At 61.3% G+C, this 114,270-nt stretch carries 107 protein-coding genes, 2 tRNA genes and 3 pseudogenes (1 of these 112 only partly in view); 50 read left to right on the top strand and 62 right to left on the bottom strand.

Features of this window, described 5'->3' with window-relative positions; all coding sequences use genetic code 11:
- From tdh to IB265_RS26630, 7 genes are all read right to left on the bottom strand, one after another.
- Nucleotides 1-783: the 5' portion of an L-threonine 3-dehydrogenase gene (gene tdh / locus IB265_RS26660; protein WP_192495328.1), read on the bottom strand. Its footprint begins 252 nt before the window's first position; only the first 783 of its 1,035 coding nucleotides appear in the window; it begins with the start codon at nt 781-783; its stop codon lies off the left edge, out of view.
- Nucleotides 784-794: 11 nt separating this feature from the next.
- A complete protein-coding gene (locus IB265_RS26655; RefSeq protein ID WP_192495327.1) occupies nt 795-1,979 on the bottom strand; it encodes a glycine C-acetyltransferase in 1,185 nt (394 codons plus the stop codon).
- Complete coding sequence (locus tag IB265_RS26650; RefSeq protein ID WP_210334597.1) at nt 1,976-3,106, bottom strand: NAD/NADP-dependent octopine/nopaline dehydrogenase family protein; 1,131 nt, start codon at nt 3,104-3,106, stop codon at nt 1,976-1,978. Before IB265_RS26650 ends, IB265_RS26655 begins: the two co-directional genes overlap by 4 nt.
- Before the next feature lie 68 nt (nt 3,107-3,174).
- Nucleotides 3,175-4,260, bottom strand: a complete 1,086-nt coding sequence (locus IB265_RS26645) for an ABC transporter ATP-binding protein (RefSeq protein ID WP_192495325.1) — start codon at nt 4,258-4,260, stop codon at nt 3,175-3,177.
- The gene (locus IB265_RS26640; RefSeq protein WP_192495324.1) at nt 4,260-5,054 is read right to left on the bottom strand and encodes an ABC transporter permease; all 795 of its coding nucleotides are present in this window, start codon (nt 5,052-5,054) and stop codon (nt 4,260-4,262) included. The genes IB265_RS26645 and IB265_RS26640 overlap by 1 nt, the downstream gene beginning before the upstream one ends.
- Nucleotides 5,054-6,040, bottom strand: a complete 987-nt coding sequence (locus IB265_RS26635) for an ABC transporter permease (protein WP_246806048.1) — start codon at nt 6,038-6,040, stop codon at nt 5,054-5,056. The genes IB265_RS26640 and IB265_RS26635 overlap by 1 nt, the downstream gene beginning before the upstream one ends.
- A gap of 105 nt (nt 6,041-6,145) precedes the next feature.
- Complete coding sequence (locus tag IB265_RS26630; RefSeq protein ID WP_093235071.1) at nt 6,146-7,252, bottom strand: extracellular solute-binding protein; 1,107 nt, start codon at nt 7,250-7,252, stop codon at nt 6,146-6,148.
- Between the two features lie 304 nt (nt 7,253-7,556).
- Between IB265_RS26630 and IB265_RS26625 the strand changes: the two genes are divergently transcribed.
- A complete protein-coding gene (locus tag IB265_RS26625; RefSeq protein WP_058327164.1) occupies nt 7,557-8,486 on the top strand; it encodes a LysR substrate-binding domain-containing protein in 930 nt (309 codons plus the stop codon).
- Between the two features lie 56 nt (nt 8,487-8,542).
- On the opposite strand, the gene IB265_RS26620 is transcribed toward IB265_RS26625, so the two are convergent.
- Nucleotides 8,543-9,466, bottom strand: a complete 924-nt coding sequence (locus IB265_RS26620) for a DMT family transporter (protein ID WP_112994839.1) — start codon at nt 9,464-9,466, stop codon at nt 8,543-8,545.
- Between the two features lie 51 nt (nt 9,467-9,517).
- Nucleotides 9,518-10,162 (bottom strand): glutathione S-transferase family protein, encoded by a 645-nt coding sequence (locus tag IB265_RS26615; RefSeq protein ID WP_192495323.1) that lies wholly within the window; start codon nt 10,160-10,162, stop codon nt 9,518-9,520.
- A gap of 236 nt (nt 10,163-10,398) precedes the next feature.
- Here IB265_RS26615 and IB265_RS26610 point away from each other — a divergent pair, with 236 nt between their 5' ends.
- Nucleotides 10,399-11,328 (top strand): LysR family transcriptional regulator, encoded by a 930-nt coding sequence (locus tag IB265_RS26610; RefSeq protein ID WP_058327167.1) that lies wholly within the window; start codon nt 10,399-10,401, stop codon nt 11,326-11,328.
- 17 nt (nt 11,329-11,345) lie between these two features.
- On the opposite strand, the gene IB265_RS26605 is transcribed toward IB265_RS26610, so the two are convergent.
- The 6 genes from IB265_RS26605 to IB265_RS26580 form a co-directional block, all read right to left on the bottom strand.
- Nucleotides 11,346-12,155 carry an inositol monophosphatase family protein gene (locus IB265_RS26605; protein WP_058327168.1) on the bottom strand — a complete coding sequence of 270 codons (810 nt, stop codon included), beginning with the start codon at nt 12,153-12,155 and terminating at the stop codon, nt 11,346-11,348.
- Nucleotides 12,152-13,186: a sugar phosphate isomerase/epimerase gene (locus tag IB265_RS26600; protein WP_192495322.1), complete on the bottom strand. Its 1,035-nt coding sequence runs from the start codon at nt 13,184-13,186 to the stop codon at nt 12,152-12,154. The genes IB265_RS26605 and IB265_RS26600 overlap by 4 nt, the downstream gene beginning before the upstream one ends.
- A gap of 22 nt (nt 13,187-13,208) precedes the next feature.
- Nucleotides 13,209-14,267, bottom strand: a complete 1,059-nt coding sequence (locus IB265_RS26595; protein WP_192495321.1) for an ABC transporter ATP-binding protein — start codon at nt 14,265-14,267, stop codon at nt 13,209-13,211.
- Between the two features lie 2 nt (nt 14,268-14,269).
- Entirely contained in the window at nt 14,270-15,058 is a 789-nt protein-coding gene (locus tag IB265_RS26590) for an ABC transporter permease (protein ID WP_058321891.1), read from the bottom strand.
- Complete coding sequence (locus IB265_RS26585; RefSeq protein WP_058321892.1) at nt 15,055-15,939, bottom strand: ABC transporter permease subunit; 885 nt, start codon at nt 15,937-15,939, stop codon at nt 15,055-15,057. The genes IB265_RS26590 and IB265_RS26585 overlap by 4 nt, the downstream gene beginning before the upstream one ends.
- 80 nt (nt 15,940-16,019) lie before the next feature.
- Nucleotides 16,020-17,138 carry an ABC transporter substrate-binding protein gene (locus tag IB265_RS26580; RefSeq protein ID WP_058327171.1) on the bottom strand — a complete coding sequence of 373 codons (1,119 nt, stop codon included), beginning with the start codon at nt 17,136-17,138 and terminating at the stop codon, nt 16,020-16,022.
- A gap of 225 nt (nt 17,139-17,363) precedes the next feature.
- Here IB265_RS26580 and IB265_RS26575 point away from each other — a divergent pair, with 225 nt between their 5' ends.
- The 4 genes from IB265_RS26575 to IB265_RS26560 all read left to right on the top strand — a co-directional run bounded on the left by IB265_RS26575 (nt 17,364) and on the right by IB265_RS26560 (nt 23,010).
- Nucleotides 17,364-18,848, top strand: a complete 1,485-nt coding sequence (locus IB265_RS26575; RefSeq protein ID WP_058327172.1) for a PLP-dependent aminotransferase family protein — start codon at nt 17,364-17,366, stop codon at nt 18,846-18,848.
- A gap of 579 nt (nt 18,849-19,427) precedes the next feature.
- Nucleotides 19,428-21,257, top strand: a complete 1,830-nt coding sequence (locus tag IB265_RS26570) for an ABC transporter ATP-binding protein/permease (protein ID WP_058327173.1) — start codon at nt 19,428-19,430, stop codon at nt 21,255-21,257.
- Between the two features lie 102 nt (nt 21,258-21,359).
- On the top strand, nt 21,360-22,400 hold the full coding sequence (locus IB265_RS26565) for a glutathione synthetase (protein WP_058321895.1): 1,041 nt from the start codon (nt 21,360-21,362) through the stop codon (nt 22,398-22,400).
- A gap of 139 nt (nt 22,401-22,539) precedes the next feature.
- Nucleotides 22,540-23,010 (top strand): NUDIX hydrolase, encoded by a 471-nt coding sequence (locus IB265_RS26560; protein WP_093235081.1) that lies wholly within the window; start codon nt 22,540-22,542, stop codon nt 23,008-23,010.
- 67 nt (nt 23,011-23,077) lie between these two features.
- Here IB265_RS26560 and IB265_RS26555 read toward each other — a convergent pair whose 3' ends face one another.
- Nucleotides 23,078-23,272 carry a hypothetical protein gene (locus IB265_RS26555; protein WP_057249919.1) on the bottom strand — a complete coding sequence of 65 codons (195 nt, stop codon included), beginning with the start codon at nt 23,270-23,272 and terminating at the stop codon, nt 23,078-23,080.
- Between the two features lie 159 nt (nt 23,273-23,431).
- Nucleotides 23,432-24,715: a DUF763 domain-containing protein gene (locus IB265_RS26550; protein ID WP_057249763.1), complete on the bottom strand. Its 1,284-nt coding sequence runs from the start codon at nt 24,713-24,715 to the stop codon at nt 23,432-23,434.
- 252 nt (nt 24,716-24,967) lie between these two features.
- Between IB265_RS26550 and IB265_RS26545 the strand changes: the two genes are divergently transcribed.
- Complete coding sequence (locus IB265_RS26545) at nt 24,968-25,168, top strand: hypothetical protein (RefSeq protein ID WP_245296086.1); 201 nt, start codon at nt 24,968-24,970, stop codon at nt 25,166-25,168.
- A 693-nt stretch (nt 25,169-25,861) separates the two neighbouring features.
- On the opposite strand, the gene IB265_RS26540 is transcribed toward IB265_RS26545, so the two are convergent.
- The 3 genes from IB265_RS26540 to IB265_RS26530 form a co-directional block, all read right to left on the bottom strand.
- A complete protein-coding gene (locus IB265_RS26540; protein ID WP_192495320.1) occupies nt 25,862-27,469 on the bottom strand; it encodes a copper resistance CopC/CopD family protein in 1,608 nt (535 codons plus the stop codon).
- Between the two features lie 44 nt (nt 27,470-27,513).
- Nucleotides 27,514-28,044: a YcnI family protein gene (locus IB265_RS26535; RefSeq protein WP_113133047.1), complete on the bottom strand. Its 531-nt coding sequence runs from the start codon at nt 28,042-28,044 to the stop codon at nt 27,514-27,516.
- Between the two features lie 288 nt (nt 28,045-28,332).
- The gene (locus IB265_RS26530) at nt 28,333-28,710 is read right to left on the bottom strand and encodes a hypothetical protein (RefSeq protein ID WP_192495319.1); all 378 of its coding nucleotides are present in this window, start codon (nt 28,708-28,710) and stop codon (nt 28,333-28,335) included.
- A gap of 329 nt (nt 28,711-29,039) precedes the next feature.
- Here IB265_RS26530 and IB265_RS26525 point away from each other — a divergent pair, with 329 nt between their 5' ends.
- From IB265_RS26525 to IB265_RS26505, 5 genes are all read left to right on the top strand, one after another.
- Nucleotides 29,040-30,383, top strand: coding sequence for an extracellular solute-binding protein (locus tag IB265_RS26525; RefSeq protein WP_113133045.1), 1,344 nt, complete (start codon nt 29,040-29,042; stop codon nt 30,381-30,383).
- Nucleotides 30,384-30,458: 75 nt separating this feature from the next.
- Nucleotides 30,459-31,349 carry a carbohydrate ABC transporter permease gene (locus IB265_RS26520; protein WP_058327180.1) on the top strand — a complete coding sequence of 297 codons (891 nt, stop codon included), beginning with the start codon at nt 30,459-30,461 and terminating at the stop codon, nt 31,347-31,349.
- Between the two features lie 7 nt (nt 31,350-31,356).
- Nucleotides 31,357-32,244, top strand: coding sequence for an ABC transporter permease subunit (locus IB265_RS26515; protein ID WP_058327181.1), 888 nt, complete (start codon nt 31,357-31,359; stop codon nt 32,242-32,244).
- A 42-nt stretch (nt 32,245-32,286) separates the two neighbouring features.
- Entirely contained in the window at nt 32,287-33,414 is a 1,128-nt protein-coding gene (locus tag IB265_RS26510) for a sn-glycerol-3-phosphate import ATP-binding protein UgpC (RefSeq protein WP_058327182.1), read from the top strand.
- Nucleotides 33,415-33,442: 28 nt separating this feature from the next.
- Nucleotides 33,443-34,357 (top strand): sugar phosphate isomerase/epimerase, encoded by a 915-nt coding sequence (locus tag IB265_RS26505; RefSeq protein WP_113133044.1) that lies wholly within the window; start codon nt 33,443-33,445, stop codon nt 34,355-34,357.
- 357 nt (nt 34,358-34,714) lie between these two features.
- Here the strand turns inward: IB265_RS26505 and IB265_RS26500 are convergent, their stop codons facing one another.
- From IB265_RS26500 to IB265_RS26480, 5 genes are all read right to left on the bottom strand, one after another.
- The gene (locus IB265_RS26500; protein WP_058327235.1) at nt 34,715-35,437 is read right to left on the bottom strand and encodes an aspartate/glutamate racemase family protein; all 723 of its coding nucleotides are present in this window, start codon (nt 35,435-35,437) and stop codon (nt 34,715-34,717) included.
- Entirely contained in the window at nt 35,437-36,093 is a 657-nt protein-coding gene (locus IB265_RS26495) for a flavin reductase family protein (RefSeq protein ID WP_192495318.1), read from the bottom strand. Before IB265_RS26495 ends, IB265_RS26500 begins: the two co-directional genes overlap by 1 nt.
- 627 nt (nt 36,094-36,720) lie before the next feature.
- Complete coding sequence (locus IB265_RS26490) at nt 36,721-37,437, bottom strand: GntR family transcriptional regulator (RefSeq protein ID WP_058327236.1); 717 nt, start codon at nt 37,435-37,437, stop codon at nt 36,721-36,723.
- Between the two features lie 155 nt (nt 37,438-37,592).
- Nucleotides 37,593-38,789, bottom strand: a complete 1,197-nt coding sequence (locus tag IB265_RS26485; protein WP_113133043.1) for an amidohydrolase — start codon at nt 38,787-38,789, stop codon at nt 37,593-37,595.
- Nucleotides 38,790-38,815: 26 nt separating this feature from the next.
- On the bottom strand, nt 38,816-40,192 hold the full coding sequence (locus IB265_RS26480) for an amidohydrolase family protein (RefSeq protein WP_192495471.1): 1,377 nt from the start codon (nt 40,190-40,192) through the stop codon (nt 38,816-38,818).
- Between the two features lie 165 nt (nt 40,193-40,357).
- On the opposite strand from IB265_RS26480, the gene IB265_RS26475 reads away from it, so the two are divergent.
- The 6 genes from IB265_RS26475 to IB265_RS26450 all read left to right on the top strand — a co-directional run bounded on the left by IB265_RS26475 (nt 40,358) and on the right by IB265_RS26450 (nt 48,007).
- On the top strand, nt 40,358-41,932 hold the full coding sequence (locus IB265_RS26475; RefSeq protein ID WP_113133041.1) for an ABC transporter substrate-binding protein: 1,575 nt from the start codon (nt 40,358-40,360) through the stop codon (nt 41,930-41,932).
- A 162-nt stretch (nt 41,933-42,094) separates the two neighbouring features.
- Nucleotides 42,095-43,060 (top strand): ABC transporter permease, encoded by a 966-nt coding sequence (locus IB265_RS26470; protein WP_057249798.1) that lies wholly within the window; start codon nt 42,095-42,097, stop codon nt 43,058-43,060.
- Nucleotides 43,060-43,956: an ABC transporter permease gene (locus IB265_RS26465; RefSeq protein WP_192495317.1), complete on the top strand. Its 897-nt coding sequence runs from the start codon at nt 43,060-43,062 to the stop codon at nt 43,954-43,956. The genes IB265_RS26470 and IB265_RS26465 overlap by 1 nt, the downstream gene beginning before the upstream one ends.
- A gap of 1 nt (nt 43,957) precedes the next feature.
- Entirely contained in the window at nt 43,958-45,670 is a 1,713-nt protein-coding gene (locus IB265_RS26460) for an ABC transporter ATP-binding protein (RefSeq protein ID WP_192495316.1), read from the top strand.
- 210 nt (nt 45,671-45,880) lie between these two features.
- A complete protein-coding gene (locus tag IB265_RS26455) occupies nt 45,881-47,077 on the top strand; it encodes a cyanate transporter (RefSeq protein ID WP_192495315.1) in 1,197 nt (398 codons plus the stop codon).
- 225 nt (nt 47,078-47,302) lie between these two features.
- A complete protein-coding gene (locus tag IB265_RS26450; RefSeq protein ID WP_057249807.1) occupies nt 47,303-48,007 on the top strand; it encodes a GntR family transcriptional regulator in 705 nt (234 codons plus the stop codon).
- A gap of 163 nt (nt 48,008-48,170) precedes the next feature.
- On the opposite strand, the gene IB265_RS26445 is transcribed toward IB265_RS26450, so the two are convergent.
- Together IB265_RS26445 and IB265_RS26440 are read right to left on the bottom strand one after the other, a co-directional pair.
- The gene (locus tag IB265_RS26445) at nt 48,171-49,568 is read right to left on the bottom strand and encodes an amidohydrolase family protein (protein ID WP_192495314.1); all 1,398 of its coding nucleotides are present in this window, start codon (nt 49,566-49,568) and stop codon (nt 48,171-48,173) included.
- Nucleotides 49,569-49,733: 165 nt separating this feature from the next.
- On the bottom strand, nt 49,734-50,591 hold the full coding sequence (locus tag IB265_RS26440) for a LysR family transcriptional regulator (protein WP_058321912.1): 858 nt from the start codon (nt 50,589-50,591) through the stop codon (nt 49,734-49,736).
- Nucleotides 50,592-51,104: 513 nt separating this feature from the next.
- Here IB265_RS26440 and IB265_RS26435 point away from each other — a divergent pair.
- Nucleotides 51,105-52,412 carry an MFS transporter gene (locus tag IB265_RS26435; protein WP_113133037.1) on the top strand — a complete coding sequence of 436 codons (1,308 nt, stop codon included), beginning with the start codon at nt 51,105-51,107 and terminating at the stop codon, nt 52,410-52,412.
- Nucleotides 52,413-52,460: 48 nt separating this feature from the next.
- Here the strand turns inward: IB265_RS26435 and IB265_RS26430 are convergent, their stop codons facing one another.
- The 6 genes from IB265_RS26430 to IB265_RS26405 form a co-directional block, all read right to left on the bottom strand.
- Nucleotides 52,461-53,165 (bottom strand): gamma-glutamyl-gamma-aminobutyrate hydrolase family protein, encoded by a 705-nt coding sequence (locus IB265_RS26430; protein WP_113133036.1) that lies wholly within the window; start codon nt 53,163-53,165, stop codon nt 52,461-52,463.
- A gap of 325 nt (nt 53,166-53,490) precedes the next feature.
- Nucleotides 53,491-54,597 (bottom strand): pyridoxal phosphate-dependent aminotransferase family protein, encoded by a 1,107-nt coding sequence (locus tag IB265_RS26425; RefSeq protein WP_309140471.1) that lies wholly within the window; start codon nt 54,595-54,597, stop codon nt 53,491-53,493.
- Nucleotides 54,594-56,270, bottom strand: coding sequence for a serine hydrolase (locus IB265_RS26420; protein WP_113133034.1), 1,677 nt, complete (start codon nt 56,268-56,270; stop codon nt 54,594-54,596). The genes IB265_RS26425 and IB265_RS26420 overlap by 4 nt, the downstream gene beginning before the upstream one ends.
- Nucleotides 56,271-56,324: 54 nt before the next feature.
- Complete coding sequence (locus IB265_RS26415; RefSeq protein ID WP_113133033.1) at nt 56,325-57,197, bottom strand: ABC transporter permease; 873 nt, start codon at nt 57,195-57,197, stop codon at nt 56,325-56,327.
- On the bottom strand, nt 57,194-58,231 hold the full coding sequence (locus IB265_RS26410) for an ABC transporter permease (RefSeq protein WP_245296089.1): 1,038 nt from the start codon (nt 58,229-58,231) through the stop codon (nt 57,194-57,196). Before IB265_RS26410 ends, IB265_RS26415 begins: the two co-directional genes overlap by 4 nt.
- A 77-nt stretch (nt 58,232-58,308) precedes the next feature.
- Complete coding sequence (locus IB265_RS26405; protein ID WP_113511251.1) at nt 58,309-60,237, bottom strand: ABC transporter substrate-binding protein; 1,929 nt, start codon at nt 60,235-60,237, stop codon at nt 58,309-58,311.
- A gap of 124 nt (nt 60,238-60,361) precedes the next feature.
- Between IB265_RS26405 and IB265_RS26400 the strand changes: the two genes are divergently transcribed.
- The 5 genes and pseudogenes from IB265_RS26400 (at nt 60,362) to msrA (ending at nt 65,909) form a co-directional block, all read left to right on the top strand.
- Nucleotides 60,362-61,315, top strand: coding sequence for a LysR family transcriptional regulator (locus IB265_RS26400; protein WP_058327240.1), 954 nt, complete (start codon nt 60,362-60,364; stop codon nt 61,313-61,315).
- 265 nt (nt 61,316-61,580) lie between these two features.
- Nucleotides 61,581-63,460, top strand: a pseudogene (locus IB265_RS37830) (dipeptide ABC transporter ATP-binding protein).
- Nucleotides 63,461-63,500: 40 nt separating this feature from the next.
- The gene (locus IB265_RS26385) at nt 63,501-64,727 is read left to right on the top strand and encodes an alanine racemase (RefSeq protein WP_112994877.1); all 1,227 of its coding nucleotides are present in this window, start codon (nt 63,501-63,503) and stop codon (nt 64,725-64,727) included.
- A gap of 253 nt (nt 64,728-64,980) precedes the next feature.
- Nucleotides 64,981-65,178, top strand: coding sequence for a hypothetical protein (locus IB265_RS26380; RefSeq protein ID WP_245296090.1), 198 nt, complete (start codon nt 64,981-64,983; stop codon nt 65,176-65,178).
- A 224-nt stretch (nt 65,179-65,402) separates the two neighbouring features.
- Nucleotides 65,403-65,909 (top strand): peptide-methionine (S)-S-oxide reductase MsrA, encoded by a 507-nt coding sequence (gene msrA, locus IB265_RS26375; RefSeq protein ID WP_058327197.1) that lies wholly within the window; start codon nt 65,403-65,405, stop codon nt 65,907-65,909.
- Between the two features lie 191 nt (nt 65,910-66,100).
- On the opposite strand, the gene IB265_RS26370 is transcribed toward msrA, so the two are convergent.
- The 5 genes from IB265_RS26370 to IB265_RS26350 form a co-directional block, all read right to left on the bottom strand.
- The gene (locus tag IB265_RS26370; RefSeq protein WP_058327198.1) at nt 66,101-67,120 is read right to left on the bottom strand and encodes a sulfate/molybdate ABC transporter ATP-binding protein; all 1,020 of its coding nucleotides are present in this window, start codon (nt 67,118-67,120) and stop codon (nt 66,101-66,103) included.
- Nucleotides 67,117-67,995 (bottom strand): sulfate ABC transporter permease subunit CysW, encoded by an 879-nt coding sequence (cysW, locus tag IB265_RS26365; RefSeq protein ID WP_058327199.1) that lies wholly within the window; start codon nt 67,993-67,995, stop codon nt 67,117-67,119. The genes IB265_RS26370 and cysW overlap by 4 nt, the downstream gene beginning before the upstream one ends.
- A 2-nt stretch (nt 67,996-67,997) precedes the next feature.
- Nucleotides 67,998-68,819 (bottom strand): sulfate ABC transporter permease subunit CysT, encoded by an 822-nt coding sequence (gene cysT / locus IB265_RS26360; RefSeq protein ID WP_112994878.1) that lies wholly within the window; start codon nt 68,817-68,819, stop codon nt 67,998-68,000.
- Between the two features lie 84 nt (nt 68,820-68,903).
- Nucleotides 68,904-69,890, bottom strand: a complete 987-nt coding sequence (locus tag IB265_RS26355; RefSeq protein ID WP_112994879.1) for a sulfate ABC transporter substrate-binding protein — start codon at nt 69,888-69,890, stop codon at nt 68,904-68,906.
- A 364-nt stretch (nt 69,891-70,254) separates the two neighbouring features.
- On the bottom strand, nt 70,255-72,330 hold the full coding sequence (locus IB265_RS26350; protein ID WP_113511258.1) for a carboxy terminal-processing peptidase: 2,076 nt from the start codon (nt 72,328-72,330) through the stop codon (nt 70,255-70,257).
- A 220-nt stretch (nt 72,331-72,550) separates the two neighbouring features.
- Between IB265_RS26350 and IB265_RS26345 the strand changes: the two genes are divergently transcribed.
- On the top strand, nt 72,551-73,144 hold the full coding sequence (locus IB265_RS26345; RefSeq protein WP_058327242.1) for a GNAT family N-acetyltransferase: 594 nt from the start codon (nt 72,551-72,553) through the stop codon (nt 73,142-73,144).
- Between the two features lie 486 nt (nt 73,145-73,630).
- Nucleotides 73,631-75,004, top strand: coding sequence for an enoyl-acyl carrier protein reductase FabMG (locus tag IB265_RS26340; protein ID WP_192495312.1), 1,374 nt, complete (start codon nt 73,631-73,633; stop codon nt 75,002-75,004).
- Nucleotides 75,005-75,040: 36 nt separating this feature from the next.
- On the opposite strand, the gene IB265_RS26335 is transcribed toward IB265_RS26340, so the two are convergent.
- The 3 genes from IB265_RS26335 to IB265_RS26325 form a co-directional block, all read right to left on the bottom strand.
- Nucleotides 75,041-75,286 (bottom strand): AIR synthase-related protein, encoded by a 246-nt coding sequence (locus IB265_RS26335; protein ID WP_210334594.1) that lies wholly within the window; start codon nt 75,284-75,286, stop codon nt 75,041-75,043.
- Nucleotides 75,287-75,673: 387 nt separating this feature from the next.
- On the bottom strand, nt 75,674-76,066 hold the full coding sequence (locus IB265_RS26330; protein ID WP_113511284.1) for a type II toxin-antitoxin system VapC family toxin: 393 nt from the start codon (nt 76,064-76,066) through the stop codon (nt 75,674-75,676).
- On the bottom strand, nt 76,066-76,308 hold the full coding sequence (locus IB265_RS26325) for a type II toxin-antitoxin system Phd/YefM family antitoxin (protein ID WP_113511260.1): 243 nt from the start codon (nt 76,306-76,308) through the stop codon (nt 76,066-76,068). Before IB265_RS26325 ends, IB265_RS26330 begins: the two co-directional genes overlap by 1 nt.
- Nucleotides 76,309-76,786: 478 nt before the next feature.
- On the opposite strand from IB265_RS26325, the gene IB265_RS36940 reads away from it, so the two are divergent.
- From IB265_RS36940 to IB265_RS26310, 4 genes are all read left to right on the top strand, one after another.
- Nucleotides 76,787-77,086, top strand: coding sequence for a hypothetical protein (locus tag IB265_RS36940; RefSeq protein WP_113511285.1), 300 nt, complete (start codon nt 76,787-76,789; stop codon nt 77,084-77,086).
- Between the two features lie 294 nt (nt 77,087-77,380).
- Nucleotides 77,381-77,875, top strand: coding sequence for a hypothetical protein (locus IB265_RS26320; RefSeq protein ID WP_192495311.1), 495 nt, complete (start codon nt 77,381-77,383; stop codon nt 77,873-77,875).
- A gap of 243 nt (nt 77,876-78,118) precedes the next feature.
- On the top strand, nt 78,119-78,412 hold the full coding sequence (locus IB265_RS36935; protein ID WP_058327205.1) for a hypothetical protein: 294 nt from the start codon (nt 78,119-78,121) through the stop codon (nt 78,410-78,412).
- Between the two features lie 342 nt (nt 78,413-78,754).
- Nucleotides 78,755-78,991, top strand: coding sequence for a hypothetical protein (locus IB265_RS26310; protein WP_058327206.1), 237 nt, complete (start codon nt 78,755-78,757; stop codon nt 78,989-78,991).
- A gap of 451 nt (nt 78,992-79,442) precedes the next feature.
- Here IB265_RS26310 and IB265_RS26305 read toward each other — a convergent pair whose 3' ends face one another.
- On the bottom strand, nt 79,443-79,652 hold the full coding sequence (locus IB265_RS26305; protein WP_058321929.1) for a cold-shock protein: 210 nt from the start codon (nt 79,650-79,652) through the stop codon (nt 79,443-79,445).
- Nucleotides 79,653-80,523: 871 nt separating this feature from the next.
- Between IB265_RS26305 and IB265_RS26295 the strand changes: the two genes are divergently transcribed.
- The 3 genes from IB265_RS26295 (at nt 80,524) to IB265_RS26285 (ending at nt 83,724) form a co-directional block, all read left to right on the top strand.
- A tRNA-Sec gene (locus IB265_RS26295) sits at nt 80,524-80,619 on the top strand.
- A 232-nt stretch (nt 80,620-80,851) separates the two neighbouring features.
- A complete protein-coding gene (locus IB265_RS26290; protein ID WP_192495310.1) occupies nt 80,852-82,945 on the top strand; it encodes an NAD(P)-binding protein in 2,094 nt (697 codons plus the stop codon).
- Nucleotides 82,946-83,313: 368 nt separating this feature from the next.
- Entirely contained in the window at nt 83,314-83,724 is a 411-nt protein-coding gene (locus IB265_RS26285) for a GFA family protein (protein ID WP_192495309.1), read from the top strand.
- On the opposite strand, the gene IB265_RS26280 is transcribed toward IB265_RS26285, so the two are convergent.
- Nucleotides 83,696-84,061 carry a LysR substrate-binding domain-containing protein gene (locus IB265_RS26280; RefSeq protein ID WP_309140469.1) on the bottom strand — a complete coding sequence of 122 codons (366 nt, stop codon included), beginning with the start codon at nt 84,059-84,061 and terminating at the stop codon, nt 83,696-83,698. The genes IB265_RS26285 and IB265_RS26280 overlap by 29 nt on opposite strands.
- 138 nt (nt 84,062-84,199) lie before the next feature.
- Nucleotides 84,200-84,370, bottom strand: a complete 171-nt coding sequence (locus tag IB265_RS26275; RefSeq protein ID WP_192495308.1) for a hypothetical protein — start codon at nt 84,368-84,370, stop codon at nt 84,200-84,202.
- 393 nt (nt 84,371-84,763) lie between these two features.
- Between IB265_RS26275 and IB265_RS37825 the strand changes: the two genes are divergently transcribed.
- Together IB265_RS37825 and IB265_RS26265 are read left to right on the top strand one after the other, a co-directional pair.
- Nucleotides 84,764-84,868 carry a helix-turn-helix domain-containing protein gene (locus tag IB265_RS37825; RefSeq protein ID WP_113511287.1) on the top strand — a complete coding sequence of 35 codons (105 nt, stop codon included), beginning with the start codon at nt 84,764-84,766 and terminating at the stop codon, nt 84,866-84,868.
- Nucleotides 84,869-84,910: 42 nt separating this feature from the next.
- Nucleotides 84,911-86,137 (top strand): bifunctional alpha/beta hydrolase/OsmC family protein, encoded by a 1,227-nt coding sequence (locus IB265_RS26265; protein WP_192495307.1) that lies wholly within the window; start codon nt 84,911-84,913, stop codon nt 86,135-86,137.
- A gap of 140 nt (nt 86,138-86,277) precedes the next feature.
- On the opposite strand, the gene IB265_RS26260 is transcribed toward IB265_RS26265, so the two are convergent.
- From IB265_RS26260 to IB265_RS26215, 10 genes are all read right to left on the bottom strand, one after another.
- Complete coding sequence (locus tag IB265_RS26260) at nt 86,278-86,808, bottom strand: isochorismatase family protein (protein WP_245296091.1); 531 nt, start codon at nt 86,806-86,808, stop codon at nt 86,278-86,280.
- Nucleotides 86,809-87,047: 239 nt separating this feature from the next.
- Nucleotides 87,048-87,791, bottom strand: coding sequence for an amino acid ABC transporter ATP-binding protein (locus IB265_RS26255; RefSeq protein WP_057249868.1), 744 nt, complete (start codon nt 87,789-87,791; stop codon nt 87,048-87,050).
- Nucleotides 87,788-88,762: an amino acid ABC transporter permease gene (locus tag IB265_RS26250; RefSeq protein WP_057249870.1), complete on the bottom strand. Its 975-nt coding sequence runs from the start codon at nt 88,760-88,762 to the stop codon at nt 87,788-87,790. The genes IB265_RS26255 and IB265_RS26250 overlap by 4 nt, the downstream gene beginning before the upstream one ends.
- 59 nt (nt 88,763-88,821) lie before the next feature.
- The gene (locus IB265_RS26245; RefSeq protein ID WP_057249872.1) at nt 88,822-89,652 is read right to left on the bottom strand and encodes a transporter substrate-binding domain-containing protein; all 831 of its coding nucleotides are present in this window, start codon (nt 89,650-89,652) and stop codon (nt 88,822-88,824) included.
- Between the two features lie 139 nt (nt 89,653-89,791).
- Nucleotides 89,792-90,181 (bottom strand): carboxymuconolactone decarboxylase family protein, encoded by a 390-nt coding sequence (locus IB265_RS26240; protein WP_057249874.1) that lies wholly within the window; start codon nt 90,179-90,181, stop codon nt 89,792-89,794.
- The gene (locus tag IB265_RS26235) at nt 90,174-90,983 is read right to left on the bottom strand and encodes an alpha/beta fold hydrolase (protein WP_057249876.1); all 810 of its coding nucleotides are present in this window, start codon (nt 90,981-90,983) and stop codon (nt 90,174-90,176) included. The genes IB265_RS26240 and IB265_RS26235 overlap by 8 nt, the downstream gene beginning before the upstream one ends.
- Before the next feature lie 2 nt (nt 90,984-90,985).
- Nucleotides 90,986-92,062 (bottom strand): LLM class flavin-dependent oxidoreductase, encoded by a 1,077-nt coding sequence (locus IB265_RS26230; protein ID WP_057249879.1) that lies wholly within the window; start codon nt 92,060-92,062, stop codon nt 90,986-90,988.
- A 34-nt stretch (nt 92,063-92,096) separates the two neighbouring features.
- Nucleotides 92,097-93,611, bottom strand: coding sequence for an aldehyde dehydrogenase (locus tag IB265_RS26225; RefSeq protein ID WP_057249880.1), 1,515 nt, complete (start codon nt 93,609-93,611; stop codon nt 92,097-92,099).
- A 1-nt stretch (nt 93,612) separates the two neighbouring features.
- Nucleotides 93,613-94,608, bottom strand: a complete 996-nt coding sequence (locus IB265_RS26220; protein WP_057249881.1) for a flavin reductase — start codon at nt 94,606-94,608, stop codon at nt 93,613-93,615.
- Nucleotides 94,609-94,788: 180 nt separating this feature from the next.
- Nucleotides 94,789-96,591: a helix-turn-helix domain-containing protein gene (locus tag IB265_RS26215; RefSeq protein ID WP_057249882.1), complete on the bottom strand. Its 1,803-nt coding sequence runs from the start codon at nt 96,589-96,591 to the stop codon at nt 94,789-94,791.
- A gap of 170 nt (nt 96,592-96,761) precedes the next feature.
- Between IB265_RS26215 and IB265_RS26210 the strand changes: the two genes are divergently transcribed.
- Both IB265_RS26210 and IB265_RS26205 read left to right on the top strand, forming a co-directional pair.
- On the top strand, nt 96,762-97,364 hold the full coding sequence (locus tag IB265_RS26210; protein ID WP_057249884.1) for an amino acid synthesis family protein: 603 nt from the start codon (nt 96,762-96,764) through the stop codon (nt 97,362-97,364).
- Nucleotides 97,365-97,399: 35 nt separating this feature from the next.
- Nucleotides 97,400-97,882 (top strand): Lrp/AsnC family transcriptional regulator, encoded by a 483-nt coding sequence (locus IB265_RS26205; RefSeq protein WP_057249886.1) that lies wholly within the window; start codon nt 97,400-97,402, stop codon nt 97,880-97,882.
- 55 nt (nt 97,883-97,937) lie between these two features.
- On the opposite strand, the gene IB265_RS26200 is transcribed toward IB265_RS26205, so the two are convergent.
- Nucleotides 97,938-98,582 (bottom strand): glutathione S-transferase family protein, encoded by a 645-nt coding sequence (locus IB265_RS26200; protein WP_112994905.1) that lies wholly within the window; start codon nt 98,580-98,582, stop codon nt 97,938-97,940.
- Between the two features lie 205 nt (nt 98,583-98,787).
- Here IB265_RS26200 and IB265_RS26195 point away from each other — a divergent pair, with 205 nt between their 5' ends.
- Nucleotides 98,788-99,036, top strand: a complete 249-nt coding sequence (locus tag IB265_RS26195; RefSeq protein WP_057249890.1) for a DUF982 domain-containing protein — start codon at nt 98,788-98,790, stop codon at nt 99,034-99,036.
- A 92-nt stretch (nt 99,037-99,128) separates the two neighbouring features.
- Here the strand turns inward: IB265_RS26195 and IB265_RS26190 are convergent, their stop codons facing one another.
- Entirely contained in the window at nt 99,129-99,458 is a 330-nt protein-coding gene (locus tag IB265_RS26190; RefSeq protein ID WP_156414621.1) for a hypothetical protein, read from the bottom strand.
- A 407-nt stretch (nt 99,459-99,865) separates the two neighbouring features.
- Here IB265_RS26190 and IB265_RS26185 point away from each other — a divergent pair, with 407 nt between their 5' ends.
- Nucleotides 99,866-101,023 carry a DUF882 domain-containing protein gene (locus IB265_RS26185; RefSeq protein WP_246806058.1) on the top strand — a complete coding sequence of 386 codons (1,158 nt, stop codon included), beginning with the start codon at nt 99,866-99,868 and terminating at the stop codon, nt 101,021-101,023.
- A gap of 112 nt (nt 101,024-101,135) precedes the next feature.
- Here the strand turns inward: IB265_RS26185 and IB265_RS26180 are convergent, their stop codons facing one another.
- Nucleotides 101,136-101,777 carry a TetR family transcriptional regulator gene (locus IB265_RS26180; RefSeq protein ID WP_057249894.1) on the bottom strand — a complete coding sequence of 214 codons (642 nt, stop codon included), beginning with the start codon at nt 101,775-101,777 and terminating at the stop codon, nt 101,136-101,138.
- A 90-nt stretch (nt 101,778-101,867) separates the two neighbouring features.
- Here IB265_RS26180 and IB265_RS26175 point away from each other — a divergent pair, with 90 nt between their 5' ends.
- The 6 genes and pseudogenes from IB265_RS26175 (at nt 101,868) to IB265_RS26145 (ending at nt 105,551) form a co-directional block, all read left to right on the top strand.
- Nucleotides 101,868-102,524: an O-methyltransferase gene (locus IB265_RS26175; protein WP_192495306.1), complete on the top strand. Its 657-nt coding sequence runs from the start codon at nt 101,868-101,870 to the stop codon at nt 102,522-102,524.
- Nucleotides 102,525-102,574: 50 nt separating this feature from the next.
- Nucleotides 102,575-103,468, top strand: coding sequence for an SDR family oxidoreductase (locus IB265_RS26170; protein ID WP_057249898.1), 894 nt, complete (start codon nt 102,575-102,577; stop codon nt 103,466-103,468).
- Nucleotides 103,469-103,471: 3 nt separating this feature from the next.
- Nucleotides 103,472-103,675 (top strand): annotated as a pseudogene (locus tag IB265_RS26165) (MBL fold metallo-hydrolase); the annotation flags it as partial.
- A gap of 601 nt (nt 103,676-104,276) precedes the next feature.
- Entirely contained in the window at nt 104,277-104,915 is a 639-nt protein-coding gene (locus IB265_RS26155) for a LysE family translocator (protein ID WP_058321952.1), read from the top strand.
- Between the two features lie 71 nt (nt 104,916-104,986).
- Nucleotides 104,987-105,088: pseudogene (locus tag IB265_RS26150) on the top strand (LacI family transcriptional regulator); the annotation flags it as partial.
- 157 nt (nt 105,089-105,245) lie between these two features.
- Nucleotides 105,246-105,551 (top strand): hypothetical protein, encoded by a 306-nt coding sequence (locus IB265_RS26145; RefSeq protein WP_057249940.1) that lies wholly within the window; start codon nt 105,246-105,248, stop codon nt 105,549-105,551.
- A 165-nt stretch (nt 105,552-105,716) separates the two neighbouring features.
- Here IB265_RS26145 and IB265_RS26140 read toward each other — a convergent pair whose 3' ends face one another.
- Entirely contained in the window at nt 105,717-107,480 is a 1,764-nt protein-coding gene (locus IB265_RS26140; RefSeq protein WP_057249906.1) for an adenylate/guanylate cyclase domain-containing protein, read from the bottom strand.
- Between the two features lie 162 nt (nt 107,481-107,642).
- Nucleotides 107,643-109,922, bottom strand: coding sequence for an OmpA family protein (locus IB265_RS26135; RefSeq protein ID WP_112994906.1), 2,280 nt, complete (start codon nt 109,920-109,922; stop codon nt 107,643-107,645).
- Nucleotides 109,923-110,265: 343 nt separating this feature from the next.
- Here IB265_RS26135 and IB265_RS26130 point away from each other — a divergent pair, with 343 nt between their 5' ends.
- The 5 genes from IB265_RS26130 to IB265_RS26110 all read left to right on the top strand — a co-directional run bounded on the left by IB265_RS26130 (nt 110,266) and on the right by IB265_RS26110 (nt 113,303).
- Nucleotides 110,266-110,691 (top strand): hypothetical protein, encoded by a 426-nt coding sequence (locus IB265_RS26130; protein ID WP_192495305.1) that lies wholly within the window; start codon nt 110,266-110,268, stop codon nt 110,689-110,691.
- A 464-nt stretch (nt 110,692-111,155) separates the two neighbouring features.
- Entirely contained in the window at nt 111,156-111,413 is a 258-nt protein-coding gene (locus IB265_RS26125; RefSeq protein WP_057252921.1) for a type II toxin-antitoxin system VapB family antitoxin, read from the top strand.
- Nucleotides 111,410-111,811, top strand: coding sequence for a type II toxin-antitoxin system VapC family toxin (locus IB265_RS26120; RefSeq protein ID WP_057252923.1), 402 nt, complete (start codon nt 111,410-111,412; stop codon nt 111,809-111,811). The genes IB265_RS26125 and IB265_RS26120 overlap by 4 nt, the downstream gene beginning before the upstream one ends.
- 33 nt (nt 111,812-111,844) lie before the next feature.
- Nucleotides 111,845-112,129 (top strand): hypothetical protein, encoded by a 285-nt coding sequence (locus tag IB265_RS26115; RefSeq protein ID WP_057252925.1) that lies wholly within the window; start codon nt 111,845-111,847, stop codon nt 112,127-112,129.
- Nucleotides 112,122-113,303 carry a site-specific integrase gene (locus tag IB265_RS26110; RefSeq protein ID WP_057252927.1) on the top strand — a complete coding sequence of 394 codons (1,182 nt, stop codon included), beginning with the start codon at nt 112,122-112,124 and terminating at the stop codon, nt 113,301-113,303. The genes IB265_RS26115 and IB265_RS26110 overlap by 8 nt, the downstream gene beginning before the upstream one ends.
- A gap of 6 nt (nt 113,304-113,309) precedes the next feature.
- On the opposite strand, the gene IB265_RS26105 is transcribed toward IB265_RS26110, so the two are convergent.
- From IB265_RS26105 to IB265_RS26095, 3 genes are all read right to left on the bottom strand, one after another.
- Entirely contained in the window at nt 113,310-113,645 is a 336-nt protein-coding gene (locus tag IB265_RS26105) for a hypothetical protein (RefSeq protein ID WP_057252929.1), read from the bottom strand.
- 77 nt (nt 113,646-113,722) lie between these two features.
- Nucleotides 113,723-113,875 (bottom strand): hypothetical protein, encoded by a 153-nt coding sequence (locus IB265_RS37820; protein WP_162728005.1) that lies wholly within the window; start codon nt 113,873-113,875, stop codon nt 113,723-113,725.
- Between the two features lie 270 nt (nt 113,876-114,145).
- A tRNA-Met gene (locus tag IB265_RS26095) sits at nt 114,146-114,222 on the bottom strand.
- Nucleotides 114,223-114,270: the final 48 nt, after the last annotated feature.

Raw genomic sequence — 114,270 nt, 5'->3', positions numbered from 1 at the left:
GCCGCCATTGTTCATCTTGTCGATCATGTCGCGGAAGGCCGGTGCCGCCCCCGACATTTCCAGCCCGACATCAAAGCCCTCGGTCATGCCGATCGCCTTCATCACGTCGGCGAGGTTCTGCTTCGAGGCGTCGACGACGTAATCGATGCCGACGCTCTTGGCGAGCGCGAGGCGCGTCGGGTTGATGTCGGTGATCACCACCTTGCGGGCGCCCGAGCGCTTGGCAACGAGCGCGCCCATGATGCCGATCGGCCCGGCGCCGGTGACGAGCACGTCCTCGCCGACGAGATCGAAGGAGAGCGCGGTGTGCACGGCGTTGCCGAACGGGTCGAAGATCGCCGCGACCTCGTCGGGCACGTCCTCAGGGATCGGCACGACGTTATATTCCGGCAGGCAGACGAACTCGCCGAAGGAGCCCGGGCGGTTGACGCCGACGCCGAGCGTGTTGCGGCACAGATGCCCACGGCCGGCGCGGCAGTTGCGGCATTTGCCGCAGACGATATGGCCCTCGCCCGACACCCGCTCGCCGCCATGGTACTTGGTGACGGCAGAGCCGACCTCGGCGATCTCGCCCATGAACTCATGGCCGACGACCATCGGCACCGGGATGGTCTTCTGCGCCCACTGGTCCCAGTTCCAGATATGCACGTCGGTGCCGCAGATCGCCGATTTCTTCACCTTGATCAGCACGTCGTTGGGGCCGATCTCCGGCACCGGCACACGCTCCATCCAGAGGCCTTCTTCCGGCTTCGACTTGACCAGCGCCTTCATCATGTTCGTCATCAGTCTCTCCCTCAGATCACGCCAAGCTCGCGGCCGACCGCTTCGAAGGCGGCGATCGCCTGGCGTACGTCGTTCTCGCTGTGGGCCGCCGACATCTGCGTACGGATGCGCGCCTGGCCCTTCGGCACCACCGGGAACGAGAAGCCGATGACATAGACGCCCTTCTGCAGCATGCGCGCCGCCATCTCCTGGGCGAGCGCGGCATCGCCGAGCATGACCGGGATGATCGGATGGCCCTCGCCGGCAAGCGTGAAGCCGAGCTTCGACATCTCGGTGCGGAAAAGTGCGGCATTGGCATAGAGCCGCTCACGCAGCGCGTCGCCGTTCTCAATCAGGTCGAAGACCGTGAGCGAGGCGGCGGCAATGACCGGCGCCAGCGTGTTGGAAAACAGATAGGGCCGCGAGCGCTGCCGCAGCCACTCGACGACCTCGGCCCTGGCCGAGGTATAACCGCCCGAGGCACCACCGAGCGCCTTGCCGAGCGTGCCGGTGATGATGTCGATGCGGCCCTCGACGCCGCAATGTTCGGCCGAGCCGCGGCCATTTTTGCCGACGAAGCCGACCGCATGGCTGTCGTCGACCATGACCATGGCGCCGTATTTGTCGGCGAGATCGCAGACGCCCCCGAGATTGGCGATGATGCCGTCCATCGAGAACACGCCGTCGGTGGCGATCAGCTTGAAGCGACTGCCCTCCGCCTTCTTCAGCTCCTCCTCCAGCGCCGCCATGTCGTTGTTGGCGTAGCGGAAGCGTTTGGCCTTGGAGAGGCGCACGCCGTCGATGATCGAGGCGTGGTTGAGCGCGTCGGAGATGATCGCGTCCTCTTCGCCCAGCAGCGTTTCGAACAGGCCGCCATTGGCATCGAAGCAGGAGGAATAGAGGATGGTGTCTTCCAGGCCGAGGAACGACGAGATGCGCGCCTCCAGTTGCTTGTGCTCCTCCTGCGTGCCGCAGATGAAGCGCACCGAGGCCATGCCGTAGCCGTAGCGGTCGAGCGCCTTCTTGCCGGCCTCGGCCAGTTCCGCGTTGTCGGCAAGGCCGAGATAGTTGTTGGCGCAGAAGTTGAGCACGCGGTCGCCCGAGGCGACCTCGATCGCGCCCGCCTGCTTCGAGGTGATGACACGCTCCGACTTGTAAAGCCCGGCCGTCTTCAGGCCCTCGAGTTCAGAACGAAGATGGGACAGAAAATCGTTCATTCAGACGCTTCCCTCGGCTCGATGCGCCGCCTCTGCGGGCAATTCGCTGCGACCGGCGGGAAGCCGCTGCGGCAGAGCGCATCGAGACCTTCGAGATCCAGTCGCTCAAGCCCCAGTTCCGGAAGGATGTCGTTCTCGCCTTCGAAGTCCCGACCGTACATCGCCGAGAAAATGCGGATACCCGACTCATGCAGGACCGCCGGGCATCCGGCCAGGCGCGCGAGTTGAGCCGTGACGACCAAGCCAAAGGGGACATCTTCCGTCACGTAACGGCTGTCCGCCGTGGCGGGACCGGTGCCGCAGTGGCCGGCCTGGTGCATCTCCTGGTTCATTTGCGAGATGGTGCTGACGGGAACATGGAACGACAGGTGGAAATGTTGGAAAATGTCGCGCACTTTCAGGTCCAACTTCTCGGCTATGGCCAGGCGCTCGCGATCGAGCGTCTCCAGAAGACGGCCTATATTGGGGGTGACGTTCTGGGCCTGAACCCAGCTCTCGCCGCGTTCCATGCGCGACATGTTGCCAAGCGCGATCCCTAGGTGATTTTGCGGGTTCAGGTTCGAGAGAGCGATCGCCAGAAGGTTGCCACGATCGACAAAATGTTCGCCGAAGAGCGCCGTGCAGACTGCGTATCCCCTGGCGCTCTCCGATGCCGGAACGGTCGCCAGATCAACCTGCTTTCGTATCGTGTTCACCTGGACCAGCGCCGGGCCGAGCTTCCTGCCGCTGACAATCGTCGTCCCCCAGGCAACGATCGGCACGGTTATGCCGCGCGCGGCCAGAAGCGATGAAAGATAAAGCGCTCCGAACGAGGTATGCGAACTGAAGATCACCAGCTGCCCGGCGGCAAGATACGGCGCGATTGCGTCCAGCACGAACCTGTGACCGTAGGCCGGCAGCGCGATGACGATCGCATCTGCACCGCTGACCAGATCTGCTGCGCTCTCAGCGACCGCCGGATCGAATACGCCTTCGACGGCACCCTCGGCCGTCAGGCTTTCTCCCTCGGTGAGCGCCAACGTACCTGTACCGGACGGCGACCAGAGCGTTGCCTTGTGTCCCAGTTTTTCAAGAAGTGCGGCGGTGCCAAAGGCAATAGAGCCCGCACCCGCGATACCTACTCGCATGTCGTTTTCCATTTTAACTGATATCGGGTAACGGGCGCCGCCAGGCGCCCGTCGTTAAGACGCTGCGGCTATGACGCCGCGTTTCGGGAGGGGATGAGTGTGGTCGCTTCGGACGGCCAGCCAACCCAGATGTCGTCGCGGCTGAGGCCTTCCACTTCGCTTGGGTGAACGAGCGCGTTGAGCAGGTGTCCGTCGCCGATCTCGACCTTGAGCGACGTGTGGTTGCCCTTGAAGACGCGCTGGCGGATCCGCCCTTGCACCCGGTTTGCCACGCTCGGTTCGTGCGCCGAGCATTGGATTGCCTCAGGCCTCAACACGACGTAGATCGCGTCGCCTGGCTTGGGAGACAGCGCGCCGGCAGAGGTCTTGATCGTCACACCGTTCCACCGCACCGCGGCTTCCCCAGCCTCGGTGCCCACGACATCGGAACGCAACAGATTGGTTTCGCCGAGGAAGGTCGCCACGAAAGCGGAGCCCGGCTGATTGTACAGGGTCGCCGGATCGCCCATCTGCTCGATCCGGCCATTGTTCATGACCACGATCGTATCCGACATGGTCAGTGCCTCTTCCTGATCGTGGGTGACGAACATGAACGTCTTGCCGGTCTGCTCCTGGATCGCCTTGAGCTCGACCTGCATGGTCTGGCGAAGCTTCGCGTCGAGTGCAGAAAGCGGCTCGTCGAGCAGGAGAACGTCAGGATCGGGCGCCAGCGCTCGCATCAAAGCGACACGCTGGCGCTGACCGCCCGACAGCTCGGACGGAAGGCGGCTTGCGAGTTCCTGCAACTGTACGAGTTCCAGAAGTTCCGATACCCGCTTCTGGATCTGCCGGTTGTCGCGCCCCTTCAACTCCAGGCCGAAGGCGATGTTCTTCGCGACGGTCATGTGCGGAAACAGCGCATAATCCTGAAACACGATGTTCACGTTGCGCCGGTTCGGCGGAACCTGGGTCACGTCGCGGCCGGAGAGCAGGATGCGGCCGCTCGTGGGTGTTTCGAAACCGCCGAGCATGCGCAGCGTCGTCGACTTGCCGCAGCCGGAAGGGCCGAGCAGCGTGACGAACTTGCCGCGCTCTATGTTGAGGTTGAGATTATCGACCGCGACAAAGCTACCGAAGCTCTTTCTGACATTTTCGAACTGAACAACCGGTTCCATCAGCGGATCCTCGAACGACGTGTGAGATATTCTGCGTAAAGTCCAACGATGGCGGTGACGACCAGGACGAGTGTCGCCATGACGTTGATCTCCGGCGACATGCCGGACTGTACGCGGGCGAAGATGAGCATCGGCAGCGTCGGGCGGTAGCCGCCGAGGAAGAAGGTGCGGACGAAGTCATCGCTCGACAGCAGGAGACAGAAGATCATGCCGCCGAATATGGCCGGCCCCAGGTAAGGAAGGGTGACGCGGAAAAAGGTGACGATGCTGTCCGCACCGAGATCACGCGCGGCGTCGACCAGATTGCCCGGCATCGAGCGCAGTCGCGTCAGCACCATGACCACAACGAAGGGCACGGCATGAATGACGTGGCCGAGAATGATGGCCACTGTCCCGGTCGGAAGATCTATGGTCGTGATGAAGATGCGCAAGGAGATCGCCGAGATCATGCCCGGCACGACGGCGGGAAGGCACGCCACGGCAAAGGCCACGTATTGAGCGGCCCCGCGCAGCGACCCGATCAACATCGCAATCCAGACCCCGATCACCGTTGCGATGGCTGTCGTCGCCGCGGCGATCATGATTGTGTAAAGGCAGGCGTCCAGGAACTGCTTGTCCTGAATGACCTTGGCGTACCAGTCGATCGTCAGGCTTCCGAGCGGAAACGAGATGAAGCTCGCATCCTTGAAGCTGACAGCGACCATCAGCGACAACGGCAGAAACAGATAGAGGACAAACAGCCAGTAGACGGACTTGAGAGCCAGCCCCGGCCAATCGAGAAACATGGCGCGCATCAGAATGTCCTTTGCTTCGAGCCGCCGACGACCCGCATGAACAGACCCACGGTCACGAGGGATGCAGCCAGCATGATCATTGCGAAGGCGGCACCCGCCGGCCAGCGGCTGCTGGCACCGTGGAAGAAGCTGCTGATCGTCTCGGAGAACATGCTGGTGGTCGGCCCGCCAAGCAGGATGGGGGCAGAAAACACGCCCATGCAGGTGAGGAAGACCAGCGAACAACCGGAGACGATACCGTCGCGCGAAAGCGGCAGCACGATGCGGCGGAAGCGCGTGAACGGCCCTGCCCCGAGGTCGGCTGACGCATCAAGCAGGGATTTCGGGATCTTCTCGATGGCCGAATAGAGCGGCAACAACATGTACAGGCAGACCATGTAGACCAGGCCGAAGCTGATCGAAAAGGAAGTGTAGAGCATCTGGATGGGACGGTCGGTGAGCCCGATCTCCCGCAGAAGCACGTTGACTGCACCACGATTGGCCAGAAGCATGATGACCGAGAAGATGCGGATGATTTCGCCGGCCCAGAACGGTGCCAAGAGCAAGAGTAGCGCTCGCGACCTGCCCCCGGGCGAGACCACTTTTGCCACATAATAGGCCACCGGATAGACCACGATCAGGGTTACGGCAGTTGCAATCGAGGCGTAGACGAAGCTACGCAGCAGCGGCATCCAGTAGAGTTTCTCGCTGAAGAACAGCGCGTAGTTGTCGAGCGTGAAATTGGCTTCCACGCCAGGCTGCGGCGGGTAGCTGGACAGAAGACTGATGCGCAGCATTTCGTAGATGGGGCCGATATGCATCATCAGCATCCAGACAACCGGCACGCCGGCCAACAGCAGGATGCGTCCGTATCGCCACTCGGCAACGGCACCCAACGTATATCGATAGGCCGGCGAGTGGATCACCCGGGCAATGCCTGTCGAGTACTTCATTTGAGCGGCATAGGCGGGGATACCCCCATCCGCTGTACTTGTTCCCACGGCCATTGAATTGTCCCAAACCTTGACCCGTTGGGCGGCGACCGGACGTGCGTCGTCGTACTGACCCCGTCGTTAAAACGGGGCCAGGGCCAGTCGCCGCTCTATGGTTGCTTAAGCCGCCTTCAGTTCGGCGACGGCGCGATCAATGATTTCGTTTTTCAGCGAACGGTTAGTCGAGCTGAAGAAGGTGACGCGCTCAAGTTCGTCCTGCGGCAACGTCGAAGCCAGCCGCTCCTTGTCGTTGAGCAGCTTGTCGACGCCCGAGATCGTCGAGCTGAAGCCGGACGTGCGCGTCATCGCCGCTCCGACCTCAGGATTGGCCAGGATAGCATCGAACAGTTTGTAGGCGTTCTCGGCGTTAGGCGCATTGTTGACGATGTTCAGCGTGTAGCAGAACCCGTAGGTGCCTTCTTTCGGAACGGACAGTTTCACTGGCACGCCGTCCATGATCAACTTGGCGGCCGGGCCAGACCAGGCTTGCGCCAGGTGGATATCCTCGTTGATGAACATCTGCTGCACTTCGCTGGCTGCGTCGTAGTATTTGCGAACCATATGCTTGTGCTTGATCAGGAAGTCACGCGCCTCGTTTGCGGCCTTGCGGGCCTCTTCGGCCTTGTCGGTATAGGTGACGAAGTCGCCATCGTGGCCGAGATATTTCATGGTGATCGACATGAAGTCGCCCGCCAGGTACGCGGTCAGACCCTCGTATTTCTCGTCGAACATGATGCCCCAGCTGTCGGCCTCCGGCACGTAGTCCGTATTGCGGACCAGGCCTTCGTAGCCGGCCAGGATCGGCAACCCCCACAGGTTGCCCTCGTAACGCGCCCAGGACGCGTCCTGATAGGCCGGGTTGAGGTTCGACCAATTGCGCAGCCTGGCTGTGTCCAGTGCCTGTACCAGCTTCGAGCCGATGAACTGGCCATAGCGATGGCCCGCAACGGTGACGATGTCGGTGGTCGGATTTGCGCCTTCTGCCGTGAGCAGATTGTACTGCTTGCCCTGGTCGTCCGTCAGACGGATGCGCACCTCAATGCCGCTTTCCTTCTGGAACTGCTCGATGAAGTCCTGCGGCAGGAACTTGTCGTATGTGGTGATGTTGAGAACCGAGCTCTGCGCGCTGGCCGGCCGGATGATGTACGGTGCTGCGAGCAGCGTCGCGCTGCCAGCTCCCAGCAGCTTGAGTGCGTTCCTGCGATTGATCTTCTGCCCGATAATCATTTGTTCCTCCTCGCGCCTCCCAGCGTGACTTGATGAGCGTCGGTCCGTGCGTGGCGCAATGCCGGGCCGATCGCCAATCGCGCAACCGGATAGATCCGACTGCAGCCTGCACATAGATAGGCGCAGCAATTTTGACCCGTCTAATTGTTTTTGAGTCTGCCTCTATTCCAAAAGGTTATAGGATCGCAATTCGCGTCGCGGCGCCGGTCGCCGGTGTTTTCCAGCATAGCGAGCGGTCACATTGTCAACATCCGGTGACGGCGCTAGGGTGATTGCAGGCCGCCCCCTTTTGAGAAGTTATGGAATGAAGCGCGCACCGAACCTCCGACAAATCGAGGCCCTCAAGGCCGTGATCGAATGTGGAACGGTCAGCCGTGCAGCCGAGATATTGCATATCTCGCAACCTGCGGTGAGCAAGCTATTAGCGCATTTGGAAGAGGATACGGAACTTGCGCTGTTCGATCGCGTCAAGGGCCGGCTCATCCCTTCGGAACACGGGATGCGGCTCTACAAGGAGATTGATCGTGTCTTTGCCGGTATCAAGCAGATCGAGCGCGCCGTCGACCTGATCCGGCGCGAGGAGCTTGGGCAAATTTCCGTTGGCGTGATGCCGGCCCTGTCCGGTCCCTTCATCAGCCACACCAACAAGCGCTTTCTTGCCAGGTATGGCGATGCCTATATTTCCGTGGTGATCCGCAGTTCGCAATTCATCGTTGAATGGCTGCTCTCCAAACAGGTCGACATCGGCCTGATCAATCGCAATACGGACAACCCCTATATCGAGTGTGTTCCCCTACGCGGCGGCGACCTTGTCTGCATAGCGCCGGCGGGCCATCGCTTCGCGGCGAAACAAGAGGTCGAGCCGGCCGACATCGACGGCGAGCCCTATATCGGCTTTGCCGCCGACAACCGCATCCGGCAGAAGATCGAAAGCACACTTGATGGCTACGGCACCCGCTTGAATTACATCATGGACGCGACCCTTGCGCCGGCGGTGTGTGAAATGGTCGCCAACGGGCTCGGGATTGCCATTGTCGACCCGGTGTTCGCCTACGGCCAGCGCGATCACCTCACGATCAGGCCCTTCCGCCCCAACATTGTATCTGACCTCAGCCTCTGCTGGCTTCGCGATACAAAGAATCGCCATCTCGTTGATGCCTATGTTGAGGCGACGCGCGCCACCGTACAGGAAATGCAGCTCGGAATGGGTGTGACCAGCCAAGCGACTGAGTGACATGGAAGTTCTCGGGCAGTCGGCGGATCGCCGACTGCGATAAGGTGCGTCTTGCTTCAGACGAGTTTGATGAGAGCGACACCCGCAAGCAGCAGCACCACACCGGCAAGACGCAAGCCCGACACCGACCTTTGCGGGAGGCGGAACCAGCCGTAGCGATCGACGAATACGCTTGCGACCTGCTGACCTGCGACAGTGAAACCAACGGCTGCGGCAGCGCCGATCACCGGGATCGCAGTAAACACCGTGGTGACATAAGTCGCTCCGGCGAAACCGCCGAGCCAACCCCACCAGGGCATGGTCTGCACGCCGCCGATGTTGGGGCGAGGTGTCTTCTGCCTGGCGAGCGCCACCAGCATCACCGCTGCCATGGCGAGCGTGGCGACGAAGAACGAGATCGCGCCCACCGCAAACGGCGCACCGCCAAGCTCCTGGCGCAGCAGTGCATTGACGGCCCCCTGGACCGGGAGGACCGCGCCGGCCACGAGTGCCAAGGCGATCCATCCAAGTTTGTCGGCTTTAAGGTTCTCCTTTGCGCCTTGGCCGAACACGACCATGCCGACACCGATGAGCACGACAAGCGTGCCAGCCGCGGCTCCGGCCCGAAGCCCGGTTTGCGCCACACCAAGCAGCCCAAAGCTATCGAGTGCGAGAGAAGCGAGCATCTGCCCGGCGATAAAGAGGCCGACCGATACCACTGCGCCGAGGCGGGGAAATAGAACGATCGTCGAGACGACGTAGACGGCCGAGGCAGTGCCTCCGATGAGATGCCACCACTCGGCCTGCGGAACTGTGCCAAGCACGGCGATAGTCCCGGTGAACAGGGCGACGAGAAACAGCAAACCGGTGCCAATCGCGAGCTGAAGCGTGGTCGCCGCGAACGGTGATCCGACCGCTTTCGAAAGCTGCGCATTGGCGCCGGCCTGAACCGCGAGCAGACCGCCCGCAACCAGAGCCATTGGGACGAACAGGGTCTCCATGACGGGACCTCCTTGATGAGAATGACGTTGAGCGTGGATAGGGAGAAAGGATTAGGCGCTGATGCTCTCGCGGACCGGCAGCCGCGGGACGACAAGTCCGCGCAGCACAGCCGGGCGGGCACCGACCGCCATGTACCACCGGGCGAGTTGGGGCGTTGCGTCGAGCGTGAGGCCGAGCTTGGTGAGACCGGCATGGATCCATGGCCAGGTCATCACATCGGCAATGCCGTATGCCTCACCCGAGATGTGGGAGTAGCGCGCCAGTTGCCCTTCGAGCACCCGGTAGACACGGTTTGCTTCCGCCTCGAAGCGGCCGATGACATAGGGGATCTTCTCCGGTGCAAAGACCTTGTAGTTCCAGAGCTGACCCAATGTCGGGCCGACATGGGCTGCCTGAAACAAAGTCCAGCTTTGCGCCTGGATGCGCTCGGCATCGGAGCCGGGCAAGAGCACACCGGATCGCGCGGCGAGATAGGGCAGAATCGCGCCCGATTCGAAGACGGTGCGATCCTGATCCGGATCGACGATAACCGGTATCTTGTTGTTGGGATTGAGGGCCAGCAACTCCGATGTCCTCTGCTCGCCGGCCTCGATGTCGATGACGTGAACATCATAGGGCAGTCCGGTCTCCTCCAGCATGATCGAGACCTTGTGACCATTCGGCGTCTGGTAGGTGTAAAGTTGGATGGGGGTCATCCTGCGTGTCTCCATCGACCGGCCCGCCCGATCGTGGTTATTTAGTTAGACCGTGCTTTCTCGCAGTGCGATCTGTGTCTTTGCCGCTTAACACTGCATATTTGCACATCCACCACAACGCGCCGACCAAACACCAAGACGCCTGATCGAGATCGGCTTTCCCGACCGAGAATGACGGGGACAGCACTGCAACTTCGCTCGCCCGGTCCGCTTCCCTGTTGTAAGTTTGCGCAATCATGCACAGCCACCACCAAATCGACTGGGAAGATCTCCGCTTTGTCCTGGCGGTCGCGGAGGCGAATTCTCTTGCCGCTGCCGCCCGCGCGCTCGGCGTCAATCACACCACCGTGCTCCGCCGCGTCGGATCGTTCGAACAGAAATTGGGTGTTCGGCTGTTTGATCGCCTCCCGTCCGGCTACACGCTGACTGCCGGGGGCGAGGAACTGCTCGCGGTGGCGCGGCAGATGGCCGAAACGGTCACTGAACTCGAACGGCGCCTGACGGGACAAGATCTGCGTCTGGAAGGCAGCCTGCGGATCACCACCACCGATACCCTCATGGCTTCGATTTTGCCGTCGATACTGGCTGCCTTCCAGCAGCGCCACCCCGGCGTCCTGCTTGAGGTGAGCACGTCGAATGCCCTGGCAAATCTCTCCCACCGCGACGCGGACGTCGCCATTCGCCCAGCCGTCGATTCCCCCGACGCTCTCGTTGGCCGCCGGATCGCGAGTGTTGCCTTCGCCGTTTATGCGGCACCTTCCTACCTGCACGAACGCGGCTTGGCATCAGTCGACGAGATCGACTTCGCGAGGGAACGCTGGGTTGGGCTCGGCGATGCGCTTGCTTCCACAAGCGTCGCACGATGGATGCGCGCGACGCTGCCGGTGCCAGCGGTGCTGCGCTGTGACTCGCTGGTTACCGCGCGCGAAGCGGCAGCAGCCGGCATCGGGCTTACCGCTCTCCCTTGCTATCTCGGCGATACGACGTCCGGCCTGATGCGCATCGGCCCGCCGGTTGCTGAAATGACGAGGGAACTCTGGCTTCTCACCCACGAGGATCTGCGCCGCACGGCCCGTGTCAGCGCCTTTACCGAGTTTGCAAGTCAGGCGCTCACGAAACATCGCCCGCTATTCGAAGGGCATCATCCCTCCGACCCCTCTCGTTAGAAAATGCGACTGGCCCACTAGTCCACTGCCGGGTACTTCCCGCGCTTTAACCGACCGAGCGCTTCGGCATGGAGCGTCTCGTTTGCTGCCATGAGGACTGTCTCGTACCTGTGTGTGTCAGCCAGTGGGTGGCCCTCCCAGTCCGTAACGATACCGCCCGCCCCTTCGATGATGGGTATCTGCGGAAGGATGTCGTAATCGAACACGTTGCTCTCGACCAGGAGGTCAACGCTACCAAGCGCGAGCAGGCCGGCAGCGTAGCAATCATGCGACATGCGCGTGAAACGCGCGCCGGCGGCCAGGCGCGAGAAGCGCTCTCTGGCATCGAGATCGAACTGCTCAAGGGCCGACGTATAGACGATCGCCTCCTTGAGGCGGGCCGTATCGCTCGTTTGGACCGGTACACCGTTGAAGAGGGTCGGGCATCCGCGCTGGCCAACCCAGCGTTCGTTTGTTACCGGCTGATCGATGATGCCAAGGAGCGGCGTGCCCTGATGCAGGAGAGCGATTTGGGTACCGAAAGCCAGCGAGCCGGAAGCAAAAGACTTCGTGCCGTCAATCGGATCGAGCACCCAAGCCCATTCCGCATCCGCGTTGGAAACGCCAAACTCCTCGCCACGAACGCCGTGGTCAGGAAAGCGCATCTCGATCATCTGTCGCATCGTCATTTCGGCAAGGCGATCGGCTTCAGTAACGGGACTGCTGTCCGCTTTGGCTGAGATCTCCAGCCGTTGGCGGAAATAGGGGCGTATAACGGTGGCGGCGGCATCGGCCAGTTCGTGGGCGAATGCCAGAAACGCCGGCGGGCAGACGTGTTCGGCCGTCATTCTTGGACCTTCTCAGCTTGGGTTATGATTTTCTGCAACAGGCTTCGGACGGTTTCGACCTGCCTGTGGGCGGCCGCTATCTCCTGGCGCAGCCGCGTCTCCTGATTGCCCGTTCCGATCGTCGTGAAGCTTGGCGAGCGGGCGGGAATGAACGGGTCCCCGGCCTCGGAAGCAAAGCGGAGTGCAGGCGCGAAGTAGCCCTCCTCCTCTTCCAGCCCGAAGGCCAGGACCTGGGGCCTGTCGCCGCCAAGCAGCAAGAGTTCCACCAACATCGCGAGCATCGGCAAATCGCCGTTTCCAGACAGGCAGGCGAGATGCGCCCAACCCCCGCGGTCCGCCCGCACGAGGCAGTCCTTGACATGTACCTCGGTGATGTATGGCGCCTGCGCTGCCAGGGCCGACATCGGCGCTTCGAACGCATTGATCATGTTGCCGAAATCGAACAGGAGGCTGAGGCGCGGGTTAGCGACCGCCTCGATGATTTGGATCAACTCTGCTGATTTTAGATCCTCATGCTGTTCAAGCGTGAACCGGAGCCTGCCTTCAGGATCGAGTACCTCAAGCCGCTTGAGATCTGCGATCGTCCACGCAACGATCTCAGAAACCCGCCCTTCGTAACGCGGGTAGCAGCGAAGCGAGGTGGCTCCGGTCAAGAGCGCGATGCGCACCGCATCCGAGAGCCCGGCAAGTTCCGTCGTGCTGGTCTCGACATGCAGCTCCAGATTGAACCCGCTCACCGCCGCGCCAAAGGCGCTCAACGCCTCGTCCGGCATTCTGGCGAGACTTGCCTGCTCGCCGTCCTCGACATGAATCTTGAGGCCCGCGAGACGCTGCTCTCTCGCGAATTCAACTAGATCCAAGGGTTTCATGCCGCCAAAGCGGAAGTTCAGGTGAAAGGCATAGGCATGGGCAAACAGCGGCGCGCGTCGTGCCCGCGCAGCGAGCCGCGCGCGACTTTCGGCCGACAGCCCCTCTATCCTCTGCCTCCAGTTCGGACGATGCGTCATTTCCCATGGCATATCGGTCACCATCCCGGTTCCTTCACGAGCTTCGTCAGGCGGCAAGAACGAGCAGGTCACGATCAGAAATGCTGACCTCGACCGGGGTGCCGACCGAAGGCGGCGGCGTGTCGGGTTGGTTGAAGGTGTCGAGCGAGACGAACTGACCGGCAACCGCGACACGGATGCGGATCACAGACCCCAGGAAATGCACCTCCGCAATATGGCCGGAGAGAACGACGCTGCCCTCGTCTTTTCGCCCCAGCACCACTGTTTCCGGCCGGAGCGCCAGGCTCAACCGGTCACCAGCCCGGCCGGGCAGTTCCCGGTTCAGCGCCACCGGGATATCCCCCAGCCCTACCCGCCCCGCGGCTGCGTCGAGGAGGCGGGCGTCGAGAAGATTGAGTGTCCCAACGAACTGCGCCACGAAACGCGTCGCCGGCCGATTGTAGATTTCAAATGGCGTGCCGACCTGATCGGCTATGCCTTGATGCATGACCACTACGCGGTCCGACATCGACAGCGCCTCTTCCTGATCGTGCGTCACGAAGATGGTGGTGATGCCGAGCTCACGCTGGATACGGCGGATCTCCTCCCGCAGGCTCGTGCGTATCTTCGCGTCAAGGGCCGATAGAGGTTCATCAAGCAGCAGAACCTGCGGCCGGATTGCGAGCGCACGCGCCAAGGCCACCCGCTGCTGCTGGCCGCCGGAAAGCTGGAACGGGTAGCGCTCGCCGAGTTTCGGCAGGCCGACCAGCTCCAACATTTCACCAACACGCGCGCTGATCGCTGCCTTTCCCTCGCCCTTTATTCGCAGGCCGAACCCGATGTTCTGCTCAACCGTAAGATTGGGAAAAAGTGCATAGGCCTGGAACACCATCCCAATGTTGCGACGGTTGGCAGCCAAGCCGCTTACATCGCGCCCGTCGATGCAAATCGCGCCGGACGTCGGCGTCTCGAAGCCGGCGACCATACGCAGGACCGTGGTCTTGCCGCAGCCGGAGGGCCCGAGGAAGGAGATGAATTCGCCCTTCTCGATATTGAGATTGAAATCCTTGACGACGCGCTGCGCGCCGAAGGACTTTTCCAGATGAAGGATGTCGAAAAAGGCCATGGTCAACGCCTCACGGTAGAGAATTTGGAAAAGCGGGTGAAAAGCTGGATCAGCCCCATGCAGGCCCAGGTAATGGCAAAGGCCACCACCGCGAGCGCCGACGGCTCGTAGGCGCGGTTGCCGCCCATCCAGACCATGTACGGACCGAAGGACCCGACGTTGAGCAACGCGGCGAAAACATATTCACCGATGACGATCGCGAAGGTCAGAAAAGCCCCTGAGAGTACCGAGACGAAGACGTTCGGCAGGATGACGACGGCGAGAATGCGCGCCCAACCGGCCCCAAGGCTCTGTGCCGCCTCCGTCAGGCTGCCGATATCGATGGTGCGAAGGCCCGTGTCCACCGAGCGATACATGTAAGGTAGCGACAACGTCGCATAGCCGAACAGAAGCAGGAGGTTGGTGCCCCACCAGCTTCCCGTCAGCGGCAGGGCCGAGGACGTGTTGTAGATGCGGATATAGCCGAAGACGATGACGATCGGCGGAATGACCAGCGGCAGCAGCGTCAGGAACTCGACGATCGGGCGCAACCCGGGAAAACGCAGCCGCACGAAATAGGCGGTCGGGACCACGATCAGGATGCCGAGTGCAATCGTCAGCAGTGCCAACACCACCGAATAGCCAAAGGTCTGCTGGAATTGCGGATCGGCCAGCACGACACGATAGGCTTCGAAGCTGTAGCCATCGCGCTGCATGCGCATGGAAAAATCGAACATGCCGACGAGCGGCAGCAGGAAGTAGAGCCCGCCCAAGGCGACGGCGAGCCAGGACCAGAGGCGTCTCTCCGTCATTTGACCCACCTTTCCGCACGCATGCGCAGGAGGATGTAGATCGCGTTGGCAATGGCGGTCAGCAGGATCATGGCAAAGGCGATGGCGTAGCCCAGATGCGGATCGTTGAGCACGTCGCCGCGGATCTGCGCAAACAGTACGATCGGCGCGATCGAGAGTGATGAGCCGGTCAGTGCGATTGCGGTCGCAACAGCACCAAAGGCATTGGCAAAAAGCAGAGCGAGCGTGCCGAGAAGCGAGGGCCACAGCACCGGCAACGCCACCAGTCGCCAGTATTGAAAACCGCTGGCGCCAAGGCTTTCCGCCGCCTCCCGCCATTCGCGCCGCAGCCCCTCCAGTGCTGGCGTGATGATCAGCACCATCAGCGGAATCTGGAAATAGAGATAGGTAAGTGCCAGCCCGAGAAACGAGACGATGTTGAAGCCGGCCCCGTAAAGATTGATGCCGAACCAATGGCGCAACAGCATGGTCACGAAACCGAGGCGGCCGAGTGTTGCGATAAAGGCGAAGGCGAGTGGCACACCGGCAAAATTCGAGGCGACGCCCGAGAAAGTGAGGATGGCATTGCGCAACGGGCGCGGAAGGCCACCGAGGGTGATGGCGGCAGCGATCAGGAAACCGAAAAGACATCCAAGTACTGCGGTCAGCAGGCTGAGCTCGATCGAAATCCAGAAGGCCGACCGTATCGAGGGCGCCAGAAGCTTGCCAAGGTTCTCAAGCGTCACCTGTCCCTCAGCGTTGCGGAACGCGCCAAGCACGATGTTGAGAGTGGGTAGGATGAGGAAGAGCGTGGCAAAGAGGAAGAAAGGGGCAACCCCGAGCCAGCTGAGGACCTGCCGCGGCTTGAAGGCCGCCGGCAGGGATGCGACGCTTGTCGTCATCGGATTTGTCCCTGGAATAAATTGCGCCAAAGGCTGGCAAGAGGCCTCCTGACAGGTAAGCCTCCCGCCGACCGGGAGAGTTATTTCACGTTGGCGCCGACCACCTTGTCCCAGCCCTCGACCACCGCGGTCTTGTTGGCGGAAAGTTCATCGACTGTCGGGAAGATTGCCTTTTCATAGGCTTCGGCCGGCGGCAGCTTGTCGAGCAGCTCCTGCGGGAACTTGCCGGCCTTCAGCATGGCGTTGAAACGCGCGGGGTGGCAGTAGCCCTTCAGCCAGGCGGTCTGACCCTCGTCGGAATAGAGATATTCCATCCAGAGCTTGGCGGCGTTCGGGTGCGGCGCATAGGCCGAGATCGCCTGCACATAGACGCCGGCGACGACTCCGCTTGCCGGCACGACCACGTCCATCGGCGGATTGCCGTTCAGCGCGTCGCGCCAGGCCAGCAGATTGTAGTCCCAGGCAGCGACAATCGGCGTTTGCCCCTGTGCGATCGTGCCGGCCTTGCCGAGCACTGGCACGAAGTTGCCGGACTTGTTCAGTTCGGCAAAAAGCTCAAGGCCCTTGCCGCCGGATTCCGCTCCAGGCTTGGCGCCTCGCGCGATGCCTGCCGACATCAGCGCCAGGATCGCCTGCGCCGAGGACCGCGGGTCGCCGGTCAGCGCCACGGCCCCGGAGTATTCGGACTTCGACAGATCCGACCAGTCGGCCGGTGCGGACTCAAGCAGGTCCTTGTTCACACCGAATGCCATGACGCCGTAGTAGTCGCCGTACCAATAGCCCTTCTCGTCCTTGATGTTGTCAGGGATTTCGTCCCAGGTCGCCACCTTGTATGGTTGAAGCAGGCCCTCCTGCGCGGCGGCCGGCGCAAAGGCCAGGCCGAGATCGACGACGTCTGGTGCCTGCGAGCCCGTATTGCCCTTGTTCGCCCGGATCGCTTCCAGCTCATCGGCCGTGCCGGCATCGGGGTTCAGCTCGTTGACCTCGATGCCCGGATATTTCGCCTTGAAGTCGGCGATAACCTCTCCGTAGTTGCACCAGTCATGGGGCAGCGCGATGACTGTCAGCGTGCCTTCCTTGGTGGCGGCTGCCACGAGTTCTTGCGAAGCCTCGGCGCGGGCGATACCCGGCAGCGCCGCGGCCAGGGCAAGGGTGGAGATGAAGGCGCGGCTCGTTGCGCGCGATAGAAGTCTCTTCATGGTTTCCTCCTGTTGACCGTCTGCGACGGATCGTGGGCGATGGCTACTTCTGTCCTTGCATCCGGTCGTCGGCACCGCCGTCAGTTCCGGTTCCCCCGCACCTTGTCTGCGTCCTGCGGAGGGCTGCATCGGTGCGTTTTCGTGTAGGGACAGGATGTAACAATTGGACAACAAATAAACGTCCATTATGGTGAAATTGACTGTACCAATTTTGGAGATGCATCGGTGGTCAAACAGCTTGAAGGCCCGATCCTGCCTTTCCTTCGCCTCGATGCCGCGATCGCCCTGCCGAAATTCCGCCAGGTGCAGGATCAGTTGCGCATGGCGATCCTCAAGGGACACCTGCGTGCCGGAACACGCCTGCCTGCGAGCCGCATCCTTGCCGGGGAGTTGGGCCTGTCGCGCCAGACCTTGGTGCGAGTGCTCGATAACCTGAAAGCAGAGGGCTATCTGGAAGCCCGACAGGGAGCCGGCACCTTCGTGTCGGCGGCCTTGCCCCGCCAATCCGCGAAACACCGGTTCACCCCAACTCCGCGGGATGCCGCAGAGACTGCACCGCCGCGCCTGTCGCGTATTGGCGAGCTGTCACGCCGGATGTCAGCCGATATCGGCCAGATGGAAGACAGGCCTTTCCTCCCCAACCGTCCGGCGCTCGATCGGTTTCCCTTTGCCGTCTGGCGGAAATGCTGGAATTCGGTGACGCGCGGCGGCAAGGCCGTGGCCATGGGCTATGGCGACGTTGCGGGCGAGTTGGTTCTGCGGCAGAGGATTGCCGAATATCTGGCCCTGCATCGGCGCGATCCCTGCGATCCCGAGCAGATCGTCATCACGCCGGGCGGGCATGCCGCCTTCACGCTCGCAGTCCTGGCGCTCGCCGATCCTGGCGACGGGATATGGTTCGAAAACCCGGGGCCCGTCACCACCAGCAACCTGTTCCGCACGCTCGAGCTGCGGCTGTGCCCAACGAATGTCGACGCAGACGGTTTGGATGTCGAAGGAGCCATGGCTCGTTATCCCGATGCGCGGCTCGCCTTCGTCATGCCATCGCGCCACCACCCGCTCGGTGTCACACTGTCGCTGCCGCGCCGGCTTGCCCTCCTCGAATGGGCGCGAGCAAACGATACCTGGATCATCGAGGACGATTACGACAGCGAATTCCGTTATGACGGCGCGCCGCTTCCCTCCATGCGCTCCATCGACAGCAACGGACGCGTGATCTATGCCGGCAGCTTCAGCAAAGCGCTCTATCCGGGTCTGCGTATCGGCTATCTCGTCTTGCCACCGCAACTGATCGGTGCTTTCCGCAACCTGTCGGCACTGATCCATCGCAGCGTGCCGGTCGAAACCCAGCTCGCGCTCGCCGAGTTCATCGGCGGCGGACATTTTGCCAGTCATCTGCGCCGCATGCGTGGCCTTTATGCCGAGCGCCGCGAGGCGTTCATGCAAGCCGGGCGGGACGTCCTTGCAGGACTTGCCCGCGTTGACTGTTCCGAAAGCGGGCTCAACGCACTCGCTTGGCTGCAAGACGGTCGTGAAGACCAGGCCTCGCACCGCGCCGTGCTCGATGCGGGACTGCAATGCTATCCGCTGTCGGACTACACGATCGCGACGCCTCAGCCGGCTGCGCTCATTCTCGGCTATGCCGGTGTTCCGGCGGATCGGATGAGACCTCTTCTTCTTCGGCTGGCCGAAGCGATCGCCCGAACGTAAGCCAACATCGGGAGCGGAGGCGAGGAGCCTCTCGACCGCCAAACTGCTTCTGTCAGGTGCCTATACGACTTCCTGCCCGGTCGCTACGCGGACGAATGGATGCACAGTGGCCGGCTTCGGCTGCGCGCCCCGGAGCGCATGACCTTCGCGGACATGTTCCACATCGCTCACCACCTGGAGTTCAATTTCGTTTGAGGCGCAATGCTTCGAGGCCGCCAGAGGCCCGACAAAGGGAAGTGGCGGCTCACCAGGCGACGGCGAAGCGTCGCTCTCCGCGACGGATTGCTCGCAGCAGCCCTCCAGGCGATCGGAACCGATGAGCGTGAACCCGCAAAATTGACCGCGACGGCATTTCAATCTCCGACGCTTAAGCCTCGGAGACAAAAGGGCATCGGCAACTGGCAAGGACCCTGATCCCTCTGCCGCTGCATTCTTCGGATTTGACAAGCCCGATCCTCGCCCCAGTTCATGGAGATGGCTTTAAGTGAGGTCGTGCGCAGCAACGCACAACGAACAGCAGCACTGGTCAAATGGACCCTCGGCCGGGAACGACCGCGCCGGAGCAGCCCTGTTTCCTCCATGCGCAGCTTCTGGGGCCTGTTGCTGGCCTACTGGCTCTCCGAACGTTGGCGCGAGGCATGGGGCTTAACCTTTCTCATCCTGCTGCTCACCGGATTGTCGGCGCAAGCAAGCGTCTACTTCGCCCTGACGTCCGGCGAGCTCGTCAATCGGATCGCCAACTTTCACCACCCCACCGTGCCCACCACGCCTTCGTCGCTCCTGATCACCGCGGCAACGCTCGCGGCGATCGCGATCATCAGGGATGCCGGGTTCACTGCGGTCCGCCATTTCTTCTCGACCACACTCCACCGGAAATGGCGCCAGTGGCTGGATGAACGCTTCAACCAGGCGCTGCTCGATTCCAACCATACCCATTTCCACCTTCAGCAGAACGGATTTGGCGCCGCGACCGAAGGCGAGAGCTCGTCGCCCGACAACATCGACCAGAGGGTACAGGAAGCCATAAAGGGCATGACAGGAGGTGCCATCGGTCTTGGCGTGGGCATCGCCGGCGTCGTGCTGTCGCTTGGCTTCGTCGGGAGCAAACTGATCGAAACATCGAGCCCCGTCAGGGGGCTTGATCTGCTCGGCAGCTACGGCAGCGCCTGCCTGATGTTTCTGGCGATCGCGATCTACGTGCCGCTCAATACGTTCATCGCAGCCAAACTCGGCAGTGTCCTGCAGGGCCTGTCCACACGCATTCAATCGGCCGAGGGCAGCTATCGCAGCGAATTGAACCAATTGTTGCACCGTAGTTTTCATGTTGCGGTCATCAAGGGCGAACCGGCGCAGAAGGCCATCAACGGGCGCCGATATCGCGAGATCGACCACACCTGGACGAGGCTCAACCGCGTGACCGCCGGCTACATGGGCTTCGAGCTGGTGCATAATTTCCTCGGCTCACGCATCGTTGCCTATGCGCCAGGGCTACTCCCCTACGTCGACAAAACGATCAGCCTGCAGGACTATGTCACCGGCGCCGAGCTGGCGACGGCTCTGATCAACGAATGCTCGTGGTTCATCCATGCGATGCCCGACATCGCGACGCTCAGGGCGAATGCACACCGGATCACCGAGCTTGCCCAAGCAATAGAAGCGGTGCAGCAGCCGCAGGATTACTATGCTCGCAGCGGCCCCTCGGTGTTCGAGTACAAGACCCAGGACACCGCGCGCGGACTTACGATCCAAGCGGTCGAGCTCATGCATGCCGGCGATGACCAGGCTTTCCTGACCGCTGACGAACTGAATTTCCTTCCCGGAGAGTGGACCTTGGTGGTCGGTGAATCTGGAAGCGGCAAGACTTCGCTTCTGAAGGCAATCAACGGTCTGTGGGCACACGGACGCGGCACGATCACGACGCCGGAGAACGTGCGAAGCCTCTACGCTGCCCAGGACGTCAAGCTCCAGGGTGTTTGCCTGAAGGATCTCGTCTGCCTGCCGGATGAGGCTGACGCCCATGACGTCGCCTCTGTCGTATCGGCGTTGGAGGAAGCCGGGCTCGAAGAAATTACGGAAGGGCTTTCGAGCGATGGTCGCGATGGGCAGAACTGGGACAAGCTTCTGTCGGGAGGCGAGAAGCAGAAACTGGTCCTTGCGAGAATCCTGCTATTAAGGCCAGGCCTGCTCTTCCTCGACGAGGCGACAAGCGCCCTTGATAGCGACGCGGTTCGGGCGTTCCATCAATCGATCAAGGGCCATTGCCCGGAGGCGACGGTGATCGCCGTTATGCACGACACCTCGTCGATCCAGTCAGAAAGCGGGGTCGATTTCTTCGATAGCGTGCTCACCATCGACAACGGCATCGCGACGAAAACGCCAATTACCGACTGGCGCGATACGCAGGAGTAGCTGCCACCGGCGGCCCGCCCTATTTCTTGGGTCATGTGCCGCGCATTCATTTTGTGACGCGGCGTGAACAGCGATCAAATTCCCCCGAAGCTAGGAGCCCCAATGCGTATTGCCCTCCTTGTCAACGCACTCGAAACCGAAGCGCCGGCCTATACGACGACCGCATTGGCGCTTGCCGCGCTCTCTCGCGGACACGAGGTTCTTTACGTCACGCCTGGTGATTTTATCCTGCGCCCTGACGATACACTGATGATACGGGCGGCCGGTTTCGTCGGCACGCGACCGAAGAAGCCCGAGACGCTCTTGCGAGCACTTACGGACGCCGACAAAACCATCGTCAACGTCGAAGAAGTGGACGTTCTGCTGCTTCGCAACGATCCGTCGGAGGACGCCGAAAACCGACCCTGGGCATCTCACGCCGGGGCGAATTTCGGCCGTCTCGCCGCGGAGCGCGGTACGATCGTTGTCAACGATCCCTGCGGCTTGGCATTGGCCCAGGACAAGCTCTACTTCCAGGATTTCCCGGTGACCGTTCGCCCGACAACCTTGATCTCCAAGGACATCGATGAAATCCGTACGTTCATTGACAGCCACTCCGAGGGGGTGATCATCAAACCGTTGCAGGGTTCTGGCGGTCGAAACGTCTTCCGGGTGGGTACCAGCACGGAGGGCAATCTTACCCAAATTGTCGAGGCTGTCGGCGTCGTCGGCTATCTTATCGTGCAGAGCTACCTTCCGAAGGCGTCGGACGGCGATACGCGGTTGTTCCTGATGAACGGACGACCGCTGCACAGGGGCGACGTCTATGCTGCGTTCAGACGCGTGCCGCCCAAGGGAGACGTCCGCTCCAACATCCACGCAAGCGGCACTCCAAAGCCGGCCAACGTTACGAAGGAGATGCTGGCGATCGCCGAGACGCTACGGCCGAAGCTCGTTGAAGACGGCATGTTCCTGGTCGGCCTTGATATCGTCGGCGACAAGCTTCTCGAGATCAACGTATTCACGCCTGGCGGCCTCCAGACCATTCGCGAACTCCACGACATCGATTTCTGCGATGAGATCCTGGACTCGCTGGAAAACAAGGTGGACATCAAAAAGACCTATCGGGGATCACTCAGCAATCGGATCCTGTCGACGCTTTGAATTGGCGGCCCAATCCGTCGCGCGCTCCACTTTCGCGCAATGTGTTGACGGAACAGAACCGCCGATCCGGATGTTACTGTCCGCGAGTGGCAGGCAGAGCCCGTTTGCCGCATAGGGCGACAAAGGAGATAGCGTTTCTGTGAATTTTCTACACCAGATTGTCTCTGACGTGCAGTTGATGCTTCGCCGGCCGCCGCGCATGCAGTACGCGGCCTTGTGTTATCGCTTTCGCAAAGACAACACACTGGAGATCCTTCTCATTACCAGCCGGGACACCGGACGCTGGGTCATTCCCAAGGGCTGGCCGATGAAAGGAAAGCGCGCGCATGAGGTGGCTGCGAGAGAAGCCTTTGAAGAGGCTGGCGTGAAGGGCACCTGCCAGAGGTTTCCTTTCGGCCACTACTTCTACAAGAAGAGGCTGGACCATGGGCTCAAGATCTCCTGCAGGGTTCAACTCCACCCCCTGGAAGTCACGCGCATGCGCGGGAAATTCCCCGAGAAGGGAGAGCGAAAGCTCGCCTGGTTCGACTATCGGGAAGCGGCGAAGCGTGTCGCCGAGCCTTCGCTGCGCGACCGGATACTCCGTTTCGGACAGCAACGCGTTCCCTAGAGCCCCGCGCGTTTGGTTTCCAGAGCATCTTTCCGCTTCAAGTGATTCCACTTGAATGCGGGATGCTCTAGTGGACGCTGGCGACCTTGACGGCGTGGGCGAAATCCTCCGCCACCAGCTCACTGATCGCGATCAACACCTCCTCCACCGAAAACCCGGAGTCGATCGTCTCGCGGATCAAAAGCTGGAGGTCAAGTTCAACGACGTCCCGGCAATCCTCGAGCCGTTCCTCAGATACCGTGATGCTCTGCAGTTCTTCCATCGCGAGACTCCTCTTGACGTGGATTCTGCTGGTTAGCCCTCGCAAGCTTGTTCGCACGACCTTCCAACCCTTGGGAGGAGGTTTGAGTTCCGGCGAGAACTCCTCGAAGAGATCAAAGAAAGAGATTCGCTGCAACGCCTTGCGGTCGCATTGAGCCGCCTACCGGTCGCGGTTGCCTTGACGGCGTGACCGCCCTGCATCTCTCGACGGTTCTTCCGGCCCTTCCCAGCCAAAGACGCTGCGACCGCCGAACTCTTGCGATTGTCGAAACTCGCCGGCCACGATCTCCTTGAGATCCGGGCCGGTCACGTATCTCTCGAACTGGCGAGCCTGATCGTCGAGGCGCTTGAGAACCTGCATCTCTTCGTCACGACCGAGCTTCGCTTTCGACACGGCGGACTTCATCACCCGGATCGTCTCGTCGTAGACTTTCAGTGGAACCGGGAACGGGTGGCGATCCTTGCCGCCGTGGGCGAGCGAGAAGCGCGCCGGATCGGCGAACCGGCATGGCGCACCGTGCACCACTTCGGCCACCATCGCCAGCGCCTTGACGGTGCGCGCCCCAACGCCCGGCACCAGCAGGAGATGCTCGAAATCCTCTGGGCCACGGTCGGCGGCCGCAGCGAGCGTGGCATGCAGGCGTTTCATATTGACGTCTTCTTCGCGCACGTCGTGATGTTCAGGCATAATCAGATGCGGCAGCATTGGCTGCGCGCTTTGCTTGGTCACCCGCCTTGGCTCGATGGCTGCGACCTCCCGGACGATCCGATCCGGCCCCAGCGAAGCCAGAAGATCGAGCTGGCTATTGCGCGAGGCCGCGGCGCGGCGGTCGGCAAGGTTGACGATCTCGCCCTGCCGCGCGCCTTCGATCGCCGTGTGGGGCGAATCCACGAAGCTGGTGATCCCCTCCGAAAGCCAATGGTAGCGCCGGGCCTGCCGCTTTTCGCCGTTCATGCCCTGTTGCACGATGACCCATTTGCCGTCGTCGGTGACGATAAAACCGTGCAGGTAAAGGTCGAAGCCGTCTTGAACTGCTGCACTGTCGACCTTTGCGACGAGGCGGCTGGTTGTCGCCAGGCCACTTCCATCGAGGCCCACGCGCTCGCCAATTGCAATCAGCTCGCCGGGGGTCTCCCGGGAATTCCGCCCTCGACCGCCACAGACATGAATACCGAGTTCGCCTGACAGAGGCGACAAACCACGCTTCAGGGCGCCGATGACGCTGGTGGTGATGCCGGAAGAGTGCCAGTCCATGCCCATGACGCATCCGAAAGACTGAAACCAGAACGGATGTGCCAACCGCCGAAGAAACTCGTCTCGACCATATTCGATGACGATCGCCTGGGTGATGATCGCACCAAGTTTCGTCATGCGCTCGCCAAGCCACCGGGGAACCCGGCCACCGTGAAGCGGAAGATCTGCACTGCCTGCTCTCTGGACCATCCGGCTCTTATACACCGGCAGATGGTGCAGTCACACAGGAAAGTTCTCTAAACGTTCTCATTTGCGCCGGCAGTCGGCGAGACCACGGTCGCAAGCCGAATGGTCATGACGAGACCTTGCCCCCATGAAGGTTCGACTTCGCCAGCTTGAGTAAAACCTCAGCGCCACGACCTACACTACCTTTGCGCTTAAGATAGGGTTCAGCAATCGGCGATATGCTCCGCACCAAATGGCATTTGAACAGGTTGCAGAATGAGTGAGTTCCAAAACAGAGCTGTTCGATTGATGGTTGCCTCCTTAGGCGATGCTTCGACCAGCGATATCTCCGTACGTCGCACGAACGTTCTGACGACTGCGCTGGAACTCTATGTTGTTGCCTTGGGGGGATCGCACGAGCAGCTTGAGACCGCCATCGCGAAAAAGGAAAGCGACGCGCCGAGACGTATTTGGTAATCGGCGATCTGATGATGGAGATTAAGCCACATTCACGACATCGACGTCACGCAGGCAGCGCACAATGCTCTCGACAGCGGCTTCCGTGAAAGGACTTCCGCCTAAACTCCGCCCCTCCCGGTCGGCTTCCCGCTTCTCCGGCACCGCGTAGCAATGGTCAGTTAGAAGCGGGCGGCCAGGAAGTTCAATTGGACGTTCAGCCAATACCGGGCCTTTCTGGTCGCGGATTGAACCTCATGCCCAAACTCCTGGGTGTAGCGGCCTTCACACATCGTCGTGTCGACCACCCACAATCCGCCCGCGTAAATCGCCATCAGCAGGAAACCGCGCATGGCGGAGCAGAATGAACATTCGATATTTCTAAATTATTAACGCGGGACGTGATCCGCGATTTATGTCGAGCGGACCGCCTCCGGTCGGCGACCGCCCACGCCCGCGTCCAAAAAAAGAGCCTCCACCAACCAAGCAGAGGCCCAGAGTCAGGCTTGCGATTGGCCGCTGCAGCGGGGACTGCGACGTCGGCGCAACCGCAATCGGAAAAGGCTGACAGAGGCTTCATCCGAAGGCAATGAACCTAAACGGACTATTGGATAGCCAGCCAGGGCTAGACGGAACACCTCCACGGCAGTAGCGATTGAACGCCCACAGGCGATCCGCTGGCGTGCGCGCGAGATTGTGCGGCGGCCTCCGCGCTCACGGCCCAATGATGATTTGATCGCTCAGCGTTACCTTCTCGAAGTCATTGATCAGAACATCGGCACGTACCTGCCAGGTGCCCGCCAGCGGTATGTTCACGCGCTCGATCCGCCAATCTGCGTCGCCGCTCCGCGCTGCCGCACGTTTGAACGGCTCGATGCCGGAATCAGGCTTGGATAGGACGAGCGTCACCTCCTTGGCGGCAAGCGGTTCGACTTCGCCCGTGGCGAGGTTGATCGATACGTCGAGCTCGCCCACCCGTCCGGGCAAGACCTCAACGAGGACCATCGCCTTGTCCGTGTGGATGTGAACGCTTGCAGGCCGAACCGCCAGAGCTAAGAGCACGCGCGACGGCGGCGTGAAGCGCCAGCAAGAAACGGCGCCGAAGATCAGGACGACGATCAGTGTTTCCGCGGCGATCGAGCGGACCAGCCGCTTCGCCGAAGCCCGCTCGCCAGCCATTACCGGTTCCGTCAGGCGCCAGCGATTTGCAAGCGCCAACAGAAACAGTCCGAACAGCAACGCCATCTTGACCATGAGCACCTGGCCATAGGCAGTTTCCAGCAGCGCTTGCGGCTTCTCCACCTGCACAAAGGCCAAGATGAAACCCGCCACGATAAGAACAACGAGCACGTAAGGGACGAACGCCGAGAACCGGCCGAGCGCCTGAAGAGCCATCGGGTCTTCGCGCCGCAACGCGAGGCCCAGGGGAGCGAGCGCTCCAACCCAGAGACTTATCGTGGCGACGTGCAGGAAGACCGCCGGACGCATCAGCCATTGCGGCTCGGCTGTCGATGCATGGCCGCTCAGCGACAAGGCGACGGATGACGCGATCAGCGCGACGAGAGATGACAGTCGAGCAGACCGACCCTTCGCCGGCAGAGCGATGGCGGCCACACAAAAGGCAGCGAAGGCGGCAATGGCCGTACCGCCGAAGCTGGTTGCCATCGCCGTGGACCAAACGACCGGCTCGACAATTTGCGTCACGGAAACGCCCAGTGCATCGAGCCCCTGAAAACCTACAGCGGCAAGTGCGCCGAGAAGCCCTATACCGAGCGCTGCTGCAACGACTTTGCACCCTGATCGCGAGCCAAAGAGCAGCCAGTGGCGCGAAAACACACCGCCGACGCCGATGAACAGCCCCACGTAAAGCGCGAGCTTCGATAGGAGGAGACCGGCGCGCACGGCCCAGTCGATCTCGTCTTCGTTCATGAACGGAGCGGTGCTGGCCGCGCCGACCGAAAAGACGACCGATCCACCGATCGGATGCCCGTCGGTAGAGGTCACGCGCCAGCTGAGCACATGTGTGCCGTGCCCAAGATCGGATGGCGCCGCGATCACGACCACTCGATCCTTCAGGTCGAACCGCTCGAGCGGGATCGCTGTTCCATCCGGTCTGACGAGCTTTAAGGACAACGGCGAAACCGGCTCGCTGAAGGTCAGCACGTAGACCGATGGCGCGGTGCCGACGACCGCGCCATCCTGCGGTTCACTTGTGTTGAGCGATGCGTGGGCGAAGGCCGCGGCGGCATGCATGAGGATCCCGCAGAGCGCGATCACCACCAGCCTCGCAAGACGAGTAAAGCTCGATGATACCAGCATCATGCGTGATCTCCGGTCACTTGGCCCTCGCCCCCACGTTGCGCTGCTCAGTGCCCGCTTTTCTTTTCAAGCAGCTTGATGCCGGGCGCCGGATATTCGAGATCGTCACTCGACTTGCCTTCCGCCGGGACCTCGATCCAACGCTCGGTCGCGCCATCAGGGCACTCCTGCACCAGCGGCACGTAGAGTGTCTTGCCGACTGGCAGGCCCTCGGTCAGAAACGCGCGGAAGACAAACTCCTCATATTCGTCGTCGGCCAGGCTGCCGCCCTTCCAGACGACCTCCTTCACGCCCTCCTTCATCGGCGTGCCGAAGTAGGCATAGGACTTTTCGTAGGCTCCCTTGACCTTCTCCAGCGTCCAGCCCGGCTTCGGCATCGGCTTTGCGGCGATCATGCCTTCCGGGATCTGAACGCGCAGAGCGATCGTCGGCTTGCCCTCGCATCCATGCGGGACGCGGATGACGGCCTTGTAGGACGCGCCGACATGCGCCTCCGTTGTTTCGAGCGTGGAGTGGGCAAAAGCTGCCGTGGTGCCTATCGCGATGAAGGCAGCGGTGGTGATGAGTTTCGACAACATATGGCTATTCCTTTGAGATTGTGTTGGGTCGCGGGAAATCCCCCCGCAGCAGTCAGGGATTGGATGCAGTGATCCGGAAAACGTTGCCGACATTCTTGGTCGGTGGCGGGCAGCGATCGCACAAGACGGTCAGTGCACGGGTCCCCGTTGGCTCAAGACCGGCCTGCAGTCAGGCTTGGAGCACACGACAGGGACGTCGGGAGGCGGCGAAGATCGTCGCGATGGGGCCGGCGGACGCCAGGGGAGGATATCCCTCCCCCCGACATAGGCTGGAGCGAACGCAACCGATCAGGCGAGCAGCCGAGGGGGCGCGCGAGGATAACCGAGGCGATGCTCGCCCGTTGGCAACGGCTCTGCCCCCGCGGACCAAAACGTGTGCACCGCCGACGTGACTTGGTGGCTAAGATCGTCGCCAGGCTGCGGAGTCGCCGCCAAGACCTGCGAGGACACGCAACATCCAAGAAGGCAGCAATCGGCAGCCTTGCCACGGCCGCCGTCGTGATTGCCGTTGCTGGCGTGATCCGCGCTGATGCACAGTGCATTGCCGAAAGCGTCGAGTTGCGAGAAGGCAGGCATCGAGCTGAAGGCAAATGCGCCGGCGACCGATTGCAGCACGAACAGGCAGGCAGCGATGAACGCCAGTCCCCAACCGTTGCGTCGCCTCACCACAATCAAGCTCCTTCTACGCTGTCTCCGAGAATGTCCGGCGCCATCGCATAGCTAGCCGGCACGCCCGTCCCCTTCCTTGCTCCACAGCAAGCATCTGCGTGAAGTCCAACGTACCGGACAGTCGAGCGCTGCTATTCTTCGCGCTCGCCGGCAAGAACAGACCTGCCGCAACCAGGGAGCGCGCCGCCGCCTGACAAGCGTAATCAAACTTTCATTTTTCCATCATGCAGATTGGCAAGGACTGTCACACTCAACTGTTAGCAAGCGCCCGGCTTCATTCGTGCCACCGATCCTGGTGTCCGCCAATCTGCAAGGAGCGTTTTGCAATGAAAGTCTCCGTCACTACGTCCGTATTCATCGGCCTGATGGCAAGCGTCGCGTTTGGCGCGTCGGCGGCCGCAGCCGAAAAGACGAAGTTCGAATTCTGGTACGGCCTTTCGGGTGATCTTGGCGAACGTGTCCAAGATGCCTGCAAGAAGTTCAACGACAGCCAGTCCGAGTTCGAGATCGTCTGCACCTCTCAAAATGGATACGACACGACCCTGCAGAACACGATTGCCGCCTACCGCGCCAAGAAGCAGCCGGCAATCACCCAGATCTATGATGCCGGCACCCTGGACATGATGCTGTCGGGCGCATTCGTGCCCGCCAAGAAGCTGATGGCCGAAAACGGCTACACCATCGACTGGAACAACTATTTCGGCGGCATCGCCAACTATTACGCCACGGCAAAAGGCGAGCTGAATTCCTTCCCGTTCAACTCCTCGACGGCCATGTTCTATTACAACGTTGACGCCTTCCAGAAGGCCGGCATCGACTTCAAGCCGGACACCTGGGAACAGGTCGAGGAAGCTGCCCGCAAGCTGAAGGCCGCCGGCTACGAATGCCCGCTCGCCTTCAATTTCGACACCTGGCCGCTGATGGAGCAGTTCTCGGCCATCCACAACCAGCCGCTCGCCACCAAGGCCAACGGTTACAACGGGTTGGACGCCGAGCTTGTCGTCAACAAGACCAAGTTCGTCGATCACGTGAAGTTCTTCAAGAAGATGGCCGACGAGAAGCTCTTCGTAGTCAAGACCAAGCAACTCGGCATGGACATCGTCCCCGCCTTCACGTCCCAGACCTGCCAGATGATACAGACCTCGATCGCCGACCACGGCACGATCGGCAAGACCCTTCCCGAAGGTGTGAAGTGGGAAGTCGCCATGTTGCCCGTATGGAAGGGCACGGAGCGGCAGAACTCGCTCGTCGGCGGCGCATCGCTCTGGGTGCTCGCCGGTCGTCCGGAAGCGGAATACAAGGGCGCGGCCGCCTTCCTCAATTACCTTGCGACGCCGGAAATGGCCGAGTGGTGGTCAACGGTGACGGGTTACATCCCGGTGACCAAGACCGGTTTCGACGCCATGAAGGCCAACGGGTTCTACGACAAGGCACCCTACAAGGGGCGTGAACTCGCCATCCAGAGCCTGTCGTTCACCCCGACCTCTGAAAACACCCGCGGCATCCGCCTCGGCGGCTTCACGCAGATCCGCAAGGAGTTCGCGACCGCCCTCGAAGCGATCTTCATGCAGAACGCAGACGTCCAGGCCGAGCTCGACAAGACGGTTGAACGCGGCAACGCCGTTCTGCGTCGCTTCGAGAAGACCTACGCTGGACAGACCCTGAACTAACATCTGATCCGCCCGGAGCCTGCCGCAACATCGGCAGGCTCCGATTTCTATTCTTGCGCATCGGAAATACAACACATGGACAAGCGTGCGGCCTTTCGCAGCTGGTGGCTGCCCAGCCTATTCGCCCTTCCACAGATCATTTTGATCCTGCTCTTTTTCTATTGGCCGGCGGTCGCCGTGTTGCGATGGGCCTTCACGCTGGAGCCGCCATTCGGCGGCGCCGCTGAGTTCGTCGGTTTTGCCAACTTCCAGGAAGTATTCGCCGACCCGCTCTACTGGAACTCGGTTGGCGTCAGCCTGGCATTCGCCCTTTGCGGCACGCTTGCCACCATTTTCATTGGCCTTGTTCTTGCCCTTGCTGTCGACCGGCAGTTGCCGGGCTCCGCACCGTTCCGGTTCCTCTACATTCTGCCTTACGCGATTGCGGGGCCGGCCGCCGGCATGGCTTTCCGTTTCATCCTTTCGCCTGAGCGCGGGCTGATGGCATCGGTCAACGCCACGTTTCCGGATTTCTGGAACCCAGCCAAGTACGGCAGCCATGCCCTTATTCTCGTCATTGTCGTTTTCGCCTGGAAATGGGCGGGCTACACCTTCATCTTCCTTCTTGCTGGTCTGCAGTCGGTCCCTCGATCGCTGATTGAGGCGGCCGCGATGGACGGATGCGGCCCGATCCGCCGCGCAGTCGACATCCAGATCCCGCTGCTGGCGCCAACACTCTTCTTCCTGCTGGTCATCATGATGACCGAAGGTTTCGTCGGTGCCGACACATACGGCATCGTCGCCCGAACCACGGATGGCGGCCCGAACCACGGCACCGACGTGATGGTCTACCGCATCGTCGAAGAGGCGTTCCGCGGCTTGAACTACTCCGGCGCTTCGGCCCAGAGCCTCGTGCTCATAGGCCTCATCATGATCTTCACCTTTATCCAGTTCCGCTTCATCGAGCGCCAAGTCCATTACAAGTGAGGCTCCCATGATCCAGCGGACACCTTTCGCCAACGCGCTGACCTATGGCGTGATGATCTTCGGCTTCCTGCTGCTGATCGGCCCCTTCATCGTCATCGTGTCGGGCGCCAGCCAGACATTCCAGCAGGTCAACGCCATACCCTTCAGCTTCGTGCCGCAGGACCGCCTCTTCGAGAACATGAGCGCCGCCTGGTCGCGCGCCAACCTCGGAACAGCGATGCTGAACAGCTTCGTCATGGCCAGCCTCGTCACGGTCGGCAAGGTGGCGCTATCGGCGCTGACGGCCTTTGCCATCGTGTTCTTCAGAACGCCGCTCAAGGGCTTCTTCTTCTGGATGGTGTTCATCACCCTGATGCTGCCGCTCGAGGTGCGCGTGGTGCCCACCTATGCGGTCGCTGCCGACCTGTTTCAGCCGGTTCGACTGCTGATTTCCGCCGTCACCGGTTTCGAAGTTTCCGTCGATTGGAACCTTCTCAATTCCTATGCCGGCCTCACGCTGCCGTTGATCGCAACCGCGACCGGAACGTTCCTCTATCGCCAATTCTACCTGACCCTGCCCGACGAGCTGGCGGAGGCCGCACGCATGGACGGGTCAGGCGCGATCCGCTTTTTCATCGACATGCTGCTGCCGCTCTCGCGCACCAACATGCTCGCACTGACGACCATCATGTTCGTCTATGGGTGGAACCAGTATCTCTGGCCCCTCCTGATGGTGACGGACCCCCAATACAAGACCACGATGATGTCGCTGGTCGCACTCCTGCCGTCCGACAACGGCACGCCGGACTGGAACGTGACGCTCGCCGGATCGCTGATCATCATGCTGCCTCCGCTCATCGTCGTTGCCGTCCTTCAGCGGTGGTTCGTTCGCGGCCTCGTGGCCACGGAAAAATGACCCCGCTTTCCCCAAACAGAACAGACAGAGAGGTCCGCGCCCATGGCTGACATCGCAATTCGCGCCGTGCGTAAATCCTACGGAAAGAACCCCACCCTGCATGGCATCGACCTCGCCTTTGCGTCGGGAGAATTCGTCGTGATCCTCGGCCCGTCCGGCTGCGGCAAATCAACGCTTTTGAGGATGATCGCGGGGCTCGAGGACATCACCGCCGGCGAAATCGCCATCAACGGCCACGTCGTAAACAGGCTCGAGCCACGTGAACGCGGTTGCGCCATGGTGTTCCAGAACTACGCCCTCTATCCGCACATGACGGTCGCGGGAAATATCGGCTATGCCCTGAAGGTGGCCGGTGTCCCGAAGGCGGAGCGTTTGCGCCGGATCGAGGAAACGGCGAAGATCGTCGGGCTCTCCGATTATCTCGATCGCAAGCCGGCGGCACTTTCCGGCGGCCAGCGCCAGCGCGTCGCCATGGCGCGCGCGATCATTCGCGAACCGAACGTGTTTCTTTTCGACGAGCCGCTGTCGAACCTGGACGCCAAGCTGCGCGTCACCATGCGGGCGGAGATCCGCAAGCTGCATCAGCGTCTCCAGGCAACGTCCATCTTCGTCACCCACGATCAGGTGGAAGCGATGACGCTGGCGGACAAGCTGGTCGTGATGAACAAGGGCGTGGTCGAACAGGTCGGCCAGCCGCTCGACATCTACCACCGGCCGGCAAGCATCTTCGTCGCATCCTTCATCGGCTCGCCGGCGATGAACCTGTTCGATGCCGCTGTCGACGTTGACAACGCCTGCCTGGCGTTCGGCGGCACAAAGATGCCGATAGACAGGGCGCTTGCTGGGCGACTGGGCGCAAGGCAGATCACGGTCGGTATTCGCCCGGAACAATGTGTCGTTGCGCCTGAAGCAAAAGGCGTCTCGATCAAGGTGGATTTCGTTGAGGAGCTCGGCTCCGGCCGCGTCATCCACTCGGAACTGAATGGCCATCCCTTCGCCGCCAGTGTCGACGAGCATACGCGCGCCCGGCCGGGCGATCGGATCACCCTGGAGCTGCCTCTGGCGCATTTGCATCTCTTCGACCAGGAGACCGGCCGGCGAATCCACGTCGATCTGGAGCCCCGCGCCGTCAGTAGCGCCGCCAGCCATCCGACGCTCCAAGCAGTCTGATCACTTCAACAAATCAGGAGAAACCGTGATGAACGACATCATAGCCGCCGTGGGATTCTGCAATCGAACGGGCAAGGGCGATCTTTCGAGCCTTGACGCCTCCTTGCGCGAAATTGCCGAGACCGGAGCCGACGCCTGCGAGATCGGAATCTATGGCGAAGAGATCGTCAGTGGCGGCCGCATCATCGAAGACCGTGTCCAGCGCGTCGCCGAGATGACGAAGAAGTACACCTTCAAGAAGCTATCGCTGCACGGCCAGATCGTTTCCAACTTCATGGACCGCCAGCACCACCATCTGCAAAAGAAGGTCGTGAGGGCGATGCTCGAGCTGTGCGACCGGCTTGGTGCGGGGATCCTCGTCCATCACTCCGGCGCAGCACAGCTTGCCCCCGGAGAGAATGCCGCTGATCTCGACAGGATGGAACGCGACGCACTCGCGGAGATGGCGCAGATCGCAAAAGGATACGGGGTCCGCATCGCACTCGAAAACATTTTCACGACGGAAAGCGGCCAGTATCGACAGACACCGAGCCAGGTCGCCGAAACCGTGCGAGCGATCGGCTCGAACAACGTCGTCGCGCTCATCGATTTCTCGCATGCCTATATCGAGGCCACGCATCGCGGGCTTGATTTCCGTGACGAGCTGAGGGCAATGGCGCCGGTGACGGGCCACCTCCATGTTCACGACAGTTTCGGCCTGCCCTATTCCATGAACCGCTTCTATCATCCGGCCGAAGCGACCGCGCTCGGCATCGGCGATCTGCATCTGCCGATCGGCTGGGGCGACATTGCCTGGGATGACATCTTCTCCGAACTGACCTTCCTTCCGGATACGACGCTGATCATGGAAATCGGCGCCGAGCGGTTTGCCGATCAGCAACCTGCGTGCCTGGAACGGGCAAGGGGTCTCGCCGCAGCGGTCGGACTTCGATCCGCTGCGTAATGTTTCCGGTTGCCCCGCCGCATGTGTGGTGGGGCAACCGGATTGCACCCGCTCAAAGCGCACATTCCGGCCGCTCGCCTCCTCGATGATCTCTATGCGCTTATGGAACGCCTCGGCGTGCGCTCACTCGACGAGATTCGCGGGTGCGCCCGCGCAGAGGCAGCACCTGAGACTTGAGCCGCAGGATGGTTGAGCTTCGTGCACTCTGCATGAAACCGGCCTCCCACAGCGCGTTGCCGTATCACCGCAAAAATCCGACCTTCGACATCCCTGATCTCGGCGCACGTATCCCTGTTCGCGCGGTCAGTGCCGACGCCAATCCATCGGCCGCGCGTTTTTCTAATGCGGCCGAATGGCTCAGCGGGCGGCCGCGACATCACCCGACTTGTCGAGGGGATAGGCGTAGGCACCTGCCTTTGAGGTCCGAAAGCCGCCACTCGCCAATGCTTCGGCGAGCTTGACGGCCGCCACCACGCCATCGATGACGGGTACTCCAGCTTCGCGGGAGAGCCAATCGCACAGCTGCGCCATGCCGGCACAGCCAAGGACGATGGCGTCTACGCCATCCTCGCGTATCGCCGCGCGCGCTTCGCCGAGGAGTTTGGTACGCGCACTTTCCGGGTCGGCTTCCAGAGCTAGAACAGGCAGGTCGACCGAGCGCACGCGCCGGCAGCGCGCGGCAGCACCATATTGCTTGACGAGATCCTCGATCACCGGCACCGACCTCGGCAAGGTGGTGATCACCGCAAAGCGGGTTGCCACCGTCATTGCCACCTGTACCGCCGCCTGGCAGATACCGATGACCGGGCCAGTTGCCACTTCGCGCGCAGCCGCAAGGCCGGGATCATCGAAACAGGCGATCACATGTGCCGACGCACCCCGCTTCTCCGCAGCACGGATCGCCGCCAGCATCGCCGGGACGGCCATCGCCTCGTCTGCGTAGCCTTCGATCGAGACGGGCGTACCGATTGCGGTCTCCGCATCGATCACAGAGCCTTCCGATCGCACAGCTTCGGCGGCCCGTGCGATCTGATCGGTCATTGATGCGGTCGAGTTCGGATTGATGACATGTATGCGGATCATCGGGCGGCCCTCTCCGGCCTTGGGTTCACTTGCGCGAGCTCCAGAGGCAGCAGTTCCTCCGGCTTTTTAAGTTCGAATTGCCGATCTGAGGTGATGTAATTGTCGGCATGCAGCCGCGCGATCGGCTGATAGGTCTCGGGGTTCGCGTAACGCCCCGCAGGATCGAGGCACCGGTCCTGGATATGCATGTGCACGACCCTGCCGATGACCAGCACGCGCTTGTGATAGTCGAGGATCTGCTCGACCCTGCATTCAAAGCTGCAGGGACTTTCGCCAATACGGGCGGCGTCGATCTGGTTGCACGGTATCGGCGTCAGGCCCGCGAAATCGAGTTCATCGACCTCCGAGGCGAAATTGACGCCACAGACGATCATCGCATCGGCGAGCGCCATGTCGACCATGTTGACGACGAACTCGCCGGTTCGGCGGATGTTCGTGACCGTGTCCTTCTCGTCGCCATTGCCACGGTTCTGGATCCCGAGCGCCACCAACGGCGGTTCATGGGAGAACACGTTGAAGAAGCTCATGGGCGCTGCGTTGTTGTGTCCGGCTGGCGATCGCGTGCCAACGAGCGCGATGGGGCGCGGACCGATGAAGTTGGTCAGCAGTCGATAGCGATCCGGAGGCGGTAGCGTGGTGAAATCTATGTTCAAGTCCGGATCTCCTGCTTGCCTGTTGATAAATTCAGCAAAGAACCCCGACGCCCGGCACGACGACAATCGGGGCGGCAGCGCTCACGCCCGCCGTTGACTACATTGGGGAATGGCGTCGGTGAACGGCAAAGGGCGGCCAAAAGCACTGATCGCTCGAGCGCGCAGACACGGCCGACACCGACATACATCCTTCGGTGGGAACTATAGATTCTCAGGAAAGCATCGCCGGCCCGCCGGTCGGCAACGGGTACGATGCGCATGCTGCCCTCCCCGACAGTGCCAATCCCGAAGATCAAGCTATATTGCATCCATTATAACGTCAATATCGTACACCTTAATTGCATACAATAATGAGAAATATTAGAGAGATGGACCCTTCTCCAGCAAGGCAAGTAACTCGCCGCGGAAAGCTGGCAGGCATATATGGAAAAGAAATCATGATCTTGCGGAGATCAAGTGGCAGATGAAGCGCGTAGAGGCGGAACCACGCCACTCCCGCGCGCGGCAGATGTGGACGAGCTTTCCTTGATTGTGCGCTCGGATCAATTGCATACAAAACGCGCGAGTACGCATTCCCGAACGTGAGCTTCCCATAGGTCAAGCCGAGTGCCAGAAGGCGCCCGCGGCTTAAAGACCCTCTTCCTTGGCGTAGGCAGCAAGGAGATCCGGCAAGCCGTCCTCAACGTTGCTTTTCAGCAAGGCTCGGGCAGTGATGGCGCCGATGTGATGGCCCATTAGCTCGCATGCCCTTTCGCGATCGTCCCGCGCAAGGGCCGCGATCAGGGCGCGGTGCTCGGATACGGCGCAATCGGAAGAATGGGGGCGCCCATAGAGCGACAGGATCATCGACGAGCGCGAAACGAGTTCCGTAACATACCGCAATAGGATCGTGTTCTCAGTCAGTCTTGCAAGCAGGACGTGAAACTCACCGGCGAGTTGAATCGAGGTCGATGGATTGCTGACCCTTGCCTTGTCCTCGGCATCGACATGCGCTTCAAGCTCCTTGATCTTCTGCGCAGTCAGCTTGCCGATCAGGCTATCGACCACCAATGTCTCCAGGGCTTGCCGCACGGCAAAGATATCGTGTCCATCCTCGAGGCTGGGATGGCTGACACAGGCACCCTTGTTCGGGCGCAATTCGATCAGTCCCTCGCCGTTCAGCCGGGCCAGCGCCTGGCGCACGATCGTGCGGCTAACACCGAGCCGCTCGCCGATCGAATCCTCCGGCAGCTTGGTTCCCGCAGCGAAGGCCTGGTCTAGGATCGCGCGCTTCAGGATACGATAGACCACGTCCGACTTTGGAACCGAGGATTTTGCATTGCTGGCGCTGGGTTTGGGCGTCATCATGAAGAACCTGAAAAGTGGCGGGGCGTGCGGTCGAAAGAGTCTGCCGAGAGATGGACCGCAAACAACTATCATCCCCCAATCGGAACGGCAAAGGCGCGGCCGACCCCTTCGGCCGACCGTTCCTGCGATTGCCTGTCGACGTCTACAAAGCGTCACTCGATGGCCGGCAGGTCACCTGCCAGTTCGCCGCCGTCCACGACGACGCGGCCGCGCCGGATAACGGTGCGCTTGCGCGGGGTTAGCGCGACCGCTTCCGCCAACGTGCGCGCCGGCACCAGCACCAGATCGCCGAAACAACCTTCGGAGAGACCATAATCGCCGAGCCCGATGCCTTCTGCACCACCGAACGTGCAGACGCGGGCCGCATATTCGAGATCGACATCATTGGCCATGCCGTTGCGCTGCGCCAGATACTTCGCCCGCTCCAGCATGTCGCCATTTCCATAAGGCTCCCAGGTGCCTTGAATACCGTCGGAACCGGAGGCGACGGTGAGACCGCTCGCGCGCATCAATCTTAATGGCAATGCGGGCGCCGATGGACTTCCCACAGTCATAACCGCGATACGCTCGGCTGCCAGCCGTTCGATCAGCCCAGCCTGTCGTGAGGCATCGAGCATCCCCAGGCAGTAGGCATGGCTTACCATGACCCGCCCCTGTAGAGACAAGGCGCGTGTGCGTTCGATGATGAGTTCAAGGCAAAATGCACCGAGGTCGCCCGGTTCGTGCAGATGGATGTCGATCGGTTTTGCGTGACGATCCGCAAGGGCGAAGATCGCATCGAGGTGACGCACCGGATCGCGCTCGATGGAAGCAGGGTCGATACCGCCGACGATGTCGGCGCCGGCGCTGAGAGCCGCGTCCATCAACTCGAGCGTGCCCGCGCGCGGCAGCATACCACTCTGCGGGAAAGCCACGATCTGCACATCGACCAGATCACGCATTGCCTCGCGCGTTTCGAGGACACCTTCGATATTGGCAATGCCGATCTCGGTATCGACGTCGACGTGGCTGCGAATGCTCAAAACGCCGTAGGCAAGCGTCTGCATGATCTGACGGGCCGACTGCCGGCGCGCATTGATGCCAAGTTCGCGCTTGGCGTTGCGGTCGGCCAGGATCCGGTCATTGCGGGTCGGGCCAACCCGGTTTTCGAACCAGTCCATGCCGATAAGTGTCTTGTCGAGATGGGTATGAGCCTCGACAAGACCCGGCATGGCGACATGTCCGGCCGCATCGATCTCGACCGCGGCCCGGGCGCTATCGGCTGTCACGAACCGGCCGTCACGGATGAAAAGGTCTTCGAGCGGGCCGCCGAAGGGACGGGCATTGCGGATGAGTAGGTCTGCAGTCACCTTGATATCCTCGTTTGTCCCAATGCTTAACGACGCTCGCTTAGTCCGGCACGAGCCATCGCGAGATCAAAGGCGCGCAAGGCGCGATCCAGGATCGCGTCTTCGTCCTGACCAACAAGGCGCCTCCCGCGCATCAGCACCCGTCCACCGACGATGGTCGTATCCACGTCGGCCCCGTTGGCGAAGCGCGCAAGGCGTTGCACCGGATCGTGCGGCGGCCAGAGATGGGGCTGACGCATGTTTACGAGGAGGATATCGGCGCGCTTGCCGGCCTCGAGCGAACCGAGTTCATGCTCCATCATCAGCGCGCGCGCGCCCTCGATCGTCGCCATCTCAAGCAGCTGCAGCGGCGGCAACACGGCATCGTCCGCGAAATGGCGCGCGTGGTAACGGTGCGCCTGGAACAGATTGCGAAACATGTCGAAAGGCCTATCGGGTGCCGCGGCATCGGTGCCGAGGGAAACCGTGACGCCGTCCGCCATCAGTTCCGGCGCCGGGCAGCGACCGTAAACCGACATCAATGCACTGGGATTGTGTGCGACCTTGGCACCGGTTCGTTTCAGGACTGCGCGGTCGCCCTCGGTCAGGTCTATGCAATGGGCAAGCAGCGATCGCTCGTCAAACAGGCCGAGGCGCACGTCATTGGCGGCGATGGACCCGTCGCGGTGTCCATCCTGTACCAGGAGGCATTCTCTTTCCCGCGCACGATCTCGGACCTTGCATGCAATTCTGTATACCGTTTCATCGCGCAGTTCCTGCTCATCGAATACCGGCAGGGAAAAGACGACCTGTAGCCGCTCGTCACGTCCCGCCCAAGCATCGACCAACTCCGTGGCCACGTCGATTTGCCGGTCCGGGTCGACGACGATGTCGCTGTGGGCCGTCGGCGTATACTGGCGATACACATGATCCTGTCCTGGACGGTTCGGCCCCACTGCCAGAACCTCCCGCACGCCCATGGCGGCAACCGAGGCGAGGTGCGCTTCGGCCGCCTCCGGCGCCTCGCTGCGCATGATATCCGGGCCGCCGCCAAACAGCAGCGCCGCGGTCGTCGTACCGCATTTGATCCTCTCGGCGGCCGACAGCGCCGCCTCCGCCGCCCAGAATTCAGCATCTGTCGCGGTTGCGTAGATACGGCCGGTCACGGACATCCAATCCTCGGCTTCACTGCCCAGCCCCTTGGTCAGCATATGTCCGGCATGGGCGTGCGTGTCGATCAATCCGGGCATCGCGACCATGCCGGCCGCGTCGATACGCTCCGCATGCGTTTTTCCGACAAGGCTTCCGTCACCGATGGCGGCGATGCGTCCATTCTCAACCAGGATATGGCCGCGATCGAGAACCCGCCGTCCCGGATCCATCGTGATGATCGTGGCATTTTCAATCAGTAGTGCGTTCGTCATGGACGTTTCCCTCTCCGGCTGCCGGGTTTGGCGATCTTTTTTGACAAAGCGCTGCCAAATCGACTTTCGCCATCTTGATATTGTTTGCATCAGATGTACACTATTTTTGGGAACATTCGTATCCAATAGCAAAGACAATATGTATACGTTAAACGGGAGAAACCAGTGAAAACCTCTATAAAGACCCTTCTGACGGGACTCGCCCTTCTGGCGCCGCTGTCTGCGCCCGCATTTGCCGAAACGCTGCGGTGGGCCTCATCCGGCGATGTCATTTCCTACGACCCGAACGCTCAGGTCGACAGTTTCACCCAGAGCGTTCACCACATGGTTTTCGATCCTCTGGTGCGCCGCAACAAGGATCTGAAGCTGGAGCCGGCGCTTGCCACGTCCTGGGAAGTCGTCGAGCCGACGCGCTGGCGCTTCAAGCTACGCCAAGGCGTGAAGTTTCATGAGGGCCAGCCCTTCAACGCCGACGACGTGGTGGCAACGATCCAGCGCCAGATCGATCCCGGCGCGCGCAACCGCGAAAACCTCTCCACCGTTGTCGGTGTCGAGAAGGTGGACGAGTATACCGTCGACCTCATCCTGCGCGCACCTTACCCGCTGCTCCTCAACGATCTTGCCGCCATCTACATCATGAGCAAGCCCTGGATGGAGGAGCACGACGCACTGAAGCCGGGCAATGCTTCGACCGGCGTCGTCACCTATGCCAGCAACCATGCCAACGGCACGGGCGCGTTCAAGCTGAAGGCCTACGAGCCGGACTCGCGCTCGGTCTTCGAAGTGAACAAGGAGTGGTGGGACAAGCCGCAGCATAATCTGGACGAGGTAGAATTCCGTCCGATTGCCTCCGACGCGACCCGCGTCGCGGCCTTGCTGTCAGGTGAGGTCGACATGATTGCGCCGGTTCCGCTGCAGGACGTCGACCGCATTGCGGCCACCGACGGTCTGAAGGTCGTCGAAAACCCGTCGCTGCGTACCATATTCTTCGTCTTCAGCTACCGGCCGGAACTGCATGCAACTCCAGGCCAACCCAATCCGCTGCGCGATGTGCGCGTGCGCCAGGCACTGTGGCACGCGATCGACACCAACACGATCCAGAAGCGCCTGATGCGCGGCAAGTCCCGCACGGCCGGCATGCTCGTCGCACCGGCAGTGACCGGCTACGACGAGGACATCGATGTACCGCTGCCTTACGACGTCGCCAAGGCCAAGGCGCTGCTGGCGGAAGCCGGCTATCCGGACGGCTTCAAGACCGGCCTCGCCTGCCCGAACGACCGCTATATCGCTGACGAACAGATCTGCCTTGCCGTTGCCTCCATGTGGGCGCAGATCGGCGTCCAGGCCAATGTGAGCGTCGAGAGCAAGACGACCTATTTCCCACGGACCGACAAGGGCGAGTTCGATGTCTATCTTCTCGGCTGGGCTTCGTTGCCGCCGATGGACGGTTTCAGCCCGCTGCAAGCGCTGCTCGCCACCAATGACGGCACCTTCGGCGGCAGCAACGCCGATGGGCTCTCCAATCCCGAGATCGACAAGCTCGCCTATGCTGCGTCGACGGAACTCGACGAAACCAAGCGCGTCGAGGATCTGAAGCAGGCGTTCCGCATCACCCATGACCAGGTCCTCTACCTGCCGCTGCATCAGCAGCCGGTCGCATGGGCGATGAGCAGCAAGGTCGACATGCCGCAGTTCCCGGACGAATATGTCCGTCCGTGGTTCGCGCAGATCAAGAAGTAATCGGGACTCTCCCAAGGCCAGTCCCGGCAAGCGAAAGCAAGCCGGGACTGGACCGCAAACCGGGTCAACCCCTCCAGAACCGGCGACGGCACGGAGGATGCGGGAGCGCATAAGCCCGGCGGCCGCCCTTAGGGCAAGATCGCTCCCCGTAAGGACTATCCGATGATCAGACTTCTTTCAGTCAGGCTGCTTCAGGCCATCCTCGTGATGGTCGCGGTGACGGCCATCGCCTTCGTCATGTTCCGTTTCGTCGGCGATCCAGTCGCCTCAATGGTTCGCGAGGGTGCAACCCAGGCGGAAAAGGACGCAGTGCGCGTCGCGCTCGGTCTCGACAAGCCGGTCTTGGCTCAATTCGTCAAATTTGTGGGTCAGGTTCTGACCGGCGACCTCGGCACGAGCTATCGCTACCAGCAGCCCGTGACGACCCTGTTGCTCAGCCGCCTTCCCGCCACGCTGGAACTGGTGATCGTTGCCACCGTGCTGGCACTGTCGCTCGGCATTCCGCTCGGGGTGCTCTGCGCGCTGAAGCCGCACGCCTTTTTCTCTCGGCTGACCCAGTCAGCGACGCTTGTCGGCATTTCCATGCCCACCTTCGTCACAGGCCTGCTGCTGATCCTGGTTTTCGCAGTGAACCTGCGATGGTTGCCATCCTCCGGACGCGGAGATCTCGTCGATATCGGATTCTGGCAGACCGGCTTTCTCTCGCTCTCGGGCCTGAAGTCGCTGATCCTGCCCTCGATCACGCTGGCATTGTTCCAGCTCACGCTGATCATGCGGCTGGTGCGCTCGGAAATGATCGACGTCTTGTCGTCGGACTACATCCGCTTCGCCTTCGCACGCGGCCTGCCGCGGACCTACATCTATGGACGGCTCGCGCTGCGCAACGCATTGATGCCGGTCGTCACCGTCACGGGCCTGCAGATCGGGCAACTCATCGCATTCGCGATCGTCACCGAGACGGTGTTCCAATGGCCGGGCATGGGCCTGCTGTTCACGAACGCCGTCGGCTATCCCGACGTGCCGGTGCTGGCCGCCTACCTTCTCTTCGTGGGCTTCCTGTTCGTCATGATCAACATGATCGTCGACATTCTCTACACCTTCATCGATCCGCGCCTGAGGACACGATAATGGCTACGCAATCCCTGATGCGCCGACTTCCGCCGGTTTCCGTTGTCATCGCCAGCCTGGTGCTCGTCGTCATGCTGGTCCTCGTCATCTTCGCGCCGCTGATCGCACCGATGGACCCGCGCGACGTCGCCTCCTATTCGCTGATGGACATGGAAATTCCGCCAGCCTTCATGGAGGGCGGCGATTCCCGCTTCCTGCTCGGCACCGACAACCAGGGCCGCGACCTTGTCTCGGTCATCCTGTTCGGCTTGAGGATCTCCGTCGTCATCGGCCTCGGCGCAGTGGTCTTTGCGGCCGTGCTCGGCGTCGTGCTCGGCCTCGTCGCCGGCTTCTTCGGCGGCGTGGTCGATAGCATCGTGATGCGGATCGCCGATATCTTTGTCAGCTTCCCGACCATCCTCGTCGCACTGCTCATCAGCGGCATTGCCCGCGCCCAGCTCAGCGCCGAGATGATGCTCGCCTGGGCGCCGCTGGTGCTGATCTTCTCCATCGCCATCAACGAATGGGTGCAATACGCGCGAACCGTACGCGCCTCGACCATGGTGGAGATCGCGCGAGACTATGTGCGCGCCGCCAAGGTCATCGGCCTGCCATCCACCCGCATCATGGGCCGACACATCCTGCCGAACATCATGAGCTCGGTGATGGTCATCGCCACGATCAACCTCGCCGGCGCGATCCTGACGGAGGCAACACTCTCCTTCCTCGGCGCAGGCATGCCGCCGACCTATCCTTCGCTCGGCACACTGATCCGCATCGGCAACCAGTTCCTGTTCTCCGGTCTCTGGTGGATCGCAGTGATGCCGGCGACAGTGCTGGTCATCCTCGTGCTGGCCGTCAACGTGATTGGCGACTATCTGCGCGACCACTTCAACCCGAAACTGATGGCTCGATGAGATGACCGAAACAACGCGCCCCGTCCTCGATATCCGCAATCTCCGTGTCGAGTATCCGCTGGCCAACGGCGACACGCTTGTCGCCGTCAAGGACATCGATCTCACGATCCGGCCCGGAGAAATCCACGCTCTCGTCGGCGAATCCGGCGCCGGCAAGACCACCGTCGGCAATGCGCTGATGGGTCTCTTGCAGGCCCCCGGCAAGATCGCCGCCGGTTCGATCGTCATTGCCGGCAAGGAGATCAACCTGCGCACCGGCCGCACCGAAGGCATCGTGCCCGGGCGCGACGTCGGCGCGATCTTCCAGGATCCGATGACGAGCCTCAACCCGCTCTTCACGGTGGAAAGCCAGCTGTGCGAAGGCATGCTCACGCATCTGAAGCTCTCCTCAAGGGAGGCGAAGGCCCGCGCACTGGAGTTGATGAAGGCCGTCGGCATCCCGGAGCCCGAGCGTCGGCTCGGCAGCTATCCGCACCAGCTTTCCGGCGGACAGCGCCAGCGGGTGGTCATCGCCACAGCACTCGCCTGCAATCCGCAGCTTATCGTGGCCGACGAGCCGACGACAGCACTCGACGTCTCGGTGCAGGCGCAGATCCTCAAGCTCATCCGGGATCTTGCCGACCAGCGGGGCGTCGGCGTGCTGCTCGTCACCCACAATATGGGCGTCGTCGCCGAGATTGCCGACCGCGTCACCATCATGCAGAACGGTGCGGTCGTGGAAAGCGGCCCGACGCGCGAGGTGTTGACGGCACCCAAGGCGCCCTATGCCCGCACACTGATCGCGGCCGTGCCGCCCATCGATACGCGGCTCGAGCGTCTGCCCGTGCCGAGCGAAGAAACGAAGGTAACGCTTGACGCGCGCGCCACGGTGCGCCGCAAGAGTGCGAAGAGCGAGACCGGCAGTCGCGACGAGGTGGTGCTCTCGGTGCGCGACCTTGCCGTGGAATACGGCGGCCGCGGATTGCTTCGCAAGACATCGGTCTTCAAGGCCGTCAAGGGCGTGTCCTTCGATGTCCGGCGCGGCGAGATTTTCGGCCTCGTCGGCGAATCCGGCTGCGGCAAGACCACCGTTGCCAACACCATCGCTGGTCTTGTCACCCAGAGCGCAGGCTCCATCGATTTCGAGGGCACGGCGCTTGGCGGCCGACGTGAAAAATCGATCCGCCAGTCCCTGCAGATGGTGTTCCAGGATCCCTATTCTGCGCTCAATCCGCGCCTGCGGATCAACGCCGCCATTGCGGAACCGATCCTGTTCTACAAACTGGCCTCGAATGCGGATGAAGCCAGGCGGGACGCAAAGACATTGCTCGAAGCGGTCGGCCTTCCCGCCGATGCCGGCGCACGCTTCGCGCACGCCTTCTCCGGCGGCCAGCGCCAGCGCATCGCCATTGCCCGCGCTCTGGGTCCGCGCCCGTCGCTGCTCATTTGCGACGAGCCGACCTCAGCGCTGGACGTCTCGGTGCAGGCACAGCTTCTCAACCTCCTGAAAGATCTGCGTGATCTCGCCGGGCTCTCCATGCTGTTCATCAGCCACGACCTCGCGGTGATCCGCCAGATGTGCGACCGCGTCGCCGTGATGAAGGCTGGAGAGATCGTCGAGCTTGCCGATACCGAAATCCTCTTCACCGCGCCCAAACACGAATATACCCGCGAGCTTCTCCGCCTTGCCCCCTCGGTCGAGCGCATCATGGGGCGGGAACTGGCTTCGGCGTAAGCGTGGATCGCAAGGCCTTTGCCGCCTTTCCGCGCCGGCCAAACCCCAACGCCATTGGGGACCTGTCGCCGACATCCTTTTTGGCCCGCCACTGTCCCGGCTTGCGCTGGTGACCTTGGGGGGCCTCCCATCGCGAATGACTGACGCGCCACCGCACAAGTGCCTCTTCGGGCCACAAACAAGAAGAAGACGTAAAGGAAATACCCGATCATGCCCAAATCAACCCAGCCCACGACGGGCCGCCAATGGATGCTGCTCATTCTCGTCGTGCTGGTCGCCGTCAATCTGCGGCCATTTCTCACCGCTCCGGGGCCCGTGCTGTCCGAGATCGTCGCCGATACCGGCATGGGATATGGCAGCCTGGCCCTGCTGACATTGTTGCCGATGATGCTCATGGGGGTCGGTGCCTTCGTATCCCCGTCGCTGCAGGCCTTGATCGGCACGCGGCGCGGCATTCTCATCGCTCTCGTTGTGCTGGCGGCCGGTTCCCTGCTTCGGCTCGTCGCACCGGGCGGCATAGCGTTGGTGATGACGGCCGCCCTTTGCGGCGCCGGCGTCGCCTTTATCCAGGCGGCTTTCCCGGGGATCATCAAGGCGGAGTTTCCGCGCAGCATACCCGTGGTCACCGGCCTCTATTCCGCCGTCCTGATGGGCGGCGGGGCTTTGGGCGCGCGGCTGACGCCATTCCTCGTCAGCGCCGGTTACGGCTGGCGTCCGGCTCTTGCCTGGCTTGCGGCACCGGCGCTTGTTGCTCTCGGTGCCGCGTGGCTGATCCTGTCGGATTCGCGCAGCGATCGCCCGGACAAGGCGCTCACCGGCCGGCTGCTCCGCCGGCCCCGGACCTGGACGCTCATTCTCGCCTTCGGCCTGGTCAACGCCGGCTACTCTTCGGCCGTCGCCTGGCTCGCCTCCTATTACCAGTCTCTCGGCTGGAGCAGCGGAGCCAGCGGCAATCTCGTAGCGCTGATGGCGATCTGTCAGGCGGCTGCCGCCCTCGCCCTGCCGGTCTTGGCCCGCCGCAGCATCGATCGCCGTGCGTTCCTGCGCCTGACGCTGGCGATGCAGGCGATCGGTTTTGCCGGTCTTTCGTTCCTGCCCCAGGCGGCGCCCGCGATCTGGGTCGGCCTGTGCGGTGCCGGCCTCGGCAGCAGCTTCTCGCTGGCGATCGTCACCGCCCTCGATCATCTGCCGCGGCCGGAAGAAGCCGGCGTGCTGGTAGCATTGATGCAGGGCGGCGGCTTCCTGATCGCGTCACTCGGCCCCTTCGCCACGGCATTTCTGCACGACATCAGCGGCAGCTTCGCCCCTGGATGGACGTTGCATCTCGTCGGCGTCGTCGGCGTTTTCTTCCTCTATACGCGCTTCAACCCGTCACGCTACGCACAAGCCATGCAGTCACCGATCTGAGCGAAATATTGCTCTCTCGAAGGGTTTCGACCCTTGGCCCGCCTCGTGCGGGCTGATCAGCATCTTGCTAGCGAACTCGGCCAGAACATAAGAGGCATCACCTGGCGACAGGCCTTTTCGTTCTGCGGCCACCGCTGTTGCCTCGGGTCGATGCCAAATCACTAGACATCTCGCCGTTTTGTATGCAATTCGAGGAGACAATTGCTACGGCTTGGAGTGACCAGTATGGCAAAGAAAGAGAGCGAAGGCGGCGGCGGCCGCGCTCAGGCCGTTCATCGCGTCCTGAAACGCGCAATCCTTGATCAGGCGCTGTCTCCAGGATCGAAGCTGCCGGAAGATTCAATCGGCGAAAGGTTGGGTGTCAGCCGGACCCTGGTGCGCGAGGCGCTGGTTCGCCTCAGCGAGGAAGGGCTAGTGGAGTTGCGGCCGAACAGGGGCGCCGTGGTCGCGCGGCCGACCCTTGAGGAAGGGCGCAATCTGTTCCTGACCCGAATGGCGCTGGAACGGCTGGTGGTCGAGACGCTTTCGGGAAAGTTGACGAGCGAGCAAATCGGCATTCTCTCGTCTCATATCGCTGCCGAGGAAGCGGCAAAGAAGGAGCGTGCTCCGTCGATCCGTCTGGCGGGCGAATTCCATACACTCCTTGCACAGATGACGAACAACGCCAGCCTCATCCGCTACGTGAACGAACTGGTCGCCCGCAGTTCCCTGATCCTTGCACTCTATGGCCGACCGCATTCTTCGGAATGCGCCGTATCGGAGCACCAGGAGCTTCTGGACAAATTGATTGCCGGCAAAACCGACGAGGCGGCAGCCCTCATGGCGCATCACCTCGATTCGGTGACGACCCGGGCTTTGCTTCCGACCGACGGAGACAGAAACATCAAGGAAGTGCTGTCCGCCTACGCTGTCGCGGAAGGCCTTGCCTAGGCGTAACGCGGCACTCCCGGAAGGTAACCGGGAGCCTAGTGCGACAGTCGGGGCGGGAGCCATTTCTTGGACACCCGCGCTACCAACCTTGTAACACTTCGACGTTCGGCACGAGGCAGACTGCCGGCTCGTGATGACGAACGTCGGTGCAGTTCAAGCTCTATCAGGCTTCGCCGACCCCACCCGACACGAGACGCCCCTTGTGGAAGGTCGCAGTCCTGGCGGGCATCCGGGCCACCGCCTCTGCCGAGCAGCTCGCTCCGACGAGCGTGAACGAGGCCTCATCGCCGGCATTTGGCCAAGCGCGTTTGCCCTTGTCGTCGAGGGGCAGAATGCCACCGGTGGCGATAGACATGGACCGGGACAGACGGAATTCGTCCGAACCACGATAAAGCTGCGCGTAGAGATATGCCTTTTCCAGCATGTCTCCGCTGCCGAATGGCGACCAGTGGTCGATGACGCTGTCGGTTCCGGTCATGACGAAGACCCCCTTCTGGGCGAGCTGCGGCAAGGGCATCATCAGTCCACCGATCGGCACCGTCGAGGCAATCGAGATCTTCTGTTCCGCCAGGCGCGACGCCGTCTCCTCCAGCACCTCCGGAGCAAGTGTCGTCAGTGCGAAGGCGTGGCTGATCGTGACTTTGCCGCGCAGAGCGGGATTCTTCTCCACCGTATCGATCATGTAGTTGACCGCCGCCACGCCGGCGGGGCTCGTTTCATGCAGATGAATGTCCACACCCTTGCCGGTATCCAGCGCGATCTGGAACATGGCGTCGAGTGACTTTTCCATGGCGCCGTCGACATTCGTCGGATCCAGGCCGCCGACATACTGAACGCCCATCTGCATGGCTTCACGCATCAGGCCATCGACCTTGGAGTGAAGCAGGCCGTGCTGGGGGAAGGCGACGATTTCGCACACGAAATCATCACGATGGTTTTCCAACGCCTGCTGCAGGTGCTCCAGGCTTTTGAGACCGCTGACCGGGTCGATGTTGCAATGGCTGCGTGCGACCGTGCTTCCCTTGGACTGCAGCAGCGCGATCAGGCCCTCGGCGCGCTCGCGCGAGGTCGGCAGCAACTGAGGAAGCAGCTTCTCCTCGAGCGCGATCATATCCATGATGGTTTTGCCCTGACGCGGGCGCGGCGCCTGCCATGGGCCACCATAAAACGTCTTATCGAGATGGATGTGCATATCGCGCATCGACGGCAGCAACAGTTGGCCGTGCGCCTGATAGCGCAGCACACCTTCGGGCAGGTTCGCATTTTCCGCGTGCAAGGCGACGATCGCGCCGTCCTTGATCTCCAACGCGTAGAGCGCAGTCCGTGTGGCGACGACGACATCGCCGTCATACTCGAACCCCTCCTCCAATCGCACGCCGGTCAGGATGTAGTGGCGATCCGCGAGCGTCTTGGTGTTCGTCTCGCCAGCGCTCTCACCCGCGCTGGCCGATGCCTCGCGAACCGCTCCGCCAGACAACCCGGCGACAGCGCACGCCGTGGTCAGCGCCCCGGTCCGGCTGAGAAAGGTTCTGCGGCTTTGCCGTGGCATCTGTTCCAACATTGTTGCGTTGCCTCATCATGGATTGGGTTAGGGCCGCCAATCTACCGAACGGCGCCACCGCATGGCAGCGACATTTACCAATGCTGGCTATTCGATTTGCCAATGCAAGCGGGCGACCACGCAGCGATCGTGAATAACAAAGGGGTGGACGCCTCCCCTCTGTCGCTACCTCCGCAGGTCACAGTACTCGATGAGGCGTTCCGCCAGCGCCAGTGCTGCGGGGCTAGCATCGTCGCGGTAAAACAGCGCCAGTTCAAAGTCATCGACGGATGGCAGACGCTCGGCAGCGCCCAGCACGCGGTGGGAAGGCAGACGGCAGCTCGCAGGCAAGAGACTGACACCAAGCCCGGCAGCCGAGGCGGCGGCAAGCGCTGCGAGACTGGCGCTGCTGTAGCTGATACGCCAGCGGATGCCGAGAGTATCGAGCGCCTGACATAATTCGTCGCGGTAGAGGCCGTTCAGCGGGAACACAGCCAAAGGCACCGGCACCTGTTCGATCGCCGGGCGCACGAGGCTGTCCAGCCACAGCAACGGTTCCGGCCTTGCCGCGCGCGGCTGTTGTTTGCGGCGCTGCTTGACGAGAATAAGGTCGAGCTCCCCGTCCCGATAGGCGAGTTGCAGATCGGCGCTGAGACCGCTCGTCACGTCCAGCCGCAGGTGCGGATGCTGGCTATTGAAAGCCGCCAGCAGATCGGCCGTCGGCACCATGAAATCCTCGGGCATTCCCAAGCGCAGCACGCCGTCGCGCCATGGGCCCGCCAAGGCGTCATGCGCCTCTTCGTTCAGCGCGATGATGCGACGCGCATAGCTCAGCAACTTGACCCCTTCCTCCGTCAGTTGCACCTGATGTGACGAGCGTTCGAAAAGCGCCTTCCCGAGCATTTCCTCCAGTCGGCGAATTTGCTGGCTGACTGTCGATTGGGAAAGGTTCACCCGCTCGGCTGCGCGGGTGAAGCTGTTGCTTTCGCAAATGGCCACAAAGCTCAGCAACAGCTGGGGATTGAACATGGGATAGCGGTTCATTCGTCCCCCAAAATGTGCTGGAGCCGATTGCGGCGAGGATGACGGCGGATCGCCGCACCATGCGATCACCAGGCGGTCCAGATCACGCGTCAAACCAAGATTGAATGCGTTGCATTTATTATCTTGTATACAATCTGCATGCAAAGGGAAAAGTACAGGCTTCGCTGCGGAACGATGGCCAGCCTCCATCCGAACCTACCCTAGAAGCCCTGGAGCGCGCCAGGTATGCGCCCGACGAGTTCATGAAGGATCGTCGCGTTTGGAACGGAAAATCGGTTCCTGCATCTCGCACCCCGGTCCATTCGCTAACGCAATGGTTTCCATCGGTTTTCTTAATTTCCGAACAGCCGAATACATCCCTATAGGCGAGGCCATGTCGCGCGCTCCGGTCGCGAATTGCCCAATGCGGCAGCGGCGAACATCGCATTGGCACCCCAGACGCCGCAACGAGCAGCTGCCTCTCGAAAGGCGGCTAGCCCGAGGGCGAACAGCCGCCTGGAAAGGTGCAATGTGATGACGCAAGAACTGGACAGCGCAGCCCGTTCCGACACGATCCCAGGCGAGCGCGCCTCCACATGCGCGCTTCGCGTCGGTTTCCTGGCCAGGATCGCGTCATCTCTTCTCCTTTATCCAGGGTATCGAAGGCTCTGGATATCCAACCTTTTCTTTTTCGGGGGCCTCTGGACGCAGACGCTCGTGCTCGGCTGGCTGGTGTTTGAGACCACCCGCTCGGAGTTTTCCGTCGCCCTCTTCACAGCGGCAAGGCTGGGACCGATGATGCTTGGTCCCCTCGCGGGCGTGATCTCGGACCGCTTCGACCGGCCCCGGCTGCTTTTGGCTGCGTCCGGCTGGGCCTTTGCCGTCCTCAGCGTGATTGCGCTTCTCGTAGCACTGGACAAAATATCCTTCTGGGGCCTGGTCTTTGGGGGCTTCTGCATTGGCCTGGCGCAATCCCCATCCCAGCCGGCACGTTTCGCGCTGGTCGCCGATCTCGTCGATCGCGAGAAGCTCAGCAACGCGAATGCTCTGAACTCGCTTGTCCTGAGCTTGACGCAGATGATCGGGCCGGCGCTCGGAGGAACGATGATCCTAGCATTCGGCGCTGCATCGGCGCTCGCCATCTCCGCCTGCTGGTATCTCATTTCGTTCGTTGCGCTCTGGCCGATGAGGAACCTGAAGAGCAGCCGGCAACCAGATCGAGAAGAAAGCTTCGCGAGCCTTGTCGCGGCAGGCTTTCGCACCATCTCCGGGAACGTCCTCCTCCGGTCTGTCCTGGCCGTCACGTTCCTGGCCAATATTCTGTTGTGGCCGATCTACCAGGGCTTCATGCCGGTAATCGCCAAGGAACATCTGGGCCTGACGCCTCAGGGGCTCGGCCTGTTACTAACATGCGCCGGTACCGGCAGCCTGGCCGGGGCTCTTGTCATCGCCAGTCTCGGAGACTTCCGCTACAAGGGCGGCCTTTTCCTGATTGGCACGGCGATCTGGGGAGCCCTATGGGCGACCTTCGCCTTGTCGTCCTCGGTGCCCCTATCGTTTGTTCTCATGGGGCTCATCGGACTGTCGGCGTCACCGTTCGGCATCCTGCAGACCACGCTCATGCTCATGATGACCGAACCGCACGTGCAGGGACGCGTGATGGGCATCCAGGAATTGACCATCGGCGTGATGCCGGTTTCGAGCCTGCTGCTCGGCTCGGCGGCAGAAATCATCGGCATTGCCAATGTGGCGCTGATCAGCGGGACGCTGTTGGCCATTTCACTTGCGATCTTGGCTCTGCGTGTTCCGGAACTGCTACGCTACAGCGGCCACAATAACTGAGCGCGCCAATAGAAGCCTACCCTCCCGATGCAGTGTCGTTTTGCCCTCTTAACGGGATGAGCGGCTTGCAGCTTCCACAAACGCGTCAAATACGCGAGCGCCCGGATGGCTTTCGGCGTCCAGCAATTCCGGGTGCCATTGCAGCCCCATGGCAAAAGACTGCGAGCCGATCTCGATCGCTTCGACGACTCCATCGGATGCTCGGGCCGTGACGGTCACGGCGCCGGATACCTCCACAATCGCCTCTCGATGAAACGTGTTCACAGCGAATGTGTCGGCGCCGAAGATTTCAGCCATTCTGGTGCCGGCGACGACGCGAACGTCATGCGACACATTTGCCTGGTCATGATTGAGGGCTTCCGGCCACGACGAATGGACATCCGAGACCATCCGGCAGCCGTTGAGACACCCAAGCATTTGCATGCCATTGCAGATGCCAAGCACAGGTTTTTCGCGCGCGAGGAACCCTTCCATCAACGCCATATCGACGGCAAGACGATCAGATGGCGGATACTGGGATTGGTCTCCATCGACGTACCAGTCTTTCGGAAAGTTGATACGGCCACCGACGCTCAGGAACCCGTCAAACTCCTCGACGACCTGGTCAACCAGATCAGGAATGTACGGGATGCCGAAGGCAAAAGCGCCGGCGCGGCGGATCGCAGAGAAGTAATTCTTCGAGGTATCATAGCGTCCGCCACCTGAACTGGTGTTCTCATCCATGATCACGGCGATCTTCGGCATGCGGTCCATTGGTTCATCCCAGTTTCCAGAAATTCTACGTCTATTTATCCCGTCCGGATCGCGCGGGCAGTCGTTTTCATATCGACACCACGTCTATTTTCGAACAAGATCCCCTGGCCGCTCCACCGGCTAGGCTCGAGGATCAGCGCGCGGGCGATGCCGATGCGCTGGCGCTGGCCGCCGGAGAACTCATGCGGATAGCGCCCCGCCTAATATTTCAATTACTTATGTATTCACCCCTCACGTACAGACGTCCGCGCTCCGTCGACGCCCGGTCGGTAGACGGCCGAGCTCTCGCCGAACCCATCATCGGCCGCGGCGCTGCCTCTCAGGTTTAAAGAAGCTCGGCCATCGACTGTAGGAGCCGGTCGATCTGGTGAGGCGTGTGCTCGGAAAACACCGCAAGCCGCATGGTCGAGACGTCTGACGCATCGGAATAGCCGCCGGGCTGCTGCACCCTGACGATGATGTCGCGCTCCGCAAGACGATCGCGCAATTGCTCGAGGTCGGTGACGCCCTTGATGGTGACGATCGGCACTGGCGTGTCAACGACTTCGAAACCCAGTGCCCGCAGCCCGCTGCGCATATGCTTGACGTTGCGGATGAGATTGGCACGCTTTTCCGGCGTCGTTTGCAGAACCCGCAACGATGCGGCGGCGGCGGCCGCAAGACCCGGAGGCGCCGGCGAGGCACCACGCATGATCATGGCATTGCCCGCGATCTTCGCGGCAAGACCCGCATCCCCAGGGACGATGCCGCCAAGCGCACCGAATGCCTTGCTCATCGTACCGGCAAGATAGTTGCCCTCGCCTTCGAGCCCCGCATGTTGCAGCGATCCGCGGCCGGTCTCGCCAAGGACGCCAACGCCGTGGGAATCGTCGATGCAGAGCAATGCGCCATCATAGGAGGCCATCGCTTGCCGGAAATCTGCAAGCGGCGCCAACTTGCCCGAGGACGGAAAAACGCCATCCGTCAGCACCGCCGGCCGCTCGCCCGGTTTCACATGCTGCGACAATTGCGCGGCCAGATCGTCCGGGTCGGCATGGCGAAATTCATGGATCCGCTTGCCGAGCGTCGGGATTGCGTCGCGGGTGCTGTAGTGCGTCGCCGAATCCATCAGGATCACGTCGAAATCGTCGCGCAAGCCCTGCAGCAGCACCATCGGGCTGGTGTAGCCGGAGATCATGTAGACGACCTCTTCCGTGCCGAACCAGTCACGCAGCCGCTCCTGCAGGTCGGCATAGACCTGCATATGGGCGAGCGTTCCAGGCCCCATGCCGTACTGTCTGGTCGCATCGCAGGCCGCCTCTATCACCTCCGGGTGGCCGTGCAGGCAGAAGTAGGACGTGCCGCAATAGTAGTCGACCTCGCGCCCGCCGATGAACATGCGGGCACCCAAGGGTGACTCCATCTTGATCGGAGCGGCCATGGTCCGGGTCACGCCGCTTCCGCCTGGGATGGGCTGCGCCGCTCCAGGAACATCGGCCCGACGCGGATGCCGCGCTTGCCGTTGTCGTCGACGGCGTCGAGCTCGAGGATCTCGTCTTCGTAAAGCCGTCCATGCATGCGGAAGCGGCCTTCCTCGACCGGCTCGCAAGTGTGGGTGCAGAAATATTCAATCAGGCACTTCAGCCCGCCATGGCTGTAGGTCAGGTAGGTGATGTTGAAATCCGGTCCGTATTCGCCGAGATGCGGCGCGATCCCGTCGGGAACGGTCTCATCATCAGGTGCCTCGATGCGTGTCCAACTCGCATCCTTCCAGATGAGCTTGCCGGCTTCGGGGAAGGAGAGGTTCATGTGGGCGTAGTCCGCGCCGCGGCCGTAGATACGGCCGTCGATGACGAAATCGTTGCCGGCGATCGGGCGGATCTGGTGCGGCACGCCCTCGCCCATCAGATAGATCTTGCCGTCCTTGGATTTGACCTCGACGATCTCCTGCGTGGCGTCGTCGCGATAATAGCCTGGCAGGGTCTTGAACTGCGCTTCGGAGATCTCCGGAGGACGCTGCACGCGCTCCGGCATCTTGCCCATCTTGCGCTCTGCAAGGACGATGCGCACGCCGTCCACCCCAAGCCGCGAGGCGATCTGGTTGGCGAAATCAAGGGTAGCGAAGATCAGCACCCCGACGCCGGCGGCAGGCAGAAGCATCATCTGTGAGGCGTAGCCGTAGACGGCACCACCGTGGCCGACGGAGGTCCAGCCATCGACGTCGCCGGAACCAAAGCACAGGCCATAGCCGTTGAGCGTCCTGTCGTGGCCGGCCGGACGCTTGCCGAACGGCGTCCACATCTCGCGCAGCGAGGCTGGCGAGATGATGGAATTGCCCTCTGCGTCGAAGCCGCCACGCAGCAGGCACTGCGCGTAACGCGCCATGTCACCGGTGGTGGAGAAGATGTTGCCGGCCGGAGATCCGCCGAGGCTGAAGACCGGGGCCGGAGTGTCGCCGTCGAGCGTCCACATGTCGGCAGGCGCGAGCCGCTCGCGAATGCCGGGCGCCATGCCGCAGGAGGAGTTGTCCATGCCGAGCGGCTTCAGGATATTGGCGGCGACATAGTCGGAATAGCTCTGGCCGGTCACCGTCTCGATCACCCGGCCGACGACCGCGATGCCGGCGTTGGAATAGTGCATCACCCCAAGGCTCGGATCTTGCTTCAGGATCGAGCTCGCGAGCTCGTTAACGGTATCTTCGAGCGGCGGCCGGGTGGCGTCGAGATAGTGGCCGCTCTTCGGCTCGCGCACGAGACCGGCCGTATGGGTCATCAGCTTGCGCAGGCTGATGACCGAACCGTGTGGCCCGCCTTCAGCGCCGGCGAACGGATTTATCGGCTTGAACCCCGGCAGATAGGTCGAGACGTCGATATCGATATCGACCAGGCCCTTTTCAACCAACTGCATGATTGCCAGCGAGGTGAAGGTCTTGGTGATCGAGCCGATGCGGAAGCAGGTGTCCTTGCCCATGTCGAAATGGCGGTCATGGCGCTGGACATGGCCCTCGGCGAGCACGCCATCTCGATCAACGAGGGCGTAGGAGATCGACGGGATCGCCTTGTCCTCGACCTCGTATCGGATCAGATCCTCGAAAAGCTCGATGGCAGCAGCAGACAGAGAGGACATGGAAAATGCTCCTTTGATCTTAAAGGGATTGGGGGACCTTAAAGGCATTGGGTCTCAATGGGCGTGACGGGGGTCGAGCATGTCGCGCAGCGCATCGCCGACCAGGTTCCACGACAGCACGAAAAGGAAGACGGCAGCGCCGGGGAAGGCCAGCGTGTACCAGAACTGGAAGGGGTTGCCGGGCTGGCCGACGATCCAGTTGCGCGAATAGGCGATGAACTGCCCCCAGTCGGCGTAGCCTTCTTCGGTACCGACACCGAGGAAGCTGAGCGCCGAGGCCGACAGCACCATAGAGCCGGTCGCCATCGTCGCCAGAACCAGCACCGGGAACATGGCGTTGGGCAGGATATGCAGCACGATCAGCCTGAGATCGCTGGCGCCGTAACTGCGGGCGGCATGGATATAGTCCATCTCGCGGATCCTCAGGATCTCGCTTCGCACGATGCGGGCATAACTCATCCAGCCGAACGTCGTCAGCGCAATGGTGATCGGCACGATGCCCTTGCCGAGCAGCGCCGTCAGCACCATGGCAGCAATCAGGAAGGGCACGGCCATGAACACGTCGACGATGCGCATCAGCACTTCCTCGACGACCGCGCCGTAATAGGCGGCGACTGCACCGACGACCGTGCCGATCAGCACCGAGATCGCGACGACCCCGAGCCCGATCTTGAATGCCGTGCGCGTGCCCCAAACTACACCGTAGAAGATGTCGTACTGGCCCTGCGTGGTGCCGAAAACGGCCTCCGGCGACGGTGGCTGCGGCGTTGCCAGGAAGCCGGCGCGCGGCGTGTCGTAGGGGGAAAGCTGGAAGCTTTGCGGCGGCGCCAGGACCGGCGCGAAAACGGCGATCAGCACGAAGGCGGTGAGGATCACGACGCCGAACAGGGACACCGGATTTCGTGCGAGGTAACGAAGAAACTTCATTGCGTCTTCACCCTCGGATCGAGCAACGGATAGATGAGGTCGACGATCAGGTTCATCAGCACCAGGACAACCGCAAAATAGAGGCCGAAGCCGAGAACGGCAGGAAAATCGAGATTGGCGGCGGTCTTGGCGGCGAACTGGCCGAGTCCGGCATAATCGAAGATGGTCTCGGTGATGACGACGCCACCCATCATTACGGCCAGTTCCATGCCGGCGATGGTCGCAAGCGGCAGAAGTGCGTTGCGCCTGGCGTGATGCAATTCGACGACGCGGCGCGGCAGACCCTTGGCACGGGCGGTGCGCACATAATCCTGTCGCAGCGTTTCCAGCATCGAGGTGCGCATCACCCGCGTCATGCTGGCGACGTTGACATAGGTCAGCGTGATGACGGGTGCTGCGAGGTGGCGAAGCGCATCGGCGAAGATCGCCAGATTGCCGTTCAGCAATGCGTCGACGGTGTTGGCGCCGGTGTAGCGGACGAAGTCGCTGGAGCTGACCACGGTCTGGGCCCATTGGCTGAGCCGGCCGGGTGGGAACCAGTCAAGCGCCGAATAGAAGATCAACAGCATCAACAGGCCGAAGACGTAAACCGGGAAAGACCAGCCGAGAATCGTGAAGATGCGGATGACGTGGTCCGGCCAGCGGTTGAGATAGATGCCGGCGCGCGAACCGAGGAAGACGGCGAGCAGCAGGCAGGGAACGAAGGCGAGCACCACCAGTTCCAGTGTTGCCGGAAACAGCGACATCAGCGCCGTCGACACCGGCTGACGGGCGGTTTCCGACCAGCCGAGATTGCCGCTGAGCACACCGCCGATCCAGCGGCCATACTGGATGTAGGTGGGATCATTGAGCCCATACTGCTCGATCATCCTGCGGATGCTCTCCTGACCACCCTTGAGATAATCGGGCGACGGCGCATAGGCCGCCAGTCTCTGGGTCGGCGAAAGCGACATCTGCAGCGCGAAGATCATCAACGACAGTGCGAAGAGGACGATCGGCAGCATCATCAGTCGTCTGAGTGCATAGTTCAGCACGGTTCATACGTTCCGATTTCAGGGAGAATGAAACAGGTGCGCGTCGGGCGGTTTACCGCCCGACGCGCACTCGCCAATCAGTCGTTGGCCTTGGTGACCGGGTAGAAGTCCCAGGCGCCGTAGAGGATCATGTTGTCGACATAGCCATCGATATTGCTGCGGGTGACGACGTAGCCGAAGTCCTCCCAGAGGAACTGGGTGGTGGCGTAATCGTACGACATTTCCTGCAGCTTGGCGTAGATCGGCTCGCGCACGGCGGGATCGACCGAGGCCCAGGCTTCGTCGAGCAGCGGCTTGAATTTCTCGGCCATCAGGTCGCGGTAACCTTGGCCGACCATGCCGCCGACGAGGCCCGTGGGCGAGAGATAGTAGCTGGCAGCGCCGAGCGGACCGCCCGGATCGGAATAGTCCGGACCCCAGCCCATTACGGTCAAGGGTGCTGCCGGCTTTTCGCGGTTGTTGAGCTTGTCCGAAACGGATGCCCATGGCAGCGCCTGGATCTGCATCTTGAACTTCGGATTGATGCGCGAAAGGCCCTGCTGCAAGGCCGAGAGCGCTGCGGTCAGCTGCGGGTAGCCTTCGGTCACATAGGCCGTGAAGGTAAAGCCGGTATCCCAGAGCTTGCCGCCGAACGCCTTCTTAAAGTGTTCCTCGGCCTTGGCGGGATCGTAGCTGTAAACAGGCGAGTCCGGGCGATAGCCCATGATGCCGCGCACTGTCGGCCCGCGCGACTGCACCGTCTTGCCGAGCAGCACCTGGTTCAGCAGCGCATCGTAGTTCTGGGCGTAGTTGAAGCCCTTGCGCACGTCGATGTCTGCGAAGAAGTCCGGCGGGATGCCGGCACCGTCCAGTTTGCCACTGCCGATAGCCGGGTTGTCGTTGTCATCGAGTGGCCAGGCGAAGAAGATGCCGCGCGAGAACACTTTCTGCAGGCCGTCGATGACTTTGACGCCCTCGGTCTTGCTGAGCTCGTCGATGAACTCGACGGGGGCCGTGACGAAATCGGCGTCGCCGGACAGCAGTTGCAGACGCCGCGTCGTCCATTCCGGCACCGTGCGCATGACCACGCGCTCGAGCTTGGCCGGCCCCATGAAATAATTGTCGAAGCGCTTCAGGGTGATGCGCCGGTCGGTGCGATCCCATTCCTCGAGCATGAAGGGGCCGGTGCCGTTTTCTTCGGCGAACAGCGGATTGGCGCCGAGTTCCGGACGGTAATGAGCCTTCCAGGTGTCGCCAGAGCCATCCCAGCCGCCGACGGAAGCGACCCATTCCTTGTCGAGAACCGAGGTGCCGAAAGGCAGCGCGATCACGCCAAGCGTTGCCGGAAACGACTTTGGCAGCTTGAGCGTGACGTTGTCGCCATCGACGACGATCTGCGACGCGAGTTGATCATAGACCTTGCGTAAAACCTCGGGGCTGGCGTCGTTGATGGATTTGACCTCACCTTCGGTCTCTACCCACTTGGCGATGTCGGTGTATTTGCCAGCGGTGATCACCTCGGTGATCGCGTTCGACATCCACGACTGCCCCTGAAGGATGGCGCGCAGCAGCGAATAGCGCACGTCCTCTGGCGTAATCTGGCCGTAACCCGGCTCGATCGTCGCCTTTTGCGCGTCCGTCAGCTTGTCGTAATATTCCCAGGTGACTTTGCCGTCGGCGCCCTTGATCCCGACCTTGTGGGTGAAAACGCCCTTGCGGATCGGAAAGGTGTAGCTGACGGAGCCGTCAGTGCCTTGCTTGATGAGGCCGTTCTCCAGCGACGGCACCTCCGTCGAGAGCGACGGCACGAACTCGGAAATCTTCGAGCCGTTGAAGTTCAACAGGCGGCTGTAGATATTGAGCGAGCCGTAGGAGCTCGGCGTGTTGGCAATATAGGCTGGGTCGAACGACTGTATGTCGTCGGTCCACATGAAGACGAAAGTGCCGGGGTTTTTGGTCTCGGCCATAGCGGGCGCAGCCGCGATGCCGAGCCCCAGGCAGAGGGCCAGGGCTAAGGTGCGTTTCATCGTTGTTCCCATTTGGTGGAGGCGGAAGTTTTTCTTCTCGTTATGGGGGAGGCTAGAAGAGCCCTTGCACGTCTGTCCAATGTGTAATTAGGATAGACTATGCAAAACACGCATGAGGGCCAGCATGGAACTGCAATGGCTTGAAGATTTTCTGGAAATTGCCGCGACCAGGAATTTCTCGACGGCGGCGACTGCACGCAATATTTCGCAACCCGCCTTTAGTCGCCGCATCAAATCGCTTGAGAACTGGATCGGCGCGGACCTGATCAACCGCAGCACCTATCCCGTGCAATTGACGCGGGCCGGCACGATGTTCCTGCCGGGCTGCCAACGCCTCGTGCGCGAGGCCTACCGGCTACGCACCGATTGCCGCAATGTCGCCGGCGAGAGCTCGGCCATGCTGACGTTTACTTCGCTGCATACGCTGGCGATGTACTTCTTCCCGAAATGGATCGGCTCGCCGCTGATCTCGCGTTTGCCCCTTCGCACCAGCATGCATGCTGCCGACTTCCTTGAAAGCATCGATCACCTTTGCTCGGGCCAGTGCGATTTTGCCATCACCTATGTGCATCCCGATGGCCCGCCGGTATTGGAAGGCGGCCCGTTCGAATCCCTGCAGATCGGCAAGGACCGCCTCATCCTGGTTTCGGGAACCGACGAAAACGGCCGCCCGCTGTTCGACATCGACGTGTCCGAAACCACGGAAATCCCCTACCTCGCCTATTCCTGGAGCGACGGCTACATCGGCAAGCTGGCGACCTTGATCCAGTCGCGCTGGCGTCGCCCGCTCAATCTCAGCACTGTCTACCAGTCTGGCCTCGCCGACGGTCTGAAGCACATGGCCGTCGCCGGCCGCGGTGTCGCCTGGCTGCCGCAGATCTGCGTGGCGGAAGCGATGCGGCAGGGCCGCCTTGCCCAGATCGGCGGCCCACAGATGTCACTCGAAATGGAAATCCGGATCTTCAGACGCGCCGGTCCCGGCAGTCCTGACAGCGATGGGTTGTGGCAGCATCTCAAGCAGTGCGCGGCGCTGCCGCAGTACAAAAGTGGTTTCGATGTCGATATCGACGCCGCCTAGAGCGTCGTGGTGCCCGAATGCAGCGGATCGCCGCCTATGCGAAGACAGGCGGCTCAATGCACGAAACGCATAGTTTCGCCTGCCACATTCGTGACACATTGATTTCACTCGGTTTTGTGGCCTAGGCGGAAGGTCGTGGTGCAGCGCACAGGCCGTGGCGGTCCGCCTCACCGGGACGACCTGCCATTCAACCATATTGACAGGATGCAACCTCGTTGCGAGACCTGAGGACGCAACGTCCCCTCGCAATCGGGTCCATGTGCTGATGTCCCTGTCCAAATCCGCAACACCTGAACTGCCCGAGGATGTCATCCTTTCTGTGGAAGACCTTGAAGTCTGTTTCGCCGCCCACACTCGCGCCGAGCTGCGCGCGGTACGCGGTGTCTCCTTTCGCATAGCGCGCGGCGAGACCGTCGCGCTGGTCGGCGAATCCGGGTCCGGAAAATCGGTCACGGCGATGACGATCATGCGGCTGACCGAATATGACGGTGCGACCATCACCGGCGGGCGGGTGCTGATGCGCTTGAAGGACGGCACGGTCGCCGATCTCGCGACGCTGTCGGAAAAGCGCGTCGAAGCTCTTCGCGGCGCGGACATCTCGATCGTGTTCCAGGATCCGATGTCGAGCCTAAACCCGGTCTTTACCGTCGGCGACCAGATCGCCGAGGCGGTGATCTATCACCAGGGCAAGACGCCGGAAGAAGCGCGCCAGGTCGCGCTCAACACCCTCAAGCTCGTCCGCGTGCCCGATGCGGACCGCCGGCTCGACCAATATCCGCACCAGCTTTCCGGCGGCATGCGCCAGCGCGTCATGATCGCGATTGCCCTTGCCTGCCGCCCATCGCTGATGATCCTCGACGAGCCGACGACCGCGCTCGACGTGACCATTCAGGCGCAGATCCTCGATCTCGTTCGTGCCCTGCAGCGCGAAATCGGTATGTCAGTGCTGTTCATCACCCACGACATGGGCGTCGTCGCCGAAGTCGCCGACCGCGTCTGCGTCATGCTCAAGGGCGAAATCGTCGAAACCGGCTCAGTTTACGACATTTTCGCCAAACCGAAGCATGCTTATACACGCGCCCTGATTTCCGCCGTGCCACGCCTCGGCAGCATGGCCGACAAGGATGCGCCGGAAAAATTCCCGCTGCTGGTGTTTGAACCGGAGCAGCAACTCGCGGAGGCGACAGAATGAACGCGTCTGCGCAAATGACGGACGCCCGGCGCCCTCTCGTCTCGGTGCGCAACCTGGTCACGCGCTTCGACCTGAAGGCGGGGCTGTTCGGCCACGTCTCCGGCCGGGTGCATGCGGTGGAGAACGTCACCTTCGATATCTTTCCGGGCGAAACCCTGGCGCTGGTCGGTGAATCCGGTTGCGGCAAGTCGACGGTTGCCCGCTCGATCATGCAGCTCGATCGACCACGGTCGGGCTCTATCCGCTTCGATGGAACCGAGCTGATCGGCGCGCCGCGCCCCGTCCTCGCGAGATTTCGCCGCGATGCCCAGATGGTCTTCCAGGATCCTTTCTCCTCGCTCAACCCGCGCATGACGATCGAGGAGTCGCTGATGGATCCGATGCGGGTTCACAAGCTGGGCTCGACGGAGGTCATGCGCGCCCGTGCCGCCGAGCTTCTGGCTAAGGTCGAGCTTTCGCCCGAGCACCTCGAGCGCTATCCGCATGCGTTTTCCGGCGGCCAGCGCCAGCGCATCTGTATCGCCCGCGCGCTCGCGCTCAACCCGCGTCTCATCGTCGCCGACGAGGCGGTTGCCTCGCTCGACGTGACGATCCAGGCGCAGGTCATCAATCTCTTGATGGACCTGCAGCGCGAAATGCAGATCGCGCTCCTCTTCATCAGCCACGATATGGCCGTGGTCGAACGCATCGCCCACCGCGTCGCCGTCATGTATCTCGGCGAGATCGTCGAGATCGGCGATCGCCGCTCGGTATTCGGCAACCCGCAGCACCCCTATACCCGCAAGCTGCTATCGACCGTTCCGATCGCTGACCCGACACGCCGCCCGGAAGGACGCCAGCCGATGTCCGACGAAATCCCGAGTGCGGTGCGTGGGCCGGACTTCGTGCCGCACGAACTGCCGATGCGGCAGATCTCATCGAGCCATTACGTGCGGCAGGTCGTAACCGGCTGACAACGGCCGCAATTTCCCGTCCAGATCAGAGTAACCCAACATGAGCACTTCCGAAGTGACGCAATCGGCTGCGAGCGCGGCCGGCATGGCGTCGGCAGACATCGACAACGGCGCAAACGAGGTGAAGGCCGAGGGCTTCCTGCGTCCAACGGCTGCCGAGCAACCGACGCCCTATATCGAAGTCGACGAGAGACGGCTTACGCGCAACATCAAGGGCATGCAGCAGCGCGCCGACGCGGCCGGCGTCACGATGTTTCCGCATGTGAAGACGCACAAGAGCCTCTACATCGCACGACAGCAGCTCGAGGCAGGCGCGCGCGGCATCACCGCATCCAAGCCCAGCGAGGCACTGATCTTCGCCGAAGCCGGGATCCCGTCGATCATCCTCGCCTATCCCATCGTCCGCGCCGCGTCACTCGATCGCCTGCTGCCTGTGGTAAAGGCACGGGGCGTCGAGCTGCGTACGATTGCGGCGAGCGAAACGGGTGTCGATGCGCTGTCGGAAGCCGCCAACCGACACGGCGTCGAGATCGGCGTGTTCCTCAAGGTCGACGTTGGCCTCGGTCGCGTCGGCCTCAAACCCAATGGTCCTGCAGCGCTCGATTTGTGCGCAAGGATCGCCGCCACCGACGGCCTGCGTTTTGCCGGCCTGCTTTCGCACGCAGGACATGCCTACGCGGCTTCCCAACCGCACGCCTTAGCCAAAATCGCCCGCGATGAGGCGACAGACCTCGTCAGTCTCGCCGACCGGCTTCGCGAGCGCGGAATCGCGGTCGACTGCATTTCCGTCGGCGCGACGCCGACTTGCCAGGGCGCGCCGCTGCCCCAGGAGGTCGACTGTATCCGGCCCGGCAATTACGTCTTTCTGGACGGCACCGCGCTCCGGCTTGGTATCTGCTCTGCCGACGACCTCGCGCTTTGCGTGGTCGCCCGCGTCGTTGCCTCCAACGACACTCACTTCGTCATTGACGCCGGCTCGAAGTCCATGAGCTCCGATCGCGGCGCGCATGGCATGGGTGGTGCAGGCTTCGGCACTGTCGTCAGCGCCGAAGGCGACGGCGAAACCGGTATGTGGACACTCGAACGACTGTCCGAAGAGCATGGTTTCGTTCCCTTCTCGGGACGTCCCCTGCCGCTCGGCAGTCGCGTGCGTGTGTTCCCCAACCACTCCTGCGCCTCGATCGCGAACTTTGACAGTTTCATCCTACGTCGCGTCGATGGTACCGCGCTCAGCCTCCCCGTGGATGCCCGCAGCGGCCAGACCTGACGAGCGTCACCGGCTTTACCAATCTCAACTCTCTCTCCCTCGCACTCCGGCCCCGGCTGCACATCGCCGGGAACCGTCCTCGTCTTGCAGCGTTTCTCGTTCCACCCGTGCTTTCGGACGCTGGACCGCACGAGAGAACCTGGATCGTACAGATCACAGGTTAGAGCAGAGGGTAAAAGACGATATGGGTTTGGTGCAACTCGGCCGGGCTCGCCTTGCGCTGGTGCTTCCACGGCATCGCGAACTCCTGCGCATGACAAAGAACCAACAGCTCTACGACCTTTACGAGGCCTATGCGCGCGAGTCGATGACCCTCGACAATCTGTTGCGGGAACTTCCGCGCCGCGAGAAGCAGGTATCCGAACATCAGCAAATCTGCCTGGACCTGCAGGCCGAAGTAGTAACGCTGCTGACGCGGCTCGCAGAGCCGCTCAAGCCGGGAGCGTTGTAGCATTCGGCCGCGACAGCCCCGGAGGCACCGTGCCCGACGCTTAACGCTTTTAAGCGACCCGGAAATAGTCTGTCCCAACTTCCAGCGCCTCAGCTCGGAATTCGCCCCGAAGGCCACCTGATCTGATCAAAACGAGTTCCTATATTACAGTTCCGTCGCCGGCGGTTCATTCCCCGTGAGTGGAGATGAGACCAAGGCGTATTTATCAACCGGAGGAATTCTGGATGACCAAGAGAGCTGTTCTGGCCGGTGGCTGTTTCTGGGGGATGCAAGACCTGATCCGCAGGCTTCCCGGCGTCACCGATACGCGCGTGGGTTACACCGGTGGCGACGTGCCCAATGCAACCTACCGCAATCACGGCACCCATGCCGAGGGCATCGAAATCCTCTTCGATCCGGAGAGGATCAGCTACAGGCGAATTCTGGAGGTCTTCTTCCAGATCCATGACCCGACCACGAAGAACCGCCAGGGCAATGACATTGGCATGTCCTATCGGTCGGCAATCTATTACGTCGATGACGAGCAGAAGCGAATTGCCGAAGATACCATCGCGGACGTGGAAGCATCAGGCCTGTGGCCAGGCAAGGTCGTGACCGAAGTGGAGCCCGTGGGAGATTTCTGGGAGGCCGAGCCGGAACACCAGGACTACTTGGAGCGCTATCCCAACGGCTACACCTGCCATTTCCCGCGCGCGAACTGGGTTCTGCCCCAGCGGTCGGCGGCGGAATGATCGCTCTACGTGGGGATGCTGGAAAGAACTTGGGCCCAACCGCGTAGGATGGGCTCTTGGCCGGGAACAGTCTCGCGCGTTGAGCTTACAGGTAGCGTTTCGCTCAAGGCGGAGAACCTTGATTCCTATTCGGGAAATTGCCGACAACGAGGGCAGTCGATAGGACAGCGGCGATGGTCGGCTTCAACCGCCTAGACGGGAAAGACCTTCGCACGGCGCAGCGTCACAAAACCATTTTCGCCGGATTTCACGGTCCGCTCCGCCTCCAGGTCGAGTTCCAGATGCACGCCGCTGCGGGTGGTCGCAATCACGCGGCGACCGCTAGGCCTGTCCATGACCCGGCTGATCGTGGCTGCGATGCCGCCCCCCTGCGGCACCCAGTCGAGATCACCCGGACGGGCGTAGAGTTCAGCCTTGCCATCTGCCAACCCCGCCGCCTCGATCACCGCGCCGTCGGCATAGGCCCTGCCGTCGCGCACTTCGGCAGAGAGCATGTTGGCATCGCCCAGGAACTTCATGACAAATGCCGACTTGGGGTCGCGGCAGACGGCTTCGGGTGTTCCCTGTTGAACGATGTGGCCATCCTTCAGGATCACGACGCGATCGGCTAGGTCGAGTGCCTCTTCCTGATCGTGGGTGACGAACAGCGTCGTGATGCCGAGCGTCGTATGGATCTCGCGCAGCCAGCGGCGTAGCTCTCGACGGACGTTCGCATCCAGGGCACCGAAAGGTTCATCGAGCAGGAGCACTTTCGGATCGACCGCCAGGGCGCGGGCAAGCGCAACGCGCTGGCGCTGCCCTCCGGAGATTTGCGCCGGAAACCGGTCGCCCAGCCCTTCGAGGCGCACCAGCCGCAAGAGTTCCGTCACCCGCGCCTGGATCACTGCCTTCTCGCGCTTGACCTTCGACACGTCCATGCCGAAGGCAATGTTCTCAGCCACGGTCATGTGCGGGAAAAGTGCATAGTGCTGGAACACGAAGCCGACGCCGCGGTCGCGCACCGGTATGTCGGTCGCATCCTGATCGCCGAAATAGATGTGGCCGCCATCGGCGAATTCGAGGCCCGCGACCATCCGCAGGATCGTCGTCTTGCCGGAACCGGACGGACCGAGCAACGCAACAAGCTCGCCGCTTTGAACCTCCAGGGAGACGTCCTTGACGGCGCGGAAGGTTTGGAAAGTCTTGACGACGTGGTCAAGGCGGATCTTCATGCTGTTTTCTCCGCAGGATTGACTGCCGGACGGACGCGGCCCGCCCCACGGCGCTCCAGCGCCACTTTGGCGATAATGGTGAAGACTGCGATGAGCGCCAGAATGGACGCCGACGCGAAGGCGCCTGCGGCCTGGTAGTCGTGGTAAAGCAACTCGATATGGAGCGGCAGCGTGTTGGTTTGACCACGGATATTGCCCGACACGACCGAAACCGCGCCGAACTCGCCCATTACGCGCGCATTGCAAAGGACGACACCATAGAGCAGCGCCCATTTGATGTTCGGCAGCGTGACCGAGAAGAAGGTACGCCAGCCGGATGCCCCGAGCGAGGTCGCCGCCTCTTCGAGGTCCCTGCCCTGGGACTGCATGAGCGGGATGAGTTCACGCGCCACGAACGGCGCCGTGACGAACATCGAGGCGAGAATGATGCCGGGGATGGCGAACAGGATCTTGATGCCATAGGCATCGAGCGTCGGCCCGAAAAGGCCCTGCAGGCCGTAGACGAAGAGGTAGGCGACGCCGGCTACAATCGGCGAGACCGAGAACGGGATCTCGATGACAACCAGCAGGAAGGCTTTGCCGCGGAAGTCGAATTTGGTGACGGCCCATGCCGCGGCAATGCCGAAGGCGGTGTTGACTGGCACCGCGACGAGGGCGGTAAGCACTGTCAACATGATCGCATGCCGGGTGTCGGGATGAAGGATCGTGTCGCGATAAACCTGCCATCCCTTGGCAAAGGCTTCGACGCCGATGATCAGCAGCGGGGCGAGAATGAGGAAGGCACCGAGGATAAGGACAATGCCGATCAATATGCGACGGAAGAATGGTCCGTCGCCGACCCGCGGCGGGGTACGTCCGGTTCTCATCGTTCCCATGGTCAGCCCCTTGCCGTGTAACGCAGCGCTCGCGCTTGCAGCCAATTGGTGAAGCCGAGCATGAGGAAAGCCGCAAGCAATAGGACGGACGCGATCGCGGCGGCGGCCTGATAATCGTACTCTTCCAGCCGAATGAAGATCAGCAGAGCGGTAATTTCGGTCGACATCGGCTGGTTGCCGGCAATGAAGATGATCGCGCCGAATTCGCCAAGGCTCCGGGCGAAGGAGAGCGACACACCTGCGAGAAGAGCCGGCGTGAGGAGCGGCAGGATGACCTTGCGGAAGATCGCCCAATCCGAGCCCCCGAGCGATTGAGCGGCCTCTTCCAGCGACGGGTCGAGATCCTCCAGGACCGGCTGCACCGTGCGCACGATGAAAGGCAGCGAAGTGAAGCACATGGCAATCATGATGCCGAGTGGGGTATAGGCGACCTTGATGCCGAAATCGCCGAGGATGGAGCCGAACACGCCGTTAGTCGTGAAGAGAGCCGTCAGCGAAATACCGGCGACCGCCGTGGGCAGTGCAAACGGCAGATCGACCATGGCGTCGACGATGCGTTTCCCCGGAAAACGATAGCGCACCAGGACCCAGGCAAGCGCCAGGCCGAAAAAGAGATTGAAGAAGGTCGCAGCAAGTGCAGCGAGCACGGTGACGCGATAGCTCGCGAGAGCCCGCGACGACGAGACAATCTGCCAGTAGTCAGCAGGGCCAAGGCTCGCCGCCTTGAACACGAGTGCTGCCAGCGGCAGGACGACGATCAAGCTCACATAGAGCAGCGTCACACCCAGCGACAGGCGTAATCCGGGCAAGACATTGCGTCTCAAGCGGTCATTTCCTTGTCATGTCATGGTGAAACCCGGCAAACGGATCGTCTGCCGGGCTGGCTGAAGGCGAGAGCCGCTTGACGATTAGCGGCTGCCGTAGAGCGTGTCCAAAACCCCGCCAGATGCGAAGTGCTCGCTCTGGATCTTGCTCCAGCCGCCAAAGACGTCGTCGACGTTGACGAGGCGGATTGCCGGGAACTTATCCTTGAATTCGCCAGCGACCTTGTCGTTGCGCACGCGGTGGCCGAACTCAGCGGCGATGCGCTGGCCTTCCTCGGTGTAGAGAAAATCGAGATAGGTTTTGGCAAGGGCTTCCGTGCCGTGTTTTTCGGCGACCTTGTCGACGACGGCAACCGGAAACTCCGCAAGCAGGCTGACGGACGGAATGACGCTCTCGACCTTGTCGGCACCATACTGCCTGACGATGCTGCGGGTCTCGGCCTCGAAGGTGATCAGAACATCACCGGTTTCGCGTTCGACAAAAGTTGTCGTGGAGGCACGACCGCCCGTATCGAATACGGGAACATTGTCGAAGATTTTGGTGATATAGGCCGCGATCTTTGCCTCGTCGCCCTCATAGGCCTCCTTGGCCCAGGCGTAAGCGGCAAGATAGGTGTAGCGGGCGTTGCCGGACGTTTTCGGATTGGGGAAGACCGCGTGAACATCGTCACGCGCGAGATCGGCCCAATCCTTGATGTTCTTGGGATTGCCGGTCCGCACCAGGAACGAGGGGAAGGAATAGAACGGTGAGGCATTGTTCGGGAAAGCCTTCGCCCAATCCTTGGCGACGAAACCGTTCTTGGCCAGGAACTCGATATCGGTGGTCTGGTTGAAGGTTACGACGTCGGCCTCAAGGCCTTCGAGGATCGAGCGCGCCTGCTTGGAGGTGCCCGCGTGCGCCTGGTCGATCGTCACGCCCGGATGCTGCTTGATGAACGCCTCGTTCTCAACAACGAAGAGCTCGCGCGAGACGTCGTAGGAAGCGTTGAGGAGTTTTGTGGGCTCCTCAGCCAGCGCGGGAGTCACGAAATGCGCGGCAAGGGCGGCGCCAAGAATGAGGAGGCGTTTCATGCAATTCTCCGGTGTTGACTTCCCCGAGAACCTACCGGTGGGCGTGCAATAGCGCGAGGGACCGAGCACTTTGGTTGCGCAACGCCTTAGAAATTCCGTCTAGTTTCCGCCACAGTTCGCGGAGTTTTTTGCCCGCAGGTCTTCAATTGGTCTGCCCGGACGCAATCACAGCGCAAAGCACCTGCCCCGTCGGCGATAACGCCAGCGGCGGGCCCGTCAGCTTTGCGCTCGAGAACGTATCTGAACCAAACCACAATTTGCAGTTGCAGAGAACGAAGACATGGTCGGACGCAGCGCGCACTTGGACGCGGGACGGGGTCTGATTAGTCCCCGTCCGTGCTTCCCTATCGCCCTGCGGTCGCCGTCAGCACGCCTTCCTGCAAACGGCCTCGTCGGCAAGAATGGCGGCGGCCTCGTTCAGCAGGACGTCCTTTGCATTCTTGCGGGCATTCTCAATGGCAATGTCGGCACTCAGGCTCCGCTCGTTTGCATTGAGGCCATCATCTCCGCCAGTGTCGTCGCCATCACCTGCTAGCGCGCGGGACTTCCGTCGTTTTTCCCGGTCGGTCTGTTCTTTGCGGCGTTCGGCTTCATTGAGGGAGATCTCCCCCTTCTCGCGCTGCGCTTTCACTTCCGCAATGTCTTTCAGCAGGCGCTGGAAGTCCGGATCGCTCTCAACCCGCACATCATGGCGGCTCTGCAGTTTCGGCAGCAACCTCATCACAGTGTCGGCGGGCGCATACTTCGCGGGCTTGATCTGCGCCCACGGCAAGGCATTGTCATAGCTGGTCTCGCCAAAGCTGGTCGGGTCGGAAAGTCCCGGCAGGCTGATATCAGGGGTCACGCCGCGCAGCTGCGTCGTGCCGCCATCGATCCGAAAAAACTGGGCGATCGTCACTTTCAGCTCACCGAATTCGGGCTTGCTGTTGCGAACCATCTCGTCAAGATTGACGACGGCTTGAACTGTGCCCTTGCCGAAACTGGGTTCGCCAATGATCACGCCTCGACCGTAATCCTGGATTGCCGCGGCAAAAATCTCCGAAGCCGACGCCGAGCCGCGATTGACCAAAACGCCCACGGCGCCTGTCCACACGGGCGCTGGAAAATCAGCGCTTCTTACGTCAACCTTGCCGTCGCTGCCGCGCTGCTGGACGACCGGACCATTGCCGATGAACAGGCCGGTCAAATCGATCGCCTCGTCCAGTGAGCCGCCGCCATTGTTGCGCACGTCGATAAGAACGCTGTCGACTTTTTCCCGCTTGAGTTCGTCGAGAAGTTTTCGCACGTCGCGGCTCGCGCTACGGTAGTCCTTGTCGCCTTTGCGCCGGGCTTCAAAATCCTCGTAGAATGCCGGCAGTGTAATCACGCCGATCTTACGCTCGGCGTCGCCCACTTTCACAGTGAGTACGGTCTTCTGCGCAGCCTGCTTTTCAAGGCTGATCTTATCGCGCACCAGGGTGACGACGCGATGCGTGGCATCCGCCCCGGCATCTGCTGGCAGGATGTCCAAGCGCACGACGGAGCCCTTCTTCCCGCGTATCAATTGCACGACTTCATCCAGGCGGGTGCCAACCACTTCTTTTATCGCACCGCCCTTGCCCTGACCAACACCGGTAATGCGGTCTCCGACCGCAAGCTTGCCGGACAGCTGCGCCGGCCCGCCGGGCACGAGTTCACGAATCGTCGTGTAGTCGTCGCGCTCCTGCAGCACCGCACCGATACCAACCAGCGAAAGCTTCATGGCGATGTTGAAATCGGCCGAAGCGCTCGCGCCGAAGTAATCCGTGTGCGGGTCGACCGACGTCGTGTAGGCGTTCATGAACGACTGGAAAACGTCATCGCTTTTGTACTTGTAGGCGCGATCGAGAGCGTTTGTATATCGCTTGGTGAGCGTTTCGCGAATGGCTGCGTCGGTCTTGCCGCCCAGCTTCAAACGCAACCAGTCGCTTTTTACGCGCTTGCGCCAAAGGTCGTTGCTCTCGGCTTCCGATTGTGGCCAGGGCGCCTTGTCGCGCAGTACGGGATAGTTTTCCTGCGTGCTGAAATCGAAGTCCTGTTTAAGCAAGTCGCGCGCGTAGTTCATGCGGTCGACAACGCGCTTCCCGTATACGTTGAAGATCTCGAACGGGATCTTCAAATCCTTCTGTTTGATGGCATCGTCGATCTCACTGCGATCAGACATGAAACTGTCGATGTCCGCCTGCAGGAAAAGCACGCGATCCGGATCGAGTGATTCGATGAACCGATCCATGATCCTGGCCGACAAGGCGTCGTCGAGTTGAACCGGCTTGTAGCTGAAACGCGTGAGAAATTTTGCACTCAACTGCGCAGCTTGTGCCTGTTGCTTCAGCGGCTCCAGAACAGGCGGTGGGGCGACCTCAGCATAGGCGGACTGTACGAATGCAAGAAATGCACCAAGGAAGACGTATGATATGCGCATTCAGCGTTGATCCAATTCTTAATGCCGAGTGTCTATGCCAATCTAGGTGAAGCAATTATGGTTTTTTGGCAACCGGGTGGCTCATGCTCGGCAGTTCTTGCGACCGAAAGACCGTTCAATCGACGGCGAGGTCGACCCCGCCGCCGTCAGAATGCCCTCCACGTCATCAGAAAAACCTCATATGATGAGCGTCCGCTCAAAAGCTTTCCGGAGGATCCAGATGATCCGGCTCGAACCACCGCTACGAGTTGCAAGCGAGGCAGATGCGAAGGCGTTGGCCGATCTCGTCAACTTTGCGGGCGAGGGTTTGCCCCTGTACATCTGGGAGGGGCTTGCAAAGGACGGGCAGGATCCATGGGACGTGGGTCGCGCCCGACAAATGCAAAGGGTGCGCGAAGGCCAGGTTGTAGTCGTGGACTTCGGAGATGGCGCCGTAGCAAGCCTGACTGGTTACCCGATTGGATCGGAGCCCGAGCCAATTGCCGATGATTTCCCTGCCCTGTTCCGGCCGCTGCAAGAACTGGAAAACAAGGCACTCGACAGCTGGTATGTCAATGTACTGGCCTGCTATCCCGAGTACCGCGGGCAAGGGCTTGGCTCACGCCTGCTCGGTCTGGCAGAAGAGATAGCGCGGGATCAGGCGCTCCGTCGGATGAGCGTCATCGTTGCCGACAACAATGTCGGTGCCAGACGCCTGTACGAGCGCAGCGGCTACGCGCAAGTGGCAACGCTCGCCTGTGTCAGGGAAGGCTGGAAGGGCGATACGGAAAACTGGGTGCTTCTGATGAAACCGCTTCGTGCATCGGATGGCTGATGAGCCCGCAATCTCTCGAGCCCTCAATCGTGCGCACTCGCCCGATCATGATCGTGGCCGCCACGCGTCCTCACCGCCGAATGCCTGTGCTGCTGTCGGCTCAGCCAATCTTCTTCGTCTAACGTGCAATCGGTTCGAATGTCTGTATGTCTGTCTGCCATGGGGACGGTCCGTGGCGCACGACAACCGACGACGAATCACCCCCAAAACGGTGGACAATCCCGGGATGCGTTCGGGGGTTATCGAGCAGCGGCCGCTCCTGCCCTCGGGCTTGGAACATTCGGCGTTGAGGTCATGAGACAGGAAAGCACCCACCCAAAACGCCAGAATTGCTGCGCTAAGGCGCTCGCTTTCCTTGCGCGACTTCACGTTTTGAAATGAACCGTCACTTAAAATGACTTCCTATTCCGGGCAAGTGTGGTCATGTGACGCTCAAAGTTCGTCTGAGTCACCCCTCGACGACCAACGGACCAAAGAGCTGACAGTATGGAAAACCCGATCGCATTGAACCGTCTTGCCGAAAACAGCGTCTTTCGCAAAGGAGATGTTTTCGTCCTCTTCGGCGAGTTGTTCGGTCGCGGATACGCGACTGGCTTGCTCGACGAAGCCCGGCGGGCTGGTATGGAAATCGTGGGGATCACGGTCGGAAGGCGCGATGAGAACAACGCGCTGCGGCCTCTGGACGCCGAGGAACTCTGCGCCGCCGAAGAGCGGCTGGGCGGTAAGATCATCAACATCCCTCTGATGGCGGGCTTCGATCTCGACGCTCCGGCCGGTGGCCCAACCCCGACCGATCTTCTCGCGGACATGACGCTAGAGAGCTGGCAAGACGACAAGCTCGACTGGGACTACATTAAGCAGTGCCGGGACATCGCCACCGCGCGGTTCACGAATGCGCTCAAGCAGGTTATGGCCGTTCTCGACGGAATGATCGCCGGCGGCCGCAACGTCTTTTTCGCCCATACAATGGCCGGAGGCATCCCGAAGGCGAAGGTCTTCCTGGTCATTGCCAACCGAATCTACAAGGGCCGTGGTGCCCGCCACATGTCGTCGCAAGCCCTGCTCGACAGCGATATGGGCAAGCTCATCCTGCAGAATTTCGACGAAGTCTCCGCAATCACCTTCCGACATCTCATCGACTTCAGCACGGCGATCCGCGAGCGCATCGAGGCATCGGGCGGTCAAGTCCGCTATACGGCCTATGGCTACCATGGAACGGCCGTCCTGATCGACGGCAGCTACCGTTGGCAGACCTACACTAACTACACGCAAGGCTACGCCAAGATGCGGCTCGAAGGCATCGCGCAGGATGCCTGGACCGCGGGTGTCAAGGCGACCGTCTATAACTGCCCCGAAATCCGGACCAATTCGTCCGACGTCTTCACTGGCATCGAGCTCCCACTGATACCGCTACTGCTTGCGTTGAAGAAAGAGAACGGCGGCCATTGGGCGGAGCACCAGTGGCAGGCCTGCCAGCAGCTTCTGGCAGACGGCTTCACGATGAAGGATGTGTTCCAGAAAATTACCGACATGCAGGCCAATGAAGTCATGCGTCCATTTTACGACTTCTCGGCGTGGCCCATGGCGAACAGTCAAGCACAGTCCGATCTGACGATCGGCACGTCCAACGAGATCACACAGATGCATCGCGACGGCAAGGTCATGATCAGCGACCACCTGAGTGCTCTTGTGGTCGAGGCGACGGGCCAGCTTATCTTCGGCGCGTCGTCGGAACCGTCCGGTCCCGTCCAATGGCTCAACCACGACATCGTCGCGCGCCGGCTCAACGCTTCCCACATGCAATGGGAATCGCCCTCGGTCGCGGAAGGGGCGCAAGACTCTCAGCTCGAAGTGGCCTGAAAGCGGCCCGCCCGCAGGCGCGGTCGACAACGCGTACTACGCGACCACCAACGCCACATTCCCCGTCGCGGCCTCTCCGATTACGGCCGCGTCGAACCCATGCTTGCTGAAGACGTCAAGCACTTCAGGCGCGGACGATCGCGAACAGGCGACGAGCAGACCGCCGCTTGTCTGCAGGTCGGATAACAGCGCATAAATCCCCATCGCCGCGACCTGTTCGAGCGCTGAGGAGAGGAATCGTTTTCGGTGGGACGGCCGGACTTCAAGTTCTATCGCCAGCAATTGTGGGCGTCCCAAGAAATGCCAAATTGCGAGGCGTAGCGCTCGATTTTGTACTCGTGCGTATCTCGCCGTTCTTCATGGTGCTACCGAGTAGGGTAACAAATCGGTAGCAATCCCTTGAGCGAAGTTGCGACGGCGGGAGCGTATCAGCGCTTTCAAACCTCCACGACCGCGCGCAATTCAACCTTAAGCCTGGGGGAAGACCGTTACCAAACGAGCAGAACGTTTGGGGGCTTTAATGCCGCGGGCGCAAACGTGCCGTGTGTCGATATCTGTCCAATTGCAAAGGTAATTACCCCTAGAAGGGCCTAAGCCTCGGCGCAGCCGAGGAACGCCGGAATTCGTCAACATCGGCTCGCTCCGTATGAGCGAGCAGGCGATTTCGAGCTACTTTTGCATACAGCGAATGGGGGCCGGATACTGTCCGACCAGTTCATCGACAGTCAACAGGGTGACACCCTCCACAATCGATTGAGCGACCAAAATCCGATCAAAGGGGTCCTTATGGATCGCTGGCAGTCCATCCACCGCTACTGCGTGTTCGCTGGTGATTGGGAGCTCTTGGTAGCCGTTATCGATGAGACCGCGGCGAAGTAGGCGAGGGTCCACGGTAAAATCGGCGCGGCCCAGCCCGCGCTTAATGGCCACCTCCCAAAGACTCGCCGCGCTAAATAGCAAAACATTGTCGATATTCTCGATTTCAGCCAGAGCAGCGGGCGGCAGTTTTCCAGGCTCTCCCGCAGCCCAAAGCAGAAGATGCGTATCCAGCAGGAGTTTCATCATTCGCCGCCAAACAGTTTCTCGATATCTTCGCCACCCATCCGATCAAAGTCTTCCGGTACGGAAAACTGCCCCGCCATGAATCCGACGCGACGAGTTTCGTCGGCGGCAGGTGCCTCGACCGCAACGACCTTCACCAACGGCTTACCCGCTTTGGCGATGATAAAGGACTCGCCTTTCGCCGCTTTCTCAATGAGCCGGGACAAATGAGTTTTCGCCTCGTGAATATTTACAGTGTGCATGGCCAATCTCGAACTTAGTCTTACGAACTTAGTTCGAATCCTGCCTGATAGCAAGCTGGTCGCGCCGAAGAATTCACTTTGACGCCAAGCTGATCCGAAAACGCAGGCAACTAGAGGGATCCCAGAGCGCGCCCCGCCCCAGCACTGCCGCGCTCTGGGGCCCGTTGCAAGCTTCCCAGCTAAGCTGCGCCGTATTGGACCTTTCGGGTTGAAGTTGGAAAAACCTCGGACTTAGGTCGGGTGCGCTCGGGCAAAGGTCCTATCCGCATTGCCGAATCTGATTTCGCCCGCCATTGCTGCCCAAGCACTAACGGTATCGGAAGCCCCCGCCGTTGGCGCCAGAGATCCCAGAGCGCGACCCCAGCCCCAAGCGACCCAGCGCTCTGGGGTCCACCTCAGGGCTAGGTTCCGCAACGGTCGAGCCGCGACGGTTCATCTGTGGTTCAGGCCAAGCTGAGAACTAGAGAGGATGCGTCAAATGAAAAAGCTATTCCCCACCCTCGGAGCCGTGGTCCTAGCGGCATCTTTCGTGCTACCGCTAAACGCCGCGCCGATCTTCGTGCCAAAATCCGAACATGTGCGGGCTGGCGATGTCGAGCAGGTAAGGCACCGGAAACATCGTCATGAGCACGCGGATCGCCACTGGAAACGGCCGTACGCCCACCGTCCCTGCGATTACTACGGCCGGTGCTACCCCCGCTATTCCCGGTATTACGGCTATCGAGATTATTACCGCTACGAACGGCGACAAGGCGTGACCGTCTATTTTAACTACTAGCCGCAACGCTCGCATGCTTAACACCGCCCCGGGGAAACCGGGACGGACGTTCGATTGAGGCGTGATACGTGGAGATTGCCGAGGCCCCGCCGGGGACCGCGAACCTCTTCAATCGTTCGAAAGGGTTGTAGACGTCAGGCCGGAGGCACGGCATTGTCGCAGCGTCACGGCGGCAACTTCTTTGGTTGTTTTGCGGCCGGATCGGCGCATACTGTCTCTATCGCTGGGCAATATTTAGGGCCCCGACGACTGGAAGACTTCACGCTTTCGCCCCAGGTTACAGGAGGTCGCGTGATGTCTCCCACGACCCACTCAAAGGTACTTCTCCCTCACGAGATCAACCAGATCGAACAGATCTTCGTGGACGTCCTGCGCGGGCTCGGCCTGTCGCGGAATTTCGAGGCCGCAGAGGCAATCGGAAGGCGTATTATCAGCTGTTACCAAGGCGGCACTCGGGAGAGCGGCGCTCTGAAACACATGATCGGCTACTATAAATCGGCGGCGGTGGAAGAGAACGCGGACTCGCTTACGCGCGGCACCCGGGAGGTTTCGATCCAGGAGATTACCGGCCAGCCACTCAGCCCCGACGAGCTTGATATGCTCCAACGGACATTCGATCGGGCGTGCATCTGGTGTCGGATCCCGCGCTCTGGAAAACGCGCCGAAAGCCTGGCCCGGCATATTGCCAATCAATTCCGCAATGGGGTGAGCGACGAGGCTGCGCTGTTCGACAACGCGATGTGGCGGGAGCAAACGTCCCGCAGCTCTTTCTATCAGTCGGATGCATAGGGAACATTCCGGATCGGTGGCCGTTGTTTGCATTGCCGATGACCCCAGGGATCAAAGGCTGGGGTTCCATCGACAGTTTTAAGAATGCGGCCCCTTAATGTAGCACGGTTGGTATAGTACGCGCGCTCTGAGACCCCGTCGGAAGCGACGGGGTCATTTCTTTGAGGCAAGCACTTCGGCTTAGGTCTGATACTCCCCCGCAAGGTCCTGATCCGGTAGTCAACCGGCATGCGATGACCGTCGATGACGTCGAATGAAGTCCCGGATTTCGTGAATGAGTTGATCGCGGCTGGGTGCGAGATCACGGCCATTGGGCACAAGATTTACGTGATAGGCGAGGCGAAGGATTCCGCAACCGAAGAGGTTCGTCGGACAACAGAAAAATACGGGGACCGTGATCCGCTGAGGTTGGAGATTATCGCCATAGCCATCACGATTGTGCTCATCACAGCCGCTGTGCTGATCTGGTTGATTCTGTCGCTCACGTATGCGCGACAGGGCTCCTACAAAAACCCTGAATTTCTACTGAAAGTTTAAGATCTAATATACGCCGAACGACGTGAGAACGCGCCGTGTACGAAAGAAGATTTCTAACCCGTTAGGATTAGTGCGAATTTGACACCTGTCAGATCCTGAAGTCGTCGCCTGTCGGTTGAGAAACCAGGCAAAGCAGCCTCTAATACGCACTAGAACGATCTGTGAACAACTTTTGTGCCAAAGCACAACACCTCAACCCAATAAATTTTTGGGCTTATTCCGTTCAGGAATGATTGAACTCATACCGGCCGCTCCATGACTCGGTGAGACGACAGGCCTTGCCTACAGTCGTAATTTGTGGCGCCATCAAAATCCCTGCCGGCAACAATTCGGGGAATTCCAATGAAAGGCCCACAACCGATTATCCTGGATCAGGTCCTATCCGATTTGATCAGGGGCCAGATTGAGCAACGCCACACAAACGAACTTCGGGCCATTCTCTCCACCGGCAATGAGATTACGATGCACGGACCCTTTACCATTGGGCGCGACTTCATCATCTACAAAACCGCGAAGGATAACAGCGGCAAGTGGGCAATGACCCCCTTTGCTCATATCGTGCAATTGGTAATTACGTAGACCTCGGCGCTTAGCTTCGGCCTTACCTAATTGCGACCACACGGCGAGAAAGTGTGGTATACCGGACACAACCGGCCCCCTCCCTAGCCGCACGGACCGCGAGGCCTTAAAGGGCGCTTGCGCGTCTTATTGCCAGAAATGGCGAACTGACAATGGCGACGAATGCGATTTTCGCGCTACTCATCGCGTCCATGGGCGTTCTTATGGTTTGGGCCTTCAGACCCGCGCCGACTATCTTCACTGGTTATGAAACACCACCTAGCGCGGCCAAATCCGACCGCATAGACAGCGTACCCCGTTGATGCAATCGAACGGCGACCACCCTGCGCAGACGGCGGCCCTTGGGTGGGCACTTTGTCAATAAAAAAGGCCGGGCAAACCCGACCTTCTACATATCGCCTCAATAGCCAGTGCCAGTACATCCGTGGTCAATGGCCAGAAGCGATATTTGTTAAGCAGCAGAAAGGTTGTCCGCTGCGCTCTTGCCGGATCTACCATCCTGCACGATTTCGAAACTGACCTTCTGACCTTCGACAAGTGACCTCATCCCAGCCCGTTCAACTGCGGATGCGTGAACGAAGACGTCCGTTCCGCCGTTGTCAGGGGCGATAAAGCCAAAGCCTTTGGTGCTGTTGAAGAACTTTACGGTTCCAATGTTCATAACAATTTCCTTTCAATCGCAATTGAATTTCCTGGCCGACATGGCGTCAGCCAAGCGTTAGATCGATTTTGAGAGAAAGGTCGGCTTGAACGCCAAAGCGAGGAAACAAAGCTCAACAAGCAAGATCGATGCGCAACTCCTACAGGCACAATGTGTCGTCAACAAGTCGGCATCCGCGGTAGGATCGATCTAGCTTCTGGTCTGGAGAGGAAGCCGAGGCTGTCCCCGCCTGCTCCCATAGCCGAGCATAGTGCGACCCGGCGTGGTAGAGGTGTGGCGTAAGACGAGGAGAGATAGCGGCTCTCCGCTGGAAGCAATCGATTTCGCGGGGGCCAGAGCATCAATTGTAGAGAGTGCGGAGCAAAGAGCTGAAGGTGTTCATTAAAGGAGCCCAAGTCGGGCCGTGGGCGGGTGTTGACCTCTCACCGTCGGTGGTTACCGCACTCATCAAGCAAAGCAGGCAGAGGGGCTGCTGGCGTTAGGGGTTAGAAGCGACGACGACACCTTCATCGTGAGCGACTTTGAGGGGCAGCCGCTCAAGCCGCGAAAGCTGACCGATGGCTGGCTGAGCTTCCTCGCCTCCCGCACGAAAGATTCCACGATCTGCGCCACACACATGCGACCCAGTTGCTTGCGGCAGGCGTCCGTCCCAAGATTGCTAGCGAGAGACCCGGACACTCGACAATCGGTATTACGCTCGATCTTTATTCGCATGTGATGCCGGGTATGCAGGCAAATGCCGCCGCGCAGATTGACGAGATGATCCGGCGTGCGGTAGGGGACTCTAGCGAAAGCAAGGGTAGAAAATCGGTAGCGAACACCGGCTATGAACTCACTCGCCTCTGGCGAAAGAGTAATGAAATCAAGCCCCAGAAGGGAATCGTCTCCGGTGGGACGGCCGGACTTCAAATCCGGTTGGGGCAGCGAGCCTGTCCCGGGTGGGTTCGCCCCCCACTCCCCTCCGCCAAGGCGATCAGCGCGTTGAACGCGAAAATCTCGCCCAATTTGAGGATTAATCGGGGTCGGGCCGACTGTCGCCTGCGCGGGATCATGACGGAGCGCAATGACATCAAAACAATTTACCATGGAAGAAACTATACAATTGTATAGCAATGATCTTGCGACGCGGCCACACCCGGTTATTCTGGGCTTCGGCGGCCTCGGCCGCCTCAATCAAATCTCTAATCCTGGTAGTAGCGATGTCCCGCTTCGATATTCTCTTCGAACCCGTCAAGATCGGCCCGGTCACGGCGCGTAACCGCTTCTACCAGGTCCCGCACTGTTCCGGCATGGGATACCGTTATCCCAACGCAGAGGCCCACCTGCGCGGCATGAAAGCCGAAGGTGGCTGGGCGGTCGTCTCGACCCAGGAAGCGGAAATCCATCCAACCTCGGACCTGACGCCGGCCAACGAAGCGCGTCTTTGGGACGAGGGCGACCTGCCGGCGCTCTCGGCCGTCACCGAGCGCATCCATCACCATGGCAGCCTGGCGGCCATCCAGCTCGTGCATAATGGCCTGCATGTCGCCAACCGCTTCAGCCGCATGATCCCGCTTGCCCCGTCGCATGCCATCAGCGACAGCCTCGACCCCGTCCAGGCGCGAGCGATGGACAAGGCCGACATCGCTGACATGCGCCGCTGGTATCGCAATGCCGCGTTGCGTGCCAAGAGAGCCGGTTTCGACATCATCTATGTCTATGCCGGCCACGACATGAGCGTGCTGCAGCACTTCCTGTCGCGCCGCCACAATGATCGCAGCGACGAATATGGCGGCTCCTTCGAAAACCGGCTGCGGCTTTTCCGGGAGATTCTGGAGGATACCCGCGAGGCGATCGGCGATACCTGTGCACTCGCCGTACGCCTCGCAGTCGACGAACTGATGGGCCCATCCGGTATTACCAGCGAAGGAGAAGGCAAGGACATCATCTCGGCGCTCGCCGATCTTCCCGACCTATGGGACGTCAACCTTTCCGACTGGTCCAACGACAGTCAGACGGCCCGCTTCTCCGAAGAAGGCTACCAGGAGCCCTATATCCGCTTCGTCAAATCCGTCACGACCAAGCCGGTGGTCGGCGTTGGGCGCTATACCTCACCGGACAGCATGGTGCGGGTGATCCGCCAGGGTATTCTCGACTTCATCGGCGCGGCACGCCCGTCGATCGCCGATCCCTATCTGCCGAAGAAAATCGAGGAAGGACGCATCGACGACATCCGCGAATGTATCGGCTGCAACATTTGCACTTCCGGCGACAATACCAACGTGCCGATGCGCTGTACGCAGAATCCGACAATCGGCGAAGAGTGGCGCAAAGGCTGGCACCCCGAGATTATTGCAACGTCGCTGGCGCCCGAGCCGGCGCTCATCATCGGTGGCGGCCCGGCGGGTCTCGAGGCGGCGCGTGCTCTTGCCCAACGCGGCGTCGACGTCGTACTCGCCGAGGCGGGCGGAGAATGGGGCGGACGGGTCGCGCGCGAATGCCGCCTGCCAGGGCTTGCGACCTGGGGCCGCGTACGCGACTGGCGCATCGGGCAATTGGGCACGCAGGTGAATGCCCAACTCTACCTGCACAGCCCGCTGAGCGCCGACGACGTTCTTCAGTACGGCATGCCTCATGTCGCAATTGCCACCGGCGCGAACTGGCGATGCGACGGCGCCGGCCGCACCCACCGCCTGCCCCTCGAATTCCTTTCCGAAGGCGCCCTCGTTTCGCCCGACGCCCTTCTTGTCGACGGCGCCGCGGCCGTGTCCGTCGACGGTCCGGTCGTAATCTTCGATGACGATTGCTTCTATATGGGCGGCGTGCTTGCTGAAATGCTGGCCAGGGCTGGCCGGGCCGTGACATTCGTGACGCCCGAAGCCCAGGTTTCGCCGTGGAGCAAGAACACGCTGGAACAGGGACGGGTTCAAAGACGTCTCATCGAACTCGGCGTGGATATCATTCCTGCCATGGCGCTTGCCGGGCGCACGAAGGACCGGCTTGAGCTTTCCTGCGTCTATAGTGGAAAGACGCGGCAGATCGACTGCGTCACACTTGTCCCGGTCACGGCTCGGCTGCCCGATGAAACCTTGTGGCATGACCTGAAAGCACGGGAAGCGGAATGGGCCGATGCGGGGATCAAGACTGTTGTCCGGCTAGGCGACTGTCTGGCGCCCGGCCTGATCGCCGCCGCCGTCTATTCGGGTCACGAATATGCCCGAACCTACCAGGAGCAGATCGACAGGGATTGCCCTCCTTTCCTGCGCGAAGACATAGCAGTGCTTCACGACAGGCTGGGTGGCTGGAACCGATAGCGGGCGCGCCGGTGCGCGTTGCCCTCAGCACAACCATCGCATTAAAGCTCGACGTTCGAGTTGCAAATACGCGCCTGCCGGCTTGCGCGCATTCACGATCCTGAAGGCAATTCTGTTGAACTCTGGGACCCCTGAGTAGTGATGAACGGTTCGCTGTCCATGCGCAGATAACCTCGAAGAACCGTCCATACGTCCTCGTATAGTTTTCCTCTAGACCGTGGAATGTCGCGCACTACTTAGTCATTTTGGCGCGCCTGAAATTATATCAGGCCGCAGCCTCTTCGCGTTCTCTGCCGCAAGGATCTGTGGCTCGGATCTGCCCTTCGCCCCTCCAACGTATTTTCACCACGCAAGCGGGAGGACTTTCCATGGCCACTGCCCAATGCACCTGTGGCGCTCTTAGACTGACGATTGGCGAACCGCCGCAATTGACCGCGCTGTGTCACTGTTTGGCTTGTCAGCGAAGAACTGGCGCGCCATTCAGCGCCAATGCGTTCTACTCTGTCGACTGCATCGAGATTTCCGGAGCGTCTACGGAATTCGTTCGCACGGGCGACAGCGGAGGCAAGGTGCGAATGTATTTTTGCCCAACATGCGGTTCTACCGTCTTTTGGAAGGCCGAGGCCGCACAATCCTGGATCGGGGTGGCGGTCGGCTCATTTGCCGACCCGACCTTCGCGCCACCTGCCCTGTCGGTGTTCGAACAATCGAAGCACAAGTGGGTGCAGATTGACGAAAAGGTCAGGCATTTCAAAGGCCTTCCGACCGGCCAAGACTAGTGCCGACGATACCTGACGAGAGTGTCGAGGCGTGCGTGAGAGCGAGCATGGTTGCGCGCCCTCCCGGCCGCGCGTCGCCATCACACTTGGCTTTGGATCCACTGCAAGAACTTGCTGATCGCCTTCTCGCGCGCTGCTCCAGATGCACGAGATACCATCCGCCCGGCTGCATGACATCCGAAGCGAGCGGGGCAACGAGTGTACCGTTGGCAATGTCTGCCTCGACCGAAAACTGCGGGACGACCACCACGCCTTGTCCATTGGCGGCCGCCTCTATCGCGAGCAGATTGCTATCGAAAAGCGGCGAGGATTTTTGGAAAAGACCGGTCGCTTCCACGCTGGCCGCCCAGGTTGCGGCATCCTCCGCTGCCGTTCCTCTCAAGGGAAAGCGCCAGAAGCAGCACGCCGTGGAGCGCAGGTCGATCGGGAAAACAACGCTAATCCAGGCATCGCCGGAGTCAAAGACAAATCGGCCCTAGTGCCCAGGCAAGCTCGGCGGCGCGACAAACTGGTAGTATGACCAAACCCCGATCAACGCGGCTACCAGTGCCAGCCAAATCAACGCCTTTCGCTGCGTTGGACTGACCGGCTTGGCCTCCTTCTTTGGCTTCGGTCGTTCAAACTTGATGATTTTGTTGTCGTCCATCCTGATCCCATCCTGAACAAGCCCACTCAGCAATGCCCGCATGCCCATGCATATAGCGGGCACGGCGTCATTGATACGCCCTCAAGCTCGCCTTCTTGACCTAGGCTCCTGATTTCGCGTCAATAAGACATGAACGCAGGCTCGTCCTGGTTATCGAGACGCGGGAGGCAGGAGCATGGCTGGGCGCCATAGAACCGCAGCATTCCAACGCCGTAGCCCTTTCGGACCGGCCTTCGATGGCGCGAAGATCGTCAGCCTACGGGTCTGTCGCGGTCCTGCCTCAGCAGCGCGTTTCGCCAATCCACCGACATGTCGGCGCATCAGTGGCTGATGCAGAGGCGCATTTCGAAGGCGAAGGAATACCTGATGAGCACCGAATAGTCTGTTGCTCAGATCGCACTTGTCCTAGGGTTTTCCGACCAGGCTCATTTTACCAGGGCTTTCAGCCAGACCGTCGGAATAAGTCCGGCGAAGTGGCGTCGTATGCGATGCCATTGAAGATTAGAGGCAAATGCTTGTTCTCCCCAAAGGAGCATCGCCATGAATTTCAACACTCAACGACTTGAATTTGCTGGATATTCCGGTGCAACCCTCGGCGCTCGTCTCGATCTTCCCAACGGTCCCGTGCGGGCCTACGCGATTTTCGTCCACTGCTTCACCTGCTCCAAGGATCTGGCAGCGGCGCGTCACATCGCTGCCGAACTTGCGCGTGAAGGGATCGCGGTCCTCCGCTTTGATTTTACAGGTTTGGGATCGAGCGAAGGTGAATTCGCCTCAACCAATTTCTCCTCCAACGTTGCCGACCTGCTTTCGGCTGCAGACTATCTGCGCCGACACTTCGAGGCACCGTCACTGTTAATCGGCCATTCCCTCGGCGGCGCCGCAGTTCTCGCCGTCGCCAGAGACATTCCAGAGGTCCGCGCGGTGGCGACGATCGGGGCGCCGGCCGATGTCGGCCATGTCCTGAAGAACTTCGGGACGAGCCTCAAGGACATCGAGGATAGCGGTGCCGCCGAGGTAGATCTTGCCGGGCGCAAGTTCCTGATCAGAAAACAATTCGTCGAAGACGCCCGCGCGCATCGCGTCCTGGATGCTGCGGCGACGCTGAAAAAGCCCCTTCTCATTCTTCATGCCCCGCTGGATCAAACGGTCGGTATCGAGAATGCGAGCGACATCTTCCACGCGGCAAAACACCCCAAAAGCTTTGTCTCGCTGGACAAGGCCGACCATCTGCTAACCGATCCTGCCGACGCCGCCTTCGCCGCCCGGATCATTGCGGAATGGCTGGGCCGCTATCTCGTGGCTGATCCGCCACACGGCGCGAGACCGATGGAACAGGTTCGCGTAATGGAAACGGGGGAAGGCAAATTTCAGAACTCGGTCCAGGCCGGCAGCCATCGCCTTTTTGCCGATGAGCCACAAAGTGCAGGCGGGCTGGATTCCGGTCCATCGCCCTATGACTTTCTCTCGATCGGACTCGCGGCTTGCACCTCGATGACGCTGCGTCTTTACGCCGACCACAAGAAGCTGGCGCTGGGGCGCATCAAGGTGGAAGTCTCGCATTCCAAGATCCACGCGAGGGATTGCGAAGAATGCGCTGCATCCGAAAGCGCCGATGGCGGAAAGATCGACCGGTTCGAGCGGGTCATATCAGTCGACAGCGAGGTGTCGGATGAGGTTCGCGCCAAAATCGTCGAAATTGCCGACAAATGCCCCGTCCATCGAACGCTGGAAGGGATAGCCAAGATAAAGACGGCCGTGAGATAGCCCCGCGGTCTCGCTCATCGGACCGGTACCGAACGCCGCGCAAGGTACGGGGGTCCTCGGCCTACGAGGCAAGAACCACGCCAAGCATGGACATCGTTTGCGTTAGAGGCTGATCGGGCGGAGGTGAAATCAGCGGCGATCTAAACAATGGTAGCCCGTGTGGCGAAGCTCGTCCGGAAAAGTGCGTCGTGCGCAACCGTGTCGGGATCAAAACAGCAGTCACGGACGATGTAGATTTTATAATCTGCATCGCTTGACCACCCGACGCTGGAAAAGAGGACGCCGCTGGTCGCTATCCCAGCCATGACCAGCGTCTTGATGCCTTTTGCCTGCAGGTCTTGGTGCAAAGTGGTGCCATGAAACACGTTGGCGCGCGGACATGCGTATCGCCAGTCGCTTTCGGCTACATCGAGCCCAGTTACGGGCGCAGGGTCACGAAAGTAACCTGTCTTCATGATGTTGCTGATCAACATATTGTTTTCACAGGGTGTCTCATAGTCGATCGCGAAATTCGCGAAGATCGTCGGGTTCTCAGTTTCACGCCACCGCGCAATCAGTGAATTGGTGCGATCGAGGAGATCCGTTGGAACATCGTTTGCCAGGATCGAAAAGACGTCGGCCTGATAGTGCATGATCAACAAAGCCGCATCGGCGACGTCCAAGTCATCCATATATGACACTGCTGTCCTCCCGCTTTCCCGCCCGCTCGCTTCGAAGTAACCAGGTGGCCGAATTCGCAAATCACCGAACGGCCCTCGCCTCACTCAACGCCGACGGGGCTTATCGTGTCAATCAATGCGGCGAGCGATCCGGTTAGCGCTACAGCATCCGACAACACGTTGATCGAGTCTTCCATGCTCCAGGCGACCCCAAAGGCAATCTTGAAGCCTGAAGACGACGAGATACCGTGCTAGTGCTTCAGTATCTGGCTGAGGAACAGCTTCGTCCGCTCGTGCCTCGGATTGGTGAAAAATTCGTCCGGGTTTGCTTCCTCAACTATCTGTCCGGAGTTCATGAAGATCACACGGTCGGCGACCGCCCGCGCAAACCCCATCTCGTGCGTGACGCAGACCATCGTCATGCCGTCCTTCGCCAGGCTGGTCATGGTGTCCAGGACCTCGGACACCATCTCCGGATCGAGCGCGGATGTCGGTTCGTCAAACAGCATCACTGCCGGCTGCATACAGAGCGATCGAGCGATCGCCACGCGCTGCTGTTGGCCTCCAGAAAGCTGGATGGGGAACTTATTGGCCTGTTCCGGAATTCGTACCCGCTCCAGGAATGTAAGCGCTCTTGCCCTCGCCTCCGCTTCCGATACGCCGTTGATCCACATCGGCCCGACCATGCAGTTCATCAGGACGGTCATGTGCGGAAACAGATTGAAATGCTGGAACACCATTCCGACATTGCGCCGCACGTCCGAGACATTGCGCATCTTGGCATGCAGGTTGATGCCGTTGACGACGATCTCACCTTCCTGGTGCGCCTCCAGGCGGTTGAAACAACGGATCAACGTGGACTTGCCGGAGCCGGACGGGCCGCAAATGACGATGCGCTCCCCTTTGCGGACCGTCAGGTTGATATCCGTCAGCACCTGGAAGGCGCCGTACCATTTGGAAACGTTCCTGGCGTCGATGATGGTCTCAGCACTCATCTGACCTTGCTCCTGGCATAGTGACGTTCGATGCGGGACTGGATCAACTCGAGAGCGATGGACAGGGTCCAGTAGAGCATGGCGGCGGATATGAGCATTTCCATGTGCTGGAAGGTCTTCTGGCCCAATGTGCGGGCGAGAAACATCAGTTCCCAGACACCGATGACGGAGACCAGCGAGCTATCCTTCAACATCGAGATGAACTGGTTGCCAGTCGGCGGGATGATGACCGGCAGCGCCTGTGGCAGAATGACCTTGCGCATCGTCAGCCCGAAGCCGAAACCGATGGAGCGTGATGCCTCCCACTGGCCGCGATCGATGCTCTGGATGCCGGAGCGGAAGATCTCCGTCATGTATGCGCCGTAGCAGAGCGAAAGTGCCAGAATGCCGGCCGGCACCGCATCGATGATGAAGCCGAGTTGCGGCAGGCCGAGATAGATCAGATAAACCTGCATCAAGAGCGGCAGGCCGCGAAAGAAGGACGTGTAGAAGCTGGCAATCGCATAGGCAAAGCCGTTGCTCGAGAGCTTGGCCACAGCGCCCAGGATGGCGATCGCCGATGCAATCACAATCGAGATCGCTGAAACATAGACCGTCGTCACCAGCCCCTGCGTGATGAGAAACGGCAACTTCTCCTCGATAAATGGCAGGCTGAGATTGAAGGTCTGGAAGAAGGCGAGGAACAGCGCGAGCAACTCCAGCCAGACGACGGCGATCTGGACCCTGAGGCTCGCAAAACCGATCAGGACGATGTTGAGGCAGAAGAGCACTGCCACGACGAATGCGGTCGCAAAACGGCCATAGAACCCACTTTCGAGCGGTTCGCCGATCACCGGGCGCATCAGTTCGCCCATCGTTGTGCCGGTCAGGCCGAAGGCCGTGAAGGCAATGAGAACGGTGGCGAAAATGCTAGCCACGAACCACGGCTTGTGGACGAGTATTTCGGACTCAACAGTATCCGGATAAAGCATCTTTGGTCCCTTTGGACAAAGGGCGGTCCGGTCTCCCGGACCGCCAGATATGGGGTGCCTTACTTCACGATGGTGTAGTCGACGCCGTACCATTTCTCCGAGAGCTTGCTCAGCGTACCGTCGCCCTGCATCGCCTTGATCACTTCGGCGATCTTGGCGCTCAGTTCCTTGTCACCGTATTCGATGGCGACAGCGAGCGGCTCGTAAAAGACAGGGTCGCCAACCTGCTTGATCGGATAACCGGCCTTGATCGCGTCGCGAATGCTGGGCAGCGACGACACGACCGCGTCGAGGCGAACACCGTCACCGAGGCGCAGGTCGTCGAAGGCTGTCGTCGAGTTGGCGTAGGATTTCACTTCCTTCGGCTTGAACGCGTATTCGAAGGCAGGGGCGCCGGCAGCATCGAGTGTCAGATCCTGTTTGGCGTAAGCTTCGAAGGTCGACGTCGCCGTGGCGCCGACAACCTTGCCGTCCAGATCGATCAAACCGACCGCAGGGCTGTCCTTGTGAACGGCTACGGCGGCCGGGGTGTAGTAGTAAACCGCCGGGAAATCGAAGACCTTGGCGCGTTCCTTGGTCGGCGTCATCGAGCCGACATGCATGTCCCAGCGTCCCTGCCAGTTGCCGGCGGTGATGATGTCCCAACCGGGCGTGACGAACTCGACGCCGACACCCAGCCGCTTTGCAATTTCCTTGGCGACATCGACGTCGAAGCCGTCCATCTCGTTCTTCTCGTTCATGAAGGATTGCGGCGCCCAGTTGGCGTCGGTCGCGACCTTCAGCGTCTTTGCATCGAGCACGTGGTCGAGCACGGCACCGGCGTGCGCCGGAAAGGTCGCGAGCGACAGGGCGAGCGATGCGGCCGCGGTGAGTTTTGCGAATGTGTTCATGCTGTCGTTCCCTTTTGTCGTTCTGTTTTTGACAGGGTCCTCTTCCTGCCATCGGGTTGATCTTGAGGTCTCAGCCGGCCTTCCGTCTTCCGGCGATACGGGGTAGCGCGGAGCTGCCCTTTCCTAGAAACCGTGGAAGTCAGCGCTCCCCTTTCTGGGCCATCTCGTCGCGGACGCTCCGCGCAACGCGGAAGGCTTCGACGCCGGCGGGAATGCCGCAGTAGATCGCGATCTGGACGAGTGCCGCGCGAAGCTCGTCATCGGTTAGACCGTTGCGGATCGCCCCACGAAAATGGATGCCGAACTCATGCATTCGGTTGAGCGCCGCGAGCATTCCGAGGTTGAGCAGGCTGCGGCTCTTCAGATCGAGGCCCTCGTCCGTCCAGACGGTGCCCCAGCAATATTCGTTCAACAGATCCTGGAACGGACGCGAGAAGGCATCGCTGCTACCGACCGCGCGATCGACATAGTCGTCGCCGAGCACTCTGCGCCGAACAGCCTCTCCCCTTGCCTGCAGCGCCTCATCCATCAACCGTCTCCCCCTGGCTCAGAAACTCGCCCATCAGCGATGCAACAATGTCCGGCGCCTCGATGAGGATGGAATGACGCAGGCTCGGCAGGATGCGGAGCTGTGAACCGGGAATGCGCTCATGCATGTAGCGCGCCATACGTGGGTTGGAGCCGGCGTCGTCCTCGCCGGTGGCGATCAGCGTCGGGCAGCGGATCTGGTCGAGAAAACCGCCGAAGTCCGTTTCCGCCAACACGCGATAGGCGGCCGCATAGCATTCCGGATCATTTTCGGCGTCCCGCGCCCTTAGCCTTTCGACCACGTCCGGGTGGCGCGCCTGGAAGTCTTCCGTCAGCCAGCGCGACAGTGAGGCATTGTGATGATCGGCAGGCGTACCGGCCCTGAGTGCGGCCAGGCGATCGAGAACCCGCTCACGCTCGGCCGGTGTGCGGCCGGCGACGGTTGACAAAAGTGCCAGCCGGCGCAGACGGCCAAGATGGGTCAGGGCGAGACGCTGGGCGATCAACCCGCCCAGCGAAAAGCCTGCGAGATGGAATGTGGGGAAACCCGCCGCATCGGCGAGAGCCAGCGTCTCGTTGACGAAGTCATCGATCTCGTACCGGCCCTTGACCCGGCTGGACCGGCCATGCCCGCGAAGGTCGAATGTCAGGATCGTAAACCGTTCCTTCAGGCGTTCTACCACGCCCGACCATGCCTCGAGATAGGAGCCGACGCCGTGGATGCAGACGAGCGGCTCGCCGTCACCCTCGATGCGGTAGTTGAGCGTCACCTCTCCAATCGTATGGCGCTGAGCCCCTGCCATCGTCAGCCACCCACCGCAACGCGCTTCTGTTCCGTCTCACGGGCGGCGAAGAAGGGCATGATTTCGCTGACGAACAATTCCAGCGTCCGCTTCTGCAGCTCGAACGGCAGATTGAAGGTCAGGCCCAGGCAGTACTGGTCCACGCCGGCGGCCTCATAGACCAGCAGCTTCTCGATCGCTTCGTCCGGCGTGCCGAACATCAGGTTCTTGCGGATGTTTTCCGGGTTGTAGTTGTCTTTGCCCTTGACCGCCTCATAGGGCACAGCCTCGGGGAACCCCTCGCTCACGGTTCCGATGTTCTGCATGAGGTTTTCGAAGGCGCGGCCGTAATCCATGCTGTGTTTGACGGCGCGCTCCCAGCCATCCGGCCGGTCATAGACGCAGGTGCGGCGCTGCATCATGAAGCGCGGACGCCGTACTTCGGGATGATCGGCAACGGCCTTATGAAACTTCTCGGAAAGCACGTGGATCTCGGCCTCCGGAGCGGAGAGCGGTGTCGACAGGATGCTGGCGCCGTTCGCGATCGCCCAGTCGAAAGTGCCGGGGTCGCGCGCCGCCACCCAGATCGGCGGATGAGGCTGCTGCAGCGGCTTCGGCACGGCCGCCGTGATCGGGAAATTCCAGTATTGCCCCTCATGGGCATAGTCGCCGGACCAGAGCTTCTTCACGGCCGGCACGATCTCCTTCATGTAGGCGACACCCTCCTGCTGCGGCATGCCGCCCGCCATGCGGTCGAACTCGTACTGGTAGGAGCCGCGGGCGATGCCGAATTCCAGGCGCCCGTTGGTCAGGTGATCGCAGAGTGCCGACTCGCCGGCGAGCCGGATCGGGTTCCAATAGGGCGCGACCAGGGTGGAGGTGCCGAGCCGGATGCGATCCGTGTGCTGGGCAAGCCAGACCAATGTCTGAAACGGATTGGGGGAGATCGTGCATTCCAGCGTGTGGTGCTCGGCAGTCCACAGCGTTTCGAAGCCGCCTTCGTCGGCAAGCCGCGCGAGTTGCAGCAAGTTGCTCTTCACCTGCTCCATCGGAATATCGGGGGAGAAGCGTTCCATCGTGAGGGAGACTGCGAACTTCATGTTTTCTGCCTTTCCTGTGCCCGTGCTTTTGCTGTCATTTCAGGCGGATGACGAAGGGGTCCTGCATCGCGCCGGAGTAGTCGACGATGACGTTCTTCAATCGCGAGAACTCGTGCATGACCTCGAAGCCGCCGCGCCGGCCGTAGCCGCTTTCCTTGAAGCCACCGTTGGCGGACATGAAAGAGGCGGAGCGGTAGGTGTTGATCCATACGGTCCCGGCGTCGATCCGGTTGGCGAACCGCAGCGCCCGATCGATGTCCTTGGTCCAGATGCCGGAGGCCAGGCCATAGCGCGTGTCGTTGGCGAGCCGGATCATCTCTTCCTCGTCGCGAAATGGCATGACGCCGACCACCGGGCCGAAGAGTTCGTCGCGCATGAAGGTCATGTCGTTTTCGGCGTCGACCATCACGGTCGGTTCGAAGTACCAGCCCCCCGACGAAAGCCCTTGCCGCTGCGGCCGCCGGCCGCCGGCGGCGATGCGCGCCCCTTCCTTGATGCCGGAGGCCACGTAGGATTCGACTTTTGAAAGCTGATCAGCGAGCGCGAGCGGACCGATGTCGGTGTCGTCGGCCGTCGGGAGGCCGACGCGGATGCGTTCTGTCCTCGCGACGAGCGCCTCAATGAAGCGATCGTAGATGCGCGCTTCCACAAAACAGCGCGAGCCTGCGACACAGGTCTGGCCAGCGGCAGCAAAGACACCGGAGACGACGCCGTTGACCGCATGTTCGATATCGACATCGCCAAAAACGACATGAGGCGACTTGCCGCCGAGCTCCATCGAGCAAGGGACAAGGTTCTCAGCGGCGTTGCCGGCGATGCGCCGGCCCGTGGCCGTGCTGCCGGTGAAGACGTATTTCGCAATTCCGGGATGACGTGTCAGCGCCTCGCCGGCACTCTGGCCGGTACCGGTCACGACATTGACGACGCCGGCGGGAAAGCCCGCCTCGTGGATCAGCTCCGCAAGCGCCAGCGTCGTGGCGGTCGCATGCTCCGAAGGCTTGATGACGACCGTATTGCCGATTGCGAGGCAAGGCGCCAGCGTGCCGGTCAGAAGCATCAGCGGCGAATTCCACGGCGTGATCATGCCGACGACGCCCAAGGGTTCGCGCAAATTGAAGTTCAGCGTATCGAGACGATTGATCGGGATCGTCTCGCCCTGCAATTTGTCGGCCATGCCCGCGAAATAGTGGTAGCTGTCGGGCATGGAGCGCATTTGCGCCCGGGTTTCCTTCAGCAGCTTGCCATTGTCGCGCGTCTCGATTTCCGCGAGCGTGTCGGCGTTGGCGCGAACGAGTTCGGCAAGCCGGCGCATCAGCGCACCGCGATCGGTCTGCGTCATGCGGCGCCAGGCCGGATCGCGAAAGGCGGCATTGGCAGCGGCCACGGCGGCCTCGACATCGTCCGCATCCGCTTCGGCAAGATGATACCAGCACTCGCCCGTCGTCGGGTCGAAACTGGCGATGTAATTGCCGTTCTTCGGCGCCACGAACTGTCCGTTGATGAACAGGAGCTGGCGCGAACCTTCAATGGAACTGACCGTCGTCTTCATATCATTGTCCTTGGTCTTGGGAGGTCTGAAGCCAGGTACGGGCTTCGCCGTCGATCATCGCGATACGGCCGCCGTCGTCGGAATCCATGTAGATGCCGAAGCGGCCCGCCTGCCTCTCGCGTACGTAGCGCCGCAACATGGATCGCAGTTCGTGCGTCGCGATCGCATCGTCGGGAAGATCGTCGAGCGGGAAGAAGCGCAGATCCGCTGGCAGCCTGGTGCGGGCGCCGCCCTCGCCCGCCAGTCGGGCGCGATAGACGAGATAGCCCGGGTCGCTGTCTGCGACATCGAAGACCGAATAGAGGAAGGTCTCGTCCGGGACGAGCCGCAGCGCGTCGCCACCGTCGATGACGAGCTGGCTGTCCGCCTTGCGTCGCCGCGCAGACGGCAAAACCCAGCCGCCCTTGCCGTCCGAACGCAGAAGCAGGCCGTCGCCCGCTTCGATCAGATAGCCGATGATCATGCCATGCGACGCGAGCCAGCCATTCGGCAACGGGTCCTTAACGCTGGCATAGCGGCCGCGGCAAAAGCCGAGCGGTGCGGTCGGACTGGTACCAAAGGCCCGAACTTGGCCGATCAGGATCGCATGATCGCCGGCATCAACAGTGCTGAAAGTCGTGCAGTCGAACCAGGTCAGGCTGTCGGTCAGGACCGGCGCGCCCGTGTGGATGTGATCGTGGGTCACCGACTGAAACTTGTCCGGAGATTTTGAGGCAAAGGTTCCGGAGACGTCGACCTGTCCTTCATGGAGGATGTTGACCGCAAAACACCCTGCATTGGTGAAGGCAGGATAGCTCGAAGCCGACTTCGCAACGCAGACCAGAAGTAGCGGAGGATCGAGCGAAACCGAGGTGAAGGAGTTCGCAGTCATTCCACGCGGCGTGCCGTCATCGTCGCGGGTGGTGATGACGGTGACACCGGTCACGAACGTACCGAAGGCGCGGCGAAGCGCAATCGGATCAATCGGCACGTCCGTCGATGCTGCAGTCTCAACCATGCGCTTCTTGCCTCCTCACCATCAGGTTGATTGGAGGCTAATGCCGTCACGGCGGTCGTTCTTCCGTCGCTTCACAGGAGTGGGCGAAGAACTTCTGCATCGAACCCTAGGAGGCGATTGAAGGCCACGAAAAGGGGTGGCGACGTGGTCGCAAGACGGCTCCCGACGGACGAGGAAAATCTAGCTGCGGAGGGTGGAACGGTTGTCGATGACACCGTGCAGGCGGATCGCGAGTTCGACGGCAAAGCGCTTTTCCGGCGTTTCGACATCCACGCCAAACAGCTCCTGAATGCGCGCCAGCCGATAGCGCAGCGTCGTCACATGCAGGCCCATCGCGTCGGCACAAGCCTGGCTGCGACACCCCTCCTGCAAGTAGATCGACAGCGTTTCGAGGTAGGGGGTTCCGTTGTCCCGGTCGTGATCGGCGATCGCCCCAACACTCTCGTGCACGAAACCGCGCACGTCGCCGGCCTCGCAGGCAGCGACCAGCATCGGCAGCGGGCCGAAATCCTGCGCAGAGACCGCGCCAGTCAGACCAAAGGAGCGGCCGATGCGGATCATTCGGGCGCAGCGTTCCCAGGCCTGCGGATAATCCGACAGGGCGGCACACCGGTTGCTGGCGACGACGATCGGTGCCTCGTCGAAGTAACGGCCGAGTTCCTCGGCGATACGGCGGGCGAGCTTTGTCGTGCGCTCCTGCCGCTTACCCGTATCGTGGGGAACGAGGCAGACGACGCCGCCCTCGACGGCAATCAGGTTCGCCTGAACGGATGCCTGCTGCATGACACGCGACAGCGTGTGCTCCACATCGACGGAAGCGCCGCCAAATGCCTTCGTCTTATCCGGAAAATCGACGACGATCATCTGCTGAGGCACGGAAAAACTCAGGCCGAGCCGCTGGGCGCGCTGGGCAACATCGCCGGCATTGCGCCACCGCGCCTCCACGATCTCGAAGAAGAGTTCGGTCTGCGTCCTGGTCTCGAAGCGAAACCGGATGAAGCTTCGCATCATCTGCACGCTCAGCGCAAACTTGGCGCTGTCGAGCATCAGGAGATCGAGATCGCTGAACTCGCGCGTCGTCGGGAAGATGATGAGCGCCCCGACCAGTTGATTGTCGACCATCAGCGCTTCGACACGGGCCGTTATCTTGAACCGTTGCGTGCCGTCATCGAGGTAGAGGTTCACGGCATCGGTCGTCCCGCGCTCGACAGCGTCTCGGGCGGCCTTCATCAGCGGCCGGCTAAGAACGGTGGAAGCCGCCTCGTGCCAGCTGGCCTCGTCGTAGAGTGCGTTCGGCGGTTGGCCGGCGACAACCTGATTGGCGGTGAAATCAACGACCACCGTCGGATTCGGCAGCATCGTGCCGACCATGGCCGAAAGTGGTGCGACCGACCCATCGCTCAACACATGTTCCAGAAGCGAGGTATGTGCCTCCAGGGCGCGCTCCAGCCGCTGCGCCGACCGCTTCTCCGCCTCGAGACGATGTTCCCGTTCGACGGCGATGGCACCGAGGTGGATGATCGTGCCGAGAAAGGCGAGATCGTCTTCCGACACCTCGGCGACCTCGCGAGCAATGACGCTCAGCACCATCGGTCGGCCCTCAGCATCCCTGCAGTTCATCGGCATGACGAGCACCGTACGATAGTCGCGCTCGAAAGCCTCCTTCCGATAACCTGGAAACTCGGCGGATTCGCGTGCGTCACGGATGTAGACGGGCTCGTTTCGCTGCAGCGCGATCAGCGACGGGCTGGTCGCCAGCTCCCATTTGTCGGGCAACTGCCGCTCGATCAGTGTCGGATCGTAGCGCACGATGACATGGGCGTAACCATGCGCCGCGTCGATGCCCATGATCGACCCCAGAGACCAGTTCGCATGGCGACAGGCGGCCGCAATGAGCTGCTGCAGCGCCGTCTGAAGATCGCCACCGCTGTTGATCTGACTGGCGACGTCGCGGAGCGCCAGTATCTGGGACTTCTGATCCAAATCGTCTCGCCTCTTGACATCTATCAACCAACCATGCGCGCGGCGAAGGCCAAAGTCTACTCCGCTTCCGAGAAGCCGCAGCGCACATCTTCCGACGAAATATAGGAAGCGCCGCCCGGCGATCCCGCTAGGGTGCGAAGCAATCCCAACAAACAGCAACGGCGCATCCCATGACGATCGGCATTCGAAAAATCTGCACTTTCCTCGAAGAAACGCTGGTGGAGGGCGGCAAGGTGGCGCCGCGCCCGGTAAACGTCGTCGTGGTGGCGGCGGTGATCCAGAACCCCTGGGCGGGGCGAGGCTTTGTCGAAGATCTGCGGCCGGAAATCATCCGTATCGCCGGCGAACTCAGCCACGAGATGACGGACCGGCTGCTTCGTCAGATGGCGGCGGACCGGATCGAGGCTTGCGGCAAGGCGGCGGCCGTCGGCATTGCCGGTGAAATTGAACATGCTTCGGCAATGATCCACACGCTGCGTTTCGGCAATCCCTTTCGCGAGGCGATCGGCGGCACCAACTACCTCGAATTCGCCAACACCCGCAATGCGCCGGGCGCGCTGCTGTCGCTGCCGATGATGCACAAGAGCGAGAGCGGCAAACGATCGCATTTTCTCACTTCCAACTTCCAGATCGCCGACGCCCCGGGGCCGGACGAAATCATCGTCACCATAGGTGCCTCCGACAGCGGCCGTGCCCATGCCCGCATTGCCGACCGGTTCCAGGACATCGCCGAAATGGATGCGGAAAAGGCTGCATTGCTCAGCAAGGCTTGATAAGAGCAGACAAACGAGTTGCGCGGGAGTTTGCCATGAAGCTTGATGCGATCGACCTGCGCATTCTCGATGCAATCCAGCGGGATGGACGCATCACCAAACTTGCGCTCGCCGAAAAGGCGGGCCTTTCGCCCACGCCCTGCTGGATGCGGCTGCGCAAGCTCGAAAAGGCCGGCATCATCAGCGGCTACCATGCACATGTGGCATTGCGGCGTGTCGCGCCGGTTGCCAGCGTGATGGTCGAGCTGACGCTCGCCAACCACCGTCAGGCGGACTTCGACCGGTTCGAACGAGCCGTCCGCGATATTCCGGAAATCGTCTGCTGCTGGTCGGTCGGCGGCGGCGTCGACTACATCCTGAAAATTGTCGCCGCCAATATCGACGCCTATCAGCGCCTGATCGACACACTTCTCGATAGGGAACTCGGCATCGCGCGCTACTTCACCTACATCGTCACCAAGACCGTCAAGGAAGAAGCGGTGCTTCCCGTGTCTTTGCTGATGGCCGACGTGGCCTAGCAGGGACTGGCGCCGGAGCGCCAGACATACGCACCCGGCGGGACAGGGTTGCGAATTAGATCGCGCCGAAGTTACTCGTCCATAGCTCGCGAAGATCGGGATCCGCGTCGACACGCCGGGCAATACTGAGCAGCTTCGGGCAGTTTTCTGCCAGCCAATCGCGCCCCGGTCGCCAGCGCGTCATCGCCGCGATCCAGATATCAAGGGCAGAGAACCGCTCTCCGAGCGCCCACGGCGCGGGTGCGATCTCGTCCTCCCACTGGCGCCACAGATCCATTCGGCGCCCGAGCACCCGGCTGCGCAACTCGTCCGGCACGCTCGGTGCCCAACGCTCGGGGTAGTCAGCGTAGGTGAAGGTCCCATATACGGCAGTCACGAGCCAGATCAGGCGACGAAGAAAGGCAGGACGAAGCGGGTCCCCGACCGGTGGCGCAAGTCCGGCTTCTGGGTATGTCTCCGCAAGATGAAGCAGAATGGCAGCGCTCTCCGTCATCACCGTGCCATCGGGAAGTATGAGCACGGGCACCTGTGCGAGCGGGTTGACGCCGACAAGACGGTCCCGGGCCGGGCCGGGCGCATCGAACCCCGCGACATTCTCGAACGTGTAGGGTAGCCGCGCTTGCACCAGCGCCGCTTCGACGAGAACGGAGCCCCAGCTCGGAACGCCGTAGAGGCGGTAAAGTCCTTGTGTATCGGCCATCTTCATTTTTCCTCGCAGTGCACGGTGCCATTTTGGTCACCGCCCCGCAAGATTGTGCCAGAAGCGCCAGCTTCCGGAATGCTCAAACATCGCCCATGACTGAGTTGAGGTCGCAAGCAGTCAAAATTGACTGGTGCCACTCTCTGCCCGATCCAGGAACAAATTTCCGGGCCAGGCGTTCTGCGCCGAACCGGAGACAACGGCAATGCAAGCGATCATTTGGGATCACCCCGTCAGGGTTGGTGTGAAAGGCGAGCGCACCATCAACGGGCCACAGGATGCCCTGCAGTATCTCAGCGAAATGCCGCAGGGCGGATGGTTCTACGAACGGGCAAGAAACCGCTGCCGCGCTGCTCTGGAGCGCGGCGACCAGCTTGGGCTTTCGCGGAAAGCCTTCATTGGCGCGGCCATCGAATCTTCGTTCCCAATCTCAGACGACGACGTTCTTTCCTGAAGTCGATGGCAACTTGGTCTCGCGAACGTCCCACGCACGGACGGCGACGAGCAGCGCGACCGATGGTCTTCGGCCGTATCGCCGGGCGTTTACTACTCTTGCTCCGTAGACTTGCCACGTGCGGGCATCGGATTGTTTTTCGCTTCCATGGCGGCCTCGATCTGCCTGATGACCTTGACGGCCTCCTGGAGGATTGCCCGCATCTCGTCATCGTAGAGATGCACCGGCATCCCACCGGCCCGAATGACATCCATGGTTTCGGCTGACTTCTTCAGTCGATCGGGCTGCCCGAGCATCGTCCAGCCTTCCTGGACAGCGACATAGGCCCGGACGAGGAGGCGAAGCTTTTCGCCCTCCGTCAGCATGTGAACGTCACGCTCGGCCTGCGTCAGTTCTGCAATGACGTCTGAAGTACTTCTCATAGGACACCCAGGCTACGCAGATACCACAGTGCAACCGGTTCATTCAGTATGACCTAACGTATGGACCGGAGAAAGCAAGTGGCCTCGCCTTGGGCGACCGATTTGGCCAACGAAGGCCGAGGTCGTGGGGATCTGCTCGTCGCAGGAATTCTTCATCATGAAGCCTCAGGGGGCAGCATCAACGGGTTCTTAATCCTTCGTTGACCATAATTTCCGTCGAAGAGCCGAACCGCCGGTCGTTGCCGCCGGTGGATTGTACCTCGAATGAATCGGAACCCGCCGTGTCTGAGTATCCAGTAACCGCGTATCCGGCGCCTGTATCGTGCGGCGTCGCAAGAAGAAGCGTTCAGCGCATTGGACGATGGTTTGGGCGTGTGACCGCGATCGCAGCCATCGCAGCGTCCGCTATGGCCTTCACCACCACCGCGTCTTCGGCGGAAGTTCGATCATTAAAACTGTTCTTCACCCACACCGGCGAGCGCGCGACGATCACCTTCAAGCGGGACGGTAAATACGACCCGAAAGGGCTTTCACAAATCAATCGCTTTCTCCGCGACTGGCGTAGGAACGAGCCTGCCCGCATGGACCCGCGTCTTCTCGACCTCGTCTGGGAAGTCTACCAGCGTGCCGGGGCCAAGGACTACATCAACATCGTCTCCGCCTACCGCTCGCCCGCCACCAATAACATGCTGCGCGGCCGTTCGCGCAGCACCGGGGTCGCCAAGAACAGCCAGCACATGCTGGGAAAGGCCATGGACTTCTACATTCCAGGCGTGAAACTCGCTCGGTTGCGGGAGATCGCCATGCAGATGCAAGTCGGAGGGGTCGGCTACTACCCCACCTCCGGATCTCCCTTCGTGCATCTCGACGTCGGAAACGTGCGGGCGTGGCCGCGGATGTCGCGCCAGGAACTGGCCCGCATTTTCCCGAAGGGGCAGACGCTTCACCTTCCCGCCAATGGCGGGACCTTGCCGGGTTATGACCAGGCGATGGCCGACTACAAACGACGGGTCAAGGCCACCTCGATCGTGGCTGCGAACAGTGCCGGTCCAGCAAAATTCAAGACTGCGGCACCCGCCGACAACACCCTGCTCACCGCCATGCTTCCAACGCGCAAGAGCCGTGGGGAAGAAGCCCTCGAACGCCAGACCCTCAAGCAGACTGTCGAAGAGCCGCCGTTCTTCGACCTTGCGTCAATCAGCGTCCCGCTCCCGACGCTCCGCACGGTCGCCAGCGAGCGCGCGCTCCCAGTAAACATCTCTGCATTCGTTCCGTCCTCGTCGTTCAAGATCGCACTTGGCACGGGCATGATGCGGGCACCGGGCGCAAGCGAATCCAGTCTCACGGGCTCGCCGTTCGCGAAGACGGAGTGGGCCATTCGCGACGCTACGCTTCTCAAGTGGGCGCTGGCGCCGGCCAAGGATCTTGAGCAACTCATCCTTCCAGCAGGCCTCTGGTTCTCGGTGGCCAGCGCTGAGGATGCAAACCGCGCACCGAAAGGCGCTTCCCAACTCGGCGAACAGAAAAAGGCCTTTGACAAGGAACGCTTCTGGTCGGACGGCTGATTGCGGCGCGCGGACGTGTATCCCGGCGACATGCAGTCGAACCGGCCGCCAGTCAATCAATCGGTCGGCTCAACCTGCCGGCTCCGCCCACCTCACAGAGACGTTTCAGACGCTACGATTTGGCGCCGTCAGCCATGCTGCTGATGTAGGCGCAGAACATGTCGGCCATGGCGCCGGCATAGGCCTCTATCTCGGCCTCACTCCGTGGCGTCTCTGAAAACACCTTACCGACGGTGGTCATCGTCGTGATGATCAGATCCGCGGCCAGTTGCCGGGCAGCACCGGTGCTGTGCGGAAGCACTTCCAGCATGAAATTTTCGAAGATCGGATCGCCCGCTTCCTTTGCCTCCCGAGCTTCGGGCGCATCGCGATAGAGCGGGGCGGCATCATCAAGCGCGACGCGGACGGTCGCCTCCTCGCATTCGGACCGGATAAAGGCATGGACGAGGGTCCGTAGCCGCTCAAACGGCGATTGCGAGCGATCCTCGAGGATACCCCGCAGAAGATCCGTCGTCTGCTGCCACTCATCGCTTTGCAATCGAAAGAGGATCGCGGCCTTGTTGGGAAAATACTGGTAGAGCGATCCGATGCTCACGCCGGCTTTTTCCGCCACCCGGGCGGTGGTGAATCTCTGCGCACCCTCCTCCGCCAAAACCTGAACAGCAGCCTGCAAAATGGCGCGGACAAGCTCGTTCGAGCGCGCCTGCCTTGGCTGTTTTCTTGAGGATATACGGGCACTTGGACGATCCGTCATTGGGGCGCTCGGCAATGCGATTAGCAAATGCGACGAATTATTCGTATTTTCAATTTCAACACAAGCCGCATTCCTACAACGGAGCTTTTCATGACGACCTTGACCACCGAACCTCTCGCACCGCTTCTCGATCGCCTGTTCAAAGAAGCCGATGCGGCATCAAGTCCGGCGATGGCCGCGCTTTCGCGCGAGGAGCGCGAACGTCTCGTGCGCAGCAAGACGGAATATCTCGATTTGTATGGGCGACTGAAGGATCTCTGGCTCCCGGTATCGCGCGAAACGGGCACGCTGCTTTACATGCTGGCTCGCAGCTGCGGCGCGAAATCGATCGTGGAATTCGGCACATCCTTCGGCATCTCCACGCTCCATCTTGCCGCCGCGCTGCGGGACAATGGCGGCGGGCGATTGATCACCAGCGAGTTCGAGCCTTCCAAGATCCTACGGGCACGCCAAAACCTGGCTGACGGCGGCGTTATCGACCTTGTCGAAATCCGGGAAGGCGATGCGCTCAAGACCTTGAGCACCCGTCTTCCCGAGACGATCGATCTGCTGCTGCTCGATGGCGCCAAGGCCCTCTACCGCGAGGTGCTGGATCTGGTGGAAGACCGTCTGAAACCCGGCGCATTGATTGTCGCTGATAACGCCGACGATTGCCCCGACTACCTTGCCCATGTTCGCTCAGACGCCTCGGGCTATATCTCCGTGCCCTTCGCGGAGGATGTCGAACTGTCCATGCGGGCCGGATAAATCTGCGGCTATCCAACCTTCAAGACTTGTCCAAAGACTGGAGAAACATCATGCACGTATTCGTAACGGGCGCGACCGGCTGGGTCGGCGCGGCCATCGTGGACGACCTTTTACGCGCAGGCCACCGCGTCGCCGGCCTTGCCCGCTCCATGGAGAAAGCAGAACATCTTGTCGCCGCCGGCGCCAATATAGTCCAGGGCTCGCTCGACGACCTTGATGTGCTGCGCGAAGCCGCATCGGCGGCAGACGCCGTCGTCCATACCGCTTTCAACCATGATTTCATCCATGCCGCCGGGAACCATGGCTTCACGACATTCCTCGAGAGTGCCGCACAGGACCAGCGCGTGATCGAGATCCTCGGCGGTGCACTCGAAGGATCGAACCGGCCGCTGCTGGTTACCTCCGGTCTGTCCGGCCTGCCGCGCGGCGTCACCGAAATGGACCTTCCGAACCCGGCCAGCCCGCGCAAGTCGGAGGCAGCAGCAAGAACCCTTGCCGCCCGGAGCGTGCGCGCAGCAACCATACGCCTCGCCCCGTCCGTTCACGGGATCGGCGATTACGGCTTTGTTCCGGTCCTGGTGAAGCTGGCGCACGCGACTGGCGTTTCGGCCTATGTCGACGAAGGACAGAACTGCTGGTCGGGTGTTCACAGGCTGGATGCCGCCCGCGTCTACCGGCTCGCCCTGGAGCAGGGAGTGACGGAACCGGTGTACCACGCCGTCGCCGACGAGGCGGTCCCGTTCAAGGAAATCGCCGCTGTAATCGGCCGCCAACTCAACCTTCCTGTCGAGGCGCGGCCGCGTGAACACTTCGGCTGGTTCGCCACGATGGCAGGCGCCGACATGGCCGCTTCCAGCGCGCATACCCGGACATTGCTTGACTGGCAGCCTTCCGGCCCCGGCCTTCTCGCAGACCTCGATCAGCCCGGCTACTACACCCGATGAGCGCTGGTGGTCAGCGATGGGGTGCTGTCGCTGTCAACCGCGATGTTGGCCCACAACGTCGACCCGGCCGTCCGGGCGGAGTGGCTAAACGGCATGTTCCTGCCGTCAGACGCTTTCGATTGGTCGCGCAACGTGGTCCTCCTTCGCAGCGGCGACCAGACGATACTCGTCGACGCCGGCCTGGGTTTGGACCCTGACCTGAACTTGCGGTCGGGTTCGAACACCCCGACTGGCACAACGGCTTTTGAACACGACCCAGAGGAAGCAACTCGCGTTGCAGCCCAATCCTCCTCAACCGGGACGGCGACATCAAGCGCACCAGGGACCTGACCCGCCACGTCCTTCTCGACGGCGTCGGATCCACCCACTGGAACGACTGGTTCCGTCACCACGACCAGGAGATACCCGTCACGGTTCGCCGGCTGAGTTTTGAAGATTTCAATCAGAACCTCGCGGCGGCACGCTGCGGAATTGGCATTGCGATGCAGGACAACATCACTGCTGGCGAAGAGCTTGCCCAAGGTGCGCTTGTCCGCCCGCTCAGAGGTTTCATAAAATCGGCGACGAAGGCACGCAAAAGAACCGGGACCATTCCCCGCTCGCCAAGGTGTTCATCGATTGGGTGGTCAACGAAGCCCAGGCCACAATAGAATTTGCCTGAGGGAATGGAGCAACGGCCAAATCGCCCCAAATGAGGATACGCGTCGGTTGCGCGTGCTGGACTGAGCACTCGGACGATTGAGCAACGACGCAACAGTCGCCATAGTGCTGGCGCACCGCGGTGCCGGATTTTTCGGGAGGAAGCGACATGCATGAATTCGCAATTCTTGTCACCATCCTGGGCGTCTTCCTTCTTGGAGCCATGAGTCCTGGCCCAAGCTTTATTGTGGTGTCGCGTATCGCGATCGCCCGGTCACGCGCTGACGGATTAATGGCAGCGGTAGGCATGGGAATTGGCGGCTTTCTATTCGCTTGCATTGCAGTCGCCGGCCTCACAGCGATCCTCCTTCAAGTGGAGTGGCTCAGCATGCTGCTCAGGCTCGCCGGTGGCGCGTACCTCGTCTGGATCGGCGTCGGTATCTGGCGTGCCGCTCCCCAGACGATAGCGATTGCCGATGCGCCCGCAGATCAACCAGGTACACTGTGGAAGTCTCTGCTGCGGGGCCTTTTCGTGCAGATTTCCAATCCGAAGACGGCCATCTTCTATGCATCCATGTTTGCTGCGCTGCTACCGTCTCCCACACCCACCTGGATGCTGCTGGCGCTTCCGCCACTGCTCTTCATCAACGAGTTCGTGTGGTATGCGATTGTCGCCCTTGGTTTTTCGTCACGTGCGCCGCGGGTCGTCTATCTGCGCTCGAAGACCTGGATTGACCGCGTGGCTGGCGCTGTGGTGGGCGCACTCGGCATCAAGCTGATGGCCGATAGCGTGCGAACAATCGGCTAGGGCCTATCCGCACTCGACTCTCCTGACCATGTTTCAAAGCCGCAGACGTCGGCGTTTCCAACGTCGACCGCATACTGAATGTGCGGGGTCCGGTGCGCGCCCAGCCGGCCGAACGCGTGCGGGAAGCTGCCGAACGCATTGGATTTCACGGGGTTACGGCGATTCGCCGCCGCTAATATATGAGCGACGCTTACTCGCCGCGACCACGCTCGTACAGCATGTCGTGGATCGAACCCCCACTCGATAGACGGTGGGTTGCCCAAAGTTTGTGTTGACCGTTTTCGACGGCGCGGCGAAACTTGCAACCGGGAGCGAGGAGGAGGACGAATGATGGCTGAGCCAGACCGCTGGCGCCACATGGCAAGCGCACCGAAAAACGGCAGTCGGATCCTCGTCACGATCCGCCCGTCCGAACAGGGGACAGCGGAAGTTGACCTTGCATATTGGTCGAATGGCGATCAGTTCGGTAGAGAAGGCTGGCGCGCCTCCGATTCCTCGCCCGGCCGCATCATCGAATACGCCGAGCCGGAACTGAAATGCTGGATGCCGATGCCTTCAGCCAATCTCAATCTCACCTCGATGCCCCTACCCTGGGAAGGCGATGACGACCAAGAACTGGACGGGTCGGGGATTTGACGCAAGCGAAGAGCATACAGCAGACCGGCCCGCCATCCGGGTCCGGCAAGCAATCCATGTGCCCTTATCGGCCCGACGCAGGAACCGCTCTATTGGGCAAGCCCCCACGCAGGGGCAGAGTGCTTTGCGCCTTTTCCAGCCATCGCGCATGTCCTTGAATGGCCATCACCGTTCAGGCAATCCCGCTTTCCGCAACCCCTCGGCCATTTGATCTTGCCACCGCGGGATGTTTTGAAACCAGGGAAGCGCTCGATACCGGTCGATTGTAAAGCCTGGCTCGGCCGCCAATAGCTTCCTCGCAGCCCATCGGGAGGTCTCCAAGTCTCCGTTCATCGCCGACCAGGCGGCGAGATGACGGTAGGACCATGTGACGTCCGGATAGGTGTTGACGACCTCATGGGCTATCGCAATCGCCTCTGAAAGAGCACCTTCCATGGCCAAGGAAAAAGCCATCCCCAATCTCATGTTGAATGCGAGCGGATCTCTTGGGCTCAGGGTCATCCCCCGCTGGAAGCATTCCGGTGCGTGCGTGGCTTCGTCCTTGTAGATCGCGAGCCACCCCAGGCGCGCCCATGCCCAGGCATTGTTCGGATCAAGCGCAAGCGCCTTTTCGATAAAGGTGGTCGCGCGCTCCTGGTCGCCGCAGATGCTCATTGCCGCACCGGCGGCAGTCAGGGCGGTTGGATCGTCGCCGATCGAGCCCACAGCCTCTACCGCTGCGCGCGCCTTTTCCAGCTCACGCTCCGGTTGTTCGGTCCATAGGTAGGAGGCGTTCGAGGCGTGGCACCAAGCCAAAAGTGCATGCGCGCGACCATAGCCCGGATCGACGGCGATAGCTTGCCGCAGCAGTTCGATCGCCTGGTTGTTGGTATCCTTGCGGCGGCCCCAGAGGTTCGGGTAGGCGCGCATGACAAGGTCATAGGCCCTGAGACTGGTCGGCGGCCTGCGCCTAGCCAGTTCGATCTCGGCATCGCGGATCGCCGGGTGAATGGCGCCTGCCACCTGCGCCGCGATCCGATCCTGGAACTCGAACATGTGTTCGATTGCACCCTCGTAACGGTCGGACCAGAACTGGGTCCTTGTCTCCGCATCAACCAATTGCACCGAAATGCGCAGTCGATCGCCGCCTCGGCGAACGGTGCCCTCGACCACATAATTGACGCCGAGTTCCCTGCCGACCTCGCGCACGTCGACGAAGCGTCCCTTGTAGGTGAACGCGGACTGTCGCGCGATTACAAAGAAATTCCGAACGCACGAGAGCGCCGCGGTGATCTCCTCGACAACGCCGTCCACGAAGTATTCATCGTCTCGCCCGCTGAGGTTGTCGAAGGGCATGACGACGATCGATGGCTGGTCCTTGCCACGGCGGGCGGCAAGTGGTGGCACGGACGCGATGCCGCCTTCGACAGACGTCTCTTGCTGCCAATCGACCCCGAAGACGAAAATTGGGCGCGGGATGTTCTTCAAGTTGCGCTCGCCGAGGCTGATCAGCGGGAACGGCACTTTCCCATCGAGATGCTCGCGCACCGATGCGGAAATGCAGATGCCTGACGGAGCGGCGATCTCTTGCACGCGCGCAGCGATATTGACGCCGTCGCCGAGCAGGTCGTCTCCCGCTACGACCACGTCACCCAGGTTGATACCGATGCGGAACTCCAAACGGCGATCGGGCGGGCGGTCTTCCAAGGTACTGAAAAGACGGCGCTGGATTTCGACCGAGCACCGGACGGCCTGGACAGCGCTTGGAAACTCGGCGACAAACCCGTCACCGGCGGTTCCAAAGATACGGCCGCCATGCTCCTTCACCACTTCGGCAATCCTGTTGCGGCACACATTTAGTGCACCAAGCGTACCTTCCTCGTCCAGCGCCGCAAGGCGACTGAAACCAGCAACATCGGCTGAAAGGATGGCTGCGAGCTTTCGATCCATAGCGATGACCGCTCCTGCGGCGCCACGATATCGTTGGGCTTAATATGCGCTCAGTTTCCCATATTCACAGGTGCTTGTCGCCCGCAAGATCGGAGGATCTGCAGCAATCAGAATGCTGCGTCGCCACACGCCTGATAGGACGCATGGCGACGCAGTTTTCGGTTACCGCTGCGCGACCGGGCGCACCAGCGGCGTCACGCGTCGGATGGTCACGCGGCGGTTCTCCTCCTCGGGTTCCTGCGTGCCGATTTTCAGGAAGCGCTCACCATAGCCTTGCGTGACTAGGTTTTCCGCCGAGATGCCGTAAACTTCGGTCAGGAGGACTGCGACGGATTCGGCACGCTCATCGGAGAGGACCAAGTTCGAGCGATCAGAACCGACAGCGTCCGTGTGCCCTTCGATGAAGAAGGTTTCACCGGGATCCTTGTCGAGAATCTTCTGCATTGCGTCGGCGACCGTTCGCAGTGTCTTTGCCTGCGACATCGAGACTTCGGCACTCCCCGTCGCGAAGTGGATCGTGTCGAGATCGATGCGCCGGACCTTGTCACGCAGGCGGGCCGAATTGCGGACCTCATCGATCGTGTAGACTCGCTCGACGCGTTCGACCGGCGGCTCGGACAGGAATTCGTAGTAGTCCCGATCCGGTTCTTCCGAGTAATCGACGATGTAGTCGTCGACCGGAATCGTCAGGCGCATCGGCGGCAGTTCGTAACCGACGTCGACGATCGCCGGACGCCGTTCCTCCTGATACTCCGGCGCGTACATCAGCACATATTCGTTGCCGTCGCCGTCGACGCGCGAGCGTTGCAAGATGTCACCGTAACGGTCGTAGACGGTAACGATCCGATACCCGCCCGGGCGGACGATCGTTTCACGAACGCGGCCGCGCGGAAGCTCGTCGTAGTAGGCCTCCTGCGCATCGTGGCGCAGACGCGGACGGTCGTCGCCACGCACGAAGATCTGGTCGCCGACGCCGAGGACAACGCGATCGCCGACCCTCTCGACCAGTTGCACCTCGGTCACATCATTGTTCCTGGTGTTGTTGACCGTCGTGTTGTTGATCACCGTATTGTTGATGACGGTGTTGTTGACGATGTTCGTCGTCTCCGGGACCGCGAAGACTGGCGCCGCTTCGACGCGTCGCCCTTCTTCCTTGATCGCGGCCTCGATCCTCTGCGAAACGGCCTGCCGACCCTCGGCCGGAATCTCCGCCTGGGCCGCGGCGTCGTCGGTCGGCGGCGCTATGTTCTGATCCTGGACGCGCAGCTCCTCGCGCTGCTTGCGCCGAGCCTCGCGCCCCTGGTTGCCCCCGGAATTATCGGCGTCCTTGTCGCTGTCGAGCACAGCCGCGCCATTGTCGACCGGAAGCACCACGGTTTCGTCGGTCGCCGCCGGATCCTGGGCGATCTTGCGCTTCTCTTCCTTCGTGCGCTTGTCGACAACGATCGGAGCGGCCTTGCCCTGGTGCTCCTCGCCCTGGCGCTGCTCGGCCGTTGCGGGTTGTTCGGCCCCTGGAACCGGCTGCTGCTCACCCTCGCCTGTCTGCGGCGTCGGCTGCTCGGCTGTGGTTTCGCCTGTCGGTGCGGCACGCTCTTCGAGGGCCTTTTGCTCCTCGGGCTGCTTTCCTTCAGCTTGCTGCTTGCGCTTCTTGGGTAGCGGTACCTGCTGTTCCTCGGCCTTCTGAGGGTTGCCTTCCTCTACGGCGGGCTGCCGTCCTTCCGCCTGCTGCTTGCGCTTCTTGGGCGCGGGTGCCTGCTGTTCTTCGGCCTGCTGCGGGGTCCCTTCTTCTACGGCGGGCTGCTGGTCTTGGGCCTGCTGCTTGCGCCTCTTGGGCACAGGATTTTGTTGCTCCTCAGCCTGCCGCGGAGCCGCTTCCTCGACACCAGGCTGCTGTTCCTCAGCTTGCTGCTTGCGCTTCTTGCGCACAGGAGTTTGTTGCTCTTCGGCCTGCTGCGGAGTCCCTTCCTCTGCACCAGGCTGCTCCTCCGCCTGCTGCTTGCGCTTCTTGCGCATCGGAGCTTGTTGCTCTTCGGCCTGCTGCGGAGCGCTTTCCTCGACGCCAGGCTGCTGTTCTTCGGCCTGCTGCTTCCTCTTCTTGCGCACAGGCGCTTGGAGTTCTTCAGCCTGCCGCGGTGCGTTTTCCTCGGAGCCGGGCTGCTGCTCTTCGGCCTGCTGCTTGCGCTTCTTGCGAACCGGCTCTTCGACCTGACGCTGCGGCTCCTCGGCCTGCGGTTGCTGCTGTTCTGTCTGCCCTTCCTCGGCGGCATGCTGCTTCTTGCGCTTCTTGAGCAGAAGCAAGTCCTCGGGAGACTGCTGGTCGGTCCCTTCCTGCGCTACCTGGAACGGCGCCCTCAGGCTCTCGGCTAGCGCCGGCTGAATCGCGAAAGATACGGCGAAGACGGGCAAGGTCACCGTTGCGAAAAGTTTGGATCGAATCGACATCATCTTTGTTCCTCTTATTGGGAGGTCCCCGCGCCAGTTGCGCTTATCGCCCGCATCAAAGCCGGCAGAACGGTACGCCTGTTCGCGCGCCCCAAGGGGCCATGCCCCGCGGCTCCGACTTTTTTGTGTCAGCCAAAGGCTCGTCCCAACGCCGCAGTTCCCGATCGGTTCCGCTTGCAGGCCGATCCCGAACCTGCTGGCGGCAGGTCGCGCTGTCGTTCGTATTGATCCGAAAGGCGAATTTTCGGAGGTCGCTGGCCAAGCGCGCGAGCGTTTCCTCACTGAACGGCATTCCTGCGGACATTACTGCTCGTTGGTAAGTGGTTATTGGGCGAAACATTCCGTGGGCAAAGCACCAAAACAGACGCCATTGCCGAAATCGAGCAATACACGCTCCATCACCATTCGACCGACACCGTTGCCGGCGCCTCCCATCGAGCTCCCGCCGGAGGTCAAGCAACAGGCGGAAAAAGCCCGTGCGAGTGAATCCGCCCTTGCGGTGCCCGAACGTCTTCTGAGACCCCACGCAGTCATCGCCTCATGCCTCGCGGAGCACGAACAGAAAAAGCGTCAAGCCCGCAGTGAGCACGATCCATGGAGGCGCAATCTTTATGACCCTGGCTATTTCTCCGAAACGGACCACCGCAAACACCGCATTCTGGATGCGCTGTTCAAGGCGATTGAGCGCCAAGGCGGAGAGGTTAAGCAGGGAGAGCGCCAACTTGCCGAGCAGCGCCGAAGAACATCGGCGTCGCAAGCGCGACGCTAGCCGCTGGCGACGCTTCCGGGACTTAGCGCAAGATTGGCACGAGCTCAGTGCCGTGCGCGATTTCCTAGTGGCGCTGCGATCAATGGACTTCACCACCACCGCCGAGATCGATGGCCGCAGCGTTGAAGAGTAGATCGCATGGGCCGAGGGCTGGCTACAGTCGGCTGATCCGACGGCCGGCGGCGTCGACGGCGTGTTCGAGCAGGTCGCTGAGCCGCCACCAAATCTGCCCCGCTTACCCGCGCTTTCGCCAATTTAAGAACGATTAACCGTTTGAATTGGCGTATTAAATCGCACGCACGGATACTAAGCACCAACATCGTTCCGTCACCCAAACGTCCCGCATTCTCGACCATGACTATCGATAGTGATTAAGTATCGATAGCGAGCCATCTCGAAGTGATTTTCTTGCCATCTAAAACTATAGTCGCTATATTCGAAGGGATTTCGATCGAGGAAACGCAATGTCCGAACCGCAACTGTCCGTCCGCAGCACCAAGGCCAGGGATCTGGCGCACGCGCTGGCGCGCCGCACGGGTCAGCCGATCAACAGGCTCGTCGAGCAGGCGCTCGAGCACTACGATCTGGAACTGCGCCAGCAGTCTATCCGGGCGCCGATCGATGTCCTGTCGGATTTGATGGCCGAAGGGCGGCGTGCGGTCTCGGCCGGCACGACATCCGCGCATGACGATTACTACGACGACTACGGTTTGCCGCGATGATCGCTGTCGATACGTCGGTCATTCTGGCGATGGCTCTGGCAGAGCCGGAGGCCGAACGGTTCACTGCGTTGGTGGGGCAGGAGGCCGTTGCGATCGGCTGGCCGACGCTGCTTGAGGCGCGCATGGTGCTGGCAGGCAGAGGATTTCCCAACGCTTCGGACATTGTCGATCAGCTTGTCCAGCTGCCGAACGTCACCGCGATTGCGTTCGACGAGGCGCATTACCGAGAAGCGGAACGAGCGTTCGACCGCTTCGGCAAAGGCCGCCATCCGGCCACGCTCAACATGGGCGACTGCTTTTCCTATGCTGTTGCGAGGATCACCAAAGCGCCGCTGTTGTTCAAGGGCAACGATTTTGGCCAGACGGACCTGAAAATTCACCCGGCATCATCCGGCTGAAGGACGATTGCCCACCAAGCCCGACGGGATCCCATGGAAGTCCGCGTCAGATTTGCTCTCGAAAAACTGCTGACCATCGCCCACGAGGACGCCGGCCAGGGCCGGCGGGTGGCGAAATTCCTGCTCGCCTGGTGGAACGCCGACGCCAATGGGGGCTTCGATCTCGCCGACCTGTTCGCCGTCGACCGCGCGGTCTCGGAGGACATGGCGACGATCTTCACCTCTCTCGCGCGGGAGGAAGATGCGGTCTACCCGACCGACTACCGCGGCGAGCTCGAAAGCATCATCAAACGCTGGCGGCCGCAAACCGATGGCTAAATCCGGCAAGAGCGTGAAGGCGACGTCCATTTCCGACGCTGTGCTGCGGCGTGCAGAGCAGCTCGACGCCCTCGAGGCCATCCTGCCCTTCGATCGCCGCGACCGACTCGCCGCACTTCTGACCGACGACGACGTCGATACCCTCAAGCACCTCGCCGGCGAAGGCATTGGCGACAATACACTTCGCGCACTCGCCTCCGATCTCGGTTACCTTGAGGCCTGGTGCCAACTCGCCACCGGCGTCCCCCTCCCCTGGCCCGCACCCGAGAGCCTGCTGCTCAAGTTTGTCGCTCATCACCTTTGGGACCCGATCAAGCGCGCCGAGGAGCCCAGCCATGGCATGCCGGCGGAAGTGGAAGATGGCCTCCGTGAGCGCCGGCAGCTTCGGTCCGAGGGACCGCACGCGCCCGACACGGTGCGGCGTCGGCTGACGAGCTGGTCGATCCTCACCAGGTGGCGCGGCCTTACCGGCTGCTTTGACGGTCCTTCGCTCAGATCCGCTCTGCGGCTCGCCGTTCGCGCCAGCGCCCGACCACGACAGCGCAAGAGCAAAAAGGCGGTCACAGCCGATGTTCTGGCGCAATTGCTGCTGGCCTGCGCCGGCGAAAGCCTGGTGAACTTGCGCGATCGCGCACTGCTGTTGGTCGCCTTCGCGTCCGGCGGTCGCCGCCGCTCGGAAGTGGCGGCATTGCGGGTCGAGGATCTAACCGACGAAGAGCCGGTGCGGGCCAACCCTACCGATGAAAACTCCGCCCTCCTCCCATGCTTGTCACTCCGCGTGGGCCGGACGAAAACGACGACGCGTGACGACGACGAACAGGTAGTCCTCATCGGCCGGCCAGTGGTGGCGTTGCGACGCTGGCTTGAGGAAGCCGATATCAAGGATGGCCCCGTGTTTCGGCGCATCGACCAGTGGGGAAACATCGACCGGCGAGCCCTGACACCGCAATCCGTCAACCTGATCCTGAAAGGCCGTTGCAAACAGTCGGGACTCGACCCGACCTTGTTTTCGGCGCATGGACTGCGGTCAGGCTATCTCACCGAGGCTGCCAACCGCGGTGTTTCCTTGCCAGAGGCAATGCAGCAGTCGCTGCACAAATCGGTGGCCCAGGCGGCGCGCTATTATAACAACGCGGAGCGAAAGAATGGACGAGCGGCCCGGCTCATCGTCTAGGCGAGACTACGCGCCGAATAATGTATCAGCTCGCTTCTCAAACGACTGCCATTCTTCAGGCTCAGCTTCCGCCTCCGATCTATCGCGCAGGTCAGCGGCTACCGCCGCCCGGCCCCAGGCTTCAGCGCGCTGCATAAGCGACACCATCTCTGCCTTCAAGCGATGCGAGCGCTGGAGGTCGGCGGCTTGCTCGGCATTCTGGCGCGGATCATAGAACACGCCGATTTCCGCGTCGGCCGCCTTTCGTTCCGCTTCCAACTGCGCCGTCAGTGCGGCCAACTCGGCCTTCACCGCAAAATACCGTCTCATCACAACGATGAGTTCGCGGTCGTCCGTCTCCATGAGCTCTCCCGAGGTTCTGTTTGCATGAGCACAATGATGATCAACAACAAGGCAGAATCGCGATGGGTCATTGGACTTCACAGTTTGGCGCAACGAAAATATCTGGCGTGGAAGGAGTGGGCCGCCCAGCACGAGCATTGCGGCGCCAGCCAAATAATTGCGACGGATGTATTCCGATGCGATGCTGCAATCGCCAAAACGCTTGCGCCGGGCTCCATTGCCTCAGCCACGGCCCGCTCCTTGAATTCATCGGACCACCGTCGCCGAAACTGCCGCGGCGCACCCTCAAGCCGTTCCGGAACGGCTTCGATCGGAAGTTTCTAGTTCCAGAGCTAGGCGCAGACATAGAAGCTCACAGTCTGTGAATCGTCTGTCCGCAATACAGGCCCCCGCGCTACCTAGGCCAGATGGGGGTCAGCTTGCCGCTTACCGTTCTCTCCGGGTAGCGCTAGAACGCCAAAAAAGCCCGGCGGATTTCTCCGCGCGGGCTTTTGAGTGTTTGGTTGCGGGGGCAGGATTTGAACCTGCGGCCTTCAGGTTATGAGCCTGACGAGCTACCGGGCTGCTCCACCCCGCGCCATCTAGGTAAACCGCTAAGCGGTTTATCCGTCATCGCGGTAAATCC

The organism is Ensifer sp. ENS10, from assembly GCF_014852025.1.
Taxonomy (GTDB): Bacteria; Pseudomonadota; Alphaproteobacteria; order Rhizobiales; family Rhizobiaceae; genus Ensifer.
Note: the sequence above shows the minus strand (reverse complement) of the source record. Positions and strands in the feature narration are given on the sequence as shown.

Bases quoted from the DNA above. Each gene is read 5' to 3' on its own strand.
- IB265_RS26655 (WP_192495327.1), bottom strand. From the start codon at position 1,979: ATGAACGATTTTCTGTCCCATCTTCGTTCTGAACTCGAGGGCCTGAAG.
- IB265_RS26650 (WP_210334597.1), bottom strand. From the start codon at position 3,106: ATGCGAGTAGGTATCGCGGGTGCGGGCTCTATTGCCTTTGGCACCGCC.
- IB265_RS26645 (WP_192495325.1), bottom strand. From the start codon at position 4,260: ATGGAACCGGTTGTTCAGTTCGAAAATGTCAGAAAGAGCTTCGGTAGC.
- IB265_RS26640 (WP_192495324.1), bottom strand. From the start codon at position 5,054: ATGCGCGCCATGTTTCTCGATTGGCCGGGGCTGGCTCTCAAGTCCGTC.
- IB265_RS26635 (WP_246806048.1), bottom strand. From the start codon at position 6,040: ATGGCCGTGGGAACAAGTACAGCGGATGGGGGTATCCCCGCCTATGCC.
- IB265_RS26630 (WP_093235071.1), bottom strand. From the start codon at position 7,252: ATGATTATCGGGCAGAAGATCAATCGCAGGAACGCACTCAAGCTGCTG.
- IB265_RS26625 (WP_058327164.1), top strand. From the start codon at position 7,557: ATGAAGCGCGCACCGAACCTCCGACAAATCGAGGCCCTCAAGGCCGTG.
- IB265_RS26620 (WP_112994839.1), bottom strand. From the start codon at position 9,466: ATGGAGACCCTGTTCGTCCCAATGGCTCTGGTTGCGGGCGGTCTGCTC.
- IB265_RS26615 (WP_192495323.1), bottom strand. From the start codon at position 10,162: ATGACCCCCATCCAACTTTACACCTACCAGACGCCGAATGGTCACAAG.
- IB265_RS26610 (WP_058327167.1), top strand. From the start codon at position 10,399: ATGCACAGCCACCACCAAATCGACTGGGAAGATCTCCGCTTTGTCCTG.
- IB265_RS26605 (WP_058327168.1), bottom strand. From the start codon at position 12,155: ATGACGGCCGAACACGTCTGCCCGCCGGCGTTTCTGGCATTCGCCCAC.
- IB265_RS26600 (WP_192495322.1), bottom strand. From the start codon at position 13,186: ATGGTGACCGATATGCCATGGGAAATGACGCATCGTCCGAACTGGAGG.
- IB265_RS26595 (WP_192495321.1), bottom strand. From the start codon at position 14,267: ATGGCCTTTTTCGACATCCTTCATCTGGAAAAGTCCTTCGGCGCGCAG.
- IB265_RS26590 (WP_058321891.1), bottom strand. From the start codon at position 15,058: ATGACGGAGAGACGCCTCTGGTCCTGGCTCGCCGTCGCCTTGGGCGGG.
- IB265_RS26585 (WP_058321892.1), bottom strand. From the start codon at position 15,939: ATGACGACAAGCGTCGCATCCCTGCCGGCGGCCTTCAAGCCGCGGCAG.
- IB265_RS26580 (WP_058327171.1), bottom strand. From the start codon at position 17,138: ATGAAGAGACTTCTATCGCGCGCAACGAGCCGCGCCTTCATCTCCACC.
- IB265_RS26570 (WP_058327173.1), top strand. From the start codon at position 19,428: ATGCGCAGCTTCTGGGGCCTGTTGCTGGCCTACTGGCTCTCCGAACGT.
- IB265_RS26565 (WP_058321895.1), top strand. From the start codon at position 21,360: ATGCGTATTGCCCTCCTTGTCAACGCACTCGAAACCGAAGCGCCGGCC.
- IB265_RS26555 (WP_057249919.1), bottom strand. From the start codon at position 23,272: ATGGAAGAACTGCAGAGCATCACGGTATCTGAGGAACGGCTCGAGGAT.
- IB265_RS26550 (WP_057249763.1), bottom strand. From the start codon at position 24,715: ATGGTCCAGAGAGCAGGCAGTGCAGATCTTCCGCTTCACGGTGGCCGG.
- IB265_RS26545 (WP_245296086.1), top strand. From the start codon at position 24,968: ATGAGTGAGTTCCAAAACAGAGCTGTTCGATTGATGGTTGCCTCCTTA.
- IB265_RS26540 (WP_192495320.1), bottom strand. From the start codon at position 27,469: ATGATGCTGGTATCATCGAGCTTTACTCGTCTTGCGAGGCTGGTGGTG.
- IB265_RS26535 (WP_113133047.1), bottom strand. From the start codon at position 28,044: ATGTTGTCGAAACTCATCACCACCGCTGCCTTCATCGCGATAGGCACC.
- IB265_RS26525 (WP_113133045.1), top strand. From the start codon at position 29,040: ATGAAAGTCTCCGTCACTACGTCCGTATTCATCGGCCTGATGGCAAGC.
- IB265_RS26520 (WP_058327180.1), top strand. From the start codon at position 30,459: ATGGACAAGCGTGCGGCCTTTCGCAGCTGGTGGCTGCCCAGCCTATTC.
- IB265_RS26515 (WP_058327181.1), top strand. From the start codon at position 31,357: ATGATCCAGCGGACACCTTTCGCCAACGCGCTGACCTATGGCGTGATG.
- IB265_RS26510 (WP_058327182.1), top strand. From the start codon at position 32,287: ATGGCTGACATCGCAATTCGCGCCGTGCGTAAATCCTACGGAAAGAAC.
- IB265_RS26505 (WP_113133044.1), top strand. From the start codon at position 33,443: ATGAACGACATCATAGCCGCCGTGGGATTCTGCAATCGAACGGGCAAG.
- IB265_RS26490 (WP_058327236.1), bottom strand. From the start codon at position 37,437: ATGACGCCCAAACCCAGCGCCAGCAATGCAAAATCCTCGGTTCCAAAG.
- IB265_RS26480 (WP_192495471.1), bottom strand. From the start codon at position 40,192: ATGACGAACGCACTACTGATTGAAAATGCCACGATCATCACGATGGAT.
- IB265_RS26470 (WP_057249798.1), top strand. From the start codon at position 42,095: ATGATCAGACTTCTTTCAGTCAGGCTGCTTCAGGCCATCCTCGTGATG.
- IB265_RS26465 (WP_192495317.1), top strand. From the start codon at position 43,060: ATGGCTACGCAATCCCTGATGCGCCGACTTCCGCCGGTTTCCGTTGTC.
- IB265_RS26460 (WP_192495316.1), top strand. From the start codon at position 43,958: ATGACCGAAACAACGCGCCCCGTCCTCGATATCCGCAATCTCCGTGTC.
- IB265_RS26455 (WP_192495315.1), top strand. From the start codon at position 45,881: ATGCCCAAATCAACCCAGCCCACGACGGGCCGCCAATGGATGCTGCTC.
- IB265_RS26450 (WP_057249807.1), top strand. From the start codon at position 47,303: ATGGCAAAGAAAGAGAGCGAAGGCGGCGGCGGCCGCGCTCAGGCCGTT.
- IB265_RS26445 (WP_192495314.1), bottom strand. From the start codon at position 49,568: ATGTTGGAACAGATGCCACGGCAAAGCCGCAGAACCTTTCTCAGCCGG.
- IB265_RS26440 (WP_058321912.1), bottom strand. From the start codon at position 50,591: ATGAACCGCTATCCCATGTTCAATCCCCAGCTGTTGCTGAGCTTTGTG.
- IB265_RS26435 (WP_113133037.1), top strand. From the start codon at position 51,105: ATGACGCAAGAACTGGACAGCGCAGCCCGTTCCGACACGATCCCAGGC.
- IB265_RS26430 (WP_113133036.1), bottom strand. From the start codon at position 53,165: ATGGACCGCATGCCGAAGATCGCCGTGATCATGGATGAGAACACCAGT.
- IB265_RS26420 (WP_113133034.1), bottom strand. From the start codon at position 56,270: ATGTCCTCTCTGTCTGCTGCTGCCATCGAGCTTTTCGAGGATCTGATC.
- IB265_RS26415 (WP_113133033.1), bottom strand. From the start codon at position 57,197: ATGAAGTTTCTTCGTTACCTCGCACGAAATCCGGTGTCCCTGTTCGGC.
- IB265_RS26405 (WP_113511251.1), bottom strand. From the start codon at position 60,237: ATGAAACGCACCTTAGCCCTGGCCCTCTGCCTGGGGCTCGGCATCGCG.
- IB265_RS26400 (WP_058327240.1), top strand. From the start codon at position 60,362: ATGGAACTGCAATGGCTTGAAGATTTTCTGGAAATTGCCGCGACCAGG.
- IB265_RS26385 (WP_112994877.1), top strand. From the start codon at position 63,501: ATGAGCACTTCCGAAGTGACGCAATCGGCTGCGAGCGCGGCCGGCATG.
- IB265_RS26380 (WP_245296090.1), top strand. From the start codon at position 64,981: ATGACAAAGAACCAACAGCTCTACGACCTTTACGAGGCCTATGCGCGC.
- msrA (WP_058327197.1), top strand. From the start codon at position 65,403: ATGACCAAGAGAGCTGTTCTGGCCGGTGGCTGTTTCTGGGGGATGCAA.
- IB265_RS26370 (WP_058327198.1), bottom strand. From the start codon at position 67,120: ATGAAGATCCGCCTTGACCACGTCGTCAAGACTTTCCAAACCTTCCGC.
- cysW (WP_058327199.1), bottom strand. From the start codon at position 67,995: ATGGGAACGATGAGAACCGGACGTACCCCGCCGCGGGTCGGCGACGGA.
- IB265_RS26355 (WP_112994879.1), bottom strand. From the start codon at position 69,890: ATGAAACGCCTCCTCATTCTTGGCGCCGCCCTTGCCGCGCATTTCGTG.
- IB265_RS26350 (WP_113511258.1), bottom strand. From the start codon at position 72,330: ATGCGCATATCATACGTCTTCCTTGGTGCATTTCTTGCATTCGTACAG.
- IB265_RS26345 (WP_058327242.1), top strand. From the start codon at position 72,551: ATGATCCGGCTCGAACCACCGCTACGAGTTGCAAGCGAGGCAGATGCG.
- IB265_RS26340 (WP_192495312.1), top strand. From the start codon at position 73,631: ATGGAAAACCCGATCGCATTGAACCGTCTTGCCGAAAACAGCGTCTTT.
- IB265_RS26330 (WP_113511284.1), bottom strand. From the start codon at position 76,066: ATGAAACTCCTGCTGGATACGCATCTTCTGCTTTGGGCTGCGGGAGAG.
- IB265_RS26325 (WP_113511260.1), bottom strand. From the start codon at position 76,308: ATGCACACTGTAAATATTCACGAGGCGAAAACTCATTTGTCCCGGCTC.
- IB265_RS36940 (WP_113511285.1), top strand. From the start codon at position 76,787: ATGAAAAAGCTATTCCCCACCCTCGGAGCCGTGGTCCTAGCGGCATCT.
- IB265_RS26320 (WP_192495311.1), top strand. From the start codon at position 77,381: ATGTCTCCCACGACCCACTCAAAGGTACTTCTCCCTCACGAGATCAAC.
- IB265_RS36935 (WP_058327205.1), top strand. From the start codon at position 78,119: ATGACGTCGAATGAAGTCCCGGATTTCGTGAATGAGTTGATCGCGGCT.
- IB265_RS26310 (WP_058327206.1), top strand. From the start codon at position 78,755: ATGAAAGGCCCACAACCGATTATCCTGGATCAGGTCCTATCCGATTTG.
- IB265_RS26305 (WP_058321929.1), bottom strand. From the start codon at position 79,652: ATGAACATTGGAACCGTAAAGTTCTTCAACAGCACCAAAGGCTTTGGC.
- IB265_RS26290 (WP_192495310.1), top strand. From the start codon at position 80,852: ATGTCCCGCTTCGATATTCTCTTCGAACCCGTCAAGATCGGCCCGGTC.
- IB265_RS26285 (WP_192495309.1), top strand. From the start codon at position 83,314: ATGGCCACTGCCCAATGCACCTGTGGCGCTCTTAGACTGACGATTGGC.
- IB265_RS26275 (WP_192495308.1), bottom strand. From the start codon at position 84,370: ATGGACGACAACAAAATCATCAAGTTTGAACGACCGAAGCCAAAGAAG.
- IB265_RS26265 (WP_192495307.1), top strand. From the start codon at position 84,911: ATGAATTTCAACACTCAACGACTTGAATTTGCTGGATATTCCGGTGCA.
- IB265_RS26260 (WP_245296091.1), bottom strand. From the start codon at position 86,808: ATGGATGACTTGGACGTCGCCGATGCGGCTTTGTTGATCATGCACTAT.
- IB265_RS26255 (WP_057249868.1), bottom strand. From the start codon at position 87,791: ATGAGTGCTGAGACCATCATCGACGCCAGGAACGTTTCCAAATGGTAC.
- IB265_RS26250 (WP_057249870.1), bottom strand. From the start codon at position 88,762: ATGCTTTATCCGGATACTGTTGAGTCCGAAATACTCGTCCACAAGCCG.
- IB265_RS26245 (WP_057249872.1), bottom strand. From the start codon at position 89,652: ATGAACACATTCGCAAAACTCACCGCGGCCGCATCGCTCGCCCTGTCG.
- IB265_RS26240 (WP_057249874.1), bottom strand. From the start codon at position 90,181: ATGGATGAGGCGCTGCAGGCAAGGGGAGAGGCTGTTCGGCGCAGAGTG.
- IB265_RS26235 (WP_057249876.1), bottom strand. From the start codon at position 90,983: ATGGCAGGGGCTCAGCGCCATACGATTGGAGAGGTGACGCTCAACTAC.
- IB265_RS26230 (WP_057249879.1), bottom strand. From the start codon at position 92,062: ATGAAGTTCGCAGTCTCCCTCACGATGGAACGCTTCTCCCCCGATATT.
- IB265_RS26225 (WP_057249880.1), bottom strand. From the start codon at position 93,611: ATGAAGACGACGGTCAGTTCCATTGAAGGTTCGCGCCAGCTCCTGTTC.
- IB265_RS26220 (WP_057249881.1), bottom strand. From the start codon at position 94,608: ATGGTTGAGACTGCAGCATCGACGGACGTGCCGATTGATCCGATTGCG.
- IB265_RS26210 (WP_057249884.1), top strand. From the start codon at position 96,762: ATGACGATCGGCATTCGAAAAATCTGCACTTTCCTCGAAGAAACGCTG.
- IB265_RS26205 (WP_057249886.1), top strand. From the start codon at position 97,400: ATGAAGCTTGATGCGATCGACCTGCGCATTCTCGATGCAATCCAGCGG.
- IB265_RS26200 (WP_112994905.1), bottom strand. From the start codon at position 98,582: ATGGCCGATACACAAGGACTTTACCGCCTCTACGGCGTTCCGAGCTGG.
- IB265_RS26195 (WP_057249890.1), top strand. From the start codon at position 98,788: ATGCAAGCGATCATTTGGGATCACCCCGTCAGGGTTGGTGTGAAAGGC.
- IB265_RS26190 (WP_156414621.1), bottom strand. From the start codon at position 99,458: ATGAGAAGTACTTCAGACGTCATTGCAGAACTGACGCAGGCCGAGCGT.
- IB265_RS26185 (WP_246806058.1), top strand. From the start codon at position 99,866: ATGGCCTTCACCACCACCGCGTCTTCGGCGGAAGTTCGATCATTAAAA.
- IB265_RS26180 (WP_057249894.1), bottom strand. From the start codon at position 101,777: ATGACGGATCGTCCAAGTGCCCGTATATCCTCAAGAAAACAGCCAAGG.
- IB265_RS26175 (WP_192495306.1), top strand. From the start codon at position 101,868: ATGACGACCTTGACCACCGAACCTCTCGCACCGCTTCTCGATCGCCTG.
- IB265_RS26170 (WP_057249898.1), top strand. From the start codon at position 102,575: ATGCACGTATTCGTAACGGGCGCGACCGGCTGGGTCGGCGCGGCCATC.
- IB265_RS26155 (WP_058321952.1), top strand. From the start codon at position 104,277: ATGCATGAATTCGCAATTCTTGTCACCATCCTGGGCGTCTTCCTTCTT.
- IB265_RS26145 (WP_057249940.1), top strand. From the start codon at position 105,246: ATGGCTGAGCCAGACCGCTGGCGCCACATGGCAAGCGCACCGAAAAAC.
- IB265_RS26140 (WP_057249906.1), bottom strand. From the start codon at position 107,480: ATGGATCGAAAGCTCGCAGCCATCCTTTCAGCCGATGTTGCTGGTTTC.
- IB265_RS26135 (WP_112994906.1), bottom strand. From the start codon at position 109,922: ATGTCGATTCGATCCAAACTTTTCGCAACGGTGACCTTGCCCGTCTTC.
- IB265_RS26125 (WP_057252921.1), top strand. From the start codon at position 111,156: ATGTCCGAACCGCAACTGTCCGTCCGCAGCACCAAGGCCAGGGATCTG.
- IB265_RS26120 (WP_057252923.1), top strand. From the start codon at position 111,410: ATGATCGCTGTCGATACGTCGGTCATTCTGGCGATGGCTCTGGCAGAG.
- IB265_RS26115 (WP_057252925.1), top strand. From the start codon at position 111,845: ATGGAAGTCCGCGTCAGATTTGCTCTCGAAAAACTGCTGACCATCGCC.
- IB265_RS26110 (WP_057252927.1), top strand. From the start codon at position 112,122: ATGGCTAAATCCGGCAAGAGCGTGAAGGCGACGTCCATTTCCGACGCT.
- IB265_RS26105 (WP_057252929.1), bottom strand. From the start codon at position 113,645: ATGGAGACGGACGACCGCGAACTCATCGTTGTGATGAGACGGTATTTT.